Genomic DNA, 98,947 nt, shown 5'->3' on the forward strand with positions numbered 1-98,947 from the left:
GGTTAGTCACTGAAGGACTTAAGCCGGGCGACCGTGTGATTGTAAGTGGGCTGCAGAAAGTTCGTCCTGGCGCTCAGGTTAAAGCGCAGGAAGTCACCGCGGATAATAACCAGCCAGCCGCAAGCGGTAGCCAGCCTGAACAGTCCAAGTCTTAACTTAAACAGGAGCCGTTAAGACATGCCTAATTTCTTTATCGATCGCCCCATATTTGCGTGGGTGATCGCCATTATCATCATGTTGGCAGGGGGGCTCGCGATCCTCAAATTGCCGGTAGCGCAATATCCGACTATTGCACCTCCGGCAGTGACGATCTCCGCGACCTACCCTGGCGCTGATGCCAAAACAGTACAGGATACTGTTACGCAGGTTATCGAACAGAATATGAACGGTATCGATAACCTGATGTACATGTCCTCAAACAGTGACTCCACGGGTACCGTGCAGATCACCTTAACCTTCCAGTCCGGTACTGATGCGGATATCGCGCAGGTACAGGTGCAGAACAAACTGCAGCTGGCCATGCCGTTACTGCCTCAGGAAGTACAGCAGCAAGGGGTTAGCGTTGAGAAATCATCCAGTAGCTTCCTGATGGTTGTTGGTGTTATCAACACCGATGGCACAATGACGCAGGAAGATATCTCGGATTACGTCGCCGCTAACATGAAAGACACCATCAGCCGTACTTCAGGCGTCGGTGACGTGCAGCTATTCGGTTCACAGTACGCGATGCGTATCTGGATGGACCCAACCGAACTGAACAAATACCAGCTTACGCCGGTTGATGTAATTTCCGCGATTAAAGCGCAGAACGCCCAGGTTGCAGCCGGTCAGCTTGGTGGTACGCCACCCGTGAAAGGCCAGCAACTGAACGCCTCTATCATTGCTCAGACGCGTCTGACCTCCACCGACGAATTCGGCAAAATTCTGCTGAAAGTGAACCAGGATGGCTCCCAGGTTCGTCTGCGCGATGTAGCGAAGATTGAGCTGGGTGGTGAAAACTACGACATCATTGCGAAGTTCAACGGCAAGCCTGCGTCTGGTCTGGGTATCAAACTGGCTACCGGTGCGAACGCCCTGGATACCGCAGCGGCTATCCGTGCTGAACTGGTGAAGATGGAACCGTTCTTCCCATCAGGCCTGAAAATTGTTTATCCGTATGACACAACACCGTTCGTGAAAATCTCTATTCACGAAGTCGTGAAGACGCTGGCGGAAGCAATCATCCTCGTGTTCCTGGTTATGTATCTGTTCCTGCAGAACTTCCGCGCGACGCTGATTCCGACCATCGCCGTCCCGGTCGTGTTGTTGGGTACTTTTGCTGTGCTGGCGATTTTCGGCTTCTCGATAAACACGCTAACGATGTTCGGGATGGTGCTCGCCATCGGCCTGTTGGTGGATGACGCCATCGTGGTGGTCGAGAACGTTGAACGTGTCATGGCTGAAGAAGGGCTACCACCGAAAGAAGCAACGCGTAAATCAATGGGCCAGATTCAGGGCGCATTGGTGGGTATCGCGATGGTATTGTCAGCGGTATTTATCCCAATGGCCTTCTTCGGGGGGTCTACCGGTGCGATTTACCGTCAGTTCTCCATCACCATTGTTTCCGCAATGGCGTTGTCTGTACTGGTGGCGTTGATTCTGACCCCTGCCCTGTGTGCAACAATGCTTAAACCGATTGCTAAAGGCGATCACGGTGAAGGTAAAACGGGCTTCTTCGGTTGGTTCAACCGCATGTTCGATAAGAGCACGCACCACTACACCGATAGCGTAGGCGGTATTCTGCGCAGCACCGGTCGTTACCTGGCGCTGTATCTGATCATCGTCGTCGGCATGGCCTATCTGTTTGTTCGCCTGCCAAGCTCCTTCCTGCCAGATGAAGACCAGGGTGTATTCCTGACGATGGCTCAGCTGCCAGCAGGTGCAACGCAAGAGCGTACCCAGAAAGTGCTGGACGAAGTGACGGATTACTACCTGACCAAAGAAAAAGCGAACGTTGAATCGGTGTTTGCGGTTAACGGCTTCGGCTTTGCTGGTCGTGGTCAGAACACCGGTATCGCATTCGTCTCTCTGAAAGACTGGAGTGAACGTCCAGGTGAAGAGAACAAGGTAGAAGCGATTACTCAGCGTGCGATGGGGGCGTTCTCGCAGATTAAAGACGCCATGGTATTCGCCTTTAACCTGCCAGCAATCGTAGAACTGGGCACCGCGACTGGTTTCGACTTCCAGTTGATTGACCAGGCCGGTCTGGGCCATGAAAAATTGACTCAGGCGCGTAACCAACTGTTTGGTGAAGTCGCGAAACATCCTGATCTGTTAGTGGGCGTACGTCCTAACGGTCTGGAAGATACTCCGCAATTCAAGATCGATATCGATCAGGAAAAAGCGCAGGCTCTGGGTGTTTCCATTAGTGACATTAATACAACGCTGGGCGCTGCATGGGGCGGAAGCTACGTGAACGACTTCATCGACCGTGGTCGTGTGAAGAAAGTTTACGTCATGTCTGAAGCCAAATACCGTATGTTGCCGGAAGATATTGGAAACTGGTATGTCCGTGGTAGCGATGGACAAATGGTGCCGTTCTCTGCTTTCTCTTCCTCGCGTTGGGAATATGGTTCACCGCGTCTGGAACGCTATAACGGTCTGCCGTCCATGGAAATCTTAGGCCAGGCCGCACCGGGTAAAAGTACCGGTGAAGCGATGGCAATGATGGAGCAACTGGCCAGCAAACTGCCATCCGGTATCGGCTATGACTGGACAGGCATGTCCTACCAGGAACGACTGTCCGGTAACCAGGCACCTGCCCTGTATGCGATTTCACTGATCGTCGTCTTCCTGTGTCTGGCGGCATTGTACGAGAGCTGGTCAATTCCATTCTCCGTTATGCTGGTCGTTCCGCTGGGGGTTATCGGTGCGCTGCTGGCGGCAACGTTCCGTGGTTTGACCAACGACGTTTACTTCCAGGTGGGCCTGCTCACAACCATTGGGTTGTCGGCGAAGAACGCGATATTGATCGTCGAATTCGCCAAAGACTTGATGGATAAAGAAGGTAAAGGTCTGGTAGAAGCAACTCTGGACGCGGTTCGTATGCGTTTACGTCCGATTCTGATGACATCGTTAGCCTTTATCCTCGGCGTAATGCCGCTGGTTATCAGCTCCGGTGCAGGTAGTGGCGCGCAGAACGCCGTCGGTACTGGCGTAATGGGCGGGATGGTCACTGCAACCGTATTGGCTATCTTCTTTGTTCCGGTGTTCTTTGTGGTGGTCCGCCGCCGCTTTAGCCGCAAGAACGAAGATGTTGAACATAGCCACTCAGTTGAGCATCATTGATACATTCCTAAAGATAAGGCCGCGCAAGCGGCCTTTTTTCTGGAAAAAATCATAAAAAGCGCTTATTGCGATTTCGTTTATTTTCTCTTGTTTAAATAAGCGATATAATCCTTGTGAGCTTAAAGGCTATTCTTAGAAAACGTCACAAACCCTTATTTACCTAAATAAATATTAAGACTATTCCTGGTTTTCGTTCACAGAGTCGGTTGTCGCCTTTCGTTGCTAAACCTAAAGAAGATAACTTGATGATTGACCGAGAATAAAGAAGTTGTTCCATTTCGAATACCGGCATGTATCTGTTAAAATGTAAAAATGGGACTGCATCATAATTTTACATAATTGTAATTTTTCGTGATATGACGATGAAATCTTTTTTAGAGTAGATTATAGTTAAATCATCAGGAGTCGCGGGCAAGTTCCAGGTCGTTTGTTGTATCCATCCCGAAAGGTGTTCGGTTAGTCTAAACCACTAAGAAGGGGATGCGTTATGGATGAATACTCACCGAAAAGACATGATATCGCGCAGCTTAAATTTCTCTGCGAAACTCTGTATCATGACTGTCTTGCAAACCTTGAACAAAGCAACCATGGTTGGGTAAATGACCCTACCTCTGCAACCAGCTTGCAGCTCAATGAACTGATAGAGCATATTGCAACCTTCGCACTTAATTATAAAATTAAGTACAATGAGGACAATAAGCTGATCGCGCAGATTGATGAATACCTGGATGACACTTTTATGTTGTTCAGCAGTTATGGTATTAATACGCAGGATCTGCAGAAATGGCGGAAGTCAGGTAATCGACTATTTCGCTGTTTTGTCAATGCCACCAGGGCTAATCCTGTCAGTTTGTCTTGTTAAAAATTATTACAATCATAGGTAAGAGTTATGTCCGATAAACCATTAACTAAAACAGATTATTTGATGCGCCTACGACGCTGTCAAACAATTGACACGCTTGAACGTGTTATTGAGAAAAATAAATATGAATTGTCTGACAATGAACTGGCTGTATTTTACTCAGCCGCCGATCATCGTCTTGCTGAATTGACAATGAATAAGCTCTACGACAAGATCCCAACATCTGTTTGGAAATTTATTCGTTAATTGCTCATGAGGTTAAGTCAGGTATCGCGAAACATTTGTTTGTCTGACTGACCATTTCCCGTACCAGCAACCATTATTTAATTCAAATCACGTGATTGCGATCACAGTGAGAAAACGGGAACGTTCCCCTTCCCTGCATTGCGTTTTACTGTACTGTGACGGCCTATCAGCAAACAGGAAAGTTCGTAATGAGTGAAGATAAGCAAAAGATGATCGCCGGCGAATTGTATCGCCCGGCAGATGAAACGTTGCGCAACGATCGTCTCCGTGCACGCCAACTCATCCACCGATACAATGCCACCGCACCCGATGCGCAGAGTGAACGTCAGGCTATCTTGCGCGATCTATTGGGTCAAAGCGAAGACGCTTACATTGAGCCCTCTTTTCGTTGTGACTACGGGTATAACATTTATCTCGGCAAAGCGTTTTACGCCAACTTCGACTGCGTCATGCTTGATGTCTGCCCAATCCACATCGGTGATAACTGTATGCTGGCACCGGGAGTCCATATCTATACGGCAACCCATCCATTGGACGCTAACGAACGCAACAGCGGAGTTGAACTAGGGAAACCTGTAACCATCGGGAATAATGTCTGGATCGGGGGGCGCGCAGTAATAAATCCGGGCGTAACTCTGGGCGACAACGTGGTTGTGGCGTCAGGTGCAGTGGTGACTAAAAGCGTTCCGGCAAACACCGTCGTCGGGGGCAATCCGGCACGGATCATCAAAACACTGTGATCTGATATGTAACTGTTATGCTAAATTGTGGTTAATCTGTTACTTTTCTCAGAGAGTATCCCCTTTTAAAATAGGCTGATCCCTCCTGACTATTGCAGACTTCACGAAGGCAAGAGATGACAGAAATACAACGCCTGCTTACCGAAACCATCGACGACTTAAATATTCGCGAAAAGCGCGACAACAAACCGCGCTTTAGCATCAGCTTTATTCGTAAACATCCAGGGCTATTTATCGGCATGTATGTTGCGTTTTTTGCCACGCTGGCGGTAATGCTGCAATCAGAAACGCTGGTCGATTCGGTATGGCTATTGGTTGTACTGTTCGTCTTACTCAACGCCTTTTTCTTTTTTGACGTTGCGCCGCGTTACCGCTTTGAAGATATTGACGTACTGGATTTCAGAGTCTGCTATAACGGTGAATGGTATAACACGCGCTTTGTGCCGCCCTCGCTCATCGACACTATCCTGCACTCTCCCCAAGTCGACAGTGAGCATAAGGCCCAGTTGCAAAAAATGATAACGCGGAAAGGTGAACTGTCATTTTATGATGTCTTCACATTAACCCGCGCGCAGACCAGTCAGTAATCACGCCCCGTCACAAACAAAAAAAGTGCGTCCCCCGAGGGGAACGCACTTCAGTCCCTGCAATGCTGGCAAAGTGACTAACGTCTTTTTTTACGGCCCTGTACCGCTTTAAACCGCGGATTCGTTTTGCAGATGACGTACAAACGCCCTTTGCGTTTGACTATCTGGCAGTCAGGGTGCCGCTGTTTGGCGCTGCGAAGTGAATTGAGTACCTGCATCTTAACCTCGCTTTGTGCCAATGAAGTGGCCGAAACGTTTCTGGAAACGAGCCGCGCTGCCTTCGTTATCGAAGGTTTTTTGTTTACCGGTGTAGTACGGATGTGACTTAGACGAGATATCAAGCGTTACGTACGGGTACATTTGTCCCTCGAACTCAATCTCTCGTTCGGTTTTGATCGTCGAACCGACCTTAAAGTATTCATTGGCACTGGTATCGTGAAACACCACTGGGCGATAAAAAGGATGGATATCCGGTTTCATGGCAACCTCAATTTGTTACGTTATAACATATCCATCAAAATACACCACTCCCGTACAGATCTCAACCTGATTTATGCTATGGGTAATTTATCGGAGTGATAAGTGCCCCTAAATATATGATGCCAATCGAATTGCTTTTTTAGCTTTCGGATATACTTTCTCTACGCTGTGTTAATAAGGATATCACTGTGACAACACGACATCTGATTGGCCTGGTGGCGGGAATACTGGTTCTGTCCATCCTCGTACCGGTGTGTTTAAGCCTGTGGCTGGCACATCGTCAGGTCGAAACGAAATTTATAGATGAGCTTGATTCATTTTCCAGCCGGGTCGCTTTGCGTACGGAACGCGTTGGCGAGCAGGCAAAAAAAGCGCTACGCAAAATAGAAGCCTTCCAGGGTGTGCCCTGCTCAGAGGAACATTTGCTGGAAATGCGCCGGTTGTCCTACAGCTACCGTTATATTCAGGAAGTGATGTACCTCAAAGACAATGTTCCACAATGTTCCTCCCTTGAGAAAAGGAGCCAGGCTGCTGCGTTTCCACCGCCAATGAAAATGACACCGGATGGCTATCGCGCCTGGTTAACCTCGCAAAACGACCTCGGGATAAAGCGCTTTATGGCAGCGCTCGGCAGCGAACATTATGTAGTGATGATTGATCCGGGATCGTTCATTGATGTTATCCCATTTGGTTCATGGCCTATCGAAGTCGCCATTGTGGGTACAGTAAGCAACGTCGTGGTGGCCAGTAGTGCCGATCTCCCCTTGGACGTGTTACATCAACTGCAAAAAGACAGTTCTATCAGCCATTTTCAAAAAGAGGGCAGTATTTATAATTCTCGCCCTTTCCCCGAACTGGGTATCACGATCGTAAGCTGGGCATCGACATTACCTTTGCAAAAATCCTGGCACCGACAGGCGCTGATCTGGCTCCCGGCAGGGATTATTATTGGCCTGCTCACCGCCTTCTTTATTCTGCGTATTTTGCGCCGCTTGCAGTCCCCCCATCACCAATTGCAAGACGCCATTCAGAACCGGGCTATCAAGGTCCATTACCAGCCCATTATTTCGCTCAAAACAGGAAAGGTCGTGGGTGCAGAAGCACTGGCCCGCTGGCGACAAGCTGACGGTAGCTATCTCTCACCCGATATTTTTATCCCCCTGGCCGAAGAGACCGGCCTGACAGAACCACTCACACGTTTGATTATCGAAAACGTCTTCGAAGATCTAGGTAAATGGCTGCATCAACATCCTCAACAGCATATATCACTCAACCTTGAGTCGGCCGATTTAAAGTCCGAAACACTTCCGGCACTGCTAAGCCGCATGGTGAACCACTGGCAACTACAACCCGCACAAATTGCCCTGGAACTAACTGAGCGTGAATTTGCCGACCCGAAAAACAGTGCACCGTTTATCGCCAAATACCGTCAGGCAGGCCACTCTATTTATATTGATGATTTTGGTACAGGCTACTCCAGCCTGAGTTATTTGCAGGATCTGGATGTAGACATCCTGAAGATAGACAAATCGTTTGTTGACGCGCTGGAATACAATAACGTCACGCCACATATTATCGAGATAGCCAAAACGCTGAAGCTGGAAATGGTGGCGGAAGGCATCGAGACCGAGAACCAGGAAAGCTGGCTCCGTCAACATGGCGTACAGTATGGTCAAGGCTGGCTGTACAGCAAAGCACTGCCAAAGGCGGAATTTATTCTGTGGGCGGAAAAACGACTCTAACAGGGCACTGGCGTGTATTGAGATGGCTGGCGGCACGCCGCACAGCCAGTCACGTCACTCTTCCATAATGGGCGAGAATCCACCGTAGATCATTCGCTTGCCATCAAATGGCATAGACTCACCAAACTCCTTCATTCGGGGATCGGACATCATCTTCTGATTCGCCGCATCGCGGACTTCTTTGGAAGGGTATTCAATCCAGCTGAATACCACTTCTTCATGATCCTGCGCTTTTACCGCCATACGAAAATCGGTCAACTTACCGTCGGGAACATCATCAGCCCAACACTCCACAACGCGCAGTGCACCGAACTCCTTGAAAAGCGGCGCAGCCTTTGCTGCCATCGCGATATATGCCTCCTTGTTTTCGGCAGGAACGGCAACAACAAAACCATCAACATACTTCATCAGATAAACCTCCGAAGTGTACTGCGCGGCAAGCCGATTCCGGCCGCGTCAGTCGAGGTTAAGTTTAGTCGTCAGCAGGCGATTACGCCGTAGGCTCATTCCGAACACGAATACGTGACTGCGGCTGATGGCGAAACCACGGCAGGCAAATCTGAATTAACGGTCCAATAGCTAACGCATACAGCACCGTTCCAACACCCACGGTTCCGCCAAGAAGCCAACCACTGAGCAAAACCGACACCTCAATTGCGGTCCGGATAGTCCGTACAGACCAACCAGTACGCGCATGAATGCCGGTCATCAAGCCGTCACGTGGGCCCGCCCCAAAACCGGCACCGATGTACAGACTGGTCGCTAGCGCATTCAAGATAACCGCCGCCACCAGCAGTCCACTGCGCGTCAGTAGCGATTCAAATCCTGGGATCACCGCCAGCGCGGCATCTGCAGCCAAACCAATCATAATGACATTGCTGAGAGTGCCAAATCCGGGGCGCTGGCGCAGTGGTATCCATACCAGCAGAACCAGTACCCCCACGGCGATGATCACCAGGCCGATATTCATCGATAATAGATTTGCCACGCCCAGATGAAATACGTTCCACGGGTCAGCCCCTAAATCTGCACGTACAAACATCGCCGTCGAAACGCCGTACAGCGCCAGTCCGACATACAGCTGAAGTAAACGACGCAGCATAATTTTCTCCCCCCCCTCTCAGATAGCTTTCATCTTCACCGCAATTGGCACTATGATTAATGTCCAGTTTTCAAAAAGTGGACTGCTATGTCATCTCGCCGTTATGGAAGCCAGTCCCTGCAGCGCCTGCTCGGGCACTGGCAGGAGACCCCCTCACGTACACCTATCTGGCGACAGTTGGCAGAGGCACTACGCCTGCTGATCCTGGATGGCCGACTGGCACTGGATACGCGCTTACCCGGCGAACGCGAACTGGCCGCCGTGCTTGAAGTCAGTCGCACGACGATTGCCAGCGCAATGGCGCAACTGCGGGAAGAAGGGTATCTGGAAAGCCGCCATGGAAGTGGTTCACGCGTGATCCTGCCGGAACATACCCGTCATGTACCGACGCGAACCCGCACCAGCACCGCGCTGGATTTGTCCACAGCGGCCCTTAGCGCCGGGCCAGAAATTTATCAGGCGTACCAGCAAGCCCTGCTGGCGATGCCACAGCATTTGCTAAGTTCAGGATATTTGCCCCAGGGGTTACCAACGCTGCGAGAATCTATCGCCCGGCATTATTGCGAACGCGGATTACCCACACTGCCGGATGAAATAATGGTGGTGAATGGCGCAGTCAGCGGCCTGGCGCTGATCCTGCGTTTGCTCACGGGTCCCGGCGATCGTGTGTTGGTCGATCATCCTACCTATCCACTCGCCATTGCAGCCATTCAAGGTGCGTCCTGCCGCCCCGTGGGCGTGTCACTGCCCGAACACGGCTGGGATACATCGGGCCTTGTTGCCACTATTGCGCAAACTGCGCCGAGAATGGCCTACCTGATGCCAGATTTTCACAATCCTACCGGACGTTGTATGGATGCGACGACACGCCAGGCTATCGCCGATATCTCCGCCAGAACCCGCACGACACTGGTGGTGGACGAAACCATGGTCAATCTGTGGTATGACGCCCCGCCACCACCACCGCTGGCGGCATTCCATGATGACGCGCCCATCATCATGCTGGGATCGGCGGGGAAAAGTTTTTGGGGAGGTCTGCGTCTGGGATGGATTCGGGCCTCATCGCGTACCATTGCCGCGCTGGTACAGACTCGCGACACATTTGATTTAGGATCACCAGTACTTGAACAGCTTGCCACGGGCTGGTTGCTGGACAATGCGGCCGATTTTCTTCCCGTCAGACGGCAATTGCTCACCACCCGGCGCGATCGGTGCCACGACCTGATGAAGACACATTTCCCGGAGTGGCAGTTTACTCAACCGCAGGGGGGACTCTCTTTCTGGGTTGAATTACCCGATACGCTGGCGACGTTGTTTGCCGCGCGCGCTGAAAGTGCAGGTATTCAGTTGGGTACCGGGACGCGCTTTGGCCTGGATGGCGCATTCGATCGCTTCTTACGCATGCCCTTCGCACTGCCCGATGACACAATGCGCTCGGCCTTCCGGACATTGCAACCCATTTGGGACAACCTGCGTTTACAGGCAAGTCACGGAAAAATGCGCAAAATAATATGAGCGACGAGCCACAAAGCTCGTCATGCGCTAACTTAAACCCTCAATAACTACAGTTGGCGGGGAACCGGAAAACCTTTCAGGGAAATCACAAAATTCTCTCCGTCTTTCTTAATTTTCGCCCCGGCATCGCACCAGTCAGAAGCAATACGGAAAAATTCATCGCTACCGACATTCCAGCTCAGACGAACATGTTTCACATAACCGGAACGAAGCAATTCACAGGCTTCGCCATAATTACAGGCGGTTGAGAGCGGTTGTTGTTTCATTTTTTCTTCTTCAGTAATCTGCGCAGCGCTTTGATTTCTTTAGGAGTCAGTGCTTCAACCACGGATTCTTCCGTGTGCTGGCTATCAATATCGTCAGCGGAGACTCCCGCCTCTTCAATGGCGGAAAACGCGATAAGCAGCAATTTTTCCGTCGAGATACTTAGGTTCTCATTATTCACTTCAGCGTAATGACGCAGCTTTTCTTTTAGCGCCTCATCAATTTTGACATTCAATACTGCGGTCGACATCGTAAAAAGTCCTTGTGGTCAGCCAAAGTCCACCGGGCGCAAGAGTCATATCTCTGCGCGATGGCGACGGCAAAAGCATCAAATAACATCCCCGAAACACATTGACAGCATTTGATGACAATAAAATGACAATACGATGACAAAGAAAAGAAGATGAGAAGAATTGAGATTGCCGGACGGCAGAATTGGGTGGGGGCCCTGCCAGCTACATCCCGGCACACACGTCATCTGCCCTGGCTGCTTCCTTCCGGACCTGACCTGGTGAACAGAGTAGCGTTGCGGGAGAACCAACAGAGCCCCCATTGAGAGCGTTGTTAACCAACGCGCAGGCGCATTATCACTGCTGCACCCTGTAATTGCAACCCATCCCGCATCGGATGCTGTTTTCTTGTGCAATGAAGCTTCACTACCTCGTCATTCGGGATTATGCTGGAGGATTAGCGCAGGAATAAACGATGGATATACAAGACTCTTTCCCTCAACGCGTCTGGCAAATCGTTGCCTCAATCCCCGAAGGATTCGTCACCACCTATGGCGATGTCGCCAGGCTTGCTGGCTCACCGCGCGCTGCACGCCAGGTGGGCGGTGTACTCAAGCGACTGCCTGAAGGTAGCACCCTGCCCTGGTATCGAGTGGTTAATCGTCACGGAATGATTTCACTGACAGGTCCTGACCTGCAACGACAACGCCAGGCATTGCTGGCGGAAGGTATTGTGGTTTCAGGGAGTGGACAAATCGATTTACAGCGCTATCGCTGGGTGTACTAACCCCTCCGGACGGAGAGGGTTAGTATGCCCTTAGTACTGTGTCGGAGCAGGAACTGCGGAAGACGGATTCACCTGCGTGGGGGATGTTGACGGTACCGTTGTCGCGGCACCACCGCTCGCCTGTACAGGAACGGCCGTCTGCTGGACCGGGACCAGGGTCAGGTCGGCTTTAGTCCCCCCCTGATTAATCACCGTCTGGACGGTATCAGTAATAAAGACCAGCTTATCATTCACCGTAATCGCCGCACTCAGCAGAATACGCGCGTTTGGCTGAATATCTGCCGGATTAAACGGGAGCACGAAGCTGAATGGTGCTTGTTTGCCCTCGGTACGTACAACTTTTTGCGACAGCACTTTTGACGGTGCATCGGCAAGCGATGCATCTGACAGTGTGACGGTCAGCACGGCATCCGGCGGTAAAGCAACTTTCTGGCGGATCCATACCGTACCAGACACATTCGGCTGTTGAATTTTTGACTGTGTGTCAGCAATTGACGTATTAGGACTTGGCGCAGGTGTTTGAATATCTGCACTTTTACCAGCACAGGCCGCCAGAGCGACCGCAACCGCTAAACCACTTACCATGTGCACGAGTTTCATTAAATTCTCCTTCTCATCTATGCACCAGCGAGAACTTTCCTCGCCAGAAGAGTGGTTAACAAAAACACAACATGACTAAGTGTGGCACAAATTAGCAATTTCTGCTTGTAATAGGCCTGTAATTCAGACAATTGCACCCATCGGACCACTTTCAAAATTGCGTTATACTCTGCCTACCTCGCTGCGAGATCGCTATTACCTGGAGAGCACGTATGAGTCTGGCACTGAAAAATTTGCTGACATTGTTAAATCTGGAAAAAATTGAAGAAGGACTCTTTCGGGGCCAAAGTGAAGACTTAGGGTTACGTCAGGTTTTTGGTGGACAGGTTGTCGGTCAGGCGTTGTACGCCGCGAAAGAGACCGTGCCGGAAGAACGTCTGGTGCATTCCTTCCACAGCTACTTTTTACGGCCGGGCGACAGCCAAAAGCCCATCATCTATGATGTCGAGGTACTGCGCGATGGTAACAGCTTCAGTGCCCGCCGCGTTGCCGCGATCCAGAATGGGAAACCCATTTTTTATATGACCGCCTCTTTCCAGGCACCAGAAGATGGGTTTGAGCATCAAAAAGAGATGCCGGATGCGCCTGGTCCTGAAGAGCTTAAATCAGAAACTGAGATCGCCCGTTCAGTAGCTCACCTGCTGCCACCGCTGTTGAAAGAAAAATTTATCAACGACCGCCCGCTGGAAGTCCGTCCGGTGGAATTTCATAATCCGTTAAAAGGTCACGTTGCCAACCCGACTCGCCAGGTATGGATCCGCGCTAACGGCACGCTGCAGGACGATCTTCGTGTACATCAGTATCTGCTCGGTTACGCCTCTGATCTGAACTTCCTGCCCGTTGCTTTACAGCCGTATGGCATTGGTTTTCTGGAAAAAGGGATTCAGATCGCTACGATCGACCATTCTATGTGGTTCCATCGTCCTTTTAATATCAATGAGTGGTTGTTGTACAACGTAGAAAGTACATCGGCCTCCGGTGCCCGGGGGTTTGTACGCGGGGAGTTCTATACGCAGGATGGCGTGCTGGTCGCCTCTACCGTGCAGGAAGGGGTAATGCGTAATCGTAATTGATTTTTTTCCGGCCTACAGGGTAAATTGTTGTAGGCCGGAAAAGCGTTTAGCACTATCCGAGAAATTGAAACATCAGGCGTTGTAGGCGTTTTCGCCGTGGCTGTTCACATCCAACCCTTCGCGCTCCTGCTCTTCAGGTACGCGCAGACCTACCGTCATGTCCGCCAATTTATAGCCGATAAATGCCACGACACCGGACCAGACAATGGTGATCGCCACACTTTCCAACTGCACAAGAAGCTGATGCCCCATGGTAACGCCTTCGGCAAATCCTACCCCCCCTAAAGAGCTCGCGGCGAATACACCAGTCAGGATACATCCGACAATCCCACAGACACCGTGAACACCGAAGACATCACACGGGTCATCAACGCGCAGAAAGCGCTTCAGCATCGTCACTCCCCACAGCCCCGCCAAACCGGCAACCACGCCGATGATCAACGCACCACCAACACCGATATAACCACAGGCAGGCGTCACACCAACCAGACCCGCAATGGCGCCAGAACAGGCTCCCAGCAATGATGGTTTGCCACGCAGCGCCCATTCACCGAAGATCCAGCCGAGAATAGCGGCCGCGGTTGCAACAACGGTATTCACGAAGGCCAGCGCGGCAATTTCATTCGCCATCCCCGCGGAGCCCGCGTTAAAGCCAAACCAGCCGATATAGAGAATAGCCGTGCCGGTAAAAACCATTGGCAGGTTATGCGGCTTAAACGCTTCTTTGCCAAAACCGACCCGTTTACCAATCAGATAAGCCCCAACCAGACCGGCAATCGCGGCGTTGATATGCACTACCGTGCCGCCTGCAAAATCCAGCGCACCGTGAGTAGCCAGCAAACCACCGCCCCAGACCATGTGTGCAATAGGGATGTAGGACAACGTCAGCCACACCACCACAAAAATCAGCACCGCAGAGAACCGTATGCGCTCCGCCAACGCACCGACGATAAGCCCAACAGTGATACAGGCGAAAGACCCCTGAAAAGCAACATGAATATACTGATAGATACTCCCCGTCACCGCCGTCAGTGCAATATTCTTCAGCATGACCCAGTTGAAGTTACCAAAAAAATTATTTCCTTCGCCGAAAGTCAGCGAGTAGCCATAAACGACCCACAAAATACAGACCAGAGCGAATGTCACCGTAACCTGGGTCAGCATTGACAGCACGTTCTTACCGCGAATTAAACCGCCGTAGAACAACGCAATGCCAGGAATAGTCATAAACAGCACCAGCGCAGTGCAAATCATCATAAAAGCGTTATCGGCTTTATCCGCGACCGCCGGTGCCGCCATCGCCAGTCCCGGCAGCAGCGCCAGTGATGCAATACCCGTTTTCATCGTTGCTATCTTCATCTTTTGGTTTCCTATCACTGTGTGCCAGACGTTACAGTGCGGCTTCGTCGGCTTCGCCGGTACGAATACGAATCACGCGTTGTAGCTCGGCGACGAAAATTTTGCCGTCGCCAATTTTTCCGGTGTAGGCGGCCTTACTGATGACATCAATTACGCCGTCCAGTTGGTCATCAGCAATTGCCACATCAATCTTCACTTTGGGTAAGAAGTTGACGCTGTATTCCGCTCCCCGGTACAACTCAGCATGACCTTTTTGTCGGCCAAACCCCTTCACTTCGGTGACGGTCAGCCCCTGAATACCAATAGACGACAATGCTTCACGGACGTCTTCCAGTTTGAACGGTTTGATTACCACGGTAACCAGCTTCATAGATCCCCTCCAGTCAGAATTCAGTAGTGGCTGCAGATACACATACTGAACATTGCAAGGGGTGTGCCAGGAATGAAAAACGCGGGATGATTCAGCCGCACGGGGTACGGCGAGGATAGAAAAAGAAAAAACGCACTATAACGGTGCATAGTGCGTTACATTTTTGCACCAGATTGTTGATTGCAGGATGGCGGCGAAAACGCTTCATCAGGCCTACGAAACCACACTGGCTGTAGGTCTGATAAACGCAGCGCCATCAGGCGATTGCCGAATCTTCGTTTACGCTAGCCGCCAACTCTTCGCCCGCCAACTGCAGTTGATACATTTGCCAGTAGCGGCCCTGTGCGGCAAGCAGTTGCTGGTGCGTGCCGCGCTCAACGGCCTGCCCCCGGTGCAGTACCAGAATAGTGTCGGCATCGACAATGGTGGATAACCGATGCGCAATCACCACCAGCGTGGTGTGCTTACGCACTGCTGCCAACGCCTGCTGAATAGCCTGTTCAGTACCGGAGTCAATGCTGGCCGTCGCTTCGTCCAAAATCAGCACCTGCGGCGTTTCGACCAGCACACGCGCCAGCGCCAGCAGCTGTTTCTGCCCGACTGATAAATTATTGCCCTGCTCGCCCAGTCGGGTATGAATACCGTCACTCAGCCCGCGCGCCAGCTCCGCCAGTTGCACCGTCTCCAGCGCCTGCCATACCCGCTCTTCAGAAATATCGCGGCCCAGCGTCACGTTGGCCAGGAAGGTATCCGCCATCACCACCGGATCCTGCTGCACCATCGCAACGCCCTGGCGTAACACACTGTGGCTCAACGAAGACAGCGGTCGTCCGTCCAGACGAATATCACCCTGCGTCAACGGGTAGTACCCCATCAGCAGACTGGCGAGCGTACTCTTGCCGCTACCGGTATGCCCAACCAACGCAACAAAACGACGAGAAGGTACGGACAAACTGATGTTTTGCAGCACCAGATTGTCGTCGCGATAGGCAAAAGAGACGTTATCAACCTCAATGTCCCCGCTTTTCAGGGGTTGGATATCCTCACCATAACGCTGGCGTGGGCCATCCATCAGTTCAAATACACGTTCACCCGCTACCACCGCCTGTTGCAGCATTGATTGCTGGGTCGTCAGCTCGATCAACGGCTCGTTCAAACGCCCCAGATAGCTGATAAACGCATACAGCACCCCAACCTCAATGGACGTGCCGGACGTAAAGCTAAACAGTGTCAGCAAACCGCAGAGGATCAGGGCCGAAAACAAGCTGAGCAACGGGCGCAACAAAAAGCCATCCAATCGCAGCGTTTGCATGCGCGCCATATAGTGCGAACGGCTGGCTTCGCCCATTCGCTCACCAAAACGCGCCTGCTGGCGGAACTGCTGGATCACGCTCATACCATTAATAACTTCGTTAAAGCCATCATTAATATCTGCCAGATAGGCGCGAACGCGACGCACAATAGGAGTGCTATAGCGCTGATAAATCACCATCACCACCAGCACAGCCGGGAATATGGCCATCGCAACCAGCGCCATCCGCCACTCAAGGCTGAACATCGCTACCAGCATGGCACCGATTAAGGCGGCACTGCGCAGTACCGTCGCGACTACCGTCACGTACAGGTCGCGAATCACTTCGGTGTCATTGGTCACCCGGGAGATAAGCTGCCCGACAGGCTGAGTATCAAAAGCACTGAGCGGCTGACGCAGCGCGGCATCCATCACATCGGTACGTAACTGCTGCACCACACCAACGGCCGCCTGGTTAAAGAGTAATGACTGCGCGTAATGCAGGCCCGCCGCCAACAGTTGCAGACCGACATAGGCCGCCACCAGCCCAGACACCATCGCCAGCGGCAGATTGTTTTTCGCCACCATGTTGTCGATAAAATAACTGATGAGCAGCGGACCACTAACTTCCGCCGCTGCCGCTACCCACAGCATGACAACAGCGATAGACAGCTGCTTTCGCCACGGCGAGCCGTACGCCAGCAGCCTTTTCAGGGTCGGCCATAATTGTCCAAAACTACGCATTAGCCGCCTCCTCATCGATAGCCGGCGCATCAGACAATGCCGCTTCCAGTTGCTGATAACGGTACATATCACGATACCAGCCAGGTTGTTGCACCAGCGCATCGTGTTCGCCACGCTGAGCAACATGTCCGTGCTGCATCACGATAATTTCATTAGCTTCTGTCAGCGCAGATAAACGGTGAGCGCTGATTATCACGGTTCTGCCTTCTCCCCACTGGCGCAGGTTATGCAGGATTTGATGTTCAGTACGACCATCCACCGCCGATAACGCATCATCAAGAATCAGGATTTCAGCATTCAGCAGCAGCGCACGAGCGATAGAAATACGCTGTTTTTGTCCACCGGACAGCATCACGCCGCGTTCACCCACTTCAGTGTCGTACCCCTGAGGAAGACGTAAAATATCCTCATGCACGCTGGCCAGACGTGCAACATGTTCAATTTCATCCTGCGTGGCCTGCGGGCGCCCAAGCGCTATGTTGTTGGCGACGGTATCCGAGAACAGGAAAGGTGTCTGGCTGACCACTGCCAGGCGGCTACGCCAGCTATCAAGCTGCAAGCGCGTTAACGGAATATCATGAAAACGCACATCCCCTTGAGTGATATCGAAGTGGCGCTGGAGCAGCGATAGTACGGTGCTTTTCCCAGCCCCAGTTGGGCCACAAATGCCCAGCATCTGCCCTGGCTTAAGCTGGAAATTCACATTCTCCAGCACCGGATGAGCCGTCTGCGGGTAGCGAAATTCGCGAATGGCCACCGCTAACTCACCACGTCCTTCTGGTACGGGTTCTGTCCCATCATCCACCACGGGGGCTTCAGCCAGCATCGCGCGAATACGGCTATACGCAGCGCTGCCTCGCTCAACAATATTAAACATCCATGCCAGTGCCAGCATCGGCCAAATCATCAGACCGAGATACATCATAAAGCTGGTTAACTGACCAAGGGTCAGAGAACCATGCACCACCATCCAACTTCCCCCGGCGATAGCCAGCAGGTTAGCCATACCTATGGCGATATAAATCGTGGGGTCAAAACGGGCGTCAATGCGGGCGACCCGCAAGTTTTTCTTGCCGGTATCTTTAGCATCTTCGGCAAATAGCGCCGACTGTCGGTCTTCCAGACCAAAAGCCTTAATCATGCGGATACTGGTAAGACTTTCCTGAGTACGATCGTTCAGGCTGGAGAACGCTGCTTGCGCAACCTTAAAGCGGTTATGCAGTCGATCGCCGTAACGCTTGATCATTATCGCCATCACCGGCATTGGGAGTAACGCGATCAGCGTCAGCTCCCAACTGATTTGCGTAGACATCACGATCAACACCGCGCACCCCATGACCAGTGAGTCCACCAGCGTCAATACACCTTCGCCAGCCGCAAACACCACCCGATCAACATCGTTAGTTGCACGCGCCATCAGATCGCCTGTGCGATGACGCAGATAAAATTCGGGATGCTGGCGGCTCAACTGGCGGTAATAGTCTTCGCGTAGTTCAACTGCCAGTTGGTAGGATGCGCCAAACAACAGTACGCGCCAGACATAGCGCAACAAATAGACCACCACCGCAATCAGGGCAATTGTGCCGACCCACATCAGCAGTCGCTCGGTTGTGAAGCGCTGTGTCGTTACGCCGTCCACGATGATACCGACCACTTTTGGCGGGATAAGCTGAAGAATAGCGATGATGATAAGCAAGGCTACAGCCCCGAGGTAGCGACGCCACTCCCGGCGGAAGTACCAGCTTAATTGAGCAAATAATCGCACGCGTTATGTCCTGACAAGATTTCCGGCAATGACCACCGGGAGAGTTATTCAATAGGTAGAGCAGTCGTGTATTTAATCTGTTCCATCGCAAAACTGGAGGTAACATCAGACAGGCCCGGTACGCTATTCACCAGACGCTTATAGAAATCATCATAGCGTTTCATATCAGCAACCTGCACCCGCATCAGGTAGTCATACTCCCCAGCCATTCGCCAGAAACCCAGTACCTCTGGCATCCCGGTCACTTCGGTGACAAAGCGGCAGTACCACTCGCTGCTGTGATGCTGGGTTTTAATCAGCACAAACGCGGTTAAGCCCAGCCCCAGTTTTTCTGGATCCAGAAGGGCAACCTTGCCCAGCAGAATGCCGTCATCCTCAAGCCGCTTGAGGCGTTTCCAGCAGGGGGTGGTTGTCAGATTAACGGCATCGGCTAACGCCTGCAAAGAAAGGGTGCAGTCTTGTTGTAGTAGGCCAAGCAGCTTACGGTCAATTTTGTCTAACATATCCACTCCACAGAGAAGAATTTTCTCCTTACATTCTATTTTAAAGGCTAAATGGCAACAATTTTTTCCGTGCTTTTCGCTATTCTGGGCACAAAATGACAAATGGATATTAATGATGAATAGCTCCTGGGTTAAAAATGCCATCAATGAAATCAATGCGGATTACCAGCGTTCTGCCGATACGCATCTTATTCGCCTGTCGCTACCGGCGTTTCCGGGTATTCAGCTCTATTTAAAAGATGAGAGCACGCATCCAACCGGTAGCCTGAAACATCGCCTGGCACGTTCACTGTTTCTCTACGGACTGTGTAATGGCTGGATTAAAGAAGGCACCACGATTATCGAATCGTCTTCGGGTTCAACGGCGGTCTCTGAGGCCTATTTCGCCCGTCTGCTTGGACTGCCATTTATTGCCGTTATGCCTTCCTGTACGGCAAAACGCAAAATTGAACAGATTGAATTTTATGGCGGTCGCTGCCACTTCGTGGAAAGCGCCTGTGAAATCTATGCAGCGTCTGAACAGCTGGCACATGAACTGAACGGACATTATATGGACCAGTTCACCTACGCTGAACGCGCTACTGACTGGCGTGGTAACAACAATATTGCCGACAGTATCTTCCGCCAGATGCAGTGTGAGCCAAACCCCGTGCCTCGCCATATCGTGATGAGCGCAGGAACCGGCGGTACCTCCGCAACCATTGGCCGTTATATTCGCTGTCAGGGTTACGACACACACCTGATGGTCGTTGACCCGGAAAACTCGGTCTTTCTGCCTTACTGGCAGGATCGCGATGCGTCGTTACGCAGTCCGGTCGGCAGCAAAATTGAAGGCATTGGCCGCCCACGCGTAGAGCCTTCTTTCATTCCTGATGTAGTTGATGAAATGTTGCGCGTTCCGGATGCGGCAAGCGTTGCCACCGCACACTGGCTGGAAACGCAGCTGGGCCGTAAAGTGGGCGCCTCAACCGGAACCAACATGTGGGGAGCGTTACAACTTGCCGCCCGTATGCGCGACGCAGGAGAAACGGGGTCGCTGGTTACGTTGCTGTGTGACAGCGGAGAACGCTATCTGGAAACCTATTACAACCCGCAATGGGTCGAGGCGCATATTGGTGATTTAACGCCATCGAAAGCTGAACTTGCCCGCCTGCTGAACACCCATTAATCGGTCAAAAAAAAGCCAGACGCTAAGGTCTGGCTTGCTGGAAGGGATCTCTCATTCGGGGGAATAAGGTAGATGCGGATTGTCCAGCCAATGCGTCAAAAAGTGTGATACCGCCTGATTGCGGCAATGCCCAATCACCGATAAATGAGGCAACGCAGCAATAAGCTGCGGCATCGCGTTCCCCATAATCAGACCACGCCCAACGCGACCCAACATTTCACGATCGTTCATGGCGTCGCCAAACGCCATGCAGTCAGCCATGGAATAACCCAAGTGCTCGCTCAGCACTGCCAGTGCGGAGCCTTTGTTACAGCCCAGCGGCAGTACTTCGAGGCAATCAACCGCAGAAAAACAGAGATTCGCCTGCTCGCCCAGCGCGTCATTCAACTGAATACGCAGACGGACCAAATCGTCATGATCGCCACAGAAGCAGATTTTTGTGACCTGATGGGCAGGAATACGCTTCACATCTACTATCTGGTAACGAAATCCGCTGTACACATGCGCTTGCAACAGTGACGGAATCTCTTGCCCGGTGAACCAGCCGTTGTCATTAAAAACATGCATGCTTGCCTGCGTTTCCCACCGCTGGTGCAATACGATATCGGCAACCGAGGGAGCCAGATCCTGACGATGCAATACATCACCTTCCAGCGAGTGAATACGCGTCCCGTTACCGGTGATTAAAAAGGCGTCCAGCGAGATCGAGCCCAAAATATGACGCATCTCCAGCACATGACGACCGGTCGCAAACGTCAGCGTGATATCTCGTTCACGCAGGCGTGCCAGCGTCGAAAGGGTTTCATCACCTAAATGGTGATTCGGCATCAAAAGGGTGCCATCCATATCAAATGCAGCCAGACGAGCCATTTCTTTCTCCACACTGTGACGCGGTTAACTTGTGATTCAGTATCTCCTGAGATATACGGAAGTAATAGTGAATAGATAAAGAAAATTGTTCCGGTTTTTTTTGCGCAAAAACCGTTAACGGGCATCCTGAAGGATAAAGTATCAATGCGTCTGCTTAATCGTCTGAATCAGTACCAACGTCTGTGGCAACCTTCAAACGGAGAGCCGCAGTCAGTCACCGTCGGGGAACTGGCTGAACGCTGCTTTTGCAGCGAGCGCCATGTACGTACCCTGCTCAGGCAAGCGCAGGATGCCGGTTGGCTGGTATGGCAAGCTCAGTCCGGACGCGGGAAACGCGGAACATTACGTTTTTTGGTCACTCCGGACTCTCTGCGCAACACGATGATGGAGCAGGCACTGCAAAAGGGTGAACAGCTCAGCGTACTGGAACTGGCTCAACTGGCCCCCGGGGAATTAAGAACCCTGCTGCAGCCATTTATGGGCGGACAATGGCAAAATGATACGCCAACCCTGCGTATCCCCTATTATCGCCAGCTCGAACCTTTGCATCCTGGATTCCTGCCCGGTCGTGCAGAACAGCATCTTGCCGGGCAGGTGTTCTCTGGCCTGACACGTTTTGACAGTCACACGCAACGCCCCTGCGGCGATTTAGCCCACCACTGGAATATCTCTGCCGACGGGCTGCGTTGGGATTTCTATATTCGCTCAACACTGCACTGGCATAACGGTGATGTTGTCAACAGTGCTCAGTTACACCAACGGCTGTTGATGTTGCTTGAACTGCCCGCACTGGCCAGATTGTTTATCAGCGTTAAACGCATAGAGGTGACGCACCCTCAATGTCTGACTTTTATTTTGCATCGTCCTGACTTTTGGCTGGCACACCGTCTGGCAAGTTACAGTAGCCATCTCGCTCACCCAGAACAGCCCTTTGTCGGGACTGGCCCGTTCCGACTGACGCTGTTTACACCAGAACTGGTTCGCATCGAGAGCCACGATAACTACCATCTTGGCCATCCGCTGCTGAAAGCTATTGAATACTGGATAACCCCGCAACTCTTTTCCCAGGATCTGGGCACCAGCTGCCGCCACCCGGTGCAAATTGCGATTGGTAAACCAGAGGAACTGCCCATGCTAAGCCAGGTGAGTAGCGGGATCAGCCTCGGTTTTTGCTATCTCACGCTCAGAAAAAGCGCGCGACTGAATACACAGCAGGCCCGTCGACTGGTCAATATTATCCACCGCTCTTCGCTGCTACAGACGCTTGAGGTGGATGAAAACCTCATTACCCCCAGCAATGCCCTGCTGCCAGGATGGACGATCCCACAATGGGATGCGCTGGACGAGGTGGCGTTGCCGGAAAAACTGACGCTGGCCTACCACTTACCCGTCGAACTGCATACGATGGCGGAACAGCTGCGCCAGGCGCTGGCAAAACTGGGTTGTGAATTAACGCTTATTTTTCATAATGCTAAAAACTGGGATGGCGATCATCCTTTAGCCCAGGCCGATCTGATGATGGGAGACAGGCTGATTGGCGAAGCCCCCGAGTATACACTCGAACAGTGGTTACGTTGCGATCAGCTATGGTCACATGTTCTGAATGCGTCCGCATATACTCATCTGCAAACCACGCTGGATGCTTTGCAAATTCAGGCCGATGAGGGCGATCGTCATGCGGCTTTACAGCAGGTTTTCGCCACGCTGATGCATGACGCTACCCTGACGCCGCTGTTCAATTATCACTATCGAATTAGCGCTCCGCCGGGCGTAAATGGCGTACGTTTGAATCCGCGTGGCTGGTTTGAGTTCACCGAGGCCTGGTTACCGCCGCCTTCAGCGTGAAGAAGCTGGTCGGCGACACGCCCAGGCGCTACCATAAGCGCTTTCGTTATTTGTCAGGAAAAGCCATGAAACGTGCCGTTGTTGTATTTAGTGGAGGCCAGGACTCCACGACCTGTCTGGTGCAAGCGCTACATCAGTATGATGAAGTGCACTGCGTGACCTTTGATTATGGTCAGCGTCATCGCGCTGAAATTGACGTCGCACGTGATCTGGCCTTAAAACTCGGCGCCCGTGCGCACAAAGTTCTCGATGTGACGCTGCTCAGCGAACTGGCTGTCAGCAGCCTGACCCGCGACAATATCCCGGTACCCGATTATGAACCGGACGCGGACGGGATCCCGAATACTTTTGTGCCTGGACGTAACATTCTGTTCTTAACACTGGCGGCAATTTACGCTTACCAGGTACAGGCAGAGGCGGTCATTACCGGCGTTTGCGAGACCGATTTCTCTGGTTATCCGGACTGTCGTGACGAGTTTGTCAAAGCCCTGAATCATGCCGTGAGCCTGGGAATGGCAAAAGACATCCGTTTCGAAACCCCGTTGATGTGGATTGATAAAGCCGAAACCTGGGCGTTAGCCGACTATTGGGGCAAGTTAGACCTGGTGCGTGAAGAGACGCTGACCTGCTATAACGGGATCAAGGGCAACGGTTGCGGCCATTGTGCTGCCTGTAATCTGCGTGCCAACGGTCTGAACCATTATCTGGCGGATAAGCCGGCGGTGATGGCGGCGATGAAGCAGAAAACCGGGTTACAGTAATCTGCTGAGTTGTGCCGGATGGCGGTGCATGCACCTTATCCGGCCTACATCTACTTCTCGTTTTGTAGGCCTGATAAGCGAAGCGCCATCAGGCAACTTTCCGTTACTTCACCATTTGTTCCAGTTTCTCGCGTAACTCTCCTTCCAACGGCAGCGCTTTCTGCGTTTTCAAATCAATACAGACGAAAGTAATCAACGCATCAGCCACTACCTGCCCTTCTGGCTCCAGTGTGATGGTCTGGTTTAATACGCCGCTTTTGCCATTTAGCTGTTGTACCTGACTGGTTATGGTCAACAGATCGCTCAGCACGGCAGGACGGCGGTAGTTGATATTGATGTTAACAACCACAAACGCAATGTGGTGTGCAGTCATCCATTGAAAACTGTCACTGTTTTCCAGGCCATCCCAGCGGGCTTCTTCCAGAAACTCAAGATAGCGGGCATTGTTAACGTGCTGATAGACATCAAGATGAAAACCACGAACTTTGATTTGTGTTTGCATAGCGCAGAAACCTTACGTTGTTTTTATAGGAACAGACTTCAGGGTAAAGAGGCCATAACTGGTATGACCTCTACAGTCTGGCAAACTTTCAACGCTCTGCAAGTTATTAAAGTGTTAAAAATGCCAGATTACGTTCCACCAGCGAACTTCCCATCCCCGGTACCTGCTTTAAATCATCGACCGTTTTAAATGGTCCGTACTCCTCACGATAGCTGACAATGGCCTGTGCTTTCTTCAATCCAACCCCATTCATCACTCGCGCTAAATCCTCCGCTGAGGCGCTGTTGATGCTTACCCTGGTACCTTCATCATCACTCGGCTTTGTCGCTGGCGTGGCTTTGCTGTGTGTGCTTCCTGAGGCATCCGCTTTGGTCTGAACCGCCTGACTTTTGGCGACAGGTTCCGCTGCAAGTGCAGTTTGCACCATACCGGCACAGGTCAATGAAAAGGTAATAAGCAGGGCTTTAATTCCATGTTTCATACTGTTTTGCTCCTTGTTGGTTAACAGTGGAGCCACGATAGCGGGGGGATAAACGGCAGACAAATGGCAATTTTCAGAAATGGAAAAGGCCGCGAAAGCGGCCTTTGGTATATACAACTTTTTGCAATTATTTGCGAGAAGCCTCGGTTATTGCTGCTGTTCCAACGCGTCACCGACTTTAATTTTTGCCGCTTTACGCAGGTTGCTCATCAGTGCTTCGAAGACAATCTGAGCGTTGTTCTGAGTAATCCCCTGAACCATCGCTTTTTTCTGTGCTTCTGGCATAGAGCCTGCTTTGACTTCGTCCAGCGCCAACAGTACAACGTTACCCTGCATATCGTTCGCAACACCGTAGCTCGGCTTGTCTTTCGCAGGCAGGCTCAGGCCAAAGGCCGCCTGACTCAGCGGATCCTGACCCGTACGGCTCAGCGTTTTCGCTTCGCCAAAGCTCAGACCCGCCGCTTTCAGCGCTTCATCGCCTTTACCCGCTTTCAGATCGGCCAGCAGTTTATCTGCATCCAGTTTCGCCTGCTGCTCAGCTTTATTGTGCTTAACGAGCGCGGTAACCTGCTCTTTCACTTCCGCTAACGGCTTAACTGCTTCTGCTTTGTGTTCGCTAATACGCAGCACAAACGCACGATCGCCATCCACGGTGATGATGTCAGAGTTGCTGCCCGGCGTACCGTTCTCGCCTATCAGACCACCATTGAAAATGATGTCAGCAACAGGTTTGAAATTCAGTTCTTCCGGCAAGCTGTCACGGCTAAACCAGCCCGTTTCAACCGCTTTCATCCCTGCTGCCTGCTCCGCACCCGCCAGAGATTCGTTATCATTGCTGGCAGCATCACTCACTTTCTGCTGCAACGCATAGTAGGCATCCAGCGCTTTTTCCTGCTTAACTTTCGCTGCAATGTCGTCACGGGCTTCACTCAGCGGTTTAACCTGCGCAGGTTGCACATCATCAAGGCGCGCAACGAGGAAACCTACAGAAGACTTAATCACGCCTGACAGTTGGCCTTTTTCTTTCAGACCGGCATTTTTCAGTTCATCTGGGGTGGTGGAGTCTTCCAGCCAACCCATATCACCGCCGTTACGGGCAGAAATGATATCGGCAGATTTTTCTTTCGCCAGGGTCGCAAAATCACCCCCTTTGTTCAGCGCATCAAGCACCGCTTTTGCTTCATCTTCTGTTTTGGTCTGGATGATGCTGTAGCGATTACGCTGCGGCTGAGTGAACTGATCCTGATGCTGGTCATAGTAAGACTGAATATCAGCATCGCTGGCGGTTTCCTGCATTGCTGCAGCATCCAGCTTGATATAGCTCACACGGAACTGTTCCGGCGTCATAAAGCGATTTTTATTCTGCTCGTAGTAACTGGCCACTTCTTCGTCGGTAACCGACTGCTTCGCGGCAAGAGCATTAACATCAATCGTCGCTTCACGTACGATACGTTGCTGTGCAACCAGTGCAGCCAGTTCGTCCGTTTCACCCTTCAGCATGAAGTCAGTCCCGGCAACGCCGTTGATCAACTGTTGCGTGGTGAGCTGGTTACGCAATGCCTGAGCATACTGATCTGCAGTCATTCCCATCTGATTCACAATCGCATTGTAGCGGTTGTTATCAAATTTGCCGTCAACCTGGAAAGCCGGGGTGGCGAAAATAGCCTGCTTAATCTGATCGTCGCTAATGTTGAGCTTAAGCTCACGGGAATACTGATCCAGCAGCGCTTCGTCCACAAGACGATTCAGCACCTGCTGACGCAGCGTTTTCATATAACCTTCGTTCGCCGCCAGCTCAGAATATTGATCGCCCAGCTGTTGCTGCATGCGGTTACGTTCGCTGTTGAACGCATTCTCGAACTGCCCGCGGCTGATCTCCTGGCCATTCACTTTAGCGGCGTAGTTATTGCCCCCGCCAATCAGGTAACCACTCACGCCGGTCAAAATGAACGACACGATAATGATACCGAAAATAATCTTGAGCACGAGACTGTTAGCAGCCGTGCGTAAGCTGTCCATCATGGTGTAACCACACTCCGCTGTAGATGACTATACGCGTATCCTTCAGGCCGCCTCCGCGTTAGTTACAACGACGGCGGCAAGGATTTTGAGTATATATGCTTCACGCAGCATAGCGTTTCCTGAACGCTGCGCACAAAGGCCTATTGTGACAAGAAACTGGGGCAATTGTCAGCCCACAACGCGTAGAAAGTACCGGAATCAGAAATAAAAAAGGCACATCGGTTGATGCGCCCTTGTACTTAGTCACATCCCCAAAGGGGAAATCACTTAGTTTACCGCGTCTTTCAGTGCTTTACCTGCACGGAAGCCCGGTACTTTAGCCGCGGCGATGGTGATCTCTTTACCTGTTTGCGGGTTGCGACCAGTACGGGCAGCACGCTCTTTAACGGCAAAAGTACCAAAACCTACCAGTGCTACGTCATCACCTTCTTTCAGGGATTCGGTAACAGAAGCAATAATTGCATCTAACGCACGTCCAGCCGCAGCTTTAGAGATATCAGCCCCTGCAGCAATTTTGTCGATCAGTTGAGATTTATTCACTCTTCTCTTCCTCTTTATAATATATATCGCACCTGAATCCTTCAAAGTGCGACCGCGCAGCAGTTATATCAGGCCTGCCATGCCCTTACAACACCCGATAATGATGGCAAGCCCAATCCGTTATCTAAATTAGCTATACAAAAAAAGGCTGGCAAGCCCGAAATGGCCTGCCAGCCCTGTTTTTATTAATGCTCTTTGCGCGAGGTCACTATTTTGCCGTCACAACCTGCATTCCAGAGGGTTCATTTTGCAACGCAAGAGTCAGAACTTCCTCAATACGTTTCACCGGGTGAATATTAAGATCGGCAATAACGTTGTCCGGAATCTCTTCCAGGTCACGTTTGTTTTCGTCTGGAATTAAGACCGTCTTAATGCCACCACGGTGCGCCGCCAACAGTTTTTCTTTCAAGCCACCGATAGGCAGAACCTGACCACGCAGGGTGATCTCGCCAGTCATCGCCACATCGGCACGAACCGGGTTACCGGTCAGGCATGAGACCAGCGCTGTGCACATGGCAATACCCGCGCTTGGACCATCTTTCGGCGTCGCGCCTTCAGGTACGTGAACGTGGATGTCGCGTTTTTCGTAAAAGTCCGGGTTAATACCCAGTTTTTCCGCACGCGCACGCACCACGGTCAGTGCAGCCTGAATGGATTCCTGCATCACTTCGCCGAGCGATCCGGTGTAAGTCAGCTTGCCTTTACCAGGAACACAGGCGGTTTCAATGGTCAGCAGATCGCCGCCCACTTCTGTCCATGCCAGCCCCGTGACCTGACCAACGCGGTTTTCGTTATCCGCACGGCCATAGTCAAAGCGCTGCACACCCAGGTAGTCGTGCAGGTTATCACCATTGATCTCGATGTGTTTCAGTGACTTATCGAGCAACAATTGCTTAACCGCTTTACGGCACAGTTTGGAGATTTCACGCTCCAGACTACGCACGCCCGCTTCACGGGTGTAGTAACGAATGATGCCCACAATGGCGCTATCATCAACCGTCAGCTCGCCTTTTTTCAGCGCATTACGCTCAATCTGTTTTGGCAACAGATGACGTTTAGCTATATTAAGCTTCTCGTCTTCGGTATAGCCAGACAGACGAATCACTTCCATACGATCCAGCAACGGTGCCGGAATGTTCATGGAGTTCGACGTCGCAACGAACATGACGTCGCTGAGGTCGTAGTCCACTTCCAGGTAGTGATCGCTGAACGCCACGTTCTGCTCTGGATCCAGCACCTCAAGCAGTGCTGATGCCGGATCGCCACGCATGTCAGAAGACATTTTGTCGATCTCATCAAGCAGGAACAGCGGGTTTTTCACGCCCACTTTGGCCATTTTCTGGATCAGTTTGCCCGGCATCGAACCGATATAGGTTCGGCGGTGACCACGAATTTCAGCCTCATCACGCACGCCGCCAAGCGCCATACGGATGTATTTACGCCCTGTCGCCTTCGCGATGGACTGACCCAGAGAGGTTTTACCCACCCCCGGCGGTCCAACCAGACACAGGATCGGTCCCTTGATTTTGTTCACACGGCTCTGGACCGCAAGATACTCAAGAATACGATCTTTCACACGCTCCAGACCATAATGGTCGGTATCGAGGATTTCCTGCGCCTGACGCAGGTCTTTTTTGACCTTGCTACGCGCATTCCACGGAACCTGTACCATCCAGTCGATGTAGCCACGCACGACCGTTGCTTCCGCCGACATCGGAGACATCATTTTCAGCTTCTGCAGCTCTGCTTCCGCTTTCTCTTTTGCCTCTTTCGGCATCTTCGCCGCGTCGATCTTGCGTTTCAGCGCTTCGTTTTCATCCGGCGCATCGTCCATCTCGCCGAGCTCTTTCTGAATCGCTTTCATTTGCTCGTTCAGATAGTACTCACGCTGAGACTTCTCCATCTGCTTTTTCACGCGGTTGCGAATACGTTTTTCAACCTGCAGCAGATCGATTTCGGATTCCATCATTGCCATCAGATATTCCAGACGTTCATTCACGTCGGACATCTCCAGCACGGACTGCTTATCCGCCAGCTTCAGCGGCATATGGGCAGCGATGGTGTCCGCCAGACGAGCGGGATCGTCAATGCTGTTAAGCGACGTCAGCACCTCTGGTGGGATTTTTTTGTTTAGCTTGATATAGCCTTCGAACTGGCTGATAGCTGTACGTACCAGCACTTCCTGTTCGCGCTCATCAATAGCAGGCGAATCAAGGTACTCCGCTTTCGCAGAGAAATGCTCGCCGTTGTCTGACAACGCAGAAATACGCGCGCGCTGTAACCCCTCGACCAGCACTTTTACGGTGCCGTCAGGCAGTTTCAGCATCTGCAAAATAGAGGCCACGGTCCCGACGGTGAAAAGATCGTTTACACCCGGCTCATCCGTTGAAGCTTCTTTCTGCGCGACCAGCATGATTTTTTTATCATGGTCCATAGCCGCTTCAAGACAACGGATAGATTTTTCCCGCCCTACAAATAAGGGTATGACCATGTGCGGATAAACCACCACATCGCGCAACGGCAATACGGGGATTTCAATGCGTTCAGAACGCTCAGGATTCATAGAGCTCTCTCTTAGTTTAGTTTCCGCCAGGTAATCAGGTGGTACGACTGTGCTTCACACCACCTTTAACATGTATGTCAGTATATGGGGATGTTTCCCACACATTCAACGCCATGTTTACGGAAAAATAAAAGGGGAGATAAAATCCCCCCTTTTTGGTTAAACGTCTGTATGAATTGATGAATTATTCGCCAGATGCCTGCTGTGCTTCCGGCTTACCGTAAATCAGCAACGGCTTGCTCTGACCGCCAATCACAGACTCGTCGATCACCACTTTTTCAACGTCCTCCATAGAAGGAAGATCGTACATGGTGTCGAGCAACGCGGCTTCCACGATAGAACGCAGACCACGCGCACCGGTTTTACGAATCATCGCTTTCTTGGCGATAGCATCCAGCGCTTCCTCGCGGAATTCCAGATCCACACCTTCAAGATTGAACAGCGCCTGATACTGCTTAGTCAGGGCGTTTTTCGGTTCTTTCAGGATCTGGATCAGCGCTTCTTCACTCAGTTCGCTCAGCGTTGCCACAACGGGCAGACGGCCGATGAACTCAGGGATCAGACCAAATTTGATCAGATCTTCTGGTTCAACCTGCGACAACAGTTCACCTTCGCTGGCCTTATCGGACTGGGCTTTTACCGTCGCGCCAAAACCAATGCCGGAGCCGGTTTCAACACGGTTAGCAATCACCTTATCCAGACCGGCAAACGCACCACCACAGATAAACAGAATCTTGGAGGTATCAACCTGCAAGAACTCCTGCTGCGGATGTTTGCGTCCACCCTGTGGCGGAACGGCGGCAACCGTTCCTTCGATCAGTTTCAACAGCGCCTGCTGCACGCCTTCACCGGAAACGTCACGGGTAATAGACGGATTGTCTGATTTACGCGAAATCTTGTCGATCTCATCGATATAGACAATACCGCGCTGCGCTTTCTGCACGTCGTAATCGCACTTCTGCAACAGCTTCTGAATAATATTTTCAACATCTTCACCCACATAACCGGCTTCGGTCAGGGTGGTGGCATCGGCCATTGTGAACGGAACGTCCAGCAGACGCGCCAGCGTTTCAGCCAACAGCGTTTTACCAGAACCCGTCGGGCCAATCAGCAGGATGTTACTTTTGCCCAACTCGACGCCATTGCTGGTGTCGCCGTTGCGCAGACGTTTGTAATGGTTGTATACCGCGACCGCCAGCACTTTCTTCGCCTGTTCCTGGCCAATAACGTAATCGTCCAGGTGGTTGCGAATTTCATGTGGCGTCGGCAGCGCACTGCGTTCACGGTGCGGTGCTACTTCCTTAATCTCTTCGCGAATGATGTCGTTACATAAATCAACACATTCGTCGCAGATATACACGGATGGTCCGGCAATCAGCTTACGCACTTCATGCTGGCTTTTGCCGCAAAAAGAGCAGTACAACAATTTGCCCGAGCCATCTTTGCGTTTATCTGTCATGGGTCAAAACCTCTTCTTTGTTCTTTGTGCCGCACACGACGACGCAAATGCCATTCTCAGGCGCAAGACGCTAGTCAGCGTTGTGCCGCTCCAGGTAATTATAGCGGCACACCTGCGCCCTGGGCATTAATTACGATGGGTCAAAATCGAGTCGACCAGACCGTACTCCACCGCTTCAGAAGCGGAGAGGAAGCGATCGCGCTCGGTATCACGTTCAATCTGCTCAAGAGATTGACCCGTATGATGCGCCATAAGTTCGTTCATGCGCCCTTTTACCTTCAGGATTTCACGGGCATGAATTTCAATATCCGTTGCCTGACCCTGGTAACCGCCCAGAGGCTGGTGGATCATGACGCGAGAATTAGGCAGGCAAAAACGTTTACCTTTCGCCCCGGCAGTCAGCAGAAACGCGCCCATTGAGGCCGCCTGGCCCATACAAATGGTGCTAACGTCCGGCTTAATAAACTGCATGGTGTCATAGATAGACATCCCTGCAGTAATCACGCCACCAGGGGAGTTAATATACAGGTAGATATCTTTTTCCGGGTTTTCTGCTTCCAGGAACAGCATCTGCGCCACAATCAGGTTAGCCATATGGTCTTCGACCTGGCCGGTCAGAAAAATGACGCGTTCCTTAAGTAGACGAGAATAGATATCAAAAGAGCGCTCACCACGCGAGGTCTGTTCAATGACCATCGGCACCAGCGCCATATGGGGTGCAAAGTTATCTCGTTCGCCGCTGTATGACATTTCCGTCTCCTGGATAAAATTTGAAAAAACCTGCTGTGCTGATTGTAACCTTATGGACGGATTATCAGCTAGTCCCTCTGTAATGGGTACGACATCGCCATAATTCAAGCATAACAATCTTTTGTTGTAACGCTAACACTGAAACGCTGTTTTCGCACCCTTCCCATGCAAAATGCGTGACAAAAAAAAACCCGCCACCAGAAGGTGACGGGTTTATGTGCGAATTTCGTGCTATAAAAGCAACGAATTACGCCTGCTGGTTCATCAGTTCGTTGAAAGTAGTGGCTTTTTCAGTCACTTTAGCTTTCGCCAGAACCGCTTCAACAGCCTGTTCTTCCAGAGCGACGTTACGCATGTTGTCCATCAGCTCTTTGTTTTTGCTGTAGAACTCAACAACTTCTTTCGGATCTTCGTAAGCAGAAGCCATTTCTTCGATCAGGCCTTTTACGCGATCTTCATCAGCTTTCAGTTCGTTGGTACGAATCACTTCGCCCAGCAGCAGACCAACAACTACGCGACGCTTAGCCTGTTCTTCGAACAGTTCACGCGGCAGTTCCAGAGCTTGCTTCTCGTTGCCACCGAAACGCTGTGCAGCCTGACGACGCAGAACGTCGATTTCGCTGTCGATCAGTGCTGCAGGAACGTCGATGTCGTTGGCTTTAACCAGACCTTCGATCGCCTGAGACTTAACGCGGTTACGTACAGCGCCTTTCAGCTCACGTTCCATGTTTTTACGCACTTCAGCGCGCAGACCCGCTACGGAACCATCTTCAACGCCAAAACGTTTGATGAATTCTTCGGTCAGTTCCGGCAGTTCACGTTCTTCAACTTTCTTCAGGTTGATAACGAATTTAGCGGCTTTACCTTTCAGGTTTTCAGCGTGGTACTCTTCCGGGAAGGTCACGTCGATGGTGAACTCTTCGCCAGCTTTGTGGCCTTTAACGCCTTCTTCAAAGCCCGGGATCATACGACCCTGGCCCATCGCCAGTACGAAGTCAGACGCTTTGCCGCCTTCGAACTCTTCGCCGTCTACAGAACCGGTAAAGTCGATGGTTACACGGTCTTCTGCATCAGCAGCGCCGTCTTTGTCTTTCCAGGTAGCCTGCTGCTTACGCAGGGTATCCAGCATAACGTCAACGTCAGCATCGGTAACTTCAACAACCGGTTTTTCAACTTCGATTGCGTCCAGACCGGTCAGTTCAACTTCCGGGTAAACTTCGAACTCTACCGCGTAAGTGAAATCTTCACCCAGTTTGTATTCGCCCGGAACGTAGTTCGGTGCGCCAGCCGGATTAATTTTTTCTTTGATGATGGCATCAACGAAGTTACGGCTCATCAGGTCACCCAGAACGTCCTGGCGAACAGAAGCGCCATAACGCTGAGCAACGACATTCATCGGTACTTTTCCTTTGCGGAAACCGTCAATACGCACTTTCTTCGCTACGTTGACCAGCTCGCTTTTCACAGCGGTCTCGATGCTGTCAGCAGCGATAGTAATCGTTACACGGCGGCCAAGGCCTTGAGTGGTTTCAACTGAAACTTGCATCTTGTTACCTCAAAAAATCACAGTGCTCGGTCAACTCTTCTCCGCAAGCACAGGTTGTTGGCTTCGCGGAACTGGGATGTTCTCATAATCAATCACATTCCCTGTCGTCAGAATCATCCCGAAGACATTCCGAAAAATAAGACGCGCATTATAGCGGCATCACTTTTATGAGTCGAGAACGGTTATCGCGCGTTGCTGCGGCTTTTTTCACAATTCCCGGCTAATTTTTGTCTGAATACTGGACGACCTACTCAGAATTCAGACAAAACAAAACGGCCCGCAGGCCGTTTTCACATAATCTGTAGCAACATACTGGAAAAGCGCCGGTTGTTGCAAATCCGTTTTTTAGGCGATGCTTCCCGCCCCACGACACGGAGGCGATGCAAAAATGGTGTCCTGCAACGCTTCCCACTCCTTAATGGTGTAGGTATGCAGGGCAAGAGCATGTACGGTTGTGGAAAGCTCCGCCGTTAACGTGCTGTAAATCATCCGATGACGATTAAGAAAACGTTCACCTGTAAAGCGATCGCTGACCAGCACAACCTTAAAGTGGCTTTCAGAACCTGCCGGGACATTGTGACGATAGCTTTCATCCACAACTTCGAGGAACACGGGTTGGAACGCTGCCCTTAATTTTTCTTCTATTTGCTCACGAATCATCATGAAATTTTTCCTCCGACAACGCTGAGATGTCACCCATCCCTTTAAATACTAGCCGCTTTTACCGTTTTCATTACACCTTAGCAACAAAAAATTAGCGCTTGTCTGATTTTCTCACCCAAACGAATGAAGTTCACTGATTCTTGTGTTCGCGTTATTGCAAAAAGGCCATTTATGTCTCTACAACATCATCAAACGGACAACATGATGAATTTACATGCGTTACCCACTTCCCCTCATCGTTGGCGATGTTATGATGGCGGGAATTTTCTCTAACCATACAATTTAGATTCGCTGAGAGCCCTGGCATGTTTAAAAAAATCCTCTTCCCTTTAGTCGCGCTGTTTATGTTGGCTGGCTGCGCAACTCCGCCCACTACCATCAACGTATCGCCAAAAATTACCCTGCCACAGCAGGATCCGAGTCTGATGGGAGTGACTGTCAGTATCAATGGCGCCGACCAGCGTCAGGATCAGGCGCTGGCAAAAGTGACCCGCGACAATCAACTGGTTACTCTGACTGCGTCTCGCGATCTGCGCTTCCTGCTGCAAGAAGTGCTGGAAAAGCAGATGACTGCACGCGGTTATATGGTGGGTCCAAACGGTGCAGTTAACCTGCAAATCATCGTAAGCCAGCTGTACGCTGATGTGTCGCAAGGTAGCGTGCGCTATAACATCGCAACCAAAGCAGACATCGCCATTATTGCAACGGCTGCCAACGGCAACAAGATGACCAAAAACTACCGTGCAAGCTACTCTGTTGAAGGCGCATTCCAGGCCTCTAACAAAAATATTGCTGATGCCGTTAACAGTGTCTTGACCGACACCATCGCTGATATGTCCCAGGACACCAGCGTTCACGATTTCATCAAGCAGAACGCTCGCTAATTTAAGCCCCCTGACCCGGTATTTCGCCGGGTCAGCTTTTAATGCCCATGTCCAATCACTATTTACGTATTTTTCAGCAACCAAAATCAGCGATTCTGCTGATGTTAGGTTTTGCTTCCGGTTTACCGCTCGCCCTGACCTCCGGTACGCTTCAGGCGTGGATGACGGTCGAAAATATCGATCTGAAAACTATCGGTTTCTTTTCTCTGGTCGGCCAGGCCTACGTATTTAAGTTTCTCTGGTCCCCAGTGATGGACCGCTACACCCCACCGTTTTTAGGTCGTCGTCGCGGTTGGCTGTTGACGACCCAGGTGTTGCTTCTTATTTCCATCGCCGCGATGGGTTTTCTGGAACCTGGAACGCAGTTACGCTGGATGGCGGCACTCGCAGTGGTGATCGCATTTTGTTCGGCGTCGCAGGATATTGTTTTTGACGCCTGGAAAACAGACGTTTTACCGGCAGAAGAACGTGGTACCGGTGCAGCAATCAGCGTACTGGGTTACCGCCTGGGGATGCTGGTTTCCGGTGGCCTGGCACTGTGGATGGCTGACCGCTGGCTCGGCTGGCAAGGTATGTACTGGCTGATGGCGGCACTACTGATTCCCTGCATTATCGCCACCCTGTTGGCACCCGAACCCACTGACACCATTCCGGTGCCTAAAACACTGGAACAAGCGGTTGCTGCGCCACTGCGTGACTTTTTTGGTCGTAACAACGCCTGGCTGATCCTGCTACTTATTGTGCTGTATAAGCTCGGGGATGCCTTCGCCATGAGCCTGACCACAACGTTTTTAATCCGCGGCGTCGGATTTGATGCCGGTGAAGTCGGCGTCGTCAATAAAACGCTGGGGCTGCTGGCGACAATAGTCGGTGCGCTGTACGGTGGGATCCTGATGCAGCGTCTTTCGCTGTTTCGCGCGTTACTCATTTTCGGCATTCTGCAGGGCGTATCGAACGCCGGATACTGGCTGCTTTCTATTACCGACAAGCACATGTTCAGTATGGCAGCAGCGGTCTTCTTCGAAAACCTGTGCGGCGGGATGGGTACTGCGGCGTTTGTCGCCTTATTAATGACGCTGTGTAATAAATCGTTCTCCGCAACCCAGTTTGCCCTACTCTCAGCCCTTTCGGCTGTTGGTCGCGTCTATGTGGGCCCAGTGGCAGGTTGGTTCGTCGAGGCTCACGGTTGGCCAACGTTTTATCTGTTTTCCGTGTTTGCCGCGATCCCTGGACTCCTGCTGCTGCTGGTTTGTCGCCAGACGCTGGAATATAGCTGGCAAAATGAGAGTTTTATTCCACGCACAGAGTTCCGTGGGGCGTACAATCTGGCTTTGATGACGTTAGTGACGGGCTGCTGTTTGCTGGCTGTTTGGCTGTTGCTACTTACCATGAACGCACTGGATTACACCAACTTCTCTTTCCTGGCTGGGCTGCTTGAAGTCTCAGTCGCGGTCGCCATCTGTGGCGTCGTATTTGGTGGCTTACTGGACTATCTTGCACTACGGAAAACACGTCTGATGTAATTTTTCACATTAATTTGGCCGTTGTAATCACCTTGCGTAATTATAACGGCTAAATAAACAGCAGTTGATAAAAATAATATTTGTTGTTTTGTGCGCCATAGAATTTGGAAATTATTGACTCCTTTTATAAATTCTATTTTCCTTACTCGATTCAGCCGAATCAGATTTATTTTTTGTTCGTTATTTGTCTTTTTATTGATAATCAATTGTTAAACAATTGTTTTATTTTCGTATTGGTTATACCAATTGCCCTCGACACCTCCCCAGCTCGCCCGCTTTCGTTATAACGTGATGTTGCAACAGGTTCTTAAAGCTGAGGCGACATATATTGCAACATATGTGACATGCACGGCAGAACCCGGTAACACAGATCCAATGATGTTTACAGTAATGTAACCTTCCCGTAAAATGCCCTCACACTTTAAACGCCACCCGGTCCCGTGGAATTGAGGTCGTTAAATGAGACTCAGGAAATACAATAAAAGTTTGGGATGGTTGTCATTAATTGCAGGCACTGCATTACTCAGTGGCTGTAATTCTGCGCTGCTTGACCCTAAAGGACAGATTGGACTGGAACAACGGTCATTGATACTGACGGCATTTGGCCTGATGTTGATTGTCGTTATTCCTGCCATCTTGATGGCTGTTGGTTTTGCCTGGAAGTACCGTGCAAGCAATAAAGATGCGAAGTACAGCCCGAACTGGTCACACTCCAATAAAGTGGAAGCTGTGGTCTGGACGGTGCCTATCTTAATCATCATTTTCCTTGCCGTTCTGACCTGGAAAACCACTCACGCTCTTGAGCCAAGCAAACCGCTGGCGCATGACGAGAAGCCCATTACCATCGAAGTGGTTTCCATGGACTGGAAATGGTTCTTCATCTATCCGGAACAAGGTATCGCTACCGTGAATGAAATCGCCTTCCCGGCGAATACTCCGGTTGAATTCAAAGTGACATCCAACTCCGTGATGAACTCCTTCTTTATCCCGCGTCTGGGTAGCCAGATTTATGCCATGGCCGGCATGCAGACTCGACTGCATCTGATCGCCAACGAAGTCGGTACTTATGATGGTATCTCCGCAAGCTATAGCGGACCAGGCTTCTCCGGTATGAAGTTCAAGGCTATCGCAACAAAGGACCGCGCCGAATTCGACCAATGGGTTGCTAAAGCTAAACAGTCCACGAACACCATGAGCGACATGGCTGCGTTCGAGAAAGTGGCTGCGCCAAGCGAATACAACCAGGTGGAATATTTCTCCAACGTGAAACCGGATTTGTTTAAAGACGTTATTAACAAATTTATGGCTCACGGTAAGAGCATGGACATGACCCAACCCGAAGGTGAGCACAACGCACATGAAGGAATGGAAGGCATGGACATGAGCCACGCGGAATCCGCTCACTAAGGGGCCGAGGAAGAATACGATGTTCGGAAAATTGACGCTGGATGCAGTGCCGTTCCATGAACCCATTGTCATGGTTACGATCGCTGCCATTATCATCGGTGGTGCGGCCTTACTGGGCCTTATCACTTACTTCGGTAAGTGGACCTACCTGTGGAAAGAGTGGCTGACTTCGGTTGACCACAAACGCCTTGGCATCATGTATGTCATCGTCGCAATCGTCATGTTGATTCGTGGCTTTGCCGACGCCATCATGATGCGTAGTCAGCAAGCGCTGGCTTCTGCAGGTGAAGCGGGCTTCCTGCCTCCTCACCACTACGACCAGATCTTCACGGCTCACGGCGTGATTATGATCTTCTTCGTGGCAATGCCATTTGTTATCGGTCTGATGAACCTGGTGGTTCCGCTGCAGATCGGCGCACGTGACGTTGCATTCCCGTTCCTGAACAACCTGAGCTTCTGGTTCACCGTTGTCGGCGTAATCCTGGTTAACCTGTCTCTGGGCGTAGGTGAATTCGCACAGACCGGTTGGCTGGCGTATCCGCCACTTTCGGGAATAGAGTACAGTCCAAGCGTCGGGGTCGACTATTGGATATGGGCAGTCCAGTTGTCCGGTATTGGTACAACCCTGACCGGTATCAACTTCTTTGTGACCATCATTAAGATGCGTGCACCAGGAATGACCATGTTCAAGATGCCGGTGTTTAGCTGGGCATCTCTGTGTGCGAACATCCTGATTATCGCTTCTTTCCCAATCCTGACGGTTACCGTCGCGTTGCTGACCCTGGACCGCTATCTGGGCACCCATTTCTTTACCAACGATATGGGCGGCAACATGATGATGTACATCAACCTGATTTGGGCCTGGGGCCATCCGGAAGTGTACATTCTGGTTCTGCCGGTCTTCGGTGTGTTCTCCGAAATCGCTGCAACCTTCTCGCGTAAACGCCTGTTTGGTTACACCTCACTGGTGTGGGCAACCGTGTGTATCACCGTTCTGTCGTTCGTTGTTTGGCTGCACCACTTCTTCACCATGGGTGCAGGCGCTAACGTAAACGCCTTCTTCGGTATTACCACCATGATTATCGCCATCCCAACCGGGGTGAAGATCTTCAACTGGCTGTTCACCATGTATCAGGGCCGCATCGTATTCCACTCAGCAATGCTGTGGACGATTGGCTTTATCGTCACCTTCTCAGTCGGCGGTATGACCGGCGTGCTGCTGGCGGTTCCGGGTGCAGACTTCGTGCTGCACAACAGTCTGTTCCTGATTGCGCACTTCCATAACGTTATCATCGGCGGCGTCGTATTTGGCTGCTTCGCAGGTATGACCTACTGGTGGCCAAAAGCGTTTGGCTTCACGCTGAACGAAACATGGGGTAAACGCGCATTCTGGTTCTGGATCATCGGCTTCTTCGTCGCATTTATGCCGCTGTACGTGCTGGGCTTTATGGGTATGACCCGTCGCCTCAGCCAGCAGATTGACCCTCAGTTCCACCCAATGCTGGTCGTTGCCGCTTGCGGTGCCGCGCTGATTGCACTGGGTATCCTGTGCCAGCTGATTCAGATCTACGTGTCTATTCGTGACCGCGAGCAGAACCGTGACCTGACCGGTGACCCATGGGGTGGTCGTACGCTGGAGTGGGCAACCTCTTCCCCGCCTCCGTTCTATAACTTTGCCGTTGTGCCACACGTCCACGAGCGTGATGCCTTCTGGGAAATGAAAGAGAAAGGTGAAGCGTACAAGCAGCCTGCGCATTATGAAGAGATTCATATGCCGAAAAACAGCGGTGCAGGTATCGTCATTACGGCCTTCGCAACACTGTTTGGTTTCGCCATGATCTGGCATATCTGGTGGCTGGCGATTGCAAGCTTCGCAGGCATGATCATCAGCTGGATCGTGAAAAGCTTTGATGAAGACGTGGATTACTACGTGCCGGTACCGGAAGTCGAAAAACTGGAAAACCAGCATTTCGATGAGATTACAAAGGCAGGGCTGAAAAATGGCAACTGATACTTTAACGCACGCGAATGCCCACGCGCACGAACACGGGCACCACGATGCAGGCCAGACCAAAATCTTCGGATTTTGGGTCTACCTGATGAGCGACTGCATTCTGTTCTCTATTCTGTTTGCAACCTACGCCGTTCTGGTGAACGGCACCGCAGGTGGCCCAACAGGTAAGGACATTTTTGAACTGCCGTTCGTTCTGGTTGAAACATTCCTGCTGTTATTCAGCTCCATTACTTACGGCATGGCAGCTATCGCCATGTACAAGAACAACAAGAGCCAGGTTATCTCCTGGCTGGCGTTGACCTTCTTGTTCGGTGCCGGATTCATCGGGATGGAACTCTATGAATTCCATCACCTGATTGTTAACGGTATGGGCCCGGATCGCAGCGGCTTCCTGTCTGCGTTCTTCGCGCTGGTCGGCACGCACGGTCTGCACGTCACCTCCGGTCTTATCTGGATGGCGGTGCTGATGGTGCAAGTTGCTCGTCGCGGCCTGACCAGCACTAACCGTACCCGTATCATGTGCCTGAGCCTGTTCTGGCACTTCCTGGACGTGGTGTGGATCTGTGTGTTCACTGTTGTTTATCTGATGGGGGCGATGTAATGAGTCATTCTAACGAGAGCGGCGGCGCATCCCATGGCAGCGTAAAAACCTACATGACAGGTTTTATCCTGTCGGTAATCCTGACGGTCATTCCGTTCTGGATGGTCATGACAGGTTCTGCTTCTCCGGCCGTCATTCTGGGAACTATTCTGGCAATGGCAGTGGTACAGATTCTGGTGCACCTGGTGTGCTTCCTGCACATGAATAGCAAATCTGATGAAGGTTGGAACATGACGGCCTTCGTCTTTACTGTGCTAATCATCGCCATCCTGGTTGTGGGCTCCATCTGGATTATGTGGAACCTTAACTACAACATGATGATGCACTAAGAGCGGCGATTATGATGTTTAAGCAATACCTGCAAGTAACGAAACCAGGCATCATCTTTGGCAACCTGATCTCGGTGATTGGGGGATTCCTGCTGGCCTCGAAGGGCAGCATTGATTATCCCCTGTTTATCTACACGCTGGTTGGGGTGTCACTGGTTGTGGCGTCGGGTTGTGTATTTAACAACTACATCGACAGGGATATCGACAGGAAGATGGAGAGGACCAAAAACCGCGTGCTGGTTAAAGGTCTGATATCCCCTGCGGTCTCGCTGGTATACGCCACCTTGCTGGGTATTGCTGGCTTTATGCTGCTGTGGTTTGGCGCGAACCCTCTGGCCTGCTGGCTGGGGGTAATGGGCTTCGTGGTTTATGTAGGCGTTTATAGCCTGTATATGAAGCGTCATTCCGTTTACGGTACGCTGATTGGCTCACTCTCCGGCGCTGCGCCGCCGGTGATTGGCTACTGCGCCGTAACAGGTGTGTTCGATAGCGGTGCGTTGATTCTGCTGGCTATCTTCAGCCTGTGGCAGATGCCGCACTCTTACGCGATTGCGATTTTCCGCTTCAAGGATTATCAGGCGGCCAACATCCCGGTTCTGCCGGTGGTGAAAGGTATTTCGGTCGCGAAAAACCATATCACGCTTTACATCGTGGCGTTTGCTATTGCCACGCTGATGCTAACCCTGGGCGGCTATGCCGGTTATAAATACCTGATTGTTGCTGCGGCGGTGAGCGTCTGGTGGTTGGGCATGGCGCTGCGCGGTTATAAAGTGGAAGATGACAGAGTCTGGGCGCGCAAGCTGTTCGGTTTCTCCATCATCGCCATTACCGCGCTTTCCGTGATGATGTCCGTCGATTTTATGGTGCCAAACTCGCAGAACCTGCTGACTTACGTCTGGTAAGAATCTGCAGATACGAAAAGGGTGCTCCGGCACCCTTTTTATTGGCAAGAATGTTATTCAGTTATAGAGCCATTTCCCAGCCTTTGCTGACTCAATAATCATGCCTACTGTCAAAGGCTTTAACTCAATTTCAGGAGGGTCTTTTCGCCAGAAAGGGTATTCTTGTTCAATATAATTCCTTCCATCAAACGTCGAATATTCAATATCAAAATGCTCAAATAAATCAGCCAAAAAATCATACGCATCTTCCGGAACAAACTGAAAATCATCCTTAAGGGTCCATTCTTTAGTGACCTGCTTAAGACCAGGTCTGAACCAACGTTCCCTAATTGGGTAATTCTTCATGATGTACTCAATAACTTCAGCTTCATAATTTCTCATCAGAAAGATGTCCACAGTATGCGATCTTTGGGCCGTGCGATGAGGTTGTATTTATCGCGGGTGTGTTTTGTCACCGTGAACAAAAGCACGATTAACTGAGCATGCCCGATAAAAGGAACCCATCGACCTATGTAAGTTGCTATTTGATTTGTTGGAACCATCTTCAATTTGGAAAACTTCCCCATAGGAGTGTGCAGTCTTAAACCAAATGGGAACCGAGCCCCTTTCAGAAGTTTTCTACATAGAATTGATGCAATACTAGTGCCTGGGGTGTTCGTGGCTGCTGATAGTTTTCCTTCAACAGGAATAAATGGTTGACCGATCAAAACCAGCGTAACAGCTTCCGTAGTGATACCTAATGAATCTGCCAACTGCTCGATGAATATCAAATCAAACAGTTCACCCGACGTTACGTTAGCGTGGCCATGATACCAATAGGTTCCATTCGCTTCTTCAGTTGTGTCCATTCAATCACCCATTATGCCGTCTGCCGGTCATTCCATGCGTCGGTATAGATAATGTTCCCATCGCAATGCTTCCAGGTGATTTTTTCGTAGCGTAACTCTATGGTCTCAAGGTGATTGTTGTTTTTGTCTTCTGGCCCAGCCATCGTAGGAGAGACCGAGACAATCCGCACGCCCTCGAGCAGCATGTTGAAATACTCCACTTCCTGACCCGCATCATTGATTTTGTACCAACGAATCTCTGCAGACTTAAGATTCTGACCAGAAGCAACAGCTTTGTATAAATAGGGACTCGAGTAGTCAAACTCTTTGACTATCATCATCGGTGAATGTTGACGTGTGCCTGTTGGTTTACCCGTTGCATTATCGGTGGGAATAGAGAGATTGTGATGAAAACCTTTAAATTCAATACTGTATTCTCTTCCCTTTACGTCACACCCGCCCTTAATCAGCGCGCCACCATCGTCATAAATCCACATATTGCCTGGAATCGCCATTTTCCTTTTCCCTCTTTCCATTAGAAACAACCACAAAAAGACCACACCTGTAATTATTACAAGTAAATTAGTTGCATAGGTAATTATTTCAATTATCCCACAACACAATTCCACATATCGTAGTGGTTTACCCCATTCCTTCCCCGCTTTACACTAGGCGCGAAATTAATACAGAGGTGGGAATGAACGATTACAAAATGACGCCCGGTGAGTTGCGCGCCACCTGGGGTTTAGGGACCGTATTTTCGTTGCGCATGCTTGGCATGTTTATGGTCCTGCCGGTTCTGACCACGTACGGTATGGCGCTACAGGGTGCCAGCGAAGCCTTGATCGGACTTGCTATCGGTATTTATGGCCTGGCGCAAGCCATCTTCCAGATCCCGTTTGGTCTGCTTTCAGACCGCATCGGCCGTAAGCCGCTTATTGTCGGCGGACTGGCGGTATTCGTTTTCGGCAGCATAATTGCCGCCCTCTCCGATTCAATCTGGGGCATTATTCTTGGTCGTGCCCTACAAGGTTCTGGCGCAATTGCTGCTGCCGTAATGGCGCTGCTTTCCGACTTAACCCGTGAGCAAAACCGTACCAAAGCGATGGCGTTTATCGGCGTCAGCTTTGGTATCACCTTCGCCATTGCGATGGTGCTAGGACCAATCGTTACCCATGCGCTGGGACTACACGCGCTGTTCTGGATGATCGCAGCTCTTGCTACCACGGGTATTGTGCTAACCATTTGGGTCGTTCCCAATAGCACTACCCACGTGCTGAACCGCGAGTCGGGCATGGTAAAAGGCAGCTTCAGCAAAGTGCTGGCGGAGCCCAAACTGCTGAAGCTCAATTTTGGCATCATGTGCCTGCATATTTTGCTGATGTCCACATTCGTCGCCTTACCAGGCCAACTGGCGAAAGCGGGCTTCCCCGCCGCAGAGCACTGGAAAATTTATCTGGTGACGATGCTGCTGTCCTTTGTTTCCGTAGTGCCGTTCATCATTTACGCCGAAGTGAAGCGCAAGATGAAACGCGTGTTCCTCGCCTGCGTGTTACTGATACTTATTGCAGAGATTGTATTGTGGAGCGCAAACATTCATTTCTGGGGGCTGATTGCCGGCGTGCAAATATTCTTCCTCGCCTTCAACCTGATGGAAGCCCTCCTCCCCTCACTTATCAGTAAAGAGTCTCCGGCTGGCTATAAAGGCACGGCGATGGGCGTTTACTCCACCAGCCAGTTTCTTGGCGTGGCGATTGGCGGTTCGCTCGGCGGTTGGGTGGTTGAAATGTTTGATGGTCAGGCCGTATTCCTGGCCGGTGCGCTTCTGGCGGCAGTTTGGTTAGTTGTGGCAAGTACAATGAAAGAGCCGCCGTATGTCAGCAGCCTGCGTGTGGAAATTCCACCGGAGATTGCCGCTGATGAGGCGTTAAAGCAGCGCCTGCTGGCAAAAGAAGGCGTCAGTGAAGTATTACTGGTGGCAAAAGAGCATTCGGCCTACGTGAAGATCGACAGTAAAGTGACGAATCGATTTGAAGTTGAACAGACGATTAGCCAGGCTTGAAGATGAGATTTGTCAGATGGCGGCTCACGCCATCTGACATAACGACTTAATCGCGGAAGTTCTTGAACTGGAACGGCTGGCCGAGATCGCCACCGCGAACCAGCGCCATAACGGATTGCAGATCGTCACGCGCCTTGCCGGTTACACGGATTTCTTCACCCTGAATCTGTGCCTGCACCTTCAGTTTGCTGTCTTTGATCAGCTTGACGATTTTCTTCTGCACTGCGCTTTCAATGCCTTGTTTCAGCTTAGCTTCGACAAACCAGGTTTTACCGCTGTGCACGAAAGTTTCTGGTACATCCAGCGACGTGCCTTCAATACCACGTTTCAGCAGTTTGGCACGCAAAATATCCAGCAACTGATTAACCTGGAAATCAGACTCGCTCAGCACCTTAATCGTCTTATTTGACTCGTTCAGCTCAAAGGTGGCCTCAACGCCACGAAAATCGAAGCGTGACTCCACTTCGCGGCTGGCATTATCGACCGCGTTACGGGCTTCCTGAAGATCAACTTCAGAAACAATATCGAAAGATGGCATCTTTTCCTCTCCCTTCATTTTTGATGCGAAGCATAATACCTGCAAAGTTACTCAACAGACAGCGCTATACTAGGCTGTATCCTTTAATTGTACGTGGTACTGATAGCTGCGAACAATAATGGGATGTAGCGGATATGGATTAACACCTGGTGCTGTTGCAGGTGAGGAGGAAGAATGAAAATTACCGTACTGGGATGCGGAGCGTTAGGACAGCTGTGGCTTACAGCGCTGTGCAAACATGGGCATGAGGTGCAAGGGTGGCTACGCGTGCCACAACCTTATTGCAGCGTGAACCTGATTGACACGGATGGATCCGTTTTTAATGAATCCCTGACGGCAAACGACCCCGATTTTTTGGCGAAAAGCGATCTGCTGCTGGTGACACTAAAAGCCTGGCAGGTTTCTGACGCAGTCAAAAGCCTGGCCGCTATTCTGCCTGAAACCACGCCCATTCTGTTAATTCACAACGGTATGGGGACAATTGAAGAATTGCATAGCATTCGGCAACCCCTGTTGATGGGTACGACCACTCACGCGGCACGCCGTGATGGGAACGTCATTATTCATGTTGCCCAGGGTACAACGCGTATTGGCCCGGCACGTGAACAAGATGGCGATTTCAGCTATCTGGCTGAAATCCTGCAAGATGTCCTGCCCGATGTCGCCTGGCACAACACTATTCGCGCTGAGCTGTGGCGTAAGCTGGCTGTGAACTGTGTCATTAACCCACTCACCGCACTCTGGAACTGTCCCAACGGCGAACTGCGTCAGCATCCAGAAAAAATAGCATTGATATGCGAGGAAGTGGCGGCGGTCATTGAGCGCGAAGGTCATCACACATCAGCAGATGATTTACGTTATTATGTCGAGCAAGTGATTGACAGCACGGCAGAAAATATCTCATCGATGCTGCAGGACATTCGTGCCTTGCGTCATACGGAGATCGACTACATTACCGGTTATTTGTTAAAACGCGCACGTGCGCACGGCATCGCCGTCCCGGAAAATGCCCGCCTGTTTGAAATGGTAAAGCGAAAGGAGAGTGAGTATGAGCGCTCAGGCACTGGTTTGCCTCGCCCCTGGTAGTGAAGAGACTGAAGCGGTCACTACTATCGATCTGCTGGTTCGTGGCGGCATTAAGGTCACGACCGCAAGCGTCGCCAGCGATGGCAACCTGACGATTGTCTGTTCGCGTGGCGTGAAGTTACTGGCTGATGCGCCCCTGGTCGAAGTTGCGGACGGCGATTTCGACATTATCGTGTTGCCGGGTGGCATTAAAGGCGCTGAATGTTTTCGTGACAGCCCGTTGCTTATCGAAACGGTGAAGCAATTCCATCGTTCCGGACGTATTGTCGCCGCAATTTGTGCCGCTGCCGCCACCGTGCTCGTCCCGCACGATATTTTCCCCATCGGTAACATGACTGGTTTCCCGGCGCAGAAAGACAAAATTCCCGCCGATCAGTGGCAGGACAAGCGCGTCGTATGGGATCCACGCGTCAACCTGTTAACCAGCCAGGGACCGGGAACTTCCATCGATTTCGGTTTGAAAATCATTGATCTGCTGGTGAGTCGCGAAAAAGCTTACGAAGTGGCATCACAACTGGTGATGGCCGCGGGAATTTATAACTACTACGAATAAACATGCTTACCGGATGGTTGAAACCATCCGGTAAAAGATTTAAAACCAAGGTGCTCCGCTCATAACGTTGCTATAAAACAACATTCTTCCCGCCAGTTCACCCGTCGCCATTAATACGACCCATACCCAACTCTGCTGGCTATAGTTCAGACGCGATATTCCCCACACAGCAACACAGATGCTGGAAAATAGCTGCCACCATAGCAGAGGACTTGACGCATCAGCGCCAGGCACATGATAGCGAAACCACAACCCGCTCGCCGTCAACACGATTCCAATTATGATCCCTGCATAACACACCGGTGAAGAGGATTTATGCCAATAGCCACCTGCTACCGCCACACTCATAAAACCCAGCAACACCGCCGTTGCCAGAAAGCCAAGCGGCGTGGCCAGAGTATGCCAAAGCGGGTGTAGTGCCATTTGGTAATAGACCTGAGACGTCACAAAAATTGACACAAGACCAACAAGCGCCGTTACGCCACCCAGAAGATTCACTCCAGGGTGCTCAGGCTTGAGCCAGCATAGCGCTAGCCAACAAAATATCACGGCATTCAATACGATAAATGCCACCACTTCCCGGCTCAACCAGGATATTCCCAACCCAGCTATTGAGCGGTATGCGCCAGTAGGTGTTCCCAAGTGTACAAGGGATGCCAAAGAACCCAGCACAGTGATGACCCAAAATAACAGCGCCAGCCGACGATATTGTTCAGCATTGAATTTCAGCGTACCAAAATTCTGACACAACGTTAGTGCCAGGACACCACCAATCCCCCATTGAGCAAAGACCGTAAAAAAGACTAATGGCAATTCATAGTGTTCCATTTCTCTCTCCTCAGTCCCGTGGCGCAATAATCACAATATTGGGCTTACTGATATTGTGATCGGGTAAGTTGTAGCGCTTCTCTAGTACCGTCCATTGGGTGGTATGCTCTTTGCGAAGATCTTCTATCTCGCCAAATCGTAAAACCCCCGCGGGACACGATTCGACACAGCGTGGTTGCAAACCTTCATCCAAGCGTTCCGCACACAAATTACATTTACTGGTTTTCCCCTCTTCCGCATCGTAAACCGGTGCACTCCAGGGGCAGGCCATAATACACATCCGGCAACCGATACAACGTTCGTGGTCCTGTAAAACAATCCCGTCAGCTCGTTTGGTATAAGTCCCGGCAGGGCACACTTTCATGCACTGAGGGTCATCGCAATGGTTACACGACATGCTGATAAAAGCTTGAGTATTAGGTTCATCCGTATTGCGCTCACGCACCCGCCGCCACAACACACCAAGCGGCGTCATATTTTCTGATTTGCAGGCCATGCTGCAGGTTTTACAGCCATAGCAGTTTTGCATATCAATAAGAAATCCATACTGTTTCGTCATGATTAAGCCTCCCTTCTCACGTCAACTAACGTACTGTTACAACAGTGTCCATTGCCCAACAACTCGACCTGATCGTTGGTGACGTGGCTGCTACTTCCCCCCTGTTGCTCCCACCAGCCGTTATCCAGGCTCACAACTCCCCGTTTTATATGCGTTGTGACATCGGCAATTGCTCTATGCTCTCCACGATGATTAAACACAACAACCCACTCTCCAGCCTGGATCTGACGATTATGGGCATCTTCTGGGTGAATCATAACGTTTGGACGATTACGCTGAACCTCGAGGATCCATTCATTCATACCGTGGCTCGAATGTACGCTACGTGCCAGTTTGCGCTGTACCGCCATTAACGGATAGTGGCTTGCCAGCTCAGGTGAACCTTTCACTGACTCTTTCACCTGTTTCCAGGTCACTACCGGCAGGAAGTCTTTTTTGGCCCACTCCTCAATATAAAAATGCGCCTTTCCGGTTGAGGTACAAAACTGCCCATCCTTAAAGGGGGTCCAGTCTTCTTTAACGGGGCATACCGGCCCTTTTTTTAACATTTCGCGGGTGATACCCGACCCTTTGAGGCAAGTATCAATGTAATGTTCAATGGGCTGATTAAAGACGTCTCCAAATCCAAAACGCTCGGCCAGGCGTGCAAAAATCCAGTAATCCGGTTTAGCTTCTCCCGGTGGTTCCACCGCTTTCTCCATCAGTTGTACATAGTGGCTGCGAACCCCCGCCATTAAACTGACATCTTCAAAAATGGTCGTCACGGGCAGCACCAAATCGGCATACAGTGCAGACGAACTCATCAAATTGTCTGCCACCACGACAAATGGCACTTTTTTAAAGGCTTCTCTGACCTGATTTGTATTCGGCAACTGCGTCATTGCCCCCAGTGTCATGTTCCACCAGAATTTTATTGGATGAGGTTTTTCGTTAACGATCCAGTCCCCAATTTTAGAAATGGGGATCGATGGAATTTTGGCAGCATTTGGCGCGGGGGGGATAATGGGCGAAAATTTCGCCATTTGCCTGACCCCGCCCGCATCACAGACCCCAGCACCAGGCTTACCGATATTGCCGGTTATCAGCGCCAGATAAAATTGGCTGGCAGCTACGTAAGTACCAAATTCGGTTCTCTGCGCTCCAGACATATTCTGAACAATCATCGCAGGCTGCGTGGAAGCATAGTCTCGCGCCAAGCGTAACACCGTTTGCGCTGGCACATCCGTTTCCTGCTCGACTTTCTGTGTTGTCCAGGGTTTAGCCTGCGCCCAAACGTTATCCAGTACGGTCGTAAAATCACTCTCGTTGGGCAGTTCATCATTCAGCAATGCAGGAATAACGCCCGGCGCATCATGTCGCTTCACGCTTTGTGTCAGGGTATCAAACACCAGATAACTGTCCGTATCCTGCGGGTCGGCTCGCATTAACTTCTGTTGTCCATCCACCAGATAAACCGCACCGGTGTGCGCTCGCAGAAAATCCGCGTCATAGCGTTTTTCCTGCATAATGATGTTGATCATCCCCAGCGCCAGTGCGATATCAGTCCCCGGCACAATAGGCACCCACTCATCCGCTTTAGCTGCGGTTTCGTTAAAACGGGGATCGATAACGACCATGCGCGCCCCGTTACGTTGCGCGTGTGAATAATCCTTGAAGTAAGCATGCATCGTGACGGCAGGGTTATTTCCCCAGCAGAGGATATAGCGGCTTGCTGGTATCGTGTCTCGGGTATCCGCATAGCGTAAACCCACCATTGGTATCATCGCGGCGGTGACGGCAGCACAACATAGTGAACCAGCATGTTTTGTCGATCCGCCAAGATAATCAAAAAATGCTTTCCCCATATCATTCTTGATAGAGTCCATGTTCCCTGAGGCGGCAGTTAACAATAAGCCTTTATTGCCATCACTCGCGATTGTGTCTCTGATTTTCTTTTCAATGAGATCCAGTGCGGCATCCCAGGAAATTGGCTTAAATTTCCCCTCACCTTTCTCCCCCGTACGCAGCAGCGGTTGCGTCAAACGTAGAGGGTGGTACACCCACTTCGTTCGGCTAATTCCTCGTAAGCAACATTTCACGTTAAAACCTTTCGTTGCTTCAATTTTCATCAAGCGATCTTTCCAGACATAAGCAGTCAGATTGCAATGCAGACATTCCATTGCGCAGGTCGAACGAAATGTCATGTAATCCGATTGCTGAAGACGAAACCGGGGCAACGGCGCACCGTTGGCCTGGCGTAATCCGAGAAAGGTTGGCCCTAATGTAGCTAAACCCACTACACCTAGCCCTTTTAACAGGGTTCTTCTTTTTAAACGTATATTGCTCAAAGCATCCATGGTTTCCCCTCCATAAAGTTAATCATTAGTGAATCAAGGTTCACTAATGATTAACTTGAGATGAATCATGATCTAATCACTTAGAGGTAGTGATCTTTTTGAATTGCGAAAGCAGTCCTGTTTCTGACTCGATGATATAATCGCTAGGTATCTAAAAAGAGAACGCATATGACTGAAACATCACAAGGGGTAAATTCGGTTGATATAGCCGTCAGCATTTTGACATTTGTTGCCAGTCAAAATGGTCAAGCGAGGGCAATCGATATCGCTACTGGATGTGGTTTGTCGAAAAGCAGGTTACACAAATATCTGGTTTCACTTTGCCGAACAGGCATGCTATGTCAAAACGAAAAGGGGCTTTACAGCCTGGGTGCAACTGCACTGCAGCTGGCTGGGACGCCAACGAGTACACGCAATGCGATTAATGAGCTCAACGCTATGCTGGTTGCTTTTCGCGATACCTTTAACCACTCTACTGGAGTCGTCGTTGTCTCTGATAACGGATTAATACTCAAACATTACAATCGCAGTTTTCGAAACGTCGATATCGATTTTCTGCCCAATACGCAGGTTCCACTTCATGCCAGTGCAGCAGGGCAAATTTTTATGAGTTTTTCTGGTTATCAGGCGCAAAACCCGGCGCAGAAACAGTTAATTAAACAAATAATATCGCAGGGATATGCCGTGCGTTACAACCCAACTCAGGGGATCCCTGGAGCGCAATCTATCGCTTGTCCGCTTCAGAGTAGTAAAGGTGAGCTCATTGCAATTGCTGTAACGATGGGTTTTTTTAGTGCCGAAGCTATTCCGCAGATTGCTAATCAATTGGTCAACAGCATTGCATCACTTCAGCCGCAAGATTAGCGTTGCCCCGGCGCATAAAGCCGGGGCAAACCACAATTACGGACGATACACCTTCACGTTTTCAAAGCCCTGCTCGCGCAGATACAGCGCCTGCAGGCGGCTCATCACCCCGCGTTCACACCACAGCAGCCAGGTTTTATTCTGGTCCAGATCGCCGAATTTAGTGCTCAACTTGTAGAACGGCAGAGAAACCACGTCCACACCTTCCACCTTCAGCGGTTTGTCATCCTGTTCATCCACGGAGCGAATATCCAGAATCACATCGTTCGGACCGAAGCCGCTCACGGTTTCAACTTCCACCACAGTCTGCTGCGTCTGCTGGGCGATGTCGCGAATGTCAATATTGTTCGCTTCTTCAACCACTTTATCGAGGATCGAGAAATCGAAGTTTTCTTCTTCGGCCTCAATCTTCGCTTTAACCGCTTTCACCGTCGGGCTTTTTGAAATCACACCGCAGTATTCCGGCATGGTACGGGCGAAGTCTTCAGTACCGATTTCACGCGCCAGATTAATGATGTGCTCTTTGTCATGAGAGATTAGCGGACGCAGGATCAGCGTATCCGAAACGTTATCGATCAAGCGCAGGTTGGTTAGCGTCTGGCTGGACACCTGGCCCAGCGCTTCACCGGTCACCAGCGCCTGTACGCCATAGCGTTCAGCCACTTTAGACGCCGCACGGACCATCATGCGCTTAAGGACCACGCCCATCTGGCCGTCGTCGACTTTTTCCAGGATCTCACCGACTACCGGCTCAAAGTTGATAGCAACAAAGCGTACGCGATGTGAGCTACCAAAACGGTTCCACAGATAATGCGCCACCTGGCGAACGCCGATTTCATGCGCTGCGCCGCCGAGGTTGAAGAAGCAATAGTGTACGCGGCAGCCGCGACGCATCAGCATGTAGCTGGACACACCGGAGTCAAAACCACCGGAGATCAGCGACAGAACGTCTTCTTGTGTACCAATCGGGAAACCGCCGATACCTTCATAGCGGCCTTTAACCAGCAGCAGACGGTCGTTTTCGATTTCAAGATTAACCGTCACATCCGGCTTCGTCAGCTTCACGCGCGCAGATTCAATATGCTGATTCAGTCCGCCGCCAACATAACGTTCCACCTCGATGGAGCTAAACTCATGCTTGCCGCGGCGCTTGACGCGCACACAGAAGGTTTTTCCTTCCAGTTGATCGCGGTATTGCACCAGTGCTTTCTCGAAAATATCGTGCATATCGGTAAACGGCACGTCTTCTACTTCGAGAATATGGTGAATACCCGGGATTCGGGTTAACGCGTCACGAATATCCAGACGCTGGCTTTCATCTTTGGCGCGAACCTCAACGTGATCCCAGTGACGGACAACGGCAAGGTCTTCATCGTAGTGCTTTAAAACGTTACGGATGTTCCCTGTCAGAATTTTTATAAAGCGCAAACGCACAGATTGGCTTTTGATGGTGATTTCTGGGAACAATTTAATGATAAACTTCATGGCGGCAATGGTTCTTTGGCAAGTCTGAACGACTTGTGATGGAAAATAATACAGCAGCCCATACCCGCGACTGCATCCAGGCGCGCAAGTATACCACCATCGCGCGGCTACTGTGCACATTGCGCGTTATTTGCTTATCAGTGCGAGTCCGTTACCATAGTCTTGTGCTGTCAATACAGAGAGTCAGACATTCATTATGCCGAAGAAAAATGAAGCGCCCGCCAGTTTTGAAACTGCGCTGAGCGAGCTGGAACAGATTGTCACCCGTCTGGAAAGCGGCGATTTGCCGCTGGAAGAGGCGCTGAACGAATTCGAACGTGGCGTACAGCTGGCACGTCAGGGACAAGTCAAATTGCAACAGGCTGAACAGCGCGTGCAAATCCTGCTGTCAGAAACTGAAGACGCCGCCCTCACGCCTTTTACACCGGATAATGAGTAAATGGATTTTACGCAGCAGCTACAGGCTTGCGTTGAGCAGGCTAACCAGGCACTGAGCCGTTTTATCGCGCCACTGCCCTTTCAGAACACTCCCGTGGTCGAAACCATGCAATATGGCGCATTATTAGGCGGCAAACGTCTGCGCCCATTTTTGGTTTATGCTACCGGTCAGATGTTTGGCGTGAGCCTGAGTACGCTTGACGCCCCCGCCGCCGCGGTTGAGTGCATCCATGCCTATTCGCTGATGCACGACGATTTACCCGCGATGGACGACGATGATCTGCGTCGCGGTCTGCCAACCTGCCACGTCAAGTTTGGCGAAGCGAATGCGATTCTGGCCGGTGATGCGCTGCAAACGCTGGCGTTCTCTATTATCAGCGACGCCCCGATGCCAGAAGTCACCGACCGTGACCGCATCGCCATGATCTCTGAACTGGCTCAAGCCAGCGGTATCGCCGGTATGTGTGGCGGTCAGGCGCTGGATCTGGCAGCAGAAGGTCAGCAGGTAGAACTGGCGGCGCTGGAGCGTATTCACCGCCATAAAACCGGCGCATTGATTCGCGCCGCCGTTCGTTTGGGTGCGTTAAGTGCTGGAGATAAAGGGAGAGAACTTCTGCCGATACTCGACAAATACGCCGAAAGTATCGGTCTGGCCTTCCAGGTTCAGGATGACATACTGGATGTGGTAGGCGATACTGCAACATTGGGTAAACGTCAGGGTGCCGACCAGCAGCTTGGCAAAAGTACCTATCCTGCACTTCTGGGTCTTGAGCAAGCCCGGAATAAAGCCCGGGATTTAATTGAGGATGCCCGCCAGTCGTTAAGTTTGCTGGCCGCACAATCTCTCGATACCTCGGCACTGGAAGCGCTAGCGGACTACATAATCCAGCGTGATAAATAAACCAACATATCCAATGAGCTTGCGATGAGTTTTGATATAGCCAAATACCCGACCCTGGCGTTGGTCGACTCCACCCAGGAGTTAAGACTGCTGCCAAAAGAGAGCCTGCCTAAGCTTTGCGACGAACTGCGCCGCTATTTGCTCGACAGCGTGAGCCGTTCCAGCGGGCACTTCGCCTCTGGTCTGGGCACGGTGGAACTCACCGTCGCGCTGCACTATGTCTACAACACCCCGTTCGACCAGTTAATCTGGGATGTGGGACATCAGGCTTATCCGCACAAAATTCTTACCGGCCGCCGCGATAAGATTGGCACTATTCGCCAGAAAGGCGGCCTGCATCCGTTCCCGTGGCGCGGCGAGAGTGAGTATGACGTACTGAGCGTTGGCCACTCCTCAACCTCTATCAGCGCAGGCATCGGCATTGCAGTTGCCGCCGAGAAAGAAGGCAAAGAGCGCCGCACCGTATGCGTCATTGGCGACGGTGCCATCACCGCCGGGATGGCGTTTGAAGCGATGAACCATGCGGGCGATATTAAGCCTGACATGCTGGTTATCCTCAACGACAATGAAATGTCGATTTCGGAAAACGTCGGTGCGCTGAATAACCACCTGGCGCAACTGCTCTCTGGAAAACTCTATTCGTCGTTGCGCGAAGGCGGGAAGAAAGTGTTCTCCGGCGTTCCGCCGATTAAAGAGCTGCTCAAACGTACCGAAGAACACATCAAAGGTATGGTTGTGCCGGGTACGCTGTTTGAAGAGCTGGGCTTTAACTATATTGGCCCGGTAGACGGTCACGACGTGCTGGGTCTTATCACCACGCTGAAAAACATGCGGGATCTGAAAGGCCCGCAGTTCCTGCACATCATGACCAAGAAAGGTCGTGGCTACGAACCAGCAGAAAAAGATCCGATCACCTTCCACGCGGTGCCCAAATTCGATCCGTCCAGCGGATGTCTGCCGAAAAGCAGCGGCGGTCTGCCGAGCTATTCAAAAATCTTCGGTGACTGGCTGTGTGAAACTGCAGCAAAAGACAACAAGCTGATGGCGATTACCCCGGCAATGCGTGAAGGCTCCGGTATGGTGGAGTTCTCGCGTAAATTCCCGGATCGCTACTTCGACGTGGCCATTGCCGAGCAGCATGCAGTAACTTTTGCTGCAGGTCTGGCGATTGGTGGTTATAAACCCATCGTCGCTATCTATTCCACGTTCCTGCAACGCGCCTACGATCAGGTGCTGCACGATGTTGCCATTCAGAAACTGCCGGTACTGTTCGCCGTTGACCGGGCAGGAATCGTGGGTGCCGATGGGCAAACCCACCAGGGTGCGTTCGATCTTTCCTTCCTGCGCTGCATCCCGGAAATGGTCATTATGACCCCGAGCGATGAGAACGAATGTCGCCAAATGTTGTTTACCGGCTATCACTACAACAATGGCCCAACGGTCGTGCGTTATCCCCGCGGTACTGCCGTAGGTGTTGAGCTGACGCCGCTGGAACAATTGCCTATCGGCAAAGGTATCGTCAAGCGTCACGGTGAGAAACTGGCGATTCTGAACTTCGGTACGCTGATGCCGGAAGCGGCTCAGGTCGCGGAATCGCTGAACGCAACGCTGGTCGATATGCGCTTCGTGAAACCGCTGGATGAAGCACTGATTCTGGAAATGGCAGCACAGCACGACGTGCTGGTGACGATTGAAGAAAACGCCATTATGGGCGGCGCAGGCAGCGGTGTAAACGAAGTGCTGATGGCGCACCGTAAGCCGGTTCCGGTACTGAATATCGGCCTGCCTGACTTCTTCATTCCCCAGGGTACTCAGGACGAGGCTCGCGCCGAACTGGGCCTGAATGCAGCCGGAATTGAGGCCAAAATCAAGGCCTGGCTGGCATAATCCCCCCCTCGCTCCTGCTATGCTTAATGAATAACACGCTAAGCAGGAGCGAATTTATGCAATACAACACCTTAGGAAAAACAGACCTTCGGGTCTCCCGCCTTTGTTTGGGCTGCATGACGTTTGGCGAACCCAATCGCGGCAATCACGCCTGGACGCTACCAGAAGAAAGTAGTCGCCCGATTATCAAACATGCCCTTGAGGGTGGTATTAACTTTTTCGATACCGCAAACAGTTACTCCGCAGGCAGCAGTGAGGAAATTGTCGGCCGTGCGCTGCGCGATTTCGCTCGTCGTGATGACGTCGTAGTAGCCACCAAAGTTTTTCACCGTGTTGACGACCTGCCGGAAGGATTATCCCGTGCGCAAATTCTGCGTTCTATTGATGACAGTCTGAAGCGTCTTGGTATGGACTATGTCGATATCCTGCAAATTCACCGTTGGGACTACAACACGCCCATTGAAGAAACGCTGGAAGCGCTTAATGACGTCGTGAAAGCCGGGAAAGCGCGCTACATCGGCGCATCATCCATGCACGCTTCGCAGTTTGCTCAGGCACTGGCCCTGCAGAAACAACACGGTTGGGCGCAATTTGTTAGCATGCAGGATCACTACAACCTGATCTACCGCGAAGAAGAACGCGACATGCTACCGCTTTGCTCTCAGGAAGGTGTCGCGGTGATCCCATGGAGTCCGTTGGCACGTGGTCGCCTGACGCGCCCGTGGGGAGAAACCACCGCACGCCTGGTTTCCGATGAAGTCGGCAAAAACCTGTACGAAGAAAGTGATGAAAACGACGCGCAAATTGCTGCACGATTGACTAGCGTCAGTGAAGAACTGGGCGCTACACGAGCGCAGGTCGCTCTGGCATGGCTGTTAAGCAAACCTGGCGTCGCCGCACCGATTGTCGGCACATCGCGTGAAGAACAGTTGGATGAATTACTTAATGCGGTAGATTTAACGCTGAAACCAGAGCACATTGCCGAACTGGAAATGCCGTACAAACAGCATCCGGTGGTGGGATTTAAATAAGCGCGGTTGTAGATCGTAGGCCCGATAAGCGCCGCGCCATCGGGCAATCAGTGCCGGATACGCTATGCTTATCCGGCCTACAACGGCCTCAAAAAGGGGTTAAATGATGCCTACCGGCCAGTGATGGCCAATAAAGTACAGTATCCCGGCGGACAGTATCCCGGCCACGATATCATCGATCATGATCCCCGTGCCACCATGTACGTTACGATCGAACCAGCGAATCGGCCAGGGTTTCCACATATCCAGAATACGGAAAATCACAAATCCAGCGGCAACCCACTGCCAGTCGTTGGTCGGCAGCGCCATCAGGGTTATCCACATTCCGACAAACTCGTCCCAGACAATGCTTCCGTGATCGTGCACGCCCATATCTTTTGCCGTTTGATGGCACAGATAGACGCCAATACAGATCGACAGCATGACTACCAGTGAATAGAGTTGCCACGGCAGAAATGTCATTAAATACCAAAATGGGATCGCCGCCAGCGATCCCATGGTGCCCGGTACAATCGGGCTCAATCCACTGCCAAATCCGGTAGCCAGCAGGTGCCACGGATTACGCATGCTCAAACGGCTTTTTGCGACATCTTTTTTAAGGCGCGGCAAAATGGTCATATCCTTTCCAGTCGAACGTGACGGGTTTTCCATCACGCGTAAAATGAATGCCTTCCACATCCGCACTCATCTGCCCAATGCAGGTAAACGGTGTGCCGAGATGCCCCAGCGCGACGTCCAGCGCCCCACGATTCATTTCTGGTACGGTAAAGCATAACTCATAATCTTCACCGCCCGAGAGCGCCCAACGCAACGCCTGTTCAGGCTCGACGTGTTGGGTAAACGCAGTGGAATATGGCAGAGCATCGACGTTAATCCGTGCACCGCAGCCACTGGCATTAACGATATGGCCCAGATCTGAAATCAGACCGTCCGAGAGATCGATTGCGGCACTCGCCAGGTCGCGCAGGGCTTGCCCTTGTAAAATTCGCGGCGTGGGACGCAAGTGGCGCTTGAGCAGATAGTCAGCATCTTGTGCATCGGCAACCTGCAACCGTTGCTGCAAAATTGCCAACCCGGCTGCACTGTCACCCGGCGTACCGGTAACGTAAATCCAGTCGCCCGGCTTCGCACCGGAGCGTTTTAAGGCCCGTCCAACCGGGACGTAGCCATGAATACCCAGCGTCATCGACAGTGGCCCACGTGTGGTGTCACCGCCAATCAACTGCATATCATAGTAATTCAGGAGCTCAAACAGGCCATCACTGAAAGCTTCAAGCCAGGCTTCATCGACGTCAGGCAATGTGATTGCCAGCGTCAGCCATGCAGGATCAGCCCCCATCGCCGCCAGATCGCTCAAGTTCACCGCCAGCGCTTTCCAGGCAAGGTCTGTGGGATCAATATCGGGGAGGAAGTGGTTGCCTGCCACCAGCGTATCGGTGCTGATCGCCAGCGTCTGTTTTTCAGGGATGTTCAGAAGTGCGCAATCGTCGCCAATACCGGTTTCGACATCAAGACGAGAGCTTCTTACGCGGTCAAAATAACGGGCAATCAGGGAAAACTCGCCACATGCCATACGTTATGCCTCAGCAGGAAAAAAGAAAAAGCCGGGGACAGTGGAAACAGGTTCCACCCTCCAGCCGGCCTCGGGATCACTTTTTGTTGGGGCGAATCACAGGTGCTGCTTTATCCAGTACGCCGTTGACGAATTTGTGGCTATCTTCAGCGCCGAAGGTTTTCGCCAGTTCAATCGCTTCGTTAATGGCCACTTTATACGGCACATCACTACGCTTAGACAGTTCAAACAGCGCAATACGCAGCACGGCTTTTTCTACCTGACCCAGCTCTTCCAACAGGCGAGACAGGTAAGGCTTCATCAGTCCATCCAGGTACGCGCTGTTAGTCGCCACCCCGGACAGCAGTTCACGGAAATACAGAACGTCGACATCTTTTACGTCCTGTTCCGCCAGGAACTGGTATTCAACATCAGCGATGTCGTTCTGGGACAACTGCCAGGAGTAGAGCGCCTGGACGGCACACTCACGGGCGCGGCGACGAGCAGCAGGTTTCACGGATTTCCCCTTACAAAAATCAGGCCTTAATGGCTTTCAATACATTAATCATTTCAAGCGCAGTCAGTGCAGCTTCTGCGCCTTTGTTGCCGGCTTTGGTGCCAGCACGTTCGATGGCTTGTTCAATACTTTCGGTGGTCAGAACACCGAAGGCTACCGGGATACCGCTGTCCTGAGCGACATGCGCCAGGCCATTGCTTGCACCGCCAGCCACATATTCGAAGTGTGCGGTACCGCCACGGATAACCGTACCCAGCGCAATCACCGCGTCATATTTACCGGTTTTTGCCAGTGCGTCAGCCGCCAGCGGCAGCTCATACGCGCCTGGAACCCAAACGACGGTAATATTTTCATCTTTAACCTGACCAATACGTTTCAGGGCGTCGATCGCACCTTCCAGCAGGCTGTCATTGATAAAGTTGTTGAAACGCGCAATGGTGATGGCGACGCGAGCGTCCGGGGTAGCAACGTTAGCTTCAATAATGTTCATATTCTTCCTTCGGATTCACTAGACCCCGCAGGGGGGCGGATTTTATCATAATAATCTGTGCGCTGCTTCCCTTTCGAACCGGGAGATCATGCGCCCACTAAATGCAGGCAAAGGTCCGGACCTACATGGCGTATTTCGTTGAATTTGAAATGGGGGGCGTCAGCCAGTTTCTCAAGGCCTGGAAGCACACATAATCCTCGGGCATCGCTCCCTAACAGTTTAGGCGCAACATAGACGATTAGCTCATCCACCACGCCGGCCTGTAATAACGCACCTGCGAGTGTTGGCCCGGCCTCAACCCAAATGCTGTTAATTTGCTGCTTGCCCAGCTGCATCATCAACACCACCAGATCCAGATGCCCGTTATGTTCCGGCACTTTCAGGCTACGAACCGTTTCCGGCCAGCTGCGAGGATCGTCCTGGGTACGGACAATCCAGGTTTCTCCGGGCTGTTGCACAATGCGATGCGCCGGTGTCACCTGGTTCTGGCTATCAAGTACAATTCGGATTGGCTGACGCACATTTTCCTGCGGATAACTCGCCTGGGTTGGCTCCCCCAGTTCTTCCCAACGGACGGTAAGCTGAGGGTCATCCGCCAGTACCGTGGCACTGCTGGTTAAAATGGCATGACTTTGCGCGCGCAGGCGTTGCACATCGCGACGTGCCTGCGGCGAGGTGATCCACTGGCTTTCACCACTGGCCATCGCCGTACGCCCATCAAGCGAGGCACCCAGCTTGAGCTGTACGTAGGGGAATCCGGTACGCATCCGTTTGAGAAAGCCCTTATTAAGCTGCTCAACTTCGCTCATCATCAGGCCATGGCTGACGTCAACGCCCGCCTGCTGCAAGCGATAAAGCCCGCGGCCAGCGACCTGTGGATTGGGATCCTGCATAGCGGCAACCACACGCGTCACACCGGCGGCGATCAGCGCATCGCAGCACGGCGGCGTGCGACCATGATGGCTACAGGGTTCAAGCGTAACGTAGGCCGTTGCCCCCTGCGCTTTTTCTCCCGCCATACGCAGAGCATGGACTTCGGCATGAGGCTCGCCCGCGCGATGGTGGTATCCCTCACCGACGATCTCCCCATCTTTCACAATCACGCAGCCCACGTTGGGGTTGGGGTGAGTGGTAAAACGTCCGCGCGCAGCAAGCTTCAGCGCTCGCGCCATGTACAATTCATCCTGCATGGCTTAGTCCTGTAGGCGAGCAATCTCTTCGCCAAATTCTTTGATATCTTCGAAGCTCCGGTAAACCGAGGCAAAGCGGATGTAAGCGACTTTATCGAGCTTTTTCAATTGCTCCATCACCAGATTGCCAATCATCTTACTCGGCACTTCACGCTCGCCTGTCGCACGCAGCTGTGATTTTATATGGTTTAACGCCATTTCGACGTCATCAGCGCTGACCGGACGTTTTTCAAGCGCTCTGAGCATGCCGCTACGCAGCTTCTCTTCATTAAAGGGTTCACGCACATCGTTGCTTTTTACAACGCGCGGCATAACAAGTTCAGCCACCTCAAAGGTGGTGAAACGTTCGTTACAGACCAGACACTGTCGGCGGCGGCGTACCGAAGAGCCCTCGCCCACAAGACGAGAGTCAATTACCTTAGTGTCTACGGCGAAACAGAATGGGCAATGCATACGGCGTCCTGTACCTTAGTGGTTCGCAGAAATCTATTTTACCCTGAACTGGCGTGACAACAAAGGCGGAGCGCTTTTGAGACAAAGGATCGATGCCTTCGTGCTCTGCGCACACTACCATTATGCTATCGCGACAATGAAGGAAGTAATCACAATGACAAGACGTTACCTAAGAATTCTCCTGGTGGGAAGCCTCTTTAGCCTCAGCGCCTGTGCACAACAAAGCGAAGTACGCCAGATGCATCAAAGCGTTAGCACGTTGAATAAAGAGATGACACAGCTCAATCAGGAAACGGTAAAAATTACGCAACAAAATATGTTGAATGCCAAATCGACCAGTGGAGCTTACCTGCTACCCGGTTCCAAAACACCTGCCCGGCTGGATAGTCAGATCGGCACGTTGCGTATGTCGCTGGTGAATATTGCGCCAAATGCGGCAGGAACGCGCCTGACACTGCGTATTCAGGGGGAATCGAATACCCCGCTCCCTGCCTTTAGCGGTACTGTAGAGTACGGACAGATTCAGGGCACCACAGACAACTACCAGGAAGTGAATGTACAGAATCAGTTGATAAACGCCCCGGCAAGTATCCTTGCCCCCAGCGACGTGGATATTCCGTTGCAGCTAAACGGACTGTCTCCTGACCAGTTAGGTTTTGTTCGCATCCACGACATCCAGCCTGTTAGTCAATAAACTTTTTGCGGAACGTTTTTGTGCGTTCCGCAACACCAACCCGCCCTATTTTGTTACTCCTATGACATAAGCGATATTTCCAGTAAAACTTGGCAACATTCATCGGAGCCAGTACAATTCGCCGCCTAAAGTACGCAAACGTGAACGCAATCGATTACGTAAATGATAGAACTGTGAAACAAGACATATTTTTGTGAACAATGATTTTTATAATAGGCTCCGAAGAAATACGAAATATTTAGAAACGCAATTTGCGTCTTTTTCACTCCCGAAAGGGATTTCAAACAGTGGCATACATATGAAAAAAACATTACTTGCAGCCGGTGCAGTACTGGCGCTCTCCTCGTCATTTACTGTTGCAAACGCGGCAGAAAATGACAAACCGCAATATCTTTCCGACTGGTGGCATCAGAGCGTTAACGTTGTGGGTAGCTACCACACTCGCTTCGGACCGCAGCTCCGTAACGATACCTACCTGGAATACGAAGCGTTTGCCAAGAAAGATTGGTTCGACTTCTATGGTTACATGGATGCACCGGTATTCTTCGGTGGTAACACCGATGCGAAAGGTATCTGGAACCACGGCTCTCCGCTGTTCATGGAAATCGAACCCCGTTTCTCCATCGACAAACTGACCGGTACCGACCTGAGCTTCGGTCCGTTCAAAGAGTGGTATTTCGCGAACAACTACATCTACGACATGGGTCGTAACAAAGATGGCCGCCAGAGTACCTGGTACATGGGTCTGGGTACCGACATCGACACCGGCTTGCCGATGAGCCTGTCCATGAACGTGTACGCTAAGTACCAGTGGCAGAACTACGGTGCTGAGAACGAAAATGATTGGGACGGCTACCGTTTCAAAGTGAAGTACTTTGTACCGATTACCGAACTGTGGGGCGGTAACCTGAGCTACATCGGTTTTACCAACTTTGACTGGGGTTCCGATCTGGGTGATAAGAGCGCCTACGCTGAGAATGGCATTAAACAGCGTACTAACAACTCTATCGCCTCCAGCCACATTCTGGCGCTAAACTATGACCACTGGCATTATTCTGTCGTTGCCCGTTACTGGCACAACGGTGGTCAGTGGAACGATAACGCGGATCTGAACTGGATGAATGAAAACGTTCGTTCTACCGGTTGGGGTGGTTACCTGGTTGTAGGTTACAACTTCTAATCCAGTAAATTTATCAAAGACAAGCCAGCTTAACCGCTGGCTTTTTTATGGCTGATCTTCACAGCGTACCTTACGTAAAAAGTCACTTAGCGAACGATCCGCCGATTCGCGAAAATGCCTGTCGAGTGGCGTGATCTTCAGACAACGATCAACGCGAAAACAGCGATAATCGTCACGATTCTCACACCATGCAACCAGCAGCCAGTGCTCGCCCCCGAAAAATAACCCCAACGGCTGAACGTCTCGCCAGGAGAGATTCCCGGACTCATCGCGATAATGCAGCGCCAGAATCTGCTGCGCCGAAACCGCGCGATGAATAAGATCGAACGCACTACGTGAATGCGGCTGATTACCAAAATCTGGTGCGAAAATCCGCGTTTGTTCGGCCCTGCGCCGACTCTCTGGCGGCAATATCGCCAGCACTTTTTCCTGCGCGGATTCCAGCGCCTGTGAGAGTGAATCCCCGCCCCATGTTTTCAACAGCCGAATCGCTACCATCAACGCTTCTGATTCGTGATGCGTTAACATCAACGGCGGCAGATCAAACCCGGCCATTAAGCGATAGCCACTGCCCACTTCACCCTCAATGGGCACGCCGGATAAAGAGAGATCGCGGATATCGCGATAAATCGTCCGTTCAGAAACCTCAAGACGCTCTGCCAGCAGCGCCGCCGTTGTCACTCGCCTGCCACGCAGGATTTGTACAATCTGAAACAAGCGGTCGGCGCGTCGGGTCATTTTAGTCCTCTGTCCTGAAAATATTACGCGGGTTGATGTAAACCAACACGATTGCCTTCGCTGTCAGTAAATAGCGCAATCGTGCCAATATCCTGCCCCAGTTCGATCGGGCCAAACACGCACTGGCCGCCCGCGGTAGCGACGCGTTCAAGCGTTGCCACTAAATCATCCGTATGCAGATAAATAATAGCGCCCTGCGCTGAAGGCGTAATACCGTCAAATTTAGCCAGCGCTCCACCAGGAGCAGGCTCCTGATACGGGAATACGGCCAGCTCAGCGCAGTCCATGTTCTCCCGGCGCAAAGAAATCTGCATCACTGGCTCATAAAAAGCGATGGCGCGATCCATTTGTACCACGGGGATTTCAAACCAGTTAATAACGTTTTTCATACATCCTCCTGCCTGTGTGAGTAGTCTCAGAAGGACTATAAGACAGGGCTATTGACAGCATACTGTCAGTAATGTGACGACAGAAAAAGATCATGGTCTGCTGCTAAATCGCAGGCAAAAAAAATCCCGACCTTACGATCGGGATTTCAGTTCTTTTGCCTGCGTTGGTTAAGGCAGAATTGACGGTTGATCCGCCCCTTCTTTCTCGACCTTCTGCTGCAGCATGTGCTCGCGCTTCATACCCAGCTTCAACGCCAGAGCCGAAGCCACATAGATAGACGATGCTGTACCGATGGACACACCGATAAGCATGGTCAGCGAGAAGCCTTCCAGTACCGGGCCACCGAACAGGAACAGCATCAGGATAACCATCAACGTGGTACCGGATGTAATCAACGTACGGTGCAGCGTCTGGGTCAATGACACGTTAAAGATTTCGTAAGGCGTACCGCGACGAATCTTGCGGAAGTTTTCACGAATACGGTCAGATACCACGATACTGTCGTTCAACGAGTAACCGATTACCGACATCAGTGATGCCACGATAGTCAGGTCAATCTCGATATGGAACAACGACAGGATCCCGAGCGTAATGATAACGTCGTGCGCCAATGCGATAACCACACCTGCCGCCAGTCGCCACTCGAAGCGGAAACCAACATAGACCAGGATGGAGATCAGCGCCGCCATCAGCGCCATAGCACCGGTTTGAGCAAGATCGGCCCCCACGCTCGGCCCAACGAATTCAATTCGCTTCACCGCCGCGTTTTGGTTGGTGGATTCGTTAATCACACTCAACACTTTGCTGCCCAACACCTGGCCGCCGTTTGCCCCTTCAGTTGGCGGCATACGCACCATAATGTCGTGGCTGCTGCCGAAGTTCTGCAGCAGCGGATCCACAAAGCCCGCTTTCTCCAGCGCATCGCGCATCACGTCCATATCCGCTGGTTTTTCCAGCGTAATTTCAATCACCGTACCACCGGTGAAATCGAGACCCCAGTTAAACCCGCGTACGCCCATCACAATGATGGCCGCAATCAGCAGGAAACCAGAAATGCCGAAAGCCCAGTAGTCCCAGCGCATAAAGTCCCAGACTTTACGGCCGTGGTTCAATTGTTCAACAGTATATTCCTGTGCCACATCGCACTCCTCAGATTGACAGCTTTTTGACGCGCTTGCCGCCATACAACAGGTTTACGATGGCACGTGTACCGACAATCGCGGTAAACATCGACGTCGCCACACCAATACCAGTAGTAATCGCGAACCCTTTAATTGCCCCGGTGCCGACTGCGTACAGGATGATGACCTTGATCAACGTCGTAATGTTCGCATCGAAGATGGAGCTAAATGCACCCGCATAACCTTCATTGATTGCTTGCTGCACCGAACGTCCGTTGCTCAACTCTTCTTTGATACGTTCGTTGATCAGTACGTTAGCATCGACCGCGACGGCAAGGGTTAAGACGATCCCCGCAATACCCGGCATACTCAACGTCGCCCCCGGCAACAGTGACATAATGCCGACAATCAATACCAGGTTGGCAATCAGCGCGCTTGTCGCAATCAGACCGAACTTCTTATAGAAGAAGATCATGAACAGAATTGAAACCACCAGACCAGCCAGACACGCTTCCAGACCCTGTTTAATGTTCTGCATACCCAGGGTTGGGCCGATTGTCCTTTCTTCAACAATCTGAATCGGCGCAATCAATGCACCAGCACGTAACAGCAGGGAAAGCTGACGCGCTTCGTTCGGGTTGTTGATACCGGTAATACGGAAGCTGTTGCCCAGGCGAGACTGGATGTTGGCAATGTTAATCACCTCTTCCTGTTTCACCAGAACGGCACGACCGTTGGCATCTTTCTTACCGCTGTCTTTGTACTCCACGAACAGGGTCGCCATCGGCTTACCGATGTTGTCCTTGGTGAAGTTAGACATGATGTTACCACCTGCGCTATCCAGCGAGATGTTAACCTGCGGCTGATTGTATTCATCCTGGCTGGAAGTGGAATCGGTGATATGGTCACCGGTCAGGATCACGCGCTTGTACAGCACTACTGGCTGACCTTCACGGGATTGTTTCACTTCCGAATCACCCGGAACACGTCCGGATGCCGCAGCAGACTGGTCAACGTTGGTATTTACCAGACGGAATTCCAGCGTCGCGGTTGCGCCCAAAATTTCTTTCGCACGCGCAGTATCCTGGATACCAGGCAGTTCGACGACGATACGGTCAGCACCCTGACGCTGAACAACAGGTTCAGCAACACCCAACTGGTTAACACGGTTACGCAGGATGTTGATGTTCTGCTGGACCGCATATTCACGCGCTTCACTCAGGCGCGCATCGGTCATCACCGCACGCAGCGCATTGCTGCCCTGGCTGGAAATCACCAGATCCTGGTGACGCTTGCTCAGGTAAGAGATAGCTTCATCACGGGCATTTCCATCACGGAAGGTGATGCTCAGACCGTAGTTATCTTCTTTACGAACAGTAGTATAAGGAATGCCTTTTTCTCGCAGATCGCTGCGCAGGCTATCGATATTTTGTTCCTGCAATTTACCCAGTGCGGTGTCCATATCCACTTCCATCAGGAAGTGAACGCCACCACGCAGATCAAGACCGAGTTTCATCGGTTCTGCGTGAATGGCTGCCAGCCAACGGGGTGTTGCCGGAGCAAGGTTAAGCGCCACGACGTATTGATCACCCAGCACGCCCATCAACACTTCACGTGCGCGCAGTTGGGTATCGGTGGAGTCAAAGCGCGCAAGAATAGCGCCCTCTTCCAGAGCCACAGACTTAGGTGTGATTTTATCTTCTTGTAACGTTTTCTGGACCTGGATCAGCGTTTGCTCACTGGCGGCGGCACCGCGCACGCCAGTGATTTGAACAGCCGGATCCTCACCATACAGGTTGGGAAGTGCGTAAAGCAGGCCGACGATAATAACGACGACCAGCATAATGTACTTCCACAAAGGATAACGGTTTAACACGGCAGTTCCCTTTGGGAAAACAATAAATTACAGCGCCTTCATCGTGCCTTTCGGCAGAACGGCAGCTACGAAATCACGTTTGATAACCACTTCAGTGGTGTCGTTCAGCGCGATAGCGATGTAGCCAGTTTCTGCTACTTTGGTCACGCGACCTACCAGGCCACCGTTAGTCAGCACTTCATCACCCTTGGCAATGGAGTTCATCAGGTTTTTATGTTCTTTGGTACGCTTTTGCTGTGGGCGCAGGATCATGAAGTAGAAAATCAGACCAAACACCACCAGCATCAGAATCAGAGACATCGGGCTGCCCTGCGCCGGAGCACCTGTTGCCGCTACCGCATCAGAAATAAAAAAGCTCATTCAAATTCCCTCATTATTAAAATTAATCAACGTTCAAAGGTGGAACAGGTCGACCCTGACGTTGGTAAAAATCGGTCACGAAGCTCTCTAATTTACCCTCTTCAATAGCCTTGCGTAAACCCGCCATCAAACGCTGGTAGTAACGAAGGTTATGAATCGTATTGAGTCGCGCGCCCAATATTTCGTTGCAACGATCAAGATGATGCAAGTAAGCACGCGAATAATTGCGACAGGTGTAGCAATCACACTCGGCATCGAGCGGACTGGTGTCGCTTTTATGTTTCGCATTACGAATTTTTACCACGCCGTCAGTCACAAACAAATGACCATTACGGGCATTTCGCGTTGGCATCACGCAGTCAAACATATCGATACCACGACGTACGCCTTCAACCAGATCTTCTGGTTTGCCAACGCCCATCAGATAGCGAGGTTTATCTGCCGGAATTTGCGGGCAAACATGTTCCAGAATGCGGTGCATATCTGCTTTCGGCTCACCGACAGCCAAACCGCCGACAGCGTAGCCATCAAAGCCAATATCTACCAGACCTTTGACAGAGATATCACGTAAATCTTCGTAAACACTGCCCTGAATGATGCCAAAAAGCGCATTTTTGTTGCCAAGGCCATCAAAACGGTCACGGCTGCGCTTCGCCCAACGCAAAGACATCTCCATTGAGCGTTTAGCATAGTCCCAGTCAGCCGGATACGGTGTACATTCATCGAAAATCATCACGATATCGGAACCGAGATCGTATTGAATCTCCATCGACTTCTCGGGATCGAGGAAAATCGGATCGCCGTTGATCGGGTTACGGAAATGCACGCCCTGTTCGGTTATCTTACGGATATCGCCCAGGCTGAACACCTGGAAGCCGCCGGAGTCGGTGAGGATCGGCCCTTTCCACTGCATGAAATCGTGCAGATCGCCGTGCAGTTTCATAATTTCCTGACCCGGGCGCAGCCACAGGTGGAAGGTGTTGCCGAGAATAATTTGTGCGCCCGTCGCTTCAACTTCTTCCGGCGTCATACCCTTAACAGTGCCGTAAGTACCGACCGGCATAAAGGCAGGCGTTTCCACTACGCCACGATCAAAAACCAGGCGGCCGCGGCGAGCGCGACCATCTGTGGTGTCCAGTTCAAATTTCATTTTTTCTCCTGCATCAGAGAGACAGTCTGATGATTAAACTTTCCCCATGGATTCACTCCACGGAGTAAAAATATTTTAACCCACTGGCGAAGGCGCAATCGGCGCAGCCAGTTTGGGGGCGACCAGCGCGCAGCCACCGGAGCGTACACGCAGTACGTGAGGATGGCGAGCACTGCCCGCCATCAAAATGGCAAGTGAGATAGCCTTCTCACGGTCGCTCAGAAATAGCCTGCGGATTGTACGTGATAAACATGGCATCACCGTAACTAAAAAAGCGATATTCCGCTTTTACCGCTTCATGATAGGCGTGCATGGTGTTTTTGTAGCCAGCAAAGGCAGAAACCAGCATGATCAGCGTCGATTCCGGCAGATGGAAGTTGGTTACCAACGCGTCTATCACTTTGTATTGATAACCTGGATAGATGAAGATCTGCGTATCGCCGAAGAACGGTTCAATAAGATCGTTTTTGGCTGCCTGCGCTGCGCTTTCCAGTGAACGCACGGAGGTAGTGCCCACGGCAATAACGCGGTTACCGCGCGCTTTTGCCGCCAGCACAGCATCAACCACATCCTGCGGTACTTCCGCGTATTCCGAGTGCATGATGTGATCTTCGATAGTGTCTACACGCACCGGCTGGAATGTCCCTGCCCCCACGTGTAGCGTAACGAACGCCATCTCAATGCCTTTATCGCGCAGTTTGGCCAGCAACGGATCGTCAAAGTGCAGACCCGCGGTCGGCGCGGCGACCGCGCCCGGTTTTTCGCTATACACGGTCTGGTACAGTTCGCGGTCAGCATCTTCATCCGGGCGATCGATATACGGCGGCAGCGGCATATGGCCGATGGCGTTGAGGATATCCAGCACGTTGCGCTCGTCGTTAAACTCAACTTCAAACAGCGCGTCATGGCGGGCGACCATCGTCGCATTAATACTTTCGTCGTCACCCAGCAACAGTTCAGCGCCCGGCTTCGGCGCTTTCGAGGCGCGAATATGCGCCAGAATACGTTTGTCATCCAGCATTCGCTCGACCAGCACTTCAATCTTGCCGCCACTGGCTTTACGACCAAACAGACGAGCCGGGATCACGCGGGTGTTGTTAAAGACCAGCAGATCTCCAGGGTTGAGCTTATCGAGCAAATCGGTGAAAGTACCGTGCGTCAGCGCGCCCGTCGGCCCATCCAGTGACAGCAAGCGGCAACTGCTGCGCTCAGCTTGCGGATAGTGGGCAATCAGGGATTCGGGTAATTCAAAGGTGAAATCGGTAACGCGCATGACACTGACTCAGACTAAAATAAGAGGCGGGTAGTCTAGTGCCGGGGCGTTCTCCCTGCAACCTTTACCCCTCTGGATAAACGTTTAACTATGAATTTTCTTGCACATTTGCATCTCGCTCACCTTGCCGACAGCTCGCTTTCCGGCAATCTGCTGGCCGATTTTGTCCGGGGTAATCCGGAAGCGCTCTACTCGCCTGACGTGGTGGAAGGCATTTTCATGCACCGCCGAATCGACGTAATGACCGATAACCTGCCGCAGGTGCGTGAAGCCAGAGAGTGGTTTCGTAGCGAAACGCGTCGCGTCGCACCGATTACGCTGGACGTCATGTGGGATCACTTCCTGTCTCGGCACTGGTCAGAAATCTCTCCCGATTTCCCGCTGACGGATTTTGTTCGCTACGCGCACACTCAGGTTGCCACTATTCTGCCAGAATCACCGCCGCGCTTTATTAATCTGAACAATTATATGTGGTCAGAGAAATGGCTTGAGCGCTATCGCGACATGGATTTTATCCAGAACGTACTCAACGGGATGGCCAGTCGCCGTCCACGTCTCGATGCTCTGCGTGATTCATGGTACGACCTGGACACCCATTACAATGCCTTAGAAGAGCGCTTCTGGCAGTTTTACCCGCAGATGATGGAACAGGCACGCCGTAAAACGCTTTGATTGCAGCATGCGTTGTAGGGCCGGATAAGGCGAGACCACTATCTGGCGAACATTGATAGTCAAAACCTGTCTCATTGATTGCCAGCGCCTCTTTGTCTTATTGCCAAACACTCTCTATACTGGCCCGCGTTGCGTTCCAAAAACCCCTTAACTTTGCAGGAGAATTTATATGGTACTGGTAACTCGTCAGGCTCCGGATTTCACAGCAGCTGCGGTACTGGGTAGCGGTGAGATTGTTGAAAACTTCAACTTCAAACAGCATACCAACGGTAAAACCACCGTTCTGTTCTTCTGGCCAATGGACTTCACCTTCGTTTGCCCGTCTGAACTGATCGCATTCGACAAGCGTTACGAAGAATTCCAGAAACGTGGCGTTGAAGTGGTTGGCGTTTCTTTTGACTCTGAATTTGTCCACAACGCATGGCGTAACACCCCTGTCGACAAAGGCGGCATCGGTGCAGTGAAATACGCAATGGTTGCTGACATCAAACGCGAAATCCAGAAAGCCTACGGCATCGAGCACCCGGAAGCGGGCGTTGCTCTGCGTGGTTCTTTCCTGATCGACGCTAACGGCGTTGTTCGCCATCAGGTTGTTAACGACCTGCCGCTGGGCCGTAACATTGACGAAATGCTGCGCATGGTTGACGCGCTGCAGTTCCACGAAGAGCACGGTGACGTTTGCCCGGCGCAGTGGGAAAAAGGTAAAGAAGGTATGAACGCGTCTCCGGACGGCGTAGCAAAATACCTGACCGAAAACGTTTCCAGCCTGTAATTGGCACGAATCGAAAAAAGGCCGCAAAAGCGGCCTTTTTTATTGGCACTGACCCGTCCGTTAAAACGCGAAGCAGGAGCAGCCGAGTGCACCCCAGAAGGCCCGGTCATCTGATACCGGTATCCCTGATTTACGCGCAATATCATGCTGATGGCCATGTACACCACAGCTTCCGCAGCACTGATGCATCTGCACCATCGCCCCAACCTTCACGGCAGCTGGCGGTGCTGAGCGATAATGTCCCGGTACTTTCACAACGGGCGACCAGTCAGGGACAACCGGAATCGCTGGGGGGGCCAGCGGGGAGAAATGTCCGGCTGCATAAACTACTTTGCCATCGACAATGGTCATCACTGACTCAATGCCTTTGATCTCTTCTTCCGGCACGCTGAAATAGTCTTTTGACAGCACCACCAGATCTGCCAGTTGATCCTTTTCAATACGCCCTTTCTTCCCCTGCTCGCTGGAGAACCAGGCGCTGCCTGCTGTCCACAGTTCCAGGGCAACATCTCTCGCCAGGCGGTTGTTATCATCGTACATTGCCATACCGCCAACGGTGCGACCTGATACCAGCCAGTACAACGCTGTCCACGGGTTGTAACTTGCCACGCGCGTAGCATCGGTACCCAGGCCAACCGGCACATCAGCCGCCAGCATTTTCGCCACCGGCGGCGTATGTTTCACCGCCTCCTTGCCATAGCGATCGATAAAATACTCGCCCTGGAACGCCATACGGTGCTGAACGGCAATGCCACCGCCCAGCGCTTTTACCCGCTCGATGTTGCGTTCAGTAATCGTTTCGGCGTGATCGAAGAACCAGTGCAGGCCATTGAACGGGATGTCACGGTTCACCTTCTCAAACACGTCGAGCATACGGCTGATGGACTCATCATAGGTCGCATGCAGGCGGAACGGCCAACGATGTTCCACCAGGTGGCGCACCACGCGCTCCAGTTCCTCTTCCATCCCTTCCGGTAAATCCGGACGTGGCTGCAGAAAATCTTCGAAGTCAGCCGCCGAGAAGACCAACATTTCCCCTGCCCCGTTAGCACGATAGAAGTCGGTTCCCTGCCCGGGCTTGAGCATATCCGTCCAGCGCTCAAAATCTTCCACTTCCTGCTTCGGACGCTGGGTAAACAGGTTGTAGGCAATACGCACTGTCATCTGCTGGTTAGCGTGTAGTTGCTCGATGATCTCGTAATCTTCCGGGTAGTTCTGGAAGCCGCCGCCGGCATCGATGGCGCTGGTCAGCCCCAGTCGGTTCAGCTCACGCATAAACTGGCGGGTCGAGTTAACCTGCATCTCCAACGGCAGTTTTGGCCCTTTCGCCAGCGTCGAATAGAGGATCATGGCATTCGGTTTGGCTATCAACATTCCGGTTGGATTACCATTGCCGTCACGCACAATCTCTCCCCCCGCCGGGTCCGGTGTGGCTTTGGTATAGCCAACGGCTTTCAGCGCCGCGCGATTCAACAACGCCCGGTCGTAGAGGTGCAAAACAAATACCGGTGTATCCGGTGCAGCATCGTTCAGTTCTTCCAACGTCGGCATACGGCGTTCGGCAAACTGAAACTCGCTCCAGCCGCCAACCACCCGCACCCATTGCGGAGACGGCGTCCGATCGGCTTGCTCTTTGAGCATGCGCAGCGCATCTGCAAGCGATGGGACCCCTTCCCAGCGTAGTTCCAGGTTGTAGTTCAACCCACCGCGAATGAGGTGCAGGTGTGAATCATTTAAACCCGGGATCACAGTGTGTCCCTGCAGATCGACAATCTGCGTACCATCGGTTGCAAAGCTCATAACCCGATCGTGACTACCCGTCGCGAGGATCTTCCCGTTGGCGATCGCCACCGCCTCTACCTGCGGGCTTTGCTTTTCGAGAGTATGAATTTTTCCGTGAGTCAGAATCAGTGTGGCAGTTTGAGACATAACAATCTCCTGAGAAACCGGTCAGGCTTTTTTCAGCCATCCGGCAAACAGACGGGTTACGATGGGCATCCACAACCAGACCACCAGCGCAACAACACAGGCATCATTAATCAGATGCAGGAGTAACGAGCCTTTCATTGAAGGCAGCAGAATACCGGTCAGCCACGGCACCAGATTGGTACTGGGGAAAATCACCAGCAGCGTTATCAAAAACTGCTTCCAGCGTTTGGGCTGGCGTACATGGGGGGCTGGCGGAGTAAACCAGAAGGCCGCTTCGGTGCGCACTTCTGCTTTATCGCCTTCGGCCAGCAGCGGCGCAATTTCCTCGACCAGCTCCCGGCGTGTATCAGATTGAGTCCAGTTATACAGATGCTCAAGGGTGTCGAAACGGATAATGATGTTCCACAGGTTTTGTCCATCTGTGGGACGAATAACATTCGCCCCAAGATGCCCGGGAAACTCGGCGGCCAGCGGCATGATTTTCCCCAGCCACTGCTCATAACGCTGCGCCTGGTCAGGCCGCAGGGTGTGAGTAATTACCAACGTCACATGTTTGTTCTGCGCCATGAAAGGTTCCTTGCTAAAGGGAAATTGACCTGCTTAAGCCATGAAAGCAATACACAATCATTCGTGAAACATCGAGGTGGCAAGATTGTGTAGCCCTGGCCACTTACATAAGTCAGTGACCAGGGTACGTAAGCTAAGCCAACAAAGAGGCAACATGAAAAATGGCGTGTATTCAGGCTTTACGTTCCGGCGCGCCATGCACCATGGTATATGCGTAATCCACACCCATACCGTAAGCACCGCTGTGTTCACGCACCAAATCCATGACGGCGTCGTAGGTTTCTTTACGTGACCAGTCACGCTGATACTCCAACAACACTTGCTGCCAGGTGACCGGAACGGCCCCTGCCTGCACCATGCGATCAATCGAACGTTCATGAGCATCCACAGACGTACCACCGGAGGTATCAGTCACGACATACACTTCATAGCCCGCTTCCAGCGCCATTAACGCCGGGAAAGTCAGGCAGACTTCGGTCCACAACGCGGAAATAATCAGTTTTTTACGCCCGGTCGCTGCTACCGCCTTAACAAAGGCTGCATCTTCCCAGGAGTTCATAGACGTACGTTCAATCGGTTTCACATCAGGATGAACGGCTAACAATTCCGGCCAGATATATCCGCTAAAACTTTTCGTTTCCACTGAAGTATAAATTACTGGAACATTGAATATTTTCCCGGTTTTAGCTAATGCAACGGTATTATTCTTCAATGTCTGGCGATCAATATTCGCCACACCAAATGACATTTGCGGTTGATGGTCAATAAAAATCAGCGTGGAGTTTTGAGGGTCAATCAGTTCCCGAATAGACATATCATACCTTCTTAATCAATAAGTTAAAAGGCAACGGTCTGTATCTGCCGTCAGCAGCAGGATCCTGAATCAGAAAGCTTGTTGAGTATAGCGGGAAATTTCTAACGAGTTATTAAAGAAAACTTACCATCCCGTGAAATTAATTATTTCACGTTGCGATATATCCCGGTCATCATCAAAAAAATACACATGACTCATCTAATTTATTCACTGGCATTGTTTTTCGTCGTTCGGTACAACAGAGGGGTTTAATTATCAGGATATTTTCTGCTTATGCGCCTCAATCTGGATGTTCTGCTGATCCTCGATGCTCTCGACAAACACGGTTCTTTTGCCGCAGCGGCCGAATCGCTATTTAAAACACCTGCAGCACTCAGCTATATGATTCAGAAGCTGGAAAGCGATCTGAACATCGAGTTGCTTGACCGTTCCGGACACCGGGCAAAATTCACCGACACCGGACGGATGATGCTGGAAAAGGGGCGTCTGCTGCTGAGTGCGGCAAAAGATCTCGAAAAGCAAGCAATACAGCTAAGTTCCGGCTGGGAAAAGGAGCTGGCAATCGCGCTCGATGACTCCTTCCCCTTTGCCACATTACTACCCATTATTGATGAATTTCATGCACTTAATAAACAAACTCGTCTCAACTTCACCCACCATACGCTGGCGGGTTCATGGGAAGAACTGACCCATAACGGAGCGGATATTATCCTCGGCGCAATTAATGAACCGCCCACATCCGCCGCCTGGTCCTACAAAATGCTCGGCACGCTGGACAATGTCTTTGTCGTCGCCCCAGGACACCCGCTGGCGAGCGTGCCTGATGACCTGACGAACGAGCAATTGTGCCTGCACCGGGCGATTGTTATCAGCGACAGCGCTCGCTTTTGCCATCCGTTACAGACCAACCTGATGGATGAACAGGCGCAGATTCGCGTCGATGATTTCCACAGCAAGGTGATGCTGTTGCGGGCGGGAATGGGTTGCGGATTTCTCCCCCGCCACATTGCCAGCCCATGGATTGCCAGCGGTGAACTGGTAGAAAAAACGGTTATCTCATTTCGTCAAAAAGACGTCGCCTATATGGCATGGCGCAATAGTAGCGAAGGACTGGCGCAGCGCTGGTGGCGAGAAACGCTGCTGGCCAGTGAGGAAATCGCGCGCTTGTATCAATGACTCATCCAGACTGAAGCCGATATTGCGGGCAGCGTCAGGATATCATCGACGAGTTGGCCTTTGCCCTCTTTGTGTTGCCATTGACCGACATAGAGCAACGGTGAGGCTGGCAGCACGACTTCACAAGCGTGACCGCGATTGATCGCCACCAACACGCGCTGGCGGTTCAGTACCCGCACAAACACCACCACGTTGTCCTCGGCATAAATCACCTGACAACCGCCATGGCGTAACGCCTGGCTCTGGTGGCGTAATTTTGCCAGTCGCTGATACAACGCCAGCAGGTTAGCGTCCTGATGTTCAGGCTGCCACGGGAACGTCTTGCGGCAAAACGGATCGTTATTCCCGTCCAGCCCCACTTCATCACCGTAGTAAATACAAGGCACGCCTAGCCAGGTAAACAACCACACCACCGCCAGCGGTAAACGCGCCACGTCTTTGCCAAGCAAGGATTTAAAACGGGCGGTATCGTGGCTGTCGAGCTGATTGAACATCCGCAGCTGCTGCTGGTGCGACAGGCCCGCGCGGTAGTTATCCATCCACGCCATACAGGTCTGGGCGTCAATCGACTGCGGATCGTAAGAGATATCAGTATTCGCAAGAAAGCCCCAGACAGGAAAGGTAAAGCCGCGATAGTTCATAGCAGCATCTTCAGCATCAGCCTGTAGCCACTGACGGGCATCGCCGAAATGCTCACCCACCACATACGCTTCTGGCCGGGTTTCCTTCGCCGCCAGCGTAATTCCGGCGACATGCTGCAAGTTGTTACGTGCGCCACCCGCCTCGCCCAGCATATGCACGACATCCAGTCGCCAACCGTCCATACTCCACGGTGCTTTTAGCCAGTGGCGAACAATACTGTCTTCGCCACGATAAATTTCATTCACCAGGCTTTCAGAGGAAAAGTCCAGTTTGGGTAGGCTTGAGTACCCCAACCAGTCCAGCGCAACCCCATCATCAGAGAAATGGTACCAGTCGCGCCAGGGGGAATCCGGATGATGACACGCTCCATCCGTCCCGCGATTATGCCGGTCAAACCAGGCATGTGAGTCGCCGCTATGGTTAAAAACACCGTCCAGAATCAGGCGCATCCCCTGCTGTTGCGTATTCTGCCGCAAGCGCAGCAACGCCCGATCGCCGCCAAACTGCGGATCAACATGGCGATAATCTTCAGTATCGTATTTATGTACACTTGGTGCAGTAAATACCGGATTCAGGTACAGCGCCGTGACTCCTAACGCCTTCAGATACGGTAGTTTCTCGCTGATACCGTCCAAATCTCCGCCATAAAACGTCGAACCACCGGCCTGAGCAGTGAGCGGTTCATCCCAGTCACGTCGCACAATATCCTGTCCGGCGGCGTGATGGTAATACACATTATCCTGGCCTGCATCGCGCGACAGGCTGCGGGCAAAGCGATCCGGGAAAATCTGATAAAAAACCTGATCGGCCACCCATTGTGGACCATTATCCGGCACATCGACGGCAAACTGCTCCAGACGCGCAGGCGGAAAGCGGTTGAATCCCTGCGGGGTGAACCACAACTGGCGATCGAGCCACAGTAATTTAAAGCTATAGCGTCGACGGGGCTGCCCGCGGGTAAGATCGATCGCCGCGCGCCACACGGTGACACCTGGGTGCGGTTGACTACGCTGCTTGTGCATAGCTAGCGAAATCTCTTCGTTATCGTTTTCTGCGCGTAACGTCACCCGCTGAGGAGGATTTTCCCCTGCCAGCCATAACGTAATCGTCAGTTGATCTTTGTTTTGCTTCACAAATGGGGCAACCGGAAGGTGCCAGGCGTTCAACATCACGTATCCCCTTTGATGATAATGACGACACCTTGCCATAGCGAAGTGCAGGATCACTCATCATCTTAACGTTTATTAGGGGAGGAGTTCGGGGGAGGAGATGTTGCCGGGCGTCGACACTGTCTTACCCGGCAAACAAATTACTGTACTTCTGCCAGTTGACGCTCACGGCGGCGTTTGAATACCCAACCTGCCAGCAGCAGGAGAATCCACGCAAAACCGACGTACAGCGAAATACGGGTATCCGGATGATAGCCGATAAGCGCAATGATAAAGACCAGGAAAATCAGGCCAACAACGGTCGTCGTTACCCCACCCGGTACTTTAAACTTCAGCGCGTTGACTTCTTCCGGCGGCAGTCGACGACGGAAAGCAATCTGCGACAGCAGGATCATGATCCACACCCAAACCGTGGCGAACGTTGCCAAAGAGGCGATCACCAGGAAGACGTTTTCCGGCATGATGTAGTTAAGATACACCGCAAACAGCAGCGCGATGGTCATCACCATCACCGTGACCCACGGCACGCCGCGGCGCGAGGTTTTGGCGAACATTTTCGGGGCACTGCCCTGCTCCGCCATGCCGTGCAGCATACGGCCTACACCGAATACATCAGAGTTAATGGCTGACAGCGACGCAGTCAGAACCACAAAGTTGAGAATGCCCGCCGCAAAGGTAATGCCCATGTGCTGGAATGTCATAACGAACGGGCTGCCGTCTGTGCCGACCTGGTTCCACGGGTAGATAGACATAATGACGAACAGCGTCCCCACATAAAACACCAGAATGCGCATGGGGACAGAATTGATGGCGCGCGGAATAGATTTTTCCGGGTCTTTTGCTTCACCCGCGGTAATACCAATAATCTCAATCCCGCCGTAGGCGAACATCACCATTTGCAGCGACATCACCATCCCGAGCCAGCCGTTGCTGAAGAACCCGCCGTTGCTCCACAGGTTATGGATGCCGGTCGGTTGCCCACCGTTGCCAATCCCCCAAATGATAATGCCGAAACCAGCAACAATCATGATGATGATGGTGGCGACTTTGAAGAACGAGAACCAGAATTCCAGCTCACCAAACACCTTCACGCTCATCAGGTTGATAGCGCAGATAATCAGCACGACGCTGAGTACCCAAATCCAGTGCGGTACGGCCGGGAACCAGACGCCCATATAAATACCGAAGGCTGTCACATCGGCAATGGCGACAATCAGGATTTCAAAACAGTAGGTCCAGCCGGTAATGTAACCAGCCAACGGTCCAAGGTTTTCCTGCGCATAGCGCGAGAAAGAGCTGGCTGCGGGGTTATGGACTGACATTTCGCCCAGCGCACGCATAATAATGTACGCCGCGACGCCACCGATAATATAGGCCAACAACACGCTCGGCCCCGCCATTTTGATGGCATCGGCTGAACCGTAGAACAGCCCGGTACCAATTGCTGAACCTAATGCCATAAAGCGAATGTGCCGGGTGCTCAGCCCACGCTTTAGCTTGTTATTACTTTCCATCGATTCCTAACCTGTTAACACAATAAAAAAACCACGGGGCCATATTAATAGCCCCGTGGTTAAAACTTATTGTCAGTGATATTAGTGTGCGCTGGAGGTCACTTGTCGACCCGCTGCGCGATCCCAGATAACGGCCAGGACCACCATCACGACTGTTGGCATCAACCACGCCAGCCCTTGTTCTGCCAGCGGTAAACGCTGGGTCCAGGCTGGTAAGACATCGCCAATTGCAGAAGCTTTAATGCCATCAAGGATACCAAAAATCAGGCTGATAAACATCGCAGGTGCAATGACGCGGGAAGAATTATGCCACCATGAGCGGGTAAAGCTTAATACAACCAGTGCGATACATGGCGGATAGATAGCCGTCAGCACCGGAATAGAGATCTGAATCAGATGGCTCAGGCCCAGGTTAGAGACCACCATCGAGAAGCCGCCAAGGATAAACACCAGCGTACGATAAGACAGTGGAACATACTGTGCGAAGAACTCAGCGCACGCACAGGTCAGGCCAACCGCAGTGACCAGACAAGCGATGAAAATCAACGCCGCCAGCAGGAAACTGCCTGCACCACCGAAGGTGTGCTGAACATACGCATGCAGAATTGCCGCGCCGTTAGCAGATTGATCGACCAGCGTCGCACTGTCTGAACCCAGGCGGAACAACGCGAGGTACAGCAGCGTTAAACCCACGCCCGCCATCAGACCCGCCCAGACGGTGTAACGGGTCAACAGACGCGCTTCGGTAACGCCACGCGAACGAGCTGCGTTCACAATAACAATACCAAATACCATCGCACCCAGCGTATCCATCGTCAGATAGCCGTTCACAAAACCATTCGAGAAAGCTGCGTTTTGATAGGCTTCCATCGCATTGCTGATAGGGCCCGCTGGCCAGACAATCGCCGCCACGGAAAGCACAACCAGTGCCAGAATTTTCAACGGAGCAAGGAAGTTGCCCACGGTATCCAGCAGTTTGCCGGGATACAGTGACACCAGAATCACAATCGCGAAGTACACCACGCTGTAGATGAACAGCGGCAGCGCGGAATCACCGGTCAGCGGCGCAATCCCAACTTCGAACGAAACCGTTGCGGTACGCGGCGTGGCGAATAACGGCCCCACGGCCAGATAGCAGACGGTAGCCAGCAGCAGACCGGCAACTTTACCGATAGGCGTGCTCAGGCTGTCCACGCCCCCGCCCACTTTCGCCAGTGCGACCACGGTAAGTACCGGAAGGCCTACGGCGGTAATCAGGAAGCCAAAGGCTGCGGTCCAGACGTGTTCGCCTGCCTGCAAACCAACCATTGGGGGGAAAATAATGTTACCTGCACCAACGAACAGTGCAAATGTCATAAATCCCAGAGCGATAATATCGCGCGATTTTAACTGATGGGTCATAAAGTCTTACTGCCTGTGGATGTGGTGTTGAAAACGTTTAATTTTCTGCCTTTCCCTGCGGGATGATACAGCGGCATTTTTAAGCAATTCCAGCGGGAAATTCTCCCTGCCTGGCGCGGCGAAGAATAGTTTTTCGATTTACCGCGTAAATGCAGTCGGTATGACAGCATTTGATGCGCAATTTAAACGCTTATAACGTTTTAAAGCAAGGTGGGATCTAAAAACCAGAACAATATAGCGATATGAAAAATTGAGCTAGCACAAAACACCATTCCCGGGAAAAAGACATGGGTAATCATGCGAACAAAAAACAATCAAACGTCGTAAAATTCAGGATCTATTTATTGACTACCACAAAAAAAGCCAGCTTGCGCTGGCTTTTGGAAAGATAAGCTTACGAATACGTTTCAACCGTTATTTTTGGCAATTAAACGTTCCGCGAGCACAAAACTAAATCGTGTCCCTTTGCCTGGGGTGCTGTCGATATTCAAACGGCTGTCGTGATGATGCAGGGCATGCTTCACAATCGCCAGTCCTAATCCGCTCCCCCCCGTTTGTCGGGATCGTGCTTTATCTACACGATAAAAACGCTCAGTCAGACGTGGAATATGCTCAGCAGCAATCCCCGGACCGTTATCTTCCACGCTAAACTCCGCTCCCGACGCCACATGCTGCCAGCGTACGGTAATATGCGTTCCCGCAGGCGTGTGATTCACTGCGTTATACACGAGGTTTGAGATTGCGCTACGCAGTTGTTCTTCGTTGCCCCGCACATTCAGTTGGCTATCAACGTCAAAAGTAAACGTGTGTTTATGCTGGCTCAGCGTCTGTGCTTCGTGTTCAACCACGCGCAGCATCATCGGCACATCCACCTTTTCATTGAGCATCATCGCCGGTGCGGCTTCAATTTTCGACAGTGTCAGCAACTGCTTCACCAGCCCTTCCATACGGTAGGTTTGCTCACGCATGGTATGCAGCGCTTTTTCTCGCGTCGTCCCTTCCAGCGGGTGCTCCTGCATCATCTCCAGATAACCTTGCAACACCGTCAGCGGCGTGCGCAGCTCATGGCTGGCGTTGGCGAAAAAGTTACGTCGGGAACCTTCCAACTGGTGCATCTGCGTAACATCACGCGCCACCATCAGCAATTGCTTATCGGTGTAGGGCATTACACGAATTTCCAGATGCCGTCCGGTGTTGAGTACCAGATTAATTGGCCGACTAAAGTCGCGTGTTTTCAGATACAGCGTAAATTCCGGATAGCGCAGCAGGTTAAGAATGTTTTGCCCGCTATCATCCGGCCAGCGTAACCCTAAAACCTGCTGTGCCAGTCCGTTACACCAGAAAATCCCGCCTTCTTCAGTGGTCAGTACCACTGCGTCGGGCAGAGATTCGGCACCGCTGCGAAAGCGTTTAATGAGGTTGCCCAATTCGCGACGGCGCTTTTTGTTACGCAACTGCATTTGATGCAGGCCGTAGAGCAGTGGCTCCCAACTGCCACGACCCGGTGGAGGCGTCATACTCCTGTCGACCCACAGCCACCAGGACAAACGCAATAAATTCCAGAAATGCCAAATAAGCAGGCCCGTTACCGACGCCAGTAAAAACCAGGGTAGATAACCAAAAAAAGCGCTAAGGATAAACGCCGGTATGCAGCAAAGGATCAGCTCCAGTACCAGCCTTTTCCATGACAATCGTTCAAGCAAACGTCTTACTCCATTTACAGCCTAATCCCTCAGGCTCTTATTACCTGCACTCAGAAGCGGGTCGAAAAGCGATATCCCGTCCCGCGAACCGTCTGCACCATACGATCGTGTCCGCTATGCTCCAGCGCTTTACGCAACCGGCGAATATGCACATCGACCGTCCGGTCCTCGACATATACGTTGGTTCCCCACACATGATTGAGTAATTGCTCGCGGCTGTAGACACGCTCAGGATGGGTCATAAAGAAATGGAGCAATTTGAATTCGGTAGGTCCCATATCCAGCGGGTCCTCACCGGTCATCACACGGTGCGAGGTAGGGTCAAGACTCAGCCCTTGCATCTCGATAACCTCTTCCACCGCCATGGGGGAAATACGTCGTAAGACGGCTTTAATACGCGCCACCAGCTCCTTCGGAGAGAACGGCTTAGTAATATAGTCATCCGCGCCGGTTTCCAGACCCCGTACACGGTCTTCTTCTTCACCGCGCGCCGTCAGCATCATCACGGGGATATCCCTCGTCATCGCTTCCCGCTTGAGGTGTTTAATAAACTGTAGACCCGAGCCGCCGGGAAGCATCCAGTCAAGCAGGACGAGATCCGGCCAGGGTTCATTAAGTTGGTTCACAGCACTGTCATAGTCTTCGGCTTCTACGGGTTGAAAACCGTTTTGCTCGAGCACGAAGCAGACCATTTCACGAATTGGAGCTTCATCTTCTACGACCAGAATACGTCTCGCCATGATTTGCCCTGTTTATAATTAAATCGTTTGCCATCAATACCGTGGCATTATGCGTCACTTTTATGACAGATTTATGAAAAGATAGTCCAGGTTTAACGCAGCCAGGCGAATTATGACAGCCCGGAAACAAGATATTACCGCCCTTGCAAGGTTATAATCTCCGCCATCGTTTTTTTGTCATGGAACTCTTATGCGCATCCTCCACACGTCTGACTGGCATCTGGGCCAAAATTTCTACAGCAAGAGCCGCGCCGCTGAACACCAGGCCTTTCTCGACTGGCTGCTGGAAACGGCACAATCCCATCAGGTGGATGCCATTATTGTGGCAGGCGATATTTTTGATACCGGTTCACCGCCAAGCTACGCCCGCGAGCTGTATAACCGTTTTGTTGTCAATCTACAGCAAACGGGCTGTCATCTGGTCGTGCTGGCAGGAAACCATGACTCCGTTGCCACACTCAATGAATCCCGCGATATTCTGGCGTTCCTCAATACCACCGTCGTGGCCAGCGCGGGCCACACGCCGCAAGTGCTCCCTCAACGCGACGGCACGCCGGGCGCGATCCTCTGTCCGGTTCCTTTTTTACGTCCACGTGACATCATTACCAGCCAGGCGGGGCTAACCGGTCACGAAAAACAGCAGCATTTATTAGGTGCAATCACCGACTATTACCAACAGCAATATCAGGACGCCTGCGCGCTGCGTGGCGACCAGAATCTGCCGATTATTGCGACAGGGCATCTGACCACCGTCGGCGCCAGTAAAAGTGACGCCGTACGTGATATTTATATTGGGACGCTGGATGCTTTTCCGGCACAAAACTTCCCACCAGCGGATTACATCGCGCTGGGACATATTCACCGGGCACAGGTCATCGGCGGTACAGAACATATTCGCTATTGTGGCTCGCCAATTGCACTCAGTTTTGACGAGTGCGGCAAAAGCAAATGTGTCCACCTGGTGAGCTTTGAAAACGGTAAGCTGAGCGCCGTTGAAAACCTCATCGTGCCAGTAACCCAACAGCTTGCCGTGTTGAAAGGCGATTTAGCGACAATTAGCGCACAGCTGGAACAATGGCGTGGCACGCATCATGAACCGCCGGTGTGGCTAGATATAGAAATCGCGACCGATGACTATCTGCACGATATGCAGCGCAAAATCCAGGCCCTGACCGAAGACTTACCGGTAGAAGTCTTATTGGTGCGGCGTAGTCGTGAACAACGCGAGCGCATCATGGCCAATGAACGGCGCGAAACGTTGAGTGAATTGAGCGTGACGGAGGTGTTTGACCGCCGTCTGGCACTGGAAGAACTCGACGATCCACAGCGTGAGCGTCTGAATCACCTGTTTAGTACGACCTTACACACGCTCGCCGGGGAGACCGAAGCATGAAAATTCTCAGCCTGCGTCTGAAAAACCTCAACTCCCTGAAAGGGGAATGGAAAGTTGATTTCACGGCAGAGCCTTTTGCCAGCAACGGGCTATTTGCCATCACCGGTCCAACCGGTGCCGGGAAGACCACCCTGCTGGACGCCATTTGCCTCGCGCTGTACCACGAAACACCACGACTCAATACCGTCTCGCAGTCGCAAAATGACCTGATGACCCGCGACACGGCGGAATGTCTGGCCGAAGTTGAATTCGAAGTCAGAGGCGAAGCCTATCGCGCATTCTGGAGTCAGAACCGCGCGCGCAATCAACCGGAAGGTAACCTGCAGGTTCCGCGTGTCGAACTGGCTCGCTGCGCGGATGGCAAAATTCTCGCCGATAAAGTTAAAGACAAGCTGGAAATCACTGCCGAACTTACCGGACTGGACTACGGACGCTTTACCCGTTCTATGTTGCTGTCTCAGGGGCAGTTCGCGGCTTTTCTCAATGCCAAACCGAAAGAACGCGCCGAGCTATTGGAAGAACTGACGGGGACCGAGATTTATGGACAAATCTCCGCCATGGTGTTCGAAAAACATAAAGCGGCGCGCACAGAGCTGGAAAAGCTACAGGCGCAGGCCAGCGGTGTTGCCCTGCTCGCCGCAGAGCAGGTACAGTCCCTGACAGAAAGTTTGCAGGTACTTACTGACGAAGAGAAACAGTATCTTACCCGTCAGCAAATCCAGCAACAGCATCTCAATTGGCTCATCCGACAAAATGAGCTTCAGGCAGAAGTAAGCCGCCACCAGCAAACCTTACAGACCGCAAAAGAGGCGCAAGAAAAAGCACAACCGCAGCTGGCGACACTTAGCCTGGCACATCCCGCCAGAGCGTTGCGTCCGTACTGGGAGCGAATTCAGGAACAATCCGCCACGCTAAGCCGAACACAACAGAATATTCAGGAAGTGAATACTCGCTTACAAAGCAGCTTAGCGCTGCGTGGGCGCATCCGTCAGCAGGCACAAAAACAGTCGACAACCCTGCTCACCGAACAGCAGACGCTAACCGACTGGCTGAACGAACATGACCGTTTCCGCTTGTGGAGCAGCGAACTGGCGGGATGGAAAGCGCTATTGGCACAGCAAGCTGACGCTAACGAGCAGTTACGTCAGTGGCAAAAACTCCGCGACAGCGACGTACGCAAGCTGGATGCACTGCCACTTCCCTCGCTGGCCCTTAGCGCGCAAGAGGTCACGGTAGCGCTGGCGCAGCACGCACAGTTGCGCCCAATACGCCAGCAACTGAGCAATCTGCATGGACAAATTGCGCCGAAACAAAAACAGCTGGTACAGCTACGTACCGCAATTCAGCAGCGCCAGCAGGAGCAAGCGCAACGCAACGCGGCCCTGGCCGAAAAACGTCAGCGTTATAAAGATAAAAATCAGCATCTGACTGATGTAAAAACGCTCTGCGAGCAGGAAGCACGGATTAAAGATCTGGAAAGCCAGCGTGCTTTACTGCAATCCGGACAGCCTTGTCCGCTTTGTGGCTCCACGACGCATCCGGCCATTGAGCACTATCAGACTCTCGAACTGAGCGTCAATCAGTCGCGGCGTGAGGCATTAGAAAAAGAGGTCAAAACGCTGGCCGATGAGGGGTCAACGCTACGCGGACAGCTCGACGCGATAACCCAACAGCTACAGCGCGATGAACGCGAGGTACAGACGCTTTCTCAGGAGGAGCAAGCACTTACTCAAGAGTGGCAGGCGCTGACTACCCGTCTGAACATAACGTTACAACCGCAGGATGATATCGCCCCCTGGCTTGCAGCCCAGGAGGAACACGAACAACAGCTTCACCAGTTGAGCCTGCGTCATACCCTGCAGGCACAAATTACTGCGCATTCCGAACAGATAATCCAGCTTCAGCAGCATATTGAACAGCGGCAGACGACGCTTCTGGCTGAATTAGCCCGCTACGGTCTGTCACTTCCTGCCGATGACGAGATCACCGCCTGGCTTAACGCACGTGCGGGCGAAGCGCAGGTGTGGCAACGTCGCCAGAATGAGCTGACCGAGCTCCAGGCGAAAATGGCACAGCTTGTACCATTGCTGGAAACATTGCCCGAAACCGGCACAAATGAAGAAACAACAGAAAGCCTGGCGCTGGAAAACTGGCGGCAGGTGCACGATGACTGCCTCTCATTACAGGGCCAGTGGCAGTCGCTGCAACAACAGGAAGCACAGGAAGCGCAACGCGCAGCAGAAATTCAGGCACAGTTTGATAGCGCATTGCAGGCCAGTGTTTTTGACGATCGCGACGCCTTCCTTGCCGCCCTGCTGGATGAAGAAGCATTTAACCATCTTGAGCAGCTTAAGCAGTCGCTGGAAGGCCAGCTACAACAAGCGCAAACGCTGCTTAACCAGGCTCAGCAGGCGCTGGCAACGCATCAGCAGCAACCGCCTGTCGGCGCGGATCTCACACTCACCGTGGACTATCTTCGCGATGCACTGGCACAGCTCACGCAACAACTGCGGGACAACACTACGCGCCAGGGCGAAATTCGCCAGCAGCTCAGGCAGGATGCCGAAAACCGCCAGCAGCAGCAGACCCTGATGCAAGAGATTGAAAAGGCCTCACTGCAGGTCGAAGACTGGGGCTACCTGAATGCGCTGATCGGCTCGAAAGAAGGTGATAAATTCCGCAAATTTGCCCAGGGACTGACGCTGGATAACCTGGTCTGGTTGGCCAACAATCAGCTGACCCGCCTGCACGGTCGCTATCTGTTGCAACGCAAGGCCAGTGAGGCGCTGGAACTCGAAGTGGTGGATACCTGGCAGGCCGATGCCGTGCGTGATACCCGCACGCTCTCCGGCGGCGAGAGCTTCCTCGTGAGCCTGGCGCTGGCGCTGGCGCTGTCCGACCTGGTCAGTCACAAAACACGCATTGACTCTCTGTTCCTCGATGAAGGTTTCGGCACGCTGGACAGCGAAACGCTGGATACCGCCCTCGACGCGCTGGATGCCCTGAACGCCACCGGCAAGACCATTGGCGTCATCAGTCACGTCGAAGCGATGAAAGAACGGATTCCGGTGCAGATCAAGGTTAAAAAAATCAACGGATTAGGTTACAGCAAACTCGATAAGATGTTTGCGGTGGAGTAATCAACCAACGGATGTGGTTTCACGGGCCGGATATGCGTAAGCATCATCCGGCATAATACATAGCACGATCGTGAATACACAAAGACGGATATGAAATGGCAATCCCTTTTTCTTATCCGCAAGCTATCCCTTTATTGGCGGCGAGCATTCGACGCTGTGGCGCACATCCTGCGTCTTTATTGTTGGCAGGTAGTATGAAAAAAGTCATTTTCTCTTTAGCTCTCGGGACGTTTGGGCTGGGCATGGCCGAGTTTGGCATTATGGGCGTCTTAACCGAACTGGCGCGTGACGTGGGCATTTCCATTCCCGATGCTGGCCATATGATTTCGTTTTACGCCTTTGGCGTTGTCATCGGCGCCCCCATTATTGCCGTGTTTTCCAATCGTTTTTCGCTCAAGCATATTCTGCTGTTTCTGGTCACGCTGTGTGTGGTCGGTAACGCCATCTTCACCCTCTCTTCCAGCTATTTTATGCTGGCGGTAGGTCGGCTGGTCTCCGGGTTTCCACACGGGGCATTTTTTGGCGTCGGCGCGATTATCCTGTCAAAGCTGGCGCGTCCTGGTAAAGTCACCGCTGCCGTAGCGGGTATGATTTCCGGCATGACCGTCGCCAATCTGATTGGCATTCCCGTTGGCACCTGGCTGAGTCAGACGTTTAGCTGGCGCTACACGTTTCTGCTGATTGCCGTGTTTAACATCGCCGTTATTCTGTCGGTTATGTTTTGGGTACCCAACCTCCGCGACGAAGCAAAAGGCAGGCTACGCGAGCAATTTCACTTTCTGAAAAGTCCCGCACCGTGGCTCATTTTCTCCGCCACCATGTTTGGGAACGCCGGTGTTTTTGCCTGGTTCAGCTACGTAAAACCCTACATGATGTACATCTCTGGTTTCTCCGAAACGCTGATGACTTTCATCATGATGCTGGTTGGGCTGGGGATGGTGTTGGGCAACTTGCTGAGCGGACGACTGTCTGGTCGCTACACGCCGCTACGCATTGCGGTAGTAACCGATTTTGTGATTGTAGTGGCCCTGCTGCTGCTGTTTGCATTCGGCGGCATCAAAGCCGCCTCGCTGACGTTTGCCTTTATTTGCTGTGCAGGGCTATTTGCGCTATCAGCACCGCTGCAAATTTTACTGCTGCAAAACGCAAAGGGCGGTGAACTGCTGGGCGCGGCCGGAGGGCAAATGGCCTTTAATCTGGGTAGCGCAATTGGCGCTTACTTCGGCGGCTTAATGTTGACGCTGGGCTTTGCCTACAACTACGTCACGATCCCTGCGGCGCTACTGTCTTTTTCCGCGATGTCATCACTGCTGATCTATGGTCGTCTGAAGCGCGGTGTGCAACAGGTTGCACCCGCGACGTAAACGTTTATGCCTGCGGCCACAGCCAGGCCGCGCCGCGCACACCACTGGAGTCACCGTGTAACGCCTTGCGCAGAGGCGTTTCACACTCACCACCAAAAACAAACTGCTTAATCAGTGATGGAACGTTTTGGTACAGCCTGTCGACATTGCTCATTCCCCCGCCCAGCACAATGACATCCGGATCGAGAATATTCACCACATGCGCTAACGATTTCGCCAGGCGTAATTCATATCGGCTCAGCGCCTGTTCCGCCAGCGCATCCTGTTCGTTTACCAGACGGATAATTTCACTGCCTGTTAGCGGGTTCCCGCTCAGGCGATGATAATCAGTGGCAAAACCCGTCCCTGAGATAAAGGTTTCAATGCAGCCTTGTTTACCGCAATAGCAAGGCACTTCTTGCCGATAGCACAACTCATCATCATCCATCCACGGCAGCGGATTATGCCCCCACTCGCCCGCCGTGCCATTCCCACCGGTATGCGCCCGGCCATTGAGCGCCACGCCGGAACCACAGCCGGTACCAATTATCACCGCAAACACGGTCTGCGCCCCCGCGGCTGCGCCATCGACCGCTTCAGACACCGCCAGGCAGTTAGCATCGTTTGCCAGGCGGACTTCACGGTTCAGTCGCGTACTCAGGTCTTTGTCAAAGGGTTGTCCATTGAGCCAGGTCGAGTTGGCATTTTTCACCACCCCGGTATAAGGCGAAATTGAACCGGGAATGCCCATCCCCACGGTGCCCGTCTGCCCGGTGGCTTTTTCCGCCATCTCCACCAGTGCGGCGATGGTTTCTATGGTTTGTCGATAATCATCACGCGGCGTCGGCAGGCGATGGCGAAAAAGCTGCTCACCCGCATCGCCAAGCGCGATAACTTCCGTTTTCGTACCGCCTAAATCGATACCTATACGCACGGTTTACTCCTCTTCCCGATTAACAATGCAAGCATAGCGACAATTCGCTATCATGCCCGCTGGATTTAACGACAAGGCCGTGGAAATTATCATGCTGTGGTTCAAAAATTTAATGGTTTACCGTCTTAGCCGCGATGTTTCTTTGCGTGCCGAAGAGATGGAAAAACAGCTGGCATCAATGACGTTCACCCCTTGCGGTAGCCAGGATATGGCAAAAATGGGCTGGGTTCCGCCGATGGGATCGCACAGCGATGCATTAACGCATACCGCCAATGGCCAAATTATTATCTGCGCCCGCAAAGAAGAAAAAATTCTGCCGTCGCCGGTTATCAAACAGGCGCTGGAAGCAAAAATAGCCAAACTGGAAGCTGAGCAGGGTCGCAAGCTCAAAAAGACCGAAAAAGACTCGCTGAAAGATGAAGTGTTGCACTCATTGCTGCCGCGCGCCTTTAGCCGCTTCAGCCAGACAATGATGTGGATCGACACCGTCAATGACCTGATCATTGTCGACTGTGCCAGCGCAAAGAAAGCAGAGGACACGCTGGCACTGCTGCGTAAAAGCCTCGGTTCACTGCCGGTTGTCCCGTTGACGATGGAAAACCCAATCGAACTGACGCTGACCGAATGGGTCCGTTCCGGCACGACGGCGCAAGGTTTCCAGTTACTGGATGAAGCCGAACTGAAAGCGATGCTGGAAGATGGTGGCGTGATCCGCGCGAAGAAACAGGATCTGGTTTGCGATGAAATTGCCGTACACATCGAAGCAGGCAAACTGGTCACCAAGCTGGCGCTCGACTGGCAGCAGCGTATTCAGTTTGTCATGTGCGACGACGGTTCCATTAAGCGTCTGAAGTTCAGCGATGAACTGCGCGATCAAAATGAAGACATCGACCGTGAAGACTATGCTCAACGTTTTGATGCCGATTTCATCCTGATGACGGGTGAACTGGCCGCGTTGATTAAAAGCCTGGTGGAAGGTTTAGGCGGCGAAGCACAGCGCTGAGTGACGTCGTATTGCCCGATGCCACCCCTTACGACTTATCTGGCCTACAATAGGCGTAGGCCAGATAAGTGAGTACTATCAGGCACTAAACAATTACAAATAGCGGCAAAGATAGGATGTTGGCTCTGCCACTTGCAGATGAAATTCGCTGTTGCCCGGTACGTTAAACACGTCCCCTGCGGCATACACTTTCCACTCAGTTTCCCCCGGCAGTAACACATTTAACGCACCGCTTACCACCGTCATCTCTTCAGGTGCCGCCGTACCAAAGGTGTATTCACCTTCCGCCATAACGCCAACGCTGGCGCGGCCAGTACTGCTGCTGGTAAAACCAATCGATTTTACTTTGCCGGAAAAGTATTCATTACTTTGAAGCATACAACTGGCCCTATCTCGTGATTAAGTTGATAACCAATATAGGGGCCTGACGTTGTAGCTGTCACGCAAAATTAAGCGAGCAACTCGGATGCCAGTCGGGCAATCAGTACGTTAGACAGAAGAACCGGGACATCCAGCGACTTTTGCAGTAAATCACGATGGCGTTGGTTAAACCCCAAACAATCCAGCATGATCACATCCGCCCCCTGCTCAAGCAGATCTTTTCCGGCATCAATCAGCTGTTGTTCAGAACCGTGAATCGGGTTTGCCACGGCATAGACAGGGGGCGTCTGTAGCACCTGCCATTTTTGTTCCTGGGCATGGAGCAATTCGGCGACCGGCACAATCACCCCAACCTGATGCCCTTCCACAATTGAGGCCACCAGGGGAGGAATAATTCGTAAAGGCTCCAGCAGGATACTATTGCGGGCCGTCAGGCGAGAAATTGAGGCCGTGCTCATCAACAAAATAACGTCAAACCCCTGGTTATCCAGCACTTCAACAATACTTTGCAAATCGCGCTCGACTTTCTGGCGCGAGACATGAGCCAGTTGATGGTCGCTCAGCAGCGTCAATAACGACTCGTCACCGGGCGATACTGCATACTCAGCCATCACATCTTCTCGCCGCATCTGTCCCAGCAGGCTGTGGTGAGTAATGTGTTGTTCATCGATATATTCCGTCAGGAGCGGTAACACCTCACACATCGGCACAACACCAATCGTGAGGATAGCCAACGACGTACTCATTTGTTGCTCCACCGTCTTCTTACTTTGCCGTGAATTCCCGGACAAATGCCGGGTACTGACCTGCGCTACAAATGCTCAAAAGCGTAGCAGCAGATCGGCGATGCATAGTGTAAAGATTCCAAATCATTCCAGTACTATATTGTTATCGTTTAATTTTCACTTTCCGCGGTATACCGGGAGGTTCGAAAATTGTGATACAGGCACGCTCCGGCAGAGGACAGATAATTTGTCTGCGCACCCGGGATTGAGTGGAAGGGTTGGTCTAAATCGGGAAGCCCTTAACGATAAGCTCCGCCCTGTAGCTGCGACCGGGCTTGTGACAGTATCGCAAGAATATCGGCCACAACCTGCGAAGGTTCATTCGTCGCATCAACAATATAATGCGCCGCTTCACGATACAGCGCATCGCGCTGCTCAAGAACTTCCTGCACTTCTTCGGTTAATGGCTTGCCGGTTAACGTCGGGCGCAACCCTTCCTCAGGCGCCACTTCCAGGCGGTTTACCAGTACCGATACGGGTGCACTTAAATAGATGACCATGCCGTGACTACGCATGTAGTGACGATTATATTCAGTAAGAATAATACCGCCGCCAGTCGCCACGACTGTTGAGGGGGCCGTAACGGCCTGCAAGGCGGTCGTTTCCTGGGCGCGAAAACCTTCCCATCCTTCTCTTTCAACAATTTCAGCCACGGTCATCTGCACGTGTGATTGCAACCAGCGATCGGTATCAACGAACTGAAAGTCGATGGCTTTCGCCAGTGCCATACCGGTTGTCGTCTTACCACACCCCCGGGGGCCAACAAGATAAAGCGGTTGTGTCATCACAGAAGTTCCCCAGAGAACCGCAGGTAAGCGGGATCTGATGCTGTTAAAGTTATAATCATACCATCAAACTAGTACATCGCCAAAGTGTAAAGAATAAATTCCAATAAGGCGATGAAATCGATTAAACCCTACTATAACAAGAATTCACAACGAAGAAAGTGTAAAAAATAAATTACAGTTATTATTTTCTACGTTGAACTTCCAGCCACCACTTGTCCAGTTCTGCCGCAAAATGTTGCCTGTCACGCGGTGAAAGGCTGTCAGGCCCCCCGGTCTGGATCCCGCTGGCACGCAGCGTATCCATAAAATCACGCATCGTCAGACGTTCACGGATCGTCGCCTCGGTATAGCGTTCACCGCGAGGGTTGAGTGCCGCAGCGCCTTTTTCAATGACTTCAGAGGCCAGCGGGATATCCGCCGTGACAACCAGGTCTCCCGCGCTACACTGGCGCACAATTTCGTTATCGGCGACATCAAACCCGGCAGGAACACGTAAGGTGCGGATAAAACGCGAAGGCGGAACGCGCAAACTCTGATTGGCGACCAAAATGAGCGGCATCTGCATCCGCTCGGAAGCCCGATATAAAATGTCTTTAATCACATTCGGACACGCATCCGCATCCACCCAAATCGTCATAACACCTCCAGACACATGTGCAATTGCACATTGTCTCGTGCTTTTACTTTCAGGCAAAGCGCTGTTTCTCCTTCTGAACACCTTCATTCCGCGCTAAGCTTAGCTTTCCCAGATTTACCCTAAATAATTCAAGTGAATTGAAGAATAACGGGTATAAAACAATGAATATCACGCATAGGGAGTGACAAGATGGACAAGAAAATTGGTTTTATCGGCTGCGGTAATATGGGTAAAGCGATTCTTGGCGGCCTGATCGCCAGCGGCCAGGTACTCCCCGGACAAATCTGGGTCTATACCCCCTCTCCCGATAAAGTCGCAGCACTGCACGATCAGTACGGCATAAATGCGGCGCAGTCTGCGCAAGAAGTCGCGCAAATCGCAGATATTGTCTTTGGCGCCGTGAAGCCTGGTATCATGATTAAGGTGCTGAGTGAAATCACCTCCAGCCTGAACAAAGATTCTCTGGTGGTATCCATTGCCGCGGGCGTCACCCTCGATCAGCTCGCCCGCGCACTGGGTCATGACCGTAAAATTATCCGCGCAATGCCTAACACGCCGTCACTGGTCAATGCAGGAATGACGTCCGTCACCCCAAATGCGCTGGTAACACCGGAAGATACTGCTGATGTGTTGAATATTTTCCGCTGCTTTGGCGAAGCCGAAGTCATCGCAGAATCGATGATTCACCCGGTCGTTGGCGTCAGCGGTTCAGCCCCGGCATATGTGTTTATGTTTATCGAAGCCATGGCGGATGCCGCCGTTCAGGGCGGCATGCCACGCGCACAAGCCTATAAATTCGCGGCACAGGCGGTCATGGGATCGGCGAAGATGATACTGGAAACGGGTAAACATCCCGGAGAACTGAAAGATATGGTGTGCTCGCCTGGCGGAACCACCATTGAGGCAGTGCGCGTCCTCGAAGAACGCGGCTTCCGTTCGTCAGTCATCGAAGCGATGGTTAAGTGCATGGAACAATCAGAGAAACTCAGCAAATCCTGAGTGCAAGTCGGACGTCAGGCCGCCGCTTCAGTACGGTTACGTCCGGCATTCTTTGCTTTGTAAAGCGCCATATCCGCTGACTTCAACCATTCCCGATAGTGCTCTGTTTCAGAAGTCAGCGGAGCAACACCGACGCTAATCCGCAGGGCTACTTGCGGAGCACAGGACAAGCGTAACTGGCTAAGTCTTTCATGGACGCGCGACATCGCCGCGATTGCGCTGGCTGCAGGTGTGCCGCACATAATTACCGCAAACTCATCACCACCAAAACGCCCAATCACATCACTGCCGCGCAGCGTCATTTGCAACTGACGCGTCAGCGCAACAATCGCCTGATCCCCAACGTCATGACCCCAGGTATCATTGATGCTCTTAAAATGGTCGATATCGATAATAAGCAGCGTGGCATCACGTTGTTGACGACGGCAATTATCAAATTCATTGCGCAGCAGTAGCTCCCAATGGCGCCGATTATAAACTCCGGTCATTCCATCCCGCGTACTCATTACCTGCAGGCGGCGTTTATGCTCTGCCAATTTGATCACCGTCTGGTAGCTAACCCAGGCAAACAGCAGCGGATAAATCACCAGTACCGGCAGCGACAACAGCACGCTCAGTTGCGTACTGCTAAACACGACCGGAATATCCGTTAACTGTAGCGTCACCAGACATGAAACCACCATCAACACGACGCCAGCGATGAATAATCGCACCCCACCTGCGCCCATCAGGTTGATGCAGATAATCATCAACAGCGCCGTGGATGGCAGCAGGTTTGCCCCCATGATCCCCACCCACATGCCAGCGAGGATCGCATCGGCTTTAATATTCGTAAATTCACTGTACAGCGGATCTTCCGCTTTGCTCGCCAACTGCCACGCCAGATGCGGCCAGACAAACGCCCATCCCACCAGTAATAGCCACCAACCTCCGGTTATGGGTTGCGAGACTAATACCGACGCGATGGGGAAAAACATTCCCCCTAGCCCGACTGCGCGAGGCAGTCTTATCCGTCGGGCAAATCGCAGACCGGAACGTTGGTGGTCGTTTTGATGAAGCGATATAAATGCTTCATTCGGTACGGCCTTCTTTTGATAAAAGTTTTCATCATTCATCGTATTTGGGAATATTCTGAAACAAATTTCCCAAATTATAGAAAGGGGTCTGGCGGCGGAAGTATGATATTTCGGGTGAGCGATTTTATCCGCTCACCCGTATGTATTACGCAGCTTTTTTCAGGCAAGCGCTCATAAATTTTTTACGATCGTCGCCTTTCAGTGACTGCTCTGTTGCCTGAACGTTGCATTCACGCATTTTCTGCTGCTGCGGCGTCAGGCTCTTTTCATCAGGCGCAGACTTACTGTTTTTCAGGCAATCACTCATATATGTCTTCCGGGCATCCCCTTTTAAGGTCTGCGCCGTCGCCTGCTGGTTGCAGGTGGTCATACGCTGTTGTTGCGGGGTTAACGTCTTCTCGGCAGCGCCGACAGTAGTTAAGAAAACCAGGCCAAATAATAGGGTAACGAGCAATGTTATTTTCATAGCACCATCCTGTTGTGAGTATTCACTCTACACGTCACCTTTCAAGCGACCTCGATGTTGGCTGCTTGAAGGATGACGTGTAGTAAGTCTGGTTGCTGACGCAGAAATAGCCACCTTATTATTCAAATTAAGTGACCAAATAGCAGGTTACTTCAGCCCTAACGCCGCTTTCATCGTGTAAAACAGGTCGGTCTGGTCGGTCAGGCCAACCACATTCGCCGCATGCGGGCCATAGGCAGCAATACGCAGTTGGCTGCCGGTATGCTCCTGTGATTCCTCTTCCGAGTTACCATAGCTGATAACCATCACCGCGCCATCTTTGGTATTCAGCGCCTGAGTCAGGCCTGGGGCTTTGGTGTCTGGCGCAACAATCTGGCTGGCATGCGCGTGGTCAGCGGTCACGACGACCAGCGTGTTGCCGTCTTTCTTCGCGAAGGCCAGCGCACGTTGTACGGCTTCATCCAGATCGACCGTTTCACCAATCTGGCCGCACGGGTTTGCGGCGTGATCCTGCTTATCGATGGACGCGCCTTCTACCTGCAGGAAAAAGCCTTTTTCATTCTTGCTTAATAACTCAATCGCTTTATCCGTCATCTGGGCAAGCGTTGGCACCGTGTCGTTGCGTTTTGGATTTGGCGTACAGGTCACGACTGGCTTATCAAGGTTACCGTGGTAAGACGCTTTTGGCCCTTCCCAGCGTACCGGCATGTTGCCGTCAGAGAACAAGCCTAACAGCGGTTTATCCTGATTCGCTTCGGTAATGGCTGCCAGCGTCGCGGTATCACTGACCATCTGATAACCACGAGCTTGAGCCTGCTCACGCAGCGTTTTACCCTGCCACTCGCCCGCTGCAGCGTTCTCAGCAAAGGTTTTTGCCCCGCCCCCCAGCGTAACATCAGCGCGGGCATTCAATAATTGTTCGGTGATTGACCCTTTACCACCTTTTTCCAGCGCATTCGTCGGGCATTTCTCAGCGGTGACGCTCGGACCGTAACATTTACGCGACGTCACATGCGCAACCAGCGCGGCGGGGGTGGCATCCTGCAATTCAGCAGTGGATACGTTGCCTGTCGCCAGACCGGCAGCTTTAGCCATTTCCAGAATAGTGGCGTGATCTTTTTCGTAAATATCAACGCCCAGCGCACCATTATATGTTTTAACCCCGGTCGTCCATGCCGTCGCAGAAGCTGCAGAATCGGTCACATAGTCAGGTTTACCCGTTTTTTTATCCAACGCGTAGTGCGTGTATTGTCCGGTCAGGGGTAACGCATCAATACCTTTAAAAAAACCACCCGCGCCTTCAGCATAATTTCGCGCAGCGGTAATTTCCGAGTCCCCCATACCATCGCCGATCAATAAAATAATATTTTTGGCTGGTTTATCGCTCAGAGAATCTCGTAGTGCTGCCGTTTGATCAGTCGTTAATCGACGTGCGCCACCCGGAGTGGTGATATCTCCCTGTGCGGCACGATTATCCATAACCACTACGGTAGATGTTTCTGCATAAATAACCGGGGTAAACAGCAAGGGTAACAGGGCAATAGCGAGTGCGCTTTGTTTCACTTTATTTTCTCCATGTACAAATACGGTAAAATTAAAACAAAGCGACTATAAGTATTTGATGTGACACTTTTATGATAATTCGTGGATCAGTATCTGCAGATATCTCAACACGTTTTGGGTAAGTTCTCGCCAGCACTTTGCATCGTCGTTAGAAATGCGGGCATTTGACTTACCCCTGCCAGCGCACCTTCTATTTGACGAATCAGTGTTTGCTGCTCATTTGCTGCCATGTTGCGCAGCATTTCCATGATGACCCGCTCTAACGTTGCGACTTGTGCGGCCAGGTCTTGCGACTCTTCTTCTTTTTGGGCGAGCTTAAGTAACAACTCAGTGATGAGATTTTTCATTTTCGTATTCCCTTAACCAAATAAAGGCCACGTTATCACTAAGACTCACAACTTCCTAGAGGATGAAAGTTGTATTTATTGCAGAAATAAAACGTTTTGCGAAAACAATCACAACACAAAATAAGGGGGAATGACACTTTCTGCAGAATAATTCAATATAAAAGGGTAAGGAGATTAATAGTCACCCAGATATATAA

General features: G+C 51.8%; 98 protein-coding genes and 1 other RNA gene (1 of these 99 running past the window's edge). 38 read left to right on the plus strand and 61 right to left on the minus strand.

Annotated features, from left to right (window positions below; translation table 11 throughout):
* The 6 genes from acrA to NNO02_RS00295 form a co-directional block, all read left to right on the plus strand.
* Positions 1 to 155 carry the 3' portion of a multidrug efflux RND transporter periplasmic adaptor subunit AcrA gene (acrA, locus tag NNO02_RS00270; protein WP_048212410.1) on the plus strand. Its footprint begins 1,039 nt before the window's first position, so 155 of the gene's 1,194 nt are visible here — the last part of the coding sequence; the start codon falls outside the window, past its left edge; it ends in the stop codon at positions 153 to 155.
* A gap of 22 nt (positions 156 to 177) precedes the next feature.
* A complete protein-coding gene (gene acrB, locus NNO02_RS00275; protein ID WP_137384610.1) occupies positions 178 to 3,327 on the plus strand; it encodes an efflux RND transporter permease AcrB in 3,150 nt (1,049 codons plus the stop codon).
* Between the two features lie 487 nt (positions 3,328 to 3,814).
* The gene (tomB, locus tag NNO02_RS00280; RefSeq protein WP_003021733.1) at positions 3,815 to 4,189 is read left to right on the plus strand and encodes an Hha toxicity modulator TomB; all 375 of its coding nucleotides are present in this window, start codon (positions 3,815 to 3,817) and stop codon (positions 4,187 to 4,189) included.
* Between the two features lie 27 nt (positions 4,190 to 4,216).
* Positions 4,217 to 4,435, plus strand: coding sequence for an HHA domain-containing protein (locus NNO02_RS00285; RefSeq protein ID WP_002892050.1), 219 nt, complete (start codon positions 4,217 to 4,219; stop codon positions 4,433 to 4,435).
* A gap of 188 nt (positions 4,436 to 4,623) precedes the next feature.
* Positions 4,624 to 5,175 carry a maltose O-acetyltransferase gene (gene maa, locus NNO02_RS00290; RefSeq protein WP_271441601.1) on the plus strand — a complete coding sequence of 184 codons (552 nt, stop codon included), beginning with the start codon at positions 4,624 to 4,626 and terminating at the stop codon, positions 5,173 to 5,175.
* Positions 5,176 to 5,291: 116 nt separating this feature from the next.
* Entirely contained in the window at positions 5,292 to 5,762 is a 471-nt protein-coding gene (locus NNO02_RS00295; RefSeq protein ID WP_271441602.1) for a YlaC family protein, read from the plus strand.
* Between the two features lie 77 nt (positions 5,763 to 5,839).
* Here NNO02_RS00295 and ykgO read toward each other — a convergent pair whose 3' ends face one another.
* Positions 5,840 to 5,980 carry a type B 50S ribosomal protein L36 gene (ykgO, locus tag NNO02_RS00300; RefSeq protein WP_005125190.1) on the minus strand — a complete coding sequence of 47 codons (141 nt, stop codon included), beginning with the start codon at positions 5,978 to 5,980 and terminating at the stop codon, positions 5,840 to 5,842.
* A 1-nt stretch (position 5,981) separates the two neighbouring features.
* Positions 5,982 to 6,242 (minus strand): type B 50S ribosomal protein L31, encoded by a 261-nt coding sequence (locus NNO02_RS00305; RefSeq protein WP_005125189.1) that lies wholly within the window; start codon positions 6,240 to 6,242, stop codon positions 5,982 to 5,984.
* Positions 6,243 to 6,430: 188 nt separating this feature from the next.
* Here NNO02_RS00305 and NNO02_RS00310 point away from each other — a divergent pair, with 188 nt between their 5' ends.
* Positions 6,431 to 7,984 carry an EAL domain-containing protein gene (locus NNO02_RS00310; RefSeq protein WP_271454016.1) on the plus strand — a complete coding sequence of 518 codons (1,554 nt, stop codon included), beginning with the start codon at positions 6,431 to 6,433 and terminating at the stop codon, positions 7,982 to 7,984.
* A gap of 54 nt (positions 7,985 to 8,038) precedes the next feature.
* Here NNO02_RS00310 and NNO02_RS00315 read toward each other — a convergent pair whose 3' ends face one another.
* Together NNO02_RS00315 and yczE are read right to left on the minus strand one after the other, a co-directional pair.
* Complete coding sequence (locus NNO02_RS00315; RefSeq protein ID WP_061067436.1) at positions 8,039 to 8,392, minus strand: DUF1428 domain-containing protein; 354 nt, start codon at positions 8,390 to 8,392, stop codon at positions 8,039 to 8,041.
* An 82-nt stretch (positions 8,393 to 8,474) separates the two neighbouring features.
* A complete protein-coding gene (gene yczE / locus NNO02_RS00320) occupies positions 8,475 to 9,086 on the minus strand; it encodes a membrane protein YczE (protein ID WP_271454017.1) in 612 nt (203 codons plus the stop codon).
* 87 nt (positions 9,087 to 9,173) lie between these two features.
* On the opposite strand from yczE, the gene yczR reads away from it, so the two are divergent.
* Positions 9,174 to 10,601: a MocR-like transcription factor YczR gene (yczR, locus tag NNO02_RS00325; RefSeq protein ID WP_271454018.1), complete on the plus strand. Its 1,428-nt coding sequence runs from the start codon at positions 9,174 to 9,176 to the stop codon at positions 10,599 to 10,601.
* A gap of 47 nt (positions 10,602 to 10,648) precedes the next feature.
* Here yczR and NNO02_RS00330 read toward each other — a convergent pair whose 3' ends face one another.
* The 3 genes from NNO02_RS00330 to ffs form a co-directional block, all read right to left on the minus strand.
* Positions 10,649 to 10,867, minus strand: a complete 219-nt coding sequence (locus tag NNO02_RS00330) for a hypothetical protein (protein WP_271441606.1) — start codon at positions 10,865 to 10,867, stop codon at positions 10,649 to 10,651.
* Positions 10,864 to 11,115, minus strand: coding sequence for a hypothetical protein (locus NNO02_RS00335; protein ID WP_048212417.1), 252 nt, complete (start codon positions 11,113 to 11,115; stop codon positions 10,864 to 10,866). The genes NNO02_RS00330 and NNO02_RS00335 overlap by 4 nt, the downstream gene beginning before the upstream one ends.
* Before the next feature lie 196 nt (positions 11,116 to 11,311).
* Positions 11,312 to 11,408, minus strand: an RNA gene (ffs, locus tag NNO02_RS00340) — signal recognition particle sRNA small type.
* Positions 11,409 to 11,570: 162 nt separating this feature from the next.
* Here ffs and NNO02_RS00345 point away from each other — a divergent pair.
* Positions 11,571 to 11,882: an MGMT family protein gene (locus NNO02_RS00345; RefSeq protein ID WP_137384616.1), complete on the plus strand. Its 312-nt coding sequence runs from the start codon at positions 11,571 to 11,573 to the stop codon at positions 11,880 to 11,882.
* A 30-nt stretch (positions 11,883 to 11,912) separates the two neighbouring features.
* Here NNO02_RS00345 and NNO02_RS00350 read toward each other — a convergent pair whose 3' ends face one another.
* Positions 11,913 to 12,482, minus strand: a complete 570-nt coding sequence (locus tag NNO02_RS00350; protein ID WP_137384617.1) for a YbaY family lipoprotein — start codon at positions 12,480 to 12,482, stop codon at positions 11,913 to 11,915.
* Positions 12,483 to 12,694: 212 nt separating this feature from the next.
* Here NNO02_RS00350 and tesB point away from each other — a divergent pair, with 212 nt between their 5' ends.
* The gene (gene tesB / locus NNO02_RS00355; RefSeq protein ID WP_271441608.1) at positions 12,695 to 13,555 is read left to right on the plus strand and encodes an acyl-CoA thioesterase II; all 861 of its coding nucleotides are present in this window, start codon (positions 12,695 to 12,697) and stop codon (positions 13,553 to 13,555) included.
* 72 nt (positions 13,556 to 13,627) lie between these two features.
* Here tesB and amtB read toward each other — a convergent pair whose 3' ends face one another.
* From amtB to decR, 5 genes are all read right to left on the minus strand, one after another.
* Entirely contained in the window at positions 13,628 to 14,914 is a 1,287-nt protein-coding gene (amtB, locus tag NNO02_RS00360) for an ammonium transporter AmtB (RefSeq protein WP_271441609.1), read from the minus strand.
* 31 nt (positions 14,915 to 14,945) lie between these two features.
* Complete coding sequence (gene glnK, locus NNO02_RS00365; protein WP_003021657.1) at positions 14,946 to 15,284, minus strand: P-II family nitrogen regulator; 339 nt, start codon at positions 15,282 to 15,284, stop codon at positions 14,946 to 14,948.
* Between the two features lie 256 nt (positions 15,285 to 15,540).
* On the minus strand, positions 15,541 to 17,319 hold the full coding sequence (locus tag NNO02_RS00370) for a SmdB family multidrug efflux ABC transporter permease/ATP-binding protein (protein WP_271449478.1): 1,779 nt from the start codon (positions 17,317 to 17,319) through the stop codon (positions 15,541 to 15,543).
* Positions 17,312 to 19,084: a SmdA family multidrug ABC transporter permease/ATP-binding protein gene (locus tag NNO02_RS00375; RefSeq protein WP_271454019.1), complete on the minus strand. Its 1,773-nt coding sequence runs from the start codon at positions 19,082 to 19,084 to the stop codon at positions 17,312 to 17,314. Before NNO02_RS00375 ends, NNO02_RS00370 begins: the two co-directional genes overlap by 8 nt.
* A 44-nt stretch (positions 19,085 to 19,128) precedes the next feature.
* Positions 19,129 to 19,587, minus strand: coding sequence for a DNA-binding transcriptional regulator DecR (gene decR, locus NNO02_RS00380; RefSeq protein ID WP_005125175.1), 459 nt, complete (start codon positions 19,585 to 19,587; stop codon positions 19,129 to 19,131).
* Positions 19,588 to 19,699: 112 nt separating this feature from the next.
* On the opposite strand from decR, the gene NNO02_RS00385 reads away from it, so the two are divergent.
* Positions 19,700 to 20,755, plus strand: coding sequence for a PLP-dependent cysteine synthase family protein (locus tag NNO02_RS00385; protein WP_271441612.1), 1,056 nt, complete (start codon positions 19,700 to 19,702; stop codon positions 20,753 to 20,755).
* 51 nt (positions 20,756 to 20,806) lie between these two features.
* Here NNO02_RS00385 and cof read toward each other — a convergent pair whose 3' ends face one another.
* A complete protein-coding gene (gene cof, locus NNO02_RS00390; protein WP_271454020.1) occupies positions 20,807 to 21,625 on the minus strand; it encodes an HMP-PP phosphatase in 819 nt (272 codons plus the stop codon).
* A 144-nt stretch (positions 21,626 to 21,769) separates the two neighbouring features.
* On the opposite strand from cof, the gene NNO02_RS00395 reads away from it, so the two are divergent.
* On the plus strand, positions 21,770 to 23,470 hold the full coding sequence (locus NNO02_RS00395) for an SgrR family transcriptional regulator (protein ID WP_271449482.1): 1,701 nt from the start codon (positions 21,770 to 21,772) through the stop codon (positions 23,468 to 23,470).
* A 65-nt stretch (positions 23,471 to 23,535) separates the two neighbouring features.
* On the plus strand, positions 23,536 to 24,231 hold the full coding sequence (gene queC, locus NNO02_RS00400; RefSeq protein WP_271449483.1) for a 7-cyano-7-deazaguanine synthase QueC: 696 nt from the start codon (positions 23,536 to 23,538) through the stop codon (positions 24,229 to 24,231).
* 103 nt (positions 24,232 to 24,334) lie between these two features.
* Here queC and fadM read toward each other — a convergent pair whose 3' ends face one another.
* From fadM to bolA, 9 genes are all read right to left on the minus strand, one after another.
* Positions 24,335 to 24,733 carry a long-chain acyl-CoA thioesterase FadM gene (fadM, locus tag NNO02_RS00405; RefSeq protein WP_271441616.1) on the minus strand — a complete coding sequence of 133 codons (399 nt, stop codon included), beginning with the start codon at positions 24,731 to 24,733 and terminating at the stop codon, positions 24,335 to 24,337.
* Between the two features lie 106 nt (positions 24,734 to 24,839).
* Positions 24,840 to 25,214 (minus strand): helix-hairpin-helix domain-containing protein, encoded by a 375-nt coding sequence (locus NNO02_RS00410; protein ID WP_271441617.1) that lies wholly within the window; start codon positions 25,212 to 25,214, stop codon positions 24,840 to 24,842.
* A gap of 147 nt (positions 25,215 to 25,361) precedes the next feature.
* Positions 25,362 to 27,236 carry a peptidylprolyl isomerase gene (gene ppiD, locus NNO02_RS00415; protein WP_271454021.1) on the minus strand — a complete coding sequence of 625 codons (1,875 nt, stop codon included), beginning with the start codon at positions 27,234 to 27,236 and terminating at the stop codon, positions 25,362 to 25,364.
* Positions 27,237 to 27,503: 267 nt separating this feature from the next.
* Entirely contained in the window at positions 27,504 to 27,794 is a 291-nt protein-coding gene (hupB, locus tag NNO02_RS00420) for a nucleoid-associated protein HU-beta (protein ID WP_219352570.1), read from the minus strand.
* A gap of 190 nt (positions 27,795 to 27,984) precedes the next feature.
* The gene (lon, locus tag NNO02_RS00425) at positions 27,985 to 30,339 is read right to left on the minus strand and encodes an endopeptidase La (protein WP_003831014.1); all 2,355 of its coding nucleotides are present in this window, start codon (positions 30,337 to 30,339) and stop codon (positions 27,985 to 27,987) included.
* Positions 30,340 to 30,523: 184 nt separating this feature from the next.
* Positions 30,524 to 31,798, minus strand: a complete 1,275-nt coding sequence (clpX, locus tag NNO02_RS00430; RefSeq protein WP_271441619.1) for an ATP-dependent protease ATP-binding subunit ClpX — start codon at positions 31,796 to 31,798, stop codon at positions 30,524 to 30,526.
* Positions 31,799 to 31,924: 126 nt separating this feature from the next.
* The gene (clpP, locus tag NNO02_RS00435; RefSeq protein ID WP_003021624.1) at positions 31,925 to 32,548 is read right to left on the minus strand and encodes an ATP-dependent Clp endopeptidase proteolytic subunit ClpP; all 624 of its coding nucleotides are present in this window, start codon (positions 32,546 to 32,548) and stop codon (positions 31,925 to 31,927) included.
* A gap of 247 nt (positions 32,549 to 32,795) precedes the next feature.
* Positions 32,796 to 34,094 (minus strand): trigger factor, encoded by a 1,299-nt coding sequence (gene tig / locus NNO02_RS00440; RefSeq protein WP_137384629.1) that lies wholly within the window; start codon positions 34,092 to 34,094, stop codon positions 32,796 to 32,798.
* A 345-nt stretch (positions 34,095 to 34,439) separates the two neighbouring features.
* Positions 34,440 to 34,757, minus strand: a complete 318-nt coding sequence (bolA, locus tag NNO02_RS00445) for a transcriptional regulator BolA (RefSeq protein ID WP_040232707.1) — start codon at positions 34,755 to 34,757, stop codon at positions 34,440 to 34,442.
* A 305-nt stretch (positions 34,758 to 35,062) separates the two neighbouring features.
* Between bolA and NNO02_RS00450 the strand changes: the two genes are divergently transcribed.
* The 7 genes from NNO02_RS00450 (at position 35,063) to cyoE (ending at position 42,417) form a co-directional block, all read left to right on the plus strand.
* Positions 35,063 to 35,641 carry a lipoprotein gene (locus tag NNO02_RS00450; RefSeq protein WP_005125164.1) on the plus strand — a complete coding sequence of 193 codons (579 nt, stop codon included), beginning with the start codon at positions 35,063 to 35,065 and terminating at the stop codon, positions 35,639 to 35,641.
* Positions 35,642 to 35,688: 47 nt separating this feature from the next.
* Positions 35,689 to 37,164 carry a muropeptide MFS transporter AmpG gene (gene ampG, locus NNO02_RS00455; RefSeq protein ID WP_271454040.1) on the plus strand — a complete coding sequence of 492 codons (1,476 nt, stop codon included), beginning with the start codon at positions 35,689 to 35,691 and terminating at the stop codon, positions 37,162 to 37,164.
* A 459-nt stretch (positions 37,165 to 37,623) separates the two neighbouring features.
* Positions 37,624 to 38,571 (plus strand): cytochrome o ubiquinol oxidase subunit II, encoded by a 948-nt coding sequence (gene cyoA, locus NNO02_RS00460; protein WP_271441079.1) that lies wholly within the window; start codon positions 37,624 to 37,626, stop codon positions 38,569 to 38,571.
* Positions 38,572 to 38,590: 19 nt separating this feature from the next.
* Positions 38,591 to 40,582: a cytochrome o ubiquinol oxidase subunit I gene (cyoB, locus tag NNO02_RS00465; RefSeq protein ID WP_003021610.1), complete on the plus strand. Its 1,992-nt coding sequence runs from the start codon at positions 38,591 to 38,593 to the stop codon at positions 40,580 to 40,582.
* Positions 40,572 to 41,186 carry a cytochrome o ubiquinol oxidase subunit III gene (locus NNO02_RS00470; protein WP_271441080.1) on the plus strand — a complete coding sequence of 205 codons (615 nt, stop codon included), beginning with the start codon at positions 40,572 to 40,574 and terminating at the stop codon, positions 41,184 to 41,186. The genes cyoB and NNO02_RS00470 overlap by 11 nt, the downstream gene beginning before the upstream one ends.
* Positions 41,186 to 41,515 carry a cytochrome o ubiquinol oxidase subunit IV gene (locus NNO02_RS00475; protein ID WP_137384632.1) on the plus strand — a complete coding sequence of 110 codons (330 nt, stop codon included), beginning with the start codon at positions 41,186 to 41,188 and terminating at the stop codon, positions 41,513 to 41,515. The genes NNO02_RS00470 and NNO02_RS00475 overlap by 1 nt, the downstream gene beginning before the upstream one ends.
* A gap of 11 nt (positions 41,516 to 41,526) precedes the next feature.
* Positions 41,527 to 42,417, plus strand: a complete 891-nt coding sequence (gene cyoE / locus NNO02_RS00480; RefSeq protein ID WP_100194043.1) for a heme o synthase — start codon at positions 41,527 to 41,529, stop codon at positions 42,415 to 42,417.
* 57 nt (positions 42,418 to 42,474) lie between these two features.
* On the opposite strand, the gene NNO02_RS00485 is transcribed toward cyoE, so the two are convergent.
* The 3 genes from NNO02_RS00485 to NNO02_RS00495 are packed head-to-tail and all read right to left on the minus strand — an operon-like array spanning position 42,475 to position 43,759.
* A complete protein-coding gene (locus NNO02_RS00485; protein WP_137384706.1) occupies positions 42,475 to 42,798 on the minus strand; it encodes a DUF1493 family protein in 324 nt (107 codons plus the stop codon).
* Positions 42,798 to 43,265 (minus strand): STM2901 family protein, encoded by a 468-nt coding sequence (locus tag NNO02_RS00490; protein ID WP_271454022.1) that lies wholly within the window; start codon positions 43,263 to 43,265, stop codon positions 42,798 to 42,800. The genes NNO02_RS00485 and NNO02_RS00490 overlap by 1 nt, the downstream gene beginning before the upstream one ends.
* Positions 43,266 to 43,276: 11 nt before the next feature.
* Positions 43,277 to 43,759: an Hcp family type VI secretion system effector gene (locus NNO02_RS00495; protein ID WP_003021598.1), complete on the minus strand. Its 483-nt coding sequence runs from the start codon at positions 43,757 to 43,759 to the stop codon at positions 43,277 to 43,279.
* 182 nt (positions 43,760 to 43,941) lie between these two features.
* Between NNO02_RS00495 and NNO02_RS00500 the strand changes: the two genes are divergently transcribed.
* Positions 43,942 to 45,306: an MFS transporter gene (locus tag NNO02_RS00500; RefSeq protein WP_271454023.1), complete on the plus strand. Its 1,365-nt coding sequence runs from the start codon at positions 43,942 to 43,944 to the stop codon at positions 45,304 to 45,306.
* 46 nt (positions 45,307 to 45,352) lie between these two features.
* On the opposite strand, the gene NNO02_RS00505 is transcribed toward NNO02_RS00500, so the two are convergent.
* On the minus strand, positions 45,353 to 45,844 hold the full coding sequence (locus tag NNO02_RS00505; protein WP_003831002.1) for a YajQ family cyclic di-GMP-binding protein: 492 nt from the start codon (positions 45,842 to 45,844) through the stop codon (positions 45,353 to 45,355).
* A 174-nt stretch (positions 45,845 to 46,018) separates the two neighbouring features.
* On the opposite strand from NNO02_RS00505, the gene panE reads away from it, so the two are divergent.
* Positions 46,019 to 46,930, plus strand: coding sequence for a 2-dehydropantoate 2-reductase (gene panE, locus NNO02_RS00510; protein ID WP_271450107.1), 912 nt, complete (start codon positions 46,019 to 46,021; stop codon positions 46,928 to 46,930).
* Positions 46,893 to 47,483 carry a protein deglycase YajL gene (gene yajL / locus NNO02_RS00515; RefSeq protein WP_271454024.1) on the plus strand — a complete coding sequence of 197 codons (591 nt, stop codon included), beginning with the start codon at positions 46,893 to 46,895 and terminating at the stop codon, positions 47,481 to 47,483. Before panE ends, yajL begins: the two co-directional genes overlap by 38 nt.
* Before the next feature lie 39 nt (positions 47,484 to 47,522).
* Here the strand turns inward: yajL and NNO02_RS00520 are convergent, their stop codons facing one another.
* From NNO02_RS00520 to NNO02_RS00530, 3 genes are read right to left on the minus strand one after another with little or no spacing between them, the layout of a single operon-like run.
* Positions 47,523 to 48,311, minus strand: coding sequence for a dimethyl sulfoxide reductase anchor subunit family protein (locus NNO02_RS00520; RefSeq protein WP_271454025.1), 789 nt, complete (start codon positions 48,309 to 48,311; stop codon positions 47,523 to 47,525).
* A 10-nt stretch (positions 48,312 to 48,321) separates the two neighbouring features.
* Positions 48,322 to 48,870, minus strand: coding sequence for a 4Fe-4S dicluster domain-containing protein (locus NNO02_RS00525; RefSeq protein WP_194211145.1), 549 nt, complete (start codon positions 48,868 to 48,870; stop codon positions 48,322 to 48,324).
* A gap of 2 nt (positions 48,871 to 48,872) precedes the next feature.
* Positions 48,873 to 51,206 carry a molybdopterin-containing oxidoreductase family protein gene (locus tag NNO02_RS00530; RefSeq protein ID WP_271441085.1) on the minus strand — a complete coding sequence of 778 codons (2,334 nt, stop codon included), beginning with the start codon at positions 51,204 to 51,206 and terminating at the stop codon, positions 48,873 to 48,875.
* Positions 51,207 to 51,374: 168 nt separating this feature from the next.
* Between NNO02_RS00530 and NNO02_RS00535 the strand changes: the two genes are divergently transcribed.
* Positions 51,375 to 52,070 (plus strand): IclR family transcriptional regulator, encoded by a 696-nt coding sequence (locus NNO02_RS00535; protein WP_271441086.1) that lies wholly within the window; start codon positions 51,375 to 51,377, stop codon positions 52,068 to 52,070.
* Between the two features lie 36 nt (positions 52,071 to 52,106).
* On the opposite strand, the gene thiI is transcribed toward NNO02_RS00535, so the two are convergent.
* On the minus strand, positions 52,107 to 53,555 hold the full coding sequence (gene thiI, locus NNO02_RS00540; protein ID WP_137384637.1) for a tRNA uracil 4-sulfurtransferase ThiI: 1,449 nt from the start codon (positions 53,553 to 53,555) through the stop codon (positions 52,107 to 52,109).
* A 196-nt stretch (positions 53,556 to 53,751) separates the two neighbouring features.
* On the opposite strand from thiI, the gene xseB reads away from it, so the two are divergent.
* The 4 genes from xseB to yajO are packed head-to-tail and all read left to right on the plus strand — an operon-like array spanning position 53,752 to position 57,812.
* Positions 53,752 to 53,994, plus strand: a complete 243-nt coding sequence (gene xseB / locus NNO02_RS00545) for an exodeoxyribonuclease VII small subunit (protein ID WP_096759458.1) — start codon at positions 53,752 to 53,754, stop codon at positions 53,992 to 53,994.
* Positions 53,995 to 54,894: a (2E,6E)-farnesyl diphosphate synthase gene (gene ispA, locus NNO02_RS00550; protein ID WP_271454026.1), complete on the plus strand. Its 900-nt coding sequence runs from the start codon at positions 53,995 to 53,997 to the stop codon at positions 54,892 to 54,894.
* A gap of 24 nt (positions 54,895 to 54,918) precedes the next feature.
* Positions 54,919 to 56,781 carry a 1-deoxy-D-xylulose-5-phosphate synthase gene (gene dxs / locus NNO02_RS00555; RefSeq protein ID WP_137384639.1) on the plus strand — a complete coding sequence of 621 codons (1,863 nt, stop codon included), beginning with the start codon at positions 54,919 to 54,921 and terminating at the stop codon, positions 56,779 to 56,781.
* A 56-nt stretch (positions 56,782 to 56,837) separates the two neighbouring features.
* On the plus strand, positions 56,838 to 57,812 hold the full coding sequence (gene yajO / locus NNO02_RS00560) for a 1-deoxyxylulose-5-phosphate synthase YajO (protein WP_271454027.1): 975 nt from the start codon (positions 56,838 to 56,840) through the stop codon (positions 57,810 to 57,812).
* 99 nt (positions 57,813 to 57,911) lie between these two features.
* Here yajO and pgpA read toward each other — a convergent pair whose 3' ends face one another.
* From pgpA to nrdR, 6 genes are all read right to left on the minus strand, one after another.
* Entirely contained in the window at positions 57,912 to 58,430 is a 519-nt protein-coding gene (gene pgpA / locus NNO02_RS00565) for a phosphatidylglycerophosphatase A (protein ID WP_003021578.1), read from the minus strand.
* Positions 58,408 to 59,385 carry a thiamine-phosphate kinase gene (gene thiL, locus NNO02_RS00570; RefSeq protein WP_271441090.1) on the minus strand — a complete coding sequence of 326 codons (978 nt, stop codon included), beginning with the start codon at positions 59,383 to 59,385 and terminating at the stop codon, positions 58,408 to 58,410. Before thiL ends, pgpA begins: the two co-directional genes overlap by 23 nt.
* Before the next feature lie 76 nt (positions 59,386 to 59,461).
* Positions 59,462 to 59,881, minus strand: a complete 420-nt coding sequence (gene nusB / locus NNO02_RS00575; RefSeq protein ID WP_000801129.1) for a transcription antitermination factor NusB — start codon at positions 59,879 to 59,881, stop codon at positions 59,462 to 59,464.
* A 19-nt stretch (positions 59,882 to 59,900) separates the two neighbouring features.
* Positions 59,901 to 60,371 (minus strand): 6,7-dimethyl-8-ribityllumazine synthase, encoded by a 471-nt coding sequence (gene ribH / locus NNO02_RS00580; RefSeq protein ID WP_003021575.1) that lies wholly within the window; start codon positions 60,369 to 60,371, stop codon positions 59,901 to 59,903.
* An 86-nt stretch (positions 60,372 to 60,457) separates the two neighbouring features.
* Positions 60,458 to 61,561, minus strand: a complete 1,104-nt coding sequence (gene ribD / locus NNO02_RS00585; RefSeq protein WP_271441091.1) for a bifunctional diaminohydroxyphosphoribosylaminopyrimidine deaminase/5-amino-6-(5-phosphoribosylamino)uracil reductase RibD — start codon at positions 61,559 to 61,561, stop codon at positions 60,458 to 60,460.
* 3 nt (positions 61,562 to 61,564) lie between these two features.
* Positions 61,565 to 62,014: a transcriptional regulator NrdR gene (gene nrdR / locus NNO02_RS00590; protein WP_003021571.1), complete on the minus strand. Its 450-nt coding sequence runs from the start codon at positions 62,012 to 62,014 to the stop codon at positions 61,565 to 61,567.
* Positions 62,015 to 62,168: 154 nt separating this feature from the next.
* Here nrdR and NNO02_RS00595 point away from each other — a divergent pair, with 154 nt between their 5' ends.
* Together NNO02_RS00595 and NNO02_RS00600 are read left to right on the plus strand one after the other, a co-directional pair.
* Positions 62,169 to 62,708, plus strand: a complete 540-nt coding sequence (locus NNO02_RS00595; protein WP_137384643.1) for a DUF3251 domain-containing protein — start codon at positions 62,169 to 62,171, stop codon at positions 62,706 to 62,708.
* 298 nt (positions 62,709 to 63,006) lie between these two features.
* Positions 63,007 to 63,888: a nucleoside-specific channel-forming protein Tsx gene (locus tag NNO02_RS00600; RefSeq protein WP_271454028.1), complete on the plus strand. Its 882-nt coding sequence runs from the start codon at positions 63,007 to 63,009 to the stop codon at positions 63,886 to 63,888.
* A 45-nt stretch (positions 63,889 to 63,933) separates the two neighbouring features.
* Here NNO02_RS00600 and NNO02_RS00605 read toward each other — a convergent pair whose 3' ends face one another.
* The 7 genes from NNO02_RS00605 to queA all read right to left on the minus strand — a co-directional run bounded on the left by NNO02_RS00605 (position 63,934) and on the right by queA (position 70,796).
* Positions 63,934 to 64,626, minus strand: a complete 693-nt coding sequence (locus NNO02_RS00605) for a helix-turn-helix transcriptional regulator (protein WP_271441093.1) — start codon at positions 64,624 to 64,626, stop codon at positions 63,934 to 63,936.
* Positions 64,627 to 64,649: 23 nt separating this feature from the next.
* Complete coding sequence (locus NNO02_RS00610) at positions 64,650 to 65,015, minus strand: VOC family protein (RefSeq protein ID WP_271441094.1); 366 nt, start codon at positions 65,013 to 65,015, stop codon at positions 64,650 to 64,652.
* Positions 65,016 to 65,183: 168 nt separating this feature from the next.
* On the minus strand, positions 65,184 to 66,155 hold the full coding sequence (gene secF, locus NNO02_RS00615) for a protein translocase subunit SecF (protein WP_137384645.1): 972 nt from the start codon (positions 66,153 to 66,155) through the stop codon (positions 65,184 to 65,186).
* Between the two features lie 10 nt (positions 66,156 to 66,165).
* A complete protein-coding gene (gene secD, locus NNO02_RS00620; RefSeq protein ID WP_137384646.1) occupies positions 66,166 to 68,013 on the minus strand; it encodes a protein translocase subunit SecD in 1,848 nt (615 codons plus the stop codon).
* Between the two features lie 27 nt (positions 68,014 to 68,040).
* Positions 68,041 to 68,373 (minus strand): preprotein translocase subunit YajC, encoded by a 333-nt coding sequence (gene yajC / locus NNO02_RS00625; RefSeq protein WP_002890398.1) that lies wholly within the window; start codon positions 68,371 to 68,373, stop codon positions 68,041 to 68,043.
* Positions 68,374 to 68,395: 22 nt separating this feature from the next.
* Positions 68,396 to 69,523 (minus strand): tRNA guanosine(34) transglycosylase Tgt, encoded by a 1,128-nt coding sequence (gene tgt / locus NNO02_RS00630; protein WP_045440480.1) that lies wholly within the window; start codon positions 69,521 to 69,523, stop codon positions 68,396 to 68,398.
* A 208-nt stretch (positions 69,524 to 69,731) separates the two neighbouring features.
* On the minus strand, positions 69,732 to 70,796 hold the full coding sequence (gene queA / locus NNO02_RS00635) for a tRNA preQ1(34) S-adenosylmethionine ribosyltransferase-isomerase QueA (RefSeq protein WP_271441096.1): 1,065 nt from the start codon (positions 70,794 to 70,796) through the stop codon (positions 69,732 to 69,734).
* A 90-nt stretch (positions 70,797 to 70,886) separates the two neighbouring features.
* On the opposite strand from queA, the gene acpH reads away from it, so the two are divergent.
* Together acpH and NNO02_RS00645 are read left to right on the plus strand one after the other, a co-directional pair.
* Complete coding sequence (acpH, locus tag NNO02_RS00640) at positions 70,887 to 71,468, plus strand: ACP phosphodiesterase (protein ID WP_271454029.1); 582 nt, start codon at positions 70,887 to 70,889, stop codon at positions 71,466 to 71,468.
* A gap of 169 nt (positions 71,469 to 71,637) precedes the next feature.
* Entirely contained in the window at positions 71,638 to 72,240 is a 603-nt protein-coding gene (locus tag NNO02_RS00645; protein ID WP_003021524.1) for a peroxiredoxin, read from the plus strand.
* A gap of 60 nt (positions 72,241 to 72,300) precedes the next feature.
* Here NNO02_RS00645 and NNO02_RS00650 read toward each other — a convergent pair whose 3' ends face one another.
* From NNO02_RS00650 to NNO02_RS00660, 3 genes are all read right to left on the minus strand, one after another.
* Complete coding sequence (locus NNO02_RS00650; RefSeq protein ID WP_271454030.1) at positions 72,301 to 74,169, minus strand: amidohydrolase; 1,869 nt, start codon at positions 74,167 to 74,169, stop codon at positions 72,301 to 72,303.
* A 21-nt stretch (positions 74,170 to 74,190) separates the two neighbouring features.
* Positions 74,191 to 74,736, minus strand: a complete 546-nt coding sequence (locus NNO02_RS00655) for an antibiotic biosynthesis monooxygenase (protein WP_271454031.1) — start codon at positions 74,734 to 74,736, stop codon at positions 74,191 to 74,193.
* Positions 74,737 to 74,908: 172 nt separating this feature from the next.
* A complete protein-coding gene (locus tag NNO02_RS00660; RefSeq protein ID WP_101700611.1) occupies positions 74,909 to 75,550 on the minus strand; it encodes a hydrolase in 642 nt (213 codons plus the stop codon).
* Between the two features lie 273 nt (positions 75,551 to 75,823).
* On the opposite strand from NNO02_RS00660, the gene NNO02_RS00665 reads away from it, so the two are divergent.
* Positions 75,824 to 76,726 (plus strand): LysR family transcriptional regulator, encoded by a 903-nt coding sequence (locus NNO02_RS00665; RefSeq protein WP_271441099.1) that lies wholly within the window; start codon positions 75,824 to 75,826, stop codon positions 76,724 to 76,726.
* Here the strand turns inward: NNO02_RS00665 and malZ are convergent.
* The 5 genes from malZ to phoB all read right to left on the minus strand — a co-directional run bounded on the left by malZ (position 76,720) and on the right by phoB (position 83,895).
* On the minus strand, positions 76,720 to 78,537 hold the full coding sequence (gene malZ / locus NNO02_RS00670; RefSeq protein WP_271454032.1) for a maltodextrin glucosidase: 1,818 nt from the start codon (positions 78,535 to 78,537) through the stop codon (positions 76,720 to 76,722). The genes NNO02_RS00665 and malZ overlap by 7 nt on opposite strands.
* Before the next feature lie 140 nt (positions 78,538 to 78,677).
* Complete coding sequence (proY, locus tag NNO02_RS00675) at positions 78,678 to 80,051, minus strand: proline-specific permease ProY (RefSeq protein WP_271454033.1); 1,374 nt, start codon at positions 80,049 to 80,051, stop codon at positions 78,678 to 78,680.
* Between the two features lie 81 nt (positions 80,052 to 80,132).
* Positions 80,133 to 81,452 (minus strand): branched-chain amino acid transporter carrier protein BrnQ, encoded by a 1,320-nt coding sequence (brnQ, locus tag NNO02_RS00680; protein WP_040232748.1) that lies wholly within the window; start codon positions 81,450 to 81,452, stop codon positions 80,133 to 80,135.
* 407 nt (positions 81,453 to 81,859) lie between these two features.
* Positions 81,860 to 83,155 carry a phosphate regulon sensor histidine kinase PhoR gene (gene phoR, locus NNO02_RS00685; RefSeq protein WP_137384654.1) on the minus strand — a complete coding sequence of 432 codons (1,296 nt, stop codon included), beginning with the start codon at positions 83,153 to 83,155 and terminating at the stop codon, positions 81,860 to 81,862.
* Between the two features lie 50 nt (positions 83,156 to 83,205).
* Entirely contained in the window at positions 83,206 to 83,895 is a 690-nt protein-coding gene (phoB, locus tag NNO02_RS00690) for a phosphate response regulator transcription factor PhoB (protein WP_003021496.1), read from the minus strand.
* A gap of 190 nt (positions 83,896 to 84,085) precedes the next feature.
* On the opposite strand from phoB, the gene sbcD reads away from it, so the two are divergent.
* The 3 genes from sbcD (at position 84,086) to araJ (ending at position 89,792) form a co-directional block, all read left to right on the plus strand.
* A complete protein-coding gene (sbcD, locus tag NNO02_RS00695; RefSeq protein ID WP_271454034.1) occupies positions 84,086 to 85,288 on the plus strand; it encodes an exonuclease subunit SbcD in 1,203 nt (400 codons plus the stop codon).
* Entirely contained in the window at positions 85,285 to 88,428 is a 3,144-nt protein-coding gene (gene sbcC / locus NNO02_RS00700; protein WP_271454035.1) for an exonuclease subunit SbcC, read from the plus strand. Before sbcD ends, sbcC begins: the two co-directional genes overlap by 4 nt.
* A gap of 194 nt (positions 88,429 to 88,622) precedes the next feature.
* Positions 88,623 to 89,792: an MFS transporter AraJ gene (gene araJ, locus NNO02_RS00705; protein WP_137384707.1), complete on the plus strand. Its 1,170-nt coding sequence runs from the start codon at positions 88,623 to 88,625 to the stop codon at positions 89,790 to 89,792.
* 4 nt (positions 89,793 to 89,796) lie between these two features.
* On the opposite strand, the gene mak is transcribed toward araJ, so the two are convergent.
* On the minus strand, positions 89,797 to 90,705 hold the full coding sequence (gene mak / locus NNO02_RS00710; RefSeq protein WP_271454036.1) for a fructokinase: 909 nt from the start codon (positions 90,703 to 90,705) through the stop codon (positions 89,797 to 89,799).
* A gap of 91 nt (positions 90,706 to 90,796) precedes the next feature.
* Here mak and rdgC point away from each other — a divergent pair, with 91 nt between their 5' ends.
* Positions 90,797 to 91,708 (plus strand): recombination-associated protein RdgC, encoded by a 912-nt coding sequence (gene rdgC, locus NNO02_RS00715; RefSeq protein ID WP_137384658.1) that lies wholly within the window; start codon positions 90,797 to 90,799, stop codon positions 91,706 to 91,708.
* Between the two features lie 93 nt (positions 91,709 to 91,801).
* On the opposite strand, the gene ppnP is transcribed toward rdgC, so the two are convergent.
* From ppnP to NNO02_RS00735, 4 genes are all read right to left on the minus strand, one after another.
* Positions 91,802 to 92,086 carry a pyrimidine/purine nucleoside phosphorylase gene (gene ppnP / locus NNO02_RS00720; RefSeq protein ID WP_003021477.1) on the minus strand — a complete coding sequence of 95 codons (285 nt, stop codon included), beginning with the start codon at positions 92,084 to 92,086 and terminating at the stop codon, positions 91,802 to 91,804.
* 71 nt (positions 92,087 to 92,157) lie between these two features.
* Positions 92,158 to 92,835 carry an AroM family protein gene (locus NNO02_RS00725; RefSeq protein WP_137384659.1) on the minus strand — a complete coding sequence of 226 codons (678 nt, stop codon included), beginning with the start codon at positions 92,833 to 92,835 and terminating at the stop codon, positions 92,158 to 92,160.
* A gap of 278 nt (positions 92,836 to 93,113) precedes the next feature.
* Positions 93,114 to 93,659, minus strand: a complete 546-nt coding sequence (aroL, locus tag NNO02_RS00730) for a shikimate kinase AroL (RefSeq protein ID WP_271454037.1) — start codon at positions 93,657 to 93,659, stop codon at positions 93,114 to 93,116.
* Between the two features lie 184 nt (positions 93,660 to 93,843).
* Complete coding sequence (locus NNO02_RS00735) at positions 93,844 to 94,299, minus strand: YaiI/YqxD family protein (protein WP_101741820.1); 456 nt, start codon at positions 94,297 to 94,299, stop codon at positions 93,844 to 93,846.
* Between the two features lie 189 nt (positions 94,300 to 94,488).
* Here NNO02_RS00735 and proC point away from each other — a divergent pair, with 189 nt between their 5' ends.
* Positions 94,489 to 95,298: a pyrroline-5-carboxylate reductase gene (proC, locus tag NNO02_RS00740; RefSeq protein ID WP_271454038.1), complete on the plus strand. Its 810-nt coding sequence runs from the start codon at positions 94,489 to 94,491 to the stop codon at positions 95,296 to 95,298.
* Positions 95,299 to 95,312: 14 nt separating this feature from the next.
* Here the strand turns inward: proC and adrA are convergent, their stop codons facing one another.
* From adrA to NNO02_RS00760, 4 genes are all read right to left on the minus strand, one after another.
* On the minus strand, positions 95,313 to 96,428 hold the full coding sequence (adrA, locus tag NNO02_RS00745) for a diguanylate cyclase AdrA (protein ID WP_137384661.1): 1,116 nt from the start codon (positions 96,426 to 96,428) through the stop codon (positions 95,313 to 95,315).
* A 91-nt stretch (positions 96,429 to 96,519) separates the two neighbouring features.
* The gene (gene psiF, locus NNO02_RS00750) at positions 96,520 to 96,840 is read right to left on the minus strand and encodes a phosphate starvation-inducible protein PsiF (RefSeq protein WP_048212462.1); all 321 of its coding nucleotides are present in this window, start codon (positions 96,838 to 96,840) and stop codon (positions 96,520 to 96,522) included.
* Between the two features lie 147 nt (positions 96,841 to 96,987).
* Positions 96,988 to 98,403 carry an alkaline phosphatase gene (gene phoA, locus NNO02_RS00755; RefSeq protein WP_271454039.1) on the minus strand — a complete coding sequence of 472 codons (1,416 nt, stop codon included), beginning with the start codon at positions 98,401 to 98,403 and terminating at the stop codon, positions 96,988 to 96,990.
* Between the two features lie 104 nt (positions 98,404 to 98,507).
* Positions 98,508 to 98,750, minus strand: a complete 243-nt coding sequence (locus tag NNO02_RS00760) for a sigma-S stabilization anti-adapter protein IraP (protein WP_271441109.1) — start codon at positions 98,748 to 98,750, stop codon at positions 98,508 to 98,510.
* Between the last annotated feature and the right edge of the window lie 197 nt (positions 98,751 to 98,947).

This window comes from Citrobacter sp. Awk 2 (genome assembly GCF_028069815.1).
Classification (GTDB): Bacteria; Pseudomonadota; Gammaproteobacteria; order Enterobacterales; family Enterobacteriaceae; genus Citrobacter.

Bases quoted from the DNA above. Each gene is read 5' to 3' on its own strand.
- thiL (WP_271441090.1), bottom strand. From the start codon at position 59,385: ATGGCATGTGGCGAGTTTTCCCTGATTGCCCGTTATTTTGACCGCGTA.
- NNO02_RS00335 (WP_048212417.1), bottom strand. From the start codon at position 11,115: ATGTCGACCGCAGTATTGAATGTCAAAATTGATGAGGCGCTAAAAGAA.
- NNO02_RS00645 (WP_003021524.1), top strand. From the start codon at position 71,638: ATGGTACTGGTAACTCGTCAGGCTCCGGATTTCACAGCAGCTGCGGTA.
- queC (WP_271449483.1), top strand. From the start codon at position 23,536: ATGAAACGTGCCGTTGTTGTATTTAGTGGAGGCCAGGACTCCACGACC.
- ribD (WP_271441091.1), bottom strand. From the start codon at position 61,561: ATGCAGGATGAATTGTACATGGCGCGAGCGCTGAAGCTTGCTGCGCGC.
- NNO02_RS00470 (WP_271441080.1), top strand. From the start codon at position 40,572: ATGGCAACTGATACTTTAACGCACGCGAATGCCCACGCGCACGAACAC.
- NNO02_RS00605 (WP_271441093.1), bottom strand. From the start codon at position 64,626: ATGACCCGACGCGCCGACCGCTTGTTTCAGATTGTACAAATCCTGCGT.
- xseB (WP_096759458.1), top strand. From the start codon at position 53,752: ATGCCGAAGAAAAATGAAGCGCCCGCCAGTTTTGAAACTGCGCTGAGC.
- NNO02_RS00760 (WP_271441109.1), bottom strand. From the start codon at position 98,750: ATGAAAAATCTCATCACTGAGTTGTTACTTAAGCTCGCCCAAAAAGAA.
- lon (WP_003831014.1), bottom strand. From the start codon at position 30,339: ATGAATCCTGAGCGTTCTGAACGCATTGAAATCCCCGTATTGCCGTTG.
- NNO02_RS00600 (WP_271454028.1), top strand. From the start codon at position 63,007: ATGAAAAAAACATTACTTGCAGCCGGTGCAGTACTGGCGCTCTCCTCG.
- NNO02_RS00520 (WP_271454025.1), bottom strand. From the start codon at position 48,311: ATGGAACACTATGAATTGCCATTAGTCTTTTTTACGGTCTTTGCTCAA.
- yczR (WP_271454018.1), top strand. From the start codon at position 9,174: ATGTCATCTCGCCGTTATGGAAGCCAGTCCCTGCAGCGCCTGCTCGGG.
- NNO02_RS00500 (WP_271454023.1), top strand. From the start codon at position 43,942: ATGAACGATTACAAAATGACGCCCGGTGAGTTGCGCGCCACCTGGGGT.
- NNO02_RS00660 (WP_101700611.1), bottom strand. From the start codon at position 75,550: ATGTCTATTCGGGAACTGATTGACCCTCAAAACTCCACGCTGATTTTT.
- NNO02_RS00505 (WP_003831002.1), bottom strand. From the start codon at position 45,844: ATGCCATCTTTCGATATTGTTTCTGAAGTTGATCTTCAGGAAGCCCGT.
- cof (WP_271454020.1), bottom strand. From the start codon at position 21,625: ATGGCTCGTCTGGCTGCATTTGATATGGATGGCACCCTTTTGATGCCG.
- ykgO (WP_005125190.1), bottom strand. From the start codon at position 5,980: ATGCAGGTACTCAATTCACTTCGCAGCGCCAAACAGCGGCACCCTGAC.
- ppnP (WP_003021477.1), bottom strand. From the start codon at position 92,086: ATGCTTCAAAGTAATGAATACTTTTCCGGCAAAGTAAAATCGATTGGT.
- NNO02_RS00475 (WP_137384632.1), top strand. From the start codon at position 41,186: ATGAGTCATTCTAACGAGAGCGGCGGCGCATCCCATGGCAGCGTAAAA.
- NNO02_RS00665 (WP_271441099.1), top strand. From the start codon at position 75,824: ATGCGCCTCAATCTGGATGTTCTGCTGATCCTCGATGCTCTCGACAAA.
- acpH (WP_271454029.1), top strand. From the start codon at position 70,887: ATGAATTTTCTTGCACATTTGCATCTCGCTCACCTTGCCGACAGCTCG.
- proY (WP_271454033.1), bottom strand. From the start codon at position 80,051: ATGGAAAGTAATAACAAGCTAAAGCGTGGGCTGAGCACCCGGCACATT.
- NNO02_RS00595 (WP_137384643.1), top strand. From the start codon at position 62,169: ATGACAAGACGTTACCTAAGAATTCTCCTGGTGGGAAGCCTCTTTAGC.
- decR (WP_005125175.1), bottom strand. From the start codon at position 19,587: ATGTTAGACAAAATTGACCGTAAGCTGCTTGGCCTACTACAACAAGAC.
- dxs (WP_137384639.1), top strand. From the start codon at position 54,919: ATGAGTTTTGATATAGCCAAATACCCGACCCTGGCGTTGGTCGACTCC.
- NNO02_RS00655 (WP_271454031.1), bottom strand. From the start codon at position 74,736: ATGGCGCAGAACAAACATGTGACGTTGGTAATTACTCACACCCTGCGG.
- yajC (WP_002890398.1), bottom strand. From the start codon at position 68,373: ATGAGCTTTTTTATTTCTGATGCGGTAGCGGCAACAGGTGCTCCGGCG.
- clpP (WP_003021624.1), bottom strand. From the start codon at position 32,548: ATGTCATACAGCGGCGAACGAGATAACTTTGCACCCCATATGGCGCTG.
- ampG (WP_271454040.1), top strand. From the start codon at position 35,689: ATGTCCAATCACTATTTACGTATTTTTCAGCAACCAAAATCAGCGATT.
- glnK (WP_003021657.1), bottom strand. From the start codon at position 15,284: ATGAAGCTGGTTACCGTGGTAATCAAACCGTTCAAACTGGAAGACGTC.
- clpX (WP_271441619.1), bottom strand. From the start codon at position 31,798: ATGACAGATAAACGCAAAGATGGCTCGGGCAAATTGTTGTACTGCTCT.
- yajL (WP_271454024.1), top strand. From the start codon at position 46,893: ATGAGCGCTCAGGCACTGGTTTGCCTCGCCCCTGGTAGTGAAGAGACT.
- NNO02_RS00650 (WP_271454030.1), bottom strand. From the start codon at position 74,169: ATGTCTCAAACTGCCACACTGATTCTGACTCACGGAAAAATTCATACT.
- ribH (WP_003021575.1), bottom strand. From the start codon at position 60,371: ATGAACATTATTGAAGCTAACGTTGCTACCCCGGACGCTCGCGTCGCC.
- queA (WP_271441096.1), bottom strand. From the start codon at position 70,796: ATGCGCGTTACCGATTTCACCTTTGAATTACCCGAATCCCTGATTGCC.
- NNO02_RS00305 (WP_005125189.1), bottom strand. From the start codon at position 6,242: ATGAAACCGGATATCCATCCTTTTTATCGCCCAGTGGTGTTTCACGAT.
- maa (WP_271441601.1), top strand. From the start codon at position 4,624: ATGAGTGAAGATAAGCAAAAGATGATCGCCGGCGAATTGTATCGCCCG.
- psiF (WP_048212462.1), bottom strand. From the start codon at position 96,840: ATGAAAATAACATTGCTCGTTACCCTATTATTTGGCCTGGTTTTCTTA.
- NNO02_RS00725 (WP_137384659.1), bottom strand. From the start codon at position 92,835: ATGAGTACGTCGTTGGCTATCCTCACGATTGGTGTTGTGCCGATGTGT.
- araJ (WP_137384707.1), top strand. From the start codon at position 88,623: ATGAAAAAAGTCATTTTCTCTTTAGCTCTCGGGACGTTTGGGCTGGGC.
- tig (WP_137384629.1), bottom strand. From the start codon at position 34,094: ATGCAAGTTTCAGTTGAAACCACTCAAGGCCTTGGCCGCCGTGTAACG.
- NNO02_RS00385 (WP_271441612.1), top strand. From the start codon at position 19,700: ATGATGAATAGCTCCTGGGTTAAAAATGCCATCAATGAAATCAATGCG.
- malZ (WP_271454032.1), bottom strand. From the start codon at position 78,537: ATGTTGAACGCCTGGCACCTTCCGGTTGCCCCATTTGTGAAGCAAAAC.
- bolA (WP_040232707.1), bottom strand. From the start codon at position 34,757: ATGATGATTCGTGAGCAAATAGAAGAAAAATTAAGGGCAGCGTTCCAA.
- nrdR (WP_003021571.1), bottom strand. From the start codon at position 62,014: ATGCATTGCCCATTCTGTTTCGCCGTAGACACTAAGGTAATTGACTCT.
- NNO02_RS00410 (WP_271441617.1), bottom strand. From the start codon at position 25,214: ATGAAACATGGAATTAAAGCCCTGCTTATTACCTTTTCATTGACCTGT.
- rdgC (WP_137384658.1), top strand. From the start codon at position 90,797: ATGCTGTGGTTCAAAAATTTAATGGTTTACCGTCTTAGCCGCGATGTT.
- sbcD (WP_271454034.1), top strand. From the start codon at position 84,086: ATGCGCATCCTCCACACGTCTGACTGGCATCTGGGCCAAAATTTCTAC.
- amtB (WP_271441609.1), bottom strand. From the start codon at position 14,914: ATGAAGATAGCAACGATGAAAACGGGTATTGCATCACTGGCGCTGCTG.
- NNO02_RS00330 (WP_271441606.1), bottom strand. From the start codon at position 10,867: ATGAAACAACAACCGCTCTCAACCGCCTGTAATTATGGCGAAGCCTGT.
- NNO02_RS00530 (WP_271441085.1), bottom strand. From the start codon at position 51,206: ATGGATGCTTTGAGCAATATACGTTTAAAAAGAAGAACCCTGTTAAAA.
- NNO02_RS00525 (WP_194211145.1), bottom strand. From the start codon at position 48,870: ATGACGAAACAGTATGGATTTCTTATTGATATGCAAAACTGCTATGGC.
- NNO02_RS00345 (WP_137384616.1), top strand. From the start codon at position 11,571: ATGGATATACAAGACTCTTTCCCTCAACGCGTCTGGCAAATCGTTGCC.
- NNO02_RS00735 (WP_101741820.1), bottom strand. From the start codon at position 94,299: ATGACGATTTGGGTGGATGCGGATGCGTGTCCGAATGTGATTAAAGAC.
- NNO02_RS00535 (WP_271441086.1), top strand. From the start codon at position 51,375: ATGACTGAAACATCACAAGGGGTAAATTCGGTTGATATAGCCGTCAGC.
- cyoE (WP_100194043.1), top strand. From the start codon at position 41,527: ATGATGTTTAAGCAATACCTGCAAGTAACGAAACCAGGCATCATCTTT.
- cyoA (WP_271441079.1), top strand. From the start codon at position 37,624: ATGAGACTCAGGAAATACAATAAAAGTTTGGGATGGTTGTCATTAATT.
- NNO02_RS00450 (WP_005125164.1), top strand. From the start codon at position 35,063: ATGTTTAAAAAAATCCTCTTCCCTTTAGTCGCGCTGTTTATGTTGGCT.
- yajO (WP_271454027.1), top strand. From the start codon at position 56,838: ATGCAATACAACACCTTAGGAAAAACAGACCTTCGGGTCTCCCGCCTT.
- NNO02_RS00395 (WP_271449482.1), top strand. From the start codon at position 21,770: ATGCGTCTGCTTAATCGTCTGAATCAGTACCAACGTCTGTGGCAACCT.
- ppiD (WP_271454021.1), bottom strand. From the start codon at position 27,236: ATGATGGACAGCTTACGCACGGCTGCTAACAGTCTCGTGCTCAAGATT.
- aroL (WP_271454037.1), bottom strand. From the start codon at position 93,659: ATGACACAACCGCTTTATCTTGTTGGCCCCCGGGGGTGTGGTAAGACG.
- cyoB (WP_003021610.1), top strand. From the start codon at position 38,591: ATGTTCGGAAAATTGACGCTGGATGCAGTGCCGTTCCATGAACCCATT.
- NNO02_RS00610 (WP_271441094.1), bottom strand. From the start codon at position 65,015: ATGAAAAACGTTATTAACTGGTTTGAAATCCCCGTGGTACAAATGGAT.
- NNO02_RS00370 (WP_271449478.1), bottom strand. From the start codon at position 17,319: ATGCGTAGTTTTGGACAATTATGGCCGACCCTGAAAAGGCTGCTGGCG.
- thiI (WP_137384637.1), bottom strand. From the start codon at position 53,555: ATGAAGTTTATCATTAAATTGTTCCCAGAAATCACCATCAAAAGCCAA.
- NNO02_RS00495 (WP_003021598.1), bottom strand. From the start codon at position 43,759: ATGGCGATTCCAGGCAATATGTGGATTTATGACGATGGTGGCGCGCTG.
- NNO02_RS00285 (WP_002892050.1), top strand. From the start codon at position 4,217: ATGTCCGATAAACCATTAACTAAAACAGATTATTTGATGCGCCTACGA.
- brnQ (WP_040232748.1), bottom strand. From the start codon at position 81,452: ATGACCCATCAGTTAAAATCGCGCGATATTATCGCTCTGGGATTTATG.
- ispA (WP_271454026.1), top strand. From the start codon at position 53,995: ATGGATTTTACGCAGCAGCTACAGGCTTGCGTTGAGCAGGCTAACCAG.
- tesB (WP_271441608.1), top strand. From the start codon at position 12,695: ATGAGTCTGGCACTGAAAAATTTGCTGACATTGTTAAATCTGGAAAAA.
- NNO02_RS00485 (WP_137384706.1), bottom strand. From the start codon at position 42,798: ATGAGAAATTATGAAGCTGAAGTTATTGAGTACATCATGAAGAATTAC.
- tomB (WP_003021733.1), top strand. From the start codon at position 3,815: ATGGATGAATACTCACCGAAAAGACATGATATCGCGCAGCTTAAATTT.
- sbcC (WP_271454035.1), top strand. From the start codon at position 85,285: ATGAAAATTCTCAGCCTGCGTCTGAAAAACCTCAACTCCCTGAAAGGG.
- NNO02_RS00350 (WP_137384617.1), bottom strand. From the start codon at position 12,482: ATGAAACTCGTGCACATGGTAAGTGGTTTAGCGGTTGCGGTCGCTCTG.
- NNO02_RS00315 (WP_061067436.1), bottom strand. From the start codon at position 8,392: ATGAAGTATGTTGATGGTTTTGTTGTTGCCGTTCCTGCCGAAAACAAG.
- tgt (WP_045440480.1), bottom strand. From the start codon at position 69,523: ATGAAATTTGAACTGGACACCACAGATGGTCGCGCTCGCCGCGGCCGC.
- NNO02_RS00490 (WP_271454022.1), bottom strand. From the start codon at position 43,265: ATGGACACAACTGAAGAAGCGAATGGAACCTATTGGTATCATGGCCAC.
- yczE (WP_271454017.1), bottom strand. From the start codon at position 9,086: ATGCTGCGTCGTTTACTTCAGCTGTATGTCGGACTGGCGCTGTACGGC.
- panE (WP_271450107.1), top strand. From the start codon at position 46,019: ATGAAAATTACCGTACTGGGATGCGGAGCGTTAGGACAGCTGTGGCTT.
- acrB (WP_137384610.1), top strand. From the start codon at position 178: ATGCCTAATTTCTTTATCGATCGCCCCATATTTGCGTGGGTGATCGCC.
- fadM (WP_271441616.1), bottom strand. From the start codon at position 24,733: ATGCAAACACAAATCAAAGTTCGTGGTTTTCATCTTGATGTCTATCAG.
- proC (WP_271454038.1), top strand. From the start codon at position 94,489: ATGGACAAGAAAATTGGTTTTATCGGCTGCGGTAATATGGGTAAAGCG.
- NNO02_RS00295 (WP_271441602.1), top strand. From the start codon at position 5,292: ATGACAGAAATACAACGCCTGCTTACCGAAACCATCGACGACTTAAAT.
- phoB (WP_003021496.1), bottom strand. From the start codon at position 83,895: ATGGCGAGACGTATTCTGGTCGTAGAAGATGAAGCTCCAATTCGTGAA.
- pgpA (WP_003021578.1), bottom strand. From the start codon at position 58,430: ATGACCATTTTGCCGCGCCTTAAAAAAGATGTCGCAAAAAGCCGTTTG.